The organism is Streptomyces sp. CNZ301, from assembly GCF_004217425.1.
Window position 1 is genome coordinate 2,811,327 of record NZ_SHLG01000001.1, and the last position, 115,343, is coordinate 2,926,669.

A 115,343-nucleotide genomic window follows, 5' to 3' on the forward strand; every position below is an offset into this window, starting at 1 on the left:
GGTTCGCCAGCACCGAGATGGCGAGCCGGGACAGTCCCGGCTCACTGCCCGACTGCTCGGCCCGCAGGCGGGAGGACAGGCGTGAGATCCCCCAACGCAGTATCTCCGCCGTCTCCCGCACTTCATCTGACTCACTCACACTGCCAAGCTAACGCTTCATGAATGACTCCGGTAGACCGCGGAACGGCGAGAATATATTAAGTGTATGCGTCCTATTGGTTGAACACCTATCGAACCTCTCGCGTCAGGCGTGCCCGGGTTCCGGGGCCGGAGCGGCATAGACGTCGTCGATGGCCGCAAGTACGCGGTCCCGTGCGTCGTCGGCCGGCGTTGCACCGATGAGCACGTAGTAGGCGAGTCCTTCGGCCAGGGCCACAAGTGCCACGGCGGCCTGCTCGGGCTCCCGGTCCGCGGGAATGCGCCCGTCCTCCTGCTCGCGGCGCAGCAGTTCCGCCATCTGCTCGTGGAGCCGGCCGTAGGCCTCCCGCATCCGGGCCGCAATCGGCTCCTCCACCAGCGCCAGGGCTCCGAATGACTGGCGCACCCTCATATGTGCCCAGGTCTCGGCGTCGTAGGGGATGAGCTCGGTCAGGACGATCGTGAGCACGGCCCGGGCAGGAGCCGCATCGAGTTCCGAGCCGGCCTTCTCTCTGATGCGGGCGCCGCTCAGCGCGTTCCCGCGCTCGAACGCGGCTTCCGTCAGGGCGCGTTTGGTGGCGAAGTAGTCTGGACGCGCCCCGGCGAGATGCCCGCCTGCTCGGCGACCGCCGCCAGCGACACCACAGCAAGGCCCCGGTCGGCAACGATCGCGAGCACGGCATCGGCGATCTCCTCACGCCGCTGCTCGTGTTGGGCCCCGAGGCCGCGCGTGCGTGGAGTCATCGACAGCTCACCTTTTCAGTGTGAACGCACTTGCCACTACGCCGTCCCTGCTCGTCGCAGCCCGTGCCGGTCAAGGGCTGAGTGCCGCGGTGCTGGCTCCGGTCTGATGAACACGGCCAAGCAGGTGGGCGGCGCACTCGGCCTGGCCGCGCTGATCGCCCTCGCCGACGGCCAGAACGCACAGCACAGTCGGGGCATGGACCACCAGCTCGGGTTCCTGGGCATGGCCGCGATCCTCCTCCTCGTCGCCGCACTCGCCTTCGCCCTTCCATCCCAACGCGACGCAGAGAACACACTGCCGGCACGATGAGAACCCGCCGCGACATTTCGTGCGGAGCTGGTGCACTTCACGGGGGTTGCAGACCGAGTCGGGGCCCCGGGGGGCGTGGCAGGACCGCGGCACCTGTGCTGAGTGCGGAGCACACGAAGAGATCGGGCGCGGCGTCGGCCTACAGGCGCACCTGCCCGCCGAACTGCGGCGCCAGCGTGGTCTGCCGAGTACGAACGGAACGTCATCTCTCGGCGTACCACAGGAACATGCCGCCCAGGACAATGAGCCCGGCAGCTTCCACAATCGAGACCGAGACCAGTAGGGCGCTGTTCGTGCCGTAGCACCAGAAACCGGTGAGTGCGGCAAAGGGTGCCGCGAGGAAGGCCACCAGATCTACGATCGCCTGCGTGGTCTTGCGGGAGACTCGCTTGGCATCGCTGCGGTGGTAGGTCTCCCAGCCGAAGAGAGGCTCATGAACGCTTGTGGCGTTTGCGAGGCGAGAAGCGAGTTCGGTGCGGGTGTACCGTCCGATGGCTGAGATTTTCTCGTCGTTGACCAGGTAGGTCCATCCGAGCACGACGCACACCACTGGCATGGCCAGAATCAGTTGCATGAGTCTCGTCTGCGCAGCGACGGCCGTCACGGCTGTCACGGCTGCGAGTGTCACGTACAGCAGATTGTCCCGGAACCCGATGCGTGCTCGCTGCTCCTCCTTGAGTTGTGCGTACTCAGCGAGGAGTACGGTGCTCGCACCGAGATTCCCGTCACAAGCGGTCATTACCATCGTCACCTCTGTTTCGCGACATGCATGGGAACCGGCCGGCATGCCCCGCTCTGCGCCCCTCACGCTCCGGGAGATCTGCGAGGCCCGGCATGCTGCCATCAGTCGGGGGCAGTGAAGTGTGGCGGATTGTTGGGGTTGTTCCGTTCGATCCAGCCCTTTCCGTCGGCCGCGATGCCTTCCAGGAGCCGGAAGGCGTGGGCGAAACCGGCCGCGTCGAGGTTGATGTTCGTCAGTTCCTGGGCGTTCTCGTCCGGAGCGAGTTGATGCGTGTCGGCATCTTTGACACGGATCTTCCTGGCAGGTCCGTTGGACAGAATCAGCTCCATGTCGTATCCGACGTTGTCGCGTTCGGTTACCTGCACGGATGACAGCGCGTCGAACCGGTAGTTGCTCCGCTGCTCGTTCGTACGCGTGGAGTCGGCGAAGTCGAATTCGGTGTTCACTTCCCGGACACCGTCCCGTGTCACCAGGAACAGACGCAGGCTGTAGCGCGAGTAACGCCAGGGGCCACCCTTCTCCCGTGCTCGATCGTAGGGACGCGCCGGCGTCATCAGGATGGTGTGGGTGATGACGTCGCGCCATGAGAGCTGGTAGTGGCGGAGCACCTCGTCGACGAACAGGGTCTTGTCACAGGTGAGCCACGTCTCCATTTCCGTTTCATTGGGTCGCGTGGCGTCCACGAACGCCTTCCAGCGTTCGTACTCCGCCTGCCACCTGCTGAGGCGCTCGCTGTGCTCCTGGGTCTCTTCGGTGAATCGCCGCTCTTCGCTGCGCATGTGCAGCCACAGGAAAGTCGCTCGGCGTCCGCTCCAGACAGCTCCGGACATGGCGAGGAGGGATAGCAGAATGTTCGGCGAGTTCCCGAGTGCGGTAATGACTGCATTGATGGCGGTGATACCCAGGACGATGAGGGCGATCACGCATATGGTCTTGGTCTTCGCCGATGTCCGGTACTGCTGACGATAGGCGAACAGGGTGCGGTTGTTGTGGCGGTCTCGTACGTCTTCAGCCAAGTGGCGAATCAGCCAGTCGATCCGGCCGACACTGATTCTGCTTTCGCGGTAGAGAAACGCGATCTCGGCCACGAGGCTGTTACGGATGCCCGCGGTGTAGGCGAGCCATTCCTGAGCGTCGCACCCGGCCGGCAGGCGGGTGCTGAAGTAGTAGCTGAAGGACAGGTGGACCCGGTTGGTGAACCCCTCTCCCGCGGAGGGCGGATTGTTCGCGTACCAGGAGAAGTGCTCGTCCTTGGCCTTCAGGCGGTGTTCCTGGTACCACCACTGCCGGCCGAAGTGCGCGGCAGTAAGACCGGCACCGAGCGCAGTCATCAACTCGACCACCGCGGCTACCGGTTGCGCGATCACTGCCGAGATCCAGAGGAATCCGGTGGTGACGACGAACAGGCCGGCCAGGAGGCCGAGACGTTCCCGGGCGCCGTAGGCGGCGTTCGCCTGGGGAAGCTCGGCCCGCGGGCCGATGGGTACGGGCTCGAAGTAGGCCCACACACGCTGGGAACGATCGTTGCTGTGACGGTCGGTCTCGGCCAGCTCGCGGGTCTGGGCCCAAAGGCTGTCTTTCATTCCGCCGGTGAGCACGAGGTCGAGGTGGTGGACGATCAGGTCTCGCTGCGACTGCGGCAGGTCTTGCAGCCGCTTCAGTACGGATCCGGTTGCGCCGTCCGCGTCGCCGAGAGCCTCCAACAGGTCGAAGACGACCTGCAGGGCGGTTTTCCACTCTCCGTCTGCGTAGCTTCCTACGGCTCCCGAAGCCTGGTGCAGTTGCTCGCGTTCTTCGGGATCGAGTTCGTGGTAGGCGCGTTTGCTGAGCAAGGCGAGCACCCAGTGGCAGCGAACCTCCGCATTGTCGTGCCCCGCGGCTATCGCTTCTGCGATCAGGCCGCGGGCGCGGCTCGGCACGCCGTTCTCCAGGAATCGCAGACCGACCTTGTACTTCTCCTGGGGCGATGCTTCCCGAGGGACGATGTACACGTTGGAGTTGTGCACGGCTTCGGCCTGGATACCGACAGCGGAGCCGTGTGCGGCCGAGTTGAATGTGAAGCCGACGCGCTCCGTCACGGCAACTCACCCGCCGCCACGATCAGGGGCGCAAGCCCGGCCGTCAGCCCGGGAACGTCGGCGATCAGACCGCGTAACCTCTTGAGTGCCAGGGTCGCCTCTCTCGGCGACTCCGCAGTGTTCTCCTTCGCCGCTCGGCCGGCCACGTCCAGCTCGGCCTGCGCCGCATCGTAGATGTCCTCGTCGAGGGCGCCCTCGGCGTGATGCCGCTTCAACTGCTCCCGGAAGCGCTCCAGTTCCGGGACCAGGTCCGCCGGACCGGAAGCCTTCGGTCCTGCGTCCATGTGGACGTTGCTGCCGGAGACCGAACCGGCCATGATTCCCACGGTGCTGGAATGGGCGGTGTTGCTGACACGTCCTGTGGGCCTCTCGGCGACGCTTTCCTGGGACATCGCGACCTGTTCCTGTTCTTCGATCAGTTCCGCGGCCAGCCGCGTGGCGAAGGCCGCCGCGTTCGCTGCCGCCCGTGGCTGCCAGTTACGGTCCTCCGCGCTGCTCTTCGTGCCGTCCGCCCGGTCGCTGATGCCGCGGATGATGGCGACCGGCGAACCGTTGAGATGCCCGGCCTGAGCCACACCGGCGGCTTCCATCTCGATCGCAAGCGCGTCGTTGTAGTGCTGCCGGATCCACACCGCCTCGGCGGAAAGCCGCGAATTCTGCACCACCTCACCGGCGGCGATCGCGCCGAAATGCACTTGCGGCGCGTCCTTTTCGTCCGGAGCGTCGTCGGCCCAGCCCTTCACGCGGGCCAGGTGGAAGCCGAGCTGGCTGATGCCGTGCCCTGTCTCCCACGCCCGGGGACGTGCCTTGAGACCGTCGTCCTCGCTGGTCCCACCGTGGTAGGCGTATACATGAGTGGCCATCACCACATCGCCCAGCGGGGTACTGTCCCACAACGCCCCGGCCACACCCACGAACATCACGGCCGCCGGCGAGAAGTGCTGGATCGCGCGCTCCGCCAGCACCGCGGCGGGATGATTCCCCTTGCTTGTCAGACCGAGCGCCACCCGACAAGGCGTGCCCCGCACGGTCCCGACCTCGAACCGCGTGCCACGCTCATGCCGGTGCACCCGCGGAGCGCTCAGCTTCCGGTGCACCGCCTCATACTCGAGATTGAGGGCGGTGAGGATCACCACCAGGTCTTTCGCCATCTGTTCCCCCTTCTTCTTCCGTCAGCGACTGCAAAGGCCGGACCAGCGGCGGGGACAACACCGCCCTCGGTCCCGCTCGGAACAGCCGGGCGGGGCGCCCCACCGTGGCCTTCCGGCCTGATCCGGCCGGGACGATGAACCCCTTCACGGCTTGGACTTTCCGGTAGAAATTTCGGGTGTCGAGCTCGACTCCCCACACCGCCTCGTACACCTGCTGCAATTCGGCGATGGTGAACAGTTCCCCGCAGAACGCCGTTGCCAGGGCCGAGAACTCGAGCTTCGTACGCGCCCGTTCGACCCCGTCCGCCACGATGCGACTGTGATCGAAAGCCAGTCGCTCCTCTCCGGACAGGAGCCTGTCCACGGGGACCCATGAGGCGTCAGCGGCGTCCGTTCCGGCGACCGGCTCGGGAAGGCCCGGTGCGATCGCCAGATGCGCCACGGAAACGACCCGCCCCCGCGGATCACGTTCCGCGTTTCCGTAGGTGGCCAACTGCTCAAGATGCAACCGGCCGGCGTCCAGGGCGGTCTCCTCAGCCAGCTCACGGCGCGCGGCGTCCAGGATCGCCTCACCGTCGTGGTTGAGGAAGCCACCGGGAAGCGCCTGCATCCCCGGGAAAGGCTCCTCGCCCCGCTTCACGAGCAAGACACACAGCCGCCCCTGACGCAACGTCAAGATCACGAGATCAACCGTGAGCAGCACCTGCGGCGGCGACCAGGAGTCATCGTTCACGGACCTGACGGTATCTGATTACTGTCAAATTGACAAGAAACGTTCGAGTCTGCCTCTCCCCTGCCGACCGGGAGTTGTCCTCACGGGGAGCGTCGAAGGAGGCGCTTGCCGACGGCGACGAGCGAGGCCATACAGGCGAGAGCAAGGCTCAGTACCCAGGCGCCGGGGCCGATCGGTGCTGGGCGGAAGAGACTGTTCATGGCCGACACGTACGTGAGGTCGAGTTGGGCTGCCGCCTGGGCTGTCACGCCGACGACGATCCACCGATTGCTGAACAGGCCGGCGACCTCGTGGCTCGTGGGGTCCTTGTGGGACACAGCCCGACTGATACGCCATCACATAGCGCTCTGGCCTGCGGACACTACTGGGAACCCGACGGCCGGAGCCGTGTGCGCAGGTTCGACCGTACGAGCAGGTCGCACGGCGGGCCTCGGGACACAGATGCAAGGTGGCGTCCGGAATGCGTTCGGCCAGCAGCATGCCGTTGGCGACAGGGTTCATTCGGTCGCCGGCTCCGTGCAATTCCAGGGTCGGCGTGCGGATGAAGGGCAACCTCGCCCACGCGTCGTGCCTGGCGCCGGCGCGAGGGGCGCCCGTCGCGCAGAACCGCCCATGGACTTGTCCCCGATGGTTCACGTGTGCTGCTCCGGGTCAGCCGAAATGCTGCGGGGTGTGGTGGAGACAACGACGGTGTTGGCGCTGACGATCACAACGATGGCCAGCCAGGAGGCGGCATCGAGGTGCTGGCCCAGGACGGCGAGGCCGAGCAGCGCGGCGAAGACAGGGTTGACGCTCATGAAGACGCCGAAGGAGTGCGGCGGTACCCGGCGCAGCGCCAGCAGATCGGACAGGAACGGCACGGCCGAGGAGAGCACTCCGGCTGCCAGCGCGCAGCCCAACGCCGCCGGCGAGGGCGGGCGCTGCCAGAGCACCCATGCGCCCACGGGCAGGTACAGGGCGCCGGAGACCAGCGCTGCTGCCGCCGATCCTTCCAGGCCGGGCAGTCGGGCGCCGACGGTGCGGTTGCACAGGATGTAGCAGCCCCAGCAGACGGCAGCCAGCAGTGCGAGGCTGATGCCCAGGTAGTCGGTGGAGGGAGTGGGGCGCGCGAGTACCGCCACCGCTCCTGCTGCCGCCGGGGCGGCGATGAGGTCGATCCGGCGGCGGGAGCCGGCGAGGGCCACGGTCAGCGGGCCGAGGAATTCCAGCGTGACGGCAAGTCCCAGTCCGATCCGCTCGATCGCCGCGTACAGGGACAGGTTCATCCCGGCGAACACCAACGCCAGGCCCAGCACCGGACGCCACTGTGCCGCTGTGAACCGGCGCAACCGCGGCCGGCCGACGGCACCGAGCACGGCGGCGGCCACCCACTGGCGCACCGCCACCACTCCGACCGGCCCGAGCACGGGGAAGCCCAGCGCCGCGACGGCCGCTCCGCTCTGGTTGGACAGTCCGCTGCCCAGCATCAGCGCCATCCCACCCCAGCGCCCCGGACGGCCGGGACCGCGCACGTCCGCGGCCTGCGATGCGGCGGGAGTCGGGGCGACGGATACAGCAGAGGACGCAGGCTTCATGCCCACACGATGGGACGCAAGGCGGCATACGCAAAATGCATTCGCTGCCCCGTCTATACGCTGGACGCATGGATGACGCCCGGAAGACGGTCGGCGCGCTGGAGCTGAGACACCTGCGCTGCCTGATCACCATCATCGACACCGGCAGCTTCACGGACGCCGCCCATGAACTCGGCATCTCCCAAGCCGCCGTTTCACGGACCCTCACCGCTCTGGAAAGCGTGCTCGGAGTGCGGTTGCTGCACCGCACCAGCCGCTCCGTCGCCCCCACCACCACGGGTGTGCGGGTCCTGGCCCGTGCGCGCGCCCTCCTCGCCGGCGCCGACGAACTCGTCCGCGAAGCCACCACCGGCCACACCCGCCTCCACATCGGCCACGCCTGGTCCGCATTCGGCCGCCACACCACCGAATTCCAGCGCCGCTGGCACGAACAGCACCCCGAGACCGAACTGCGTCTGGTCCGGCACAACAGCCCCACCGGCGGCCTCGCCGAAGGACGGTGCGACCTCGCCGTCGTCCGCGCCCCGCTGGACCTCACCCCGTGGTCATACGCGCTGGTCGGCCACGAGGCCCGGTGCGTTGCGTTGGCATCCGACGACCCTTGGGCCCGCCGTCGCAGCATCCGTCTGGACGAACTCTTCGGCCGGACACTCGCGATCGACCGCCGCACAGGGACGACCACCCTGGACCTCTGGCCCGGAGACGTTCAGCCAGCCATCGAGTACACCCACGACATCGACGACTGGCTCGCCGCCATCGCGACCGGTCGCTGCGTCGGTATCACCCCCCAGGCGACCGCCGCTCAATACCGCCGCGACGGCATCACCTACCGCCCCCTGCGCGACGCCGCGCCCGTCCCCGTCCACCTCATCTGGCGCACCCACGACACCCACCCGGCCGCCCACACCGCCATCGCTCTCGCCACCGACCTCTACCGGTAGACGCCGAGGTCATCGGCGCTGCCTCGTTCCGGCACCTCCGCACGAGAACCGTCCAGGACCGTAGTGCGCTCGTTCAGGGCGTGGACGTCTCAGCGACCGCTGCGACGCCGATCAGCCTGGCTGCACTCCACCGCACCTGAAGTGTCTCCGCGGCGGCGAACGAGGGCTGCCTCACGGCCCCTGGTCACGGATCGGCGACGCAGCGCGGCGATCCCCGGCAAGCACCCGTCGCGGCGGCGTGATGAGGTGCAGGTCAAGGATCTCCGGCCGCGGAGCGACGCCCGGACCGCCCACCCGCACCCAGGCCGTGACGTCCTCGGTCGCGTCCAGGCTGTTGACCAGCCCCAGCCAGACGGGTCGGGCGCCGGCGGCACGGCCGTCGGCGGAAGGCTGTACGACGATGACGTTGGCCTGGTCACATACGTCCAGGCAGTCGGACACGCGAACAGGTGCCTCCTCCCGCAGGCGAGCCGTCTGCGCCGCGTGATCCAGACCGGTCACCTTGGGACTGCCGCAGCAGCAGTCCCGGCACACGACTATCCGGCACGGAGCAGGGCCGGCCGTCTCCGCTGCCTCCGCTTCGTCGGATGTCTCGTCGACCGATGCCTCGGGCACGTCGAACCCTTCCTCTCTCCGGGGAGGTCCGCCCCGGTACGTCGAGGTGGCGACGGCGTGAGTCTCCTGGCTCTCGGGTCAAGGCTCGTCCCGGCCTTCCCACCCGCCTCGGGCAGTGGCCTGTCGGGGATCCGCTCGCCGATCACAGTGGCGGGACCGCGCCGGATTCACACCGGCTTCCTCGGACCGCCGTCGCCATGACATCGGCCATCATTCCATCCAGGTGCTGCCCACCCCCGAGGGGCGCCATCAGTCCCAGCGTGCTCGCGTCCCCCATGGCAACCGCTGCGAGGGGCGAGGCCCGGCTGGTCCCAGACTTCAACGAAGGGCTGCGGCAAGCGATGCGCAGCAGCGAGGGAGAGGGGTGCTCGACAGACGTCACCTCCGCGCTGAAGCCGCGACGCTGAGTCCCGACGACCTGCTGACCTGATCCCGGAGGGCGCTTCCGGGCAGACGAGTACGTCGCGCCTTCAGGCCTCTCGGTCGTGGACGGGCACGCGCCGCTGCTGCGGCCCCGTGTATGCGCCCTGCGCCCGGGGGACGGCTGCGCGGTCATCGGAGTTGGGACTGTTGATACCCAGTCATCTAGCCCTGTCCGCACGGCCTCTGAGCGTCTGCGGTGTCAGTGTCCCCCTCATGCCGCATTTCGCGCGGGCTTATCCCGAAGCGCTTCCGGAACGCAGTGCTGAGTGCGCTCGGAGAGGAGAATCCCGACGCGTACGCCAGGTCCGTGATGCTCACGTGCTGATAGGCGGGGTTCTGCAGGCGTTCCCGTATCAGCCTGAGGCGCTCCTCGCGGATCAGCTCACGGGGCGTGGTGCCGGCGCGCTGCAGTGCCAGCTGAATCTGCCGCAGTGACCATCCCAACGCACGTGCCATCGCTTGGCCGTTCAGACCCGGGTCGCCCGCGTGCTCGCGCACATGGCGGCGCACCATGGCCTCCACCTCGGCCAGATGCTCCGGCGCATCCGGGCGGTCATCGCCCGCGACAAGCATGCACAACAGCTCGACGATCCGGTCGGACACCGCATCGAACTGGCTGGTGGTGAGGGTGTCCCGTTCCTCGTGCAGGCTGGTCACCATGTCCCCGACCACGCGGCCCAGGCCTGATGCCAGGTCAAGCCCCGCGGTCACCGGGGATTTCCGGTTCAGCCGGCTGTCCACCTCGTGAGCAGGGATGGTCATGCTGAGTCCCTCGTAACGATCGTAGAGAGTCTGGTACGACCCGTTCACCGGGATCAGGCCCGCGGTCCCGGGCACCATCTCTGCTTCCTCGCCGTCCTGACGGTGCACAGCCCTCCCGGAGAGCATGATCACGAACCGGTAGTCCTCATCCGGGTGCTGACGTACCTGCTGCGGGGTCCGGAGGTATCCGAGCTTGTCCGACCAGCACTTCGCGAGCTGATAGGTATCCGTCTGCTGGCGGATCGTCCCGGCACGGAAGGAGTCGCCGTGCGGGAACCTCAGGTCCATCCGACAGTGGACGGACGAGACGTGATCGGTCCAGAAGTCGGCGCGCTCACGCGGCGCCACATCCCCGATCGACGACGAGTTGACCACATAGGTCCCTCTGGTCCTCTCAAACACCCTTCATCGCTCCCTCACTGCCGTTGACCTGGTGATGGAAGGGGTGTTCACCACAGCACCCGGCTGGCAGGACCGTGGCAAAAAATCACAGCCGCAGCGTAGTGCTGGGTTTCCGTCGTGTCCGCCGAATCCAACGGAAGGGGCTACGTAAAAGGCCGTTCCATAGGCTCGGCAACGAACTACGCGCTGCCCGGGGATCTCCCCTCGGAGAGCCCCGCCGGGTCTCGCTCAGGCAAGGAGCCGGCGTGGCGGGGATGCGGACAGGGGCGACTCTTCTGTGACCAACCGGGCAGCTGCTGAGGACCCTTGTGTGGTGTCGTCGTACCGCAGCCGACGTTCGCAGCAAGTCGAAGCCGGCCTCATCGTTGTCGGCGACATCTCGCGGTGAAGCTCAGCAACTCCAACTTGCCACCTCTGCCAGGGGATTGGCGTCCTCATCTGGTGTGGCGGTCCGGATGGGGCTGTGGAATCCCTCCGGACGCAGGTCGATATGGGAGGTCGGCCCATGTCACGCTGCCTTGACCATTCTCACGGGCCCGGACTCCCCATGTTTCCGAGAAGGCCTTGACCAGTAGCAGCCCGCGCCCGCTCTCCTCTTCGGACGCGGCAGACCGCAGGCGCTGTTCCTTCGACCGGCACCCTTCGTCTGCGACCTCGACACGCAGTTGCATCCCCGTCACGCGCAGTCCGTAGCCGATCTCCACGCTGTCGGTGTGGAGCACGGCATTGGTGAAGAGTTCGGAGATCACTAACTCCGCGTCTGTGCAGACGTCTTCATGAGCACCCCACTCGCGCAACCGCGCCACGACACATCGCCGTGCCTCGGAGACGAAAGCGGGGAGCGCCGGCAGCTGAAACGCGTCCTGAAAGGTCACAGCGGCTGCCTCACGGCGCTGTGCTGATCGTGGACCATCGGGGACAGAAGCCACGGCGTGAATTCCAGGATCAGTCATGTGCGTCGCCGCCAGCTTGGCTGCACTGCAGCGCGGGAGTGAGCAGGAAACCCACGGGCCGGCACAGATCAAACAGATGGCGCGTTCCACCATGAGCCCCGAGTACGGTCTCGGGACCGGGGTCACAGACATCGGCGCCCATCGCATCGCGGGCGAAGACGCAACCAGTGACGCGGTTGTCCTTGCCGAAGAGCATCACAAGGTGGGCTCTGCTGGACAGGTGGGTGCCGAGTTGGAGCGGGAACCGGTCGACTGCGCGTAGGTGAAGAGTACCGGCCATCACGGTGTCCTTGAAGGTCGATGGGGAGCAACCACCCGCTGGCACAAGGGCAGTCCTGATGCGGAGGCCTGCCCTGTAGCCATTGCTCCATGGATGAGTCTGGTTCAGTTGCCCGCCCTGCCGCCTGCAGCGCAGCAGGTACCGGGAAGGTAAAGCGGAACCGGACTCTCGCACTTCTGTGTGCACGCAGAGAAAGTTTCCCCTGTACGCAGGGACCGCCGGACCGGTGCTCCTCCACCGTGCATACCGAGTGCTGCATCCACGCCAGTCGAGGTCGCGCGGACGAAGTGCTGCTGTCGGTGTGGCGTCTCAGATCTGGACGAGATCCACCAGGTTCGCCTGTGGAGTTCCGGATGCCGGGTCACGCTCGTATCACCGGGATTACACGCTTGACCTCAACCACGCTTCAAGTATGACGATGTCCCGCATGCACCCGGAATCCACGTCACATGCGGCTGACATCGAAGCGATCAGCCGGCTCGTCGCCACCGTCGAGCACTCCCAGCAGAACAAGGACCCCGAGGAGTTCCTCGGCCTCTTCCACCCGGACGCGATCTGGACAACGGCCCACGGCAAGGTCCTCATCGGGCTCAATGCGATCTCGGAGTTCACACGCAAGGTCCTCCCCGCGGCGAACTGGGACGGCAAGGTCACCTACGAGGTGATCCACGTGCTCTTCATTCGTCCCGACGTCGCGGCGGTCAAGGTCCGCCAGCGGTACCTGGCCCCGGGCGAGGAGAGCGAAGGTTCCCCGCTGTACGTGATCTCCAAGCAGAGTGACGGCCGTTGGCTGCTGACCGCCTGCCAGAACACGGGGGTCGGCTCCGACTAGAAGACTGCTGAAGATCTTGGTTGATCCGGGTTGCCACCGTCAGGTGGTGGCCTGGATCTGCCAGGTGGTGCCGTTGTGATGGAGTCCGAGGTTGATGAGTCGGCGGAGATTGAGGGCGGCGGCTCGGGTGTGGATCCAGGTGTCGTTCTTGATGGTGCCGCGGTAGCGGAGTTTGCGGTTGCCGTGGTGGACGAGCCAGGCGACGGCGCGTTCGACGGGTGGTCTCCAGCGTCGGTAGTCGGCTTGCCAGTCCGTGTCAGCGGCGGCCTGGTGGCGGGCTTGAACGAGTAGATCGTGGTGCGGCCGGATGGTCAGGATGCGTCCGGTCTTGGCTTTGGTGCATCGCTGACGCAGAGGACATCCGGTGCACTCCTTGGCGAAGGTGGCCTTGCGCTGACGGTGCCGTCCGCTGGGATCGGTGAGGGGGACGGTGTGTCCCTGGGGGCAGGTCACCGTGCCCGCGAGGGTGTCGATGGCGAAGTCGTCGAGGGTGAAACCGCCCGGGACAGCAGGCCGCAGTGGCGCGGGCTTGAAGAACAGCCGGTGCCCCGATTGTTGGAGACTTTGACAGGCGGAACCGGTGGAGTAGGCAGTGTCGCCGAAGGCGTCCACCGGATCGTTTTCCTGGGCGAGCAGGTCGAGGCCGACAGCAGCTTCGTGGTGTTCGCTGCCGGTCGCTGGCCGGAGGGCGACTGCGGTGAATAAGCCGGTCTCGGGCTCGATGGCCAGATGGGCCTTGAAGCCGTCCTGCTGCTGGTGGCGGGTCTTGTGCGCGTGGCGGGACTCCGGGTCGACGGTGGAGATCATCCGGTCGTAAGCGGTGCCCTGGGTGATGCGCCAGCGCCCGTCACGCCCGTCGCTGTCATCGGCGGGTTCGACGTCCTGGCCGGCGACCAAGGCCAGGATGCCGACCGCATTCGCGGCCTTTTCACCGAGTTCCTGCTCGGGCAGATGACCCAGCAGCCGCAGTGCGTCACCGACCAGGGCGTCCACCAGCTCAGCTCGTGCCGCCTGGTCGTTCCAGGCGATACGGGGCTTGCCGGGATCGCTGTAGTCGTGAGCCCGACACTGCTGGTCGGCGACTGCCGGGGCGCCGGGGACCTCACGGATCACCGTCCGGATCGCGGCGACGATCTGGGTAACGGTGTCCTGGGTGGCCACCGCATCATCCAGCACCGTGGAGTCCAGTGCCCGACGGTGCTTGCCCTTGAGCACGCCGGTGGTCTTGATGACCTCGCGGACGGTCTCGAATACCCGGTTCGGCCGGGCCGAGCGGGCCAGCCTGCGGCGAAAGTAGGACAGCAACGACGGGTCGAAGGCCGTGTCGTGCAGGCCGAGTCCGCAGGCAGCCTTCCACCGCAGGTCACAGCGCAGTTCCTGAACCGTCTCGAAGTCCGACAGGCCATGAAGAGCCTGCAGCGTGACGGCCGCGGCCAGGATCTGCGGCGGCATGCTCGGCCGCCCGTTTGCCGAGGGGTACATGTCCGCGAACATTCCTGCCGGGAACAACCGTCCACGGTGCTCGGCCAGGAAAGCGAACACACTCCCAGCCGGGATCAACTCCCGGCAGGTCTCCCACACATCCGGACCGACCGTCTCCCCGACCCACTCCCCTTGAACCACACCAACGAGTCTGGCCCCACCGCTCAAACGACGAGGCCAGAACCCCAAGATCTTCAGCAGTCTTCTAGGGGCTGTCCCGTAACTGATCTTCGACGTGAGGGTGGTCGGGATAGGATCCTGGACCGCACCGGTCTACGTCGCCGGTGTTGCGTCGTTCTGGGTAGGTGCGCCGGTGTCATCGATCAAGCAGTTCCAAGTCACCTTCGACTGCGCGGAACCTGAACGTCTCGCTCGATTTTGGTGCGAGGTGTTGGGGTACGTCATACCGCCGCCACCGGGGGGATTTGCCTCTTGGGGCGATTTCAAGCGCTCGCTGGCACCTGAGCAGCAGCACGCATGGTTTGCCTGCGTTGATCCCTCAGGTGTGGGCCCGCGACTGTTCTTCCAGCGCGTTCCCGAAGGGAAGGCTGCTAAGAATCGGCTGCATCTTGACGTGCGGGTCGGCACCGGACTCGTGGGGGAAGAGCGCCTCGCTGCACTTGAGACCGAGTGCGCACGGCTGGTCCCACTCGGCGCGGTACACGTGCGAACGCTTTATGACGGCAATGACGCGTGCATCCCGATGCTGGACATCGAGGGCAACGAGTTCTGTCTTGACTGAGCAGCCTCGGAATCGGCGAGGTGGGGAGACCTCTCTGTTCTCGCATGGGGCGGGAATTATCCCGTGAGGGCCAGGTTGTAAAGCCGGGCGATGCCGAGCATGGCCGTGTGAACGCCGTCGCCCTTCAGGCGGCAGTCGCGAAGGATCTTCCAGGTCTTCATCCGGGCAAAGGTGTGCTCGACGCGGGCGCGGACCTGCTTGTGCGAGCGGTTGTGCTGTTGCTTCCAGTGGGGCAGTTCCTCGCCGGCTCGGCGGCGGTGCGGCATCAGGAGTCCGGTCCCCGGATAGCCGCCGTCGGCGATAGTCGTCGTCGTACCGACTACGGCCTTGGCCCCGGATTCTCGTGACCAGCAGTTACGGGACAGCCCTCAGCCTGTCCGGTCGACCGGCACCCGGATCTGATCCGATCGACGACTTCCTGAAGGCCGTCCGGGCGGCACCGGGCCGCATGTACGACATGCCGGGCCCTCCCCGCTCGCGCTGAGCGGACCGCTCGGTGCACGGCCATGACCGATGAGCTTTCTCAGCGGTCAAGCACCATCACCAGATTCATCACGCTCACGCTTGTGGCCACGAGGAGCAGCGCGGTCACCTTGCACAGCAGACCCCGCCGGAGTTTCTCGTATCGGTCTGTGTATTCCGTTTGCAGTTCGTTGCCGCGTTGTTTGACGGCTTTCAGCATGCGCCGGGTGAGATCCAAACGGTCTGCGGTGTAGATGCGCACCACTTCTTCGTATTGAGCCTCGGTCAACCACGGCAAGAGGTCGGCGAAGGCCTCAGCTTCCGCGCGTGCCGTGCACCGGTAAGCGTGCGCCATCAGATAGCCCTCGATCTGGCGGAGCCCCGAAGCAGCCGCCTCGCTTCCGTCACGGTCAGGGCGGGTCACGGCTTGCGCCTTTTCTGCGCCGGTGGAGGGGCATAGCGGGTGAAGACAGGACGTCCGCCGAGGGTCATGAGCGAGATGCTCCGTCTTCGGGCTCGATCACATCTCTTCCGCCAGCGCTGTGCCGCTCGTCCATGGCCTGCGTCGCAGGGTGGTGCAGGTCGAACGCCGGGGATTCGGAGCGGACTCGTGGGAGCTGACAGAAATTGTGCCGTGGCGGGGGACACGAAGTGGCCCACTCCAGCGACCGCCCGTATCCCCAGGGATCGTCGACGACGATCTTCTCGGACGAGTGCGCGGTTTTCCAGACGTTGTACAGGAATGGCAAAGTGGAAAGTCCCAGGAGAAAAGCGCCGATGCTGGAGACCGTATTCAGTGCGGTGAAACCGTCAGCGGCAAGGTAGTCGGCGTAGCGGCGGGGCATGCCTTCGGCGCCGAGCCAGTGCTGAACCAGGAATGCCGTGTGGAAGCCCACGAACAGGGTCCAGAAGTGGATCTTGCCAAGGCGCTCATCGAGCATGCGGCCGGTGAATTTCGGCCACCAGAAGTAGAAGCCGGCGAACATCGCGAAGACGACGGTGCCGAAGACGACGTAATGGAAGTGGGCGACGACGAAGTAGGTGTCGGTCACGTGGAAGTCCATGGGCGGGGAGGCGAGCAGCACGCCGGTCAACCCGCCGAAGAGGAAGGTCACGAGGAAGCCCACGCTCCACAGCATCGGCGTCTCGAATGAGAGCGACCCCTTCCACATTGTGCCGATCCAGTTGAAGAACTTCACGCCGGTGGGCACGGCGATGAGGAACGACATGAAAGAGAAGAACGGCAAGAGCACCGCACCGGTCGGAAACATGTGATGAGCCCAAACCGTCACTGAGAGCCCGGTGATGGAGATGGTGGCACCCACCAGGCCGACGTATCCGAAAATGGGCTTGCGGCTGAAAACGGGAAGGATCTCGGTGACGACACCGAAGAACGGCAGCGCAATGATGTAGACCTCGGGATGCCCGAAGAACCAGAAAAGATGCTGCCACAGCAGAGGTCCACCGTTCGCGGCGTCGTAGATATGGGACCCGAACTCCCGGTCAGCCTGAAGTGCGAACAGCGCGGCAGCGAGGACCGGGAAAGCCATCAGCACCAGAACACTCGTGAGCAGTACGTTCCAGGTGAAGATCGGCATCCGGAACATCGTCATTCCTGGCGCCCGCATACAAATAATTGTCGTTGCGAAATTGACCGCCCCGAGGATCGTTCCGAAACCTGACAGGGCCATACCCATGACCCACAGGTTTGCGCCCATGCTGGGCGAGTGCTGGCTGTCCGAGAGAGGCGTATAGGCAAACCATCCGAAGTCGGCAGCGCCTCCGGGCGTGAGGAAACCGATAACCGTGATGAGGCCGCCGAAGAGATAGAGCCAGTACGACAGCATGTTCAGCCGCGGAAAGGCCACATCAGGGGCCCCGATTTGTAGCGGCATGATGGCATTGGCGAAGCCGGCGAACAGCGGAGTGGCGAAGAACAGCATCATGATCGTGCCGTGCATCGTGAACGCCTGATTGTACTGCTCGGCAGAGATGACCTGCATTCCCGGTCGGGCCAGCTCCGCTCTCATCACCATCGCCAAGAGCCCACCGAAGAGGAAGAAGACGAAAGCGCTGATCATGTAAAGCGATCCGATCTTCTTGTGGTCCGTGGTGGTCATCCACGTCACCAGCACCGCCCCAGGGGCACGTTTGGTGACCCGCTCCTCCTGAAGCTCAGTCAGCACAGCCGCCATGGGACGTTCCTTCCGATTTACGTGGACCAGGTAGCCCCCGGCAGGCTGCTGGACCGGGAGATCCTTGAGCAGGGGCCGGCACGGCGCAGACCTTTCGTACCGTTCTCTGTATCTGAACGGACGTTTTAACCCCTTCGTGGGCCCGGCACGGACTGACGGTTACTCATCGCGTGCCGCTTTCGACGGCCCGCCCGCACGAATCTCGCGCACGCGACGGGCCAACTCCGTAGCCGGGCGCTCACTTGTGTTGGCCAGGCTGGACGGGCCAGAACGTCAATCATGAATTCGCGGAGATCAGCCAAGACGGGGAAGCCGGGCCAGTTCATCGATGTCGAGGCCGTAGCGATGCACGAAGGACTCGTACTCGCAAGCCTCTTCTTCCAGCCAGCCGGCGACCCGCAACGCGTGCGCCATGCTCCCCATGCTGGACGCATCGCGGGCGACGCGGACATCTGCGGGCGCATGGGCGAGGCGATGGGCCGTGCCTTGGAACACGCCAGGTCCCGTACTCGCTCACCGGGAGCGAGTACGGGACCTGGGCGTTCACAGCCGCTGGGTCACAGCGGGTCAGTTGCGGGAGGCGTGCCTCCGGCGCAGCCACCACACCTGGGCGCTGCCGGCAACCACGACTGCGGCCGCGATTCCGACGATCAGGCCGAGCGGGGTGTTGGAGCCGGTACCGGCGAGATCGCCGTCCCTGTCCTTCGCCAGCTGGGCCGACTCGTCCGCTTCCGGGGACGGATCATCCCGATTCACGGCTGCAGGGGTGGAGTTGCCCGCCGCCGAGTCCGATGCCGAGGAGGACTCATCCCGGTTCACGGCCGAGGGCTTGGAGTCGTCCGGCTTGGACTCCGACGGAGTGGAGTCCTCCGGCTTGGAGTCGTCCGGCTTCGAGTCCGACGGGGCGGAGTCCCCCGGCTTCGAGTCCGACGGGGCGGAGTCCTCCGGCTTCGAGTCGCCCGGCTTCGAGTCCGACGGAGTGGAGTCCCCCGGCTTCGAGTCCTCCGGCTTCGAGTCGCCCGGCTTCGAGTCCGACGGAGTGGAGTCCCCCGGCTTCGAGTCCTCCGGCTTCGAGTCGCCCGGCTTCGAGTCCGACGGAGTGGAGTCCTCCGGCTTCGAGTCCTCCGGCTTCGAGTCCTCCGGCTTCGAGTCCTCCGGCTTCGAGTCTGTTCCTTCCCCGCCTTCCCCGCCTTCCGTGTCCTCGGCCTTGCCCGGGCAGTCCTTGTTGTCGTTGATGCAGTCCACGGCTTCCTTCATCAGCTTCTTGGGCATGACGTTGATGAAGTCGCTGTGGTCGGTGATGGGCTTGTGCAGCTGCTCCGGGAAGGAGTCGACCGCGAACGGCGTATCAGCGTTGAGCAAGTTCTGCTGCGGAATGTCGTACTTGATGGTCTGCTGCAGTTGCGGGACGTTCTGGAAGCCCTCGGGGCAGTTGCCCTGGTCGTCCGAGAACTTCATGTGGTCGCGGTGGTTGCCGCTGTCCGTGTTCTGACCGTCCCAGCAGTTCTGGAAGTTGAACGTACGGATCGTCGCGCTGCCCTCGGGGCAGATCGGGTACTTGTCCTCCAGCTGACGGTCCTCGAAGCCCTCGCAGCTCCACGAGGCGTTGGCGTTCTCGTCGCCGTTGGTGAAGGACTTCGCGTCACCGGTGATGATGCGCAGGAAGCGCGGCATCTCGACGACCTGGTCGGCACCGCCGGAGGTGAACTTCAGCGTGGCATCGGGCTGGAGGATGCTGCCGATGTTGAGGTCGTTGGCCCCACCGTCGCCGGGCTGGGCTTCGGCGCCCTGGCCGCCGCCCACCTGGTCCTCCTCGCCCTCGCCCTGGCCCTGGTCCTCACCTTGGCCCTGGTCCTGGCCCTGGTCCTCACCTTCAGCCGGGGGCTGCTCCTCGGCCGGAGGCTGCTCCTGACCCTGGTCCTCACCCTCAGCCGGGGGCTGCTCCTCGGCCGGGGGCTGCTCCTGACCTTGGTCCTGGCCCTCGGCCGGAGGCTGCTCCTGACCTTGGTCCTGGCCCTGGTCCGGGTCCTGGTCCTGACCGGCGTCATCTCCGGTCCGCTGGCCCTGCGGCTTCTCCTGGCCCTGGCTGCTCTGCTTCTGGACGTCGCCTTCCTGCACGGCGCCCCGCTGGTCCTCGTTGCCGTCCAGTGAACGGATGACGGGCCAGTAGTGCGTCGACTGGTCACCCTTGGCGCACGTGGTGCGGGCTGCGGCGAGAGACTCGTCGCTGGACTGCGAGTTGGTGTCCTCGTTGCCCACGTAGTCGTGCACGTGGTGGGCGCCGTTCAGAACACCGGGAGCGGCGATCACGTTGTCCGAGTTGAAGTGCTCTTCCTCGTTGTTGCCGCACTTCGTCTCGAAGGTGCCGCCCGGGTCGTCGGCCTTCGAGGCGTTGGGCTCGACGTCCTCGATGTTGACGAAGTCCTCGGCGACCGGGCCCTGGACCTGCCGGCCGTCTTCGCCTCCGCCTTCCTGGCCTTCCTGGGTGGCCTGGTCCTGCATCATCTGGCACTGGGCCATGGACTCCATGTCACCGGGGGCCTGGCCGCCGGCGTTCTGGATGTCCTGCCCCATGCTCCGGATGGTCTCCGAGCGCTGCTGCCTCAACTGGCCGAGGGTCTCCTCGGAGCTCTGCTCCTGGGAGTTCCATTGGCCGTAAGCCTGCGCGACCTGCTGGTCCAGAGTGGCGAGCTTCTGACCCACGGGTTCCTTGGCGCCCTTGGGTATCTGGCCCAGTGCAAGGCTCACATCAGGACAGTCGATCGTGCTGGCGGCAGGAACGGGGGCTTCGTTCGACCCCGCGAAGGCGCTCACACCTATCGCCGCCGCGCCACCACCACCAACGACCAGAGCTGCGACGATCGCTACCGTTCTGTTCGCCGTGCGCGAGCGTCTGTGGCCTTCACTTCTCATATTGCTTCACTCCACTCATTTCGCCTCATTCAGCGCCTCGAATTTCACGAGCCCCGTGCCCTCCGGGACTGGTGAGATGATCAAGGGAAATGGCGTTGGCCCGGGTCGTAGCGAATGACAACACCATTGAATTGCGGGTCTGATCGCGTACAAGGCCTAGGCCTACAAGGCCTGAAGACGGCCGCGAGCCTAGCGCAGCCTGTCCGCGAGGATGGAGTTCTCGTACTGATGGAACAACTTTGTCGTGACTGTGGACGCTCCCGTGCGGTCGTCCTCCATCGTTCTGAGTACACCACCGAGAGGATTGAGCGGTGTAGCAGAGGATTTGCGGCGAATTGTTGAAGGATTCCCAACGAGGTGACGTCCTGGCTCTTCCCCGCACGTCGATGCTCTGGTAGTCGGCCGCTCCGACCTCGTCGCCGCTCCGCAGCGCCGTCGCGGCGGTCTCCGCGGAGCGACGGCCGGAGCATCCGCCCCTGCGCCGTGTGCATCCGCGACCGGCCGCCAGGCGGTCGGGCCACTCAACTGAGGGCTGGAACCGACGTGTTGGCCGAGCCGACTGATGCGGTGGCCGGGAAGATCTGCCGGGAAGGTCTGCCGGGAAGCTCGCGGCGTCCGGTGCGTGGCGCCTCCCCGGGCCGCAGGCCCCGGGGCCGGCGCCTCCGCGGGCCGCAGGCCCAGGGCCCTTGACCTCCGTCGACCCCCTGATCCAAAAGGCTCGACGAGCCGCGATGCGGCATGCCCGCCGGACTTGCTCGTTCGGTCAGTGTGGCTGATTGGCTTTCCAGGCTCAATAAGTCATCGTCGACGGGGCGGAATTCGGAAACGGGAGTTGCATGCAGGACGAGGCGCACGCCGGGATTCTCACCCGCCGTCAGGAGCTGGCCGAGACGGGTGTTTTCCTGCTGCTGATCGTGCCGTCGATGGCGTTGTCGTTTCTCGCGGTCAGCCGGGGGGCCTTGCCTTTCCCCCTGGTCGCCGCCTCGACGATCCTGCGTGATGCGGGCCTGGTCGCGCTGATTCTGCTTCTGCTGTCGCGGGCCCGGCAGCCCGTCGCCGCCGTCGGCTGGGTCCGGCGCGGCATCGGGCAGGAGATCCTCGTAGGGGTCGCGCTTTCGGTACCGGTGCTGATCGGCGCGCAGTTGCTGGTCGCTGCCCTTCGAACCGCGGGTCTGTCCAAGCCCCGGACAGGTCCTACGGGATTGCTGCCCTCATCCGGTTTCGGCGACCTGCTGCTCGCCGTCGTACTCGTTACGGTCGTGGCCGTCGCCGAGGAGACGATTTTCCGCGGGTATCTGATTCTGCGGTTCAAGAGCGTTCTTCAAAGCCGTGCCTGGGCAGTGCTGTTGTCGACACTGGTGTTCTCCGTCGGCCACGGATACGAAGGCGGCGCGGGCGTGTTGACGGTCGGAGTGATCGGCCTGGTTTTCGCCGTTGTCTATGAGTGGCGGGGAAGTCTCGTGGCTCCGGTCGTCATGCACTTCGTCCTGGATTTCATCTCGATCGTGCTGGGGCCGCTGCTGCGCTGACCGCGGCCCCGTCCCTCATGCGAGGTCCTCATGCGAGTTCGTAGAAGCTCTCGCCGTCGAGGTAGCGGACGGTGCCCGCGTCACGCAGGACGGTCTCCTTCACCTCGTGGCGGAGATTGACGATGAGCGGGTACGTCAGGTCGTTGACGGTCGGCCGGATCGGCGAGCCAGGGGTCACCAGGGTGCGTACGTCGTAGAGGCTTTCGAGCTGCTGGAGCTTCTCCAGGTGCCGGTAGCGCCGCAGAGTGCCGTCGACGGGCGAGATCATCGCGACAGAGGCGAAGTGCCGCCGGACGCGGTACTCCGTGGAGTACTCGGCGCGGAAGCGGTCGGGGTCGGTGTAGGCGAGCGCCGTCCAGCCGAGCTGGGACTCGCCGAGGGCCAGCTCCGCGTAGTGCGGGATCTCCCCTCCGGCGATCCGTGCGCCCATCTCGACCAGTCTCGGGCCCTCCGGCGTCAGTTTGACCTCCAGGTGTCCGGGGCCGTGCCGGATGCCGAGGGCGTCGAGGACCGACTCGGCGTACTCGCCCAGGACCCGGCCCGCCCCGGAGGAGCGCGGCACCGAGTGAATGGCGTCGCACAGGTCGAGGACGCCGTTGGCCGAGAGCCGCGTCGTGCGCCAGATGTCGCAGACCCGGTGCCGTCCGTCGCTGCTGACGGTGTCGACGATGTACTCGGCGCCGCGCAGGTACTCCTGGGCAACGACGCCCTCGTTGTGACCTCCGTAGATGTGTGCGGCGCCGAGCAGCGTGCGGTACGCCTCGACGGACTGCTCCGGGGTGTCGCAGAAGAAGACGCCGTCTCCGCCGCCGCTGCTGAGCGGCTTGACGACCACGCGCCGGCCCAGCGCGGAGTGCCAGCGGTGCAGCGACTCCTCGTCGGTGACGAGGAGTTGGTCCGCTCCGGCGACACCGGCCGCCTTGACCGTCTCGATCATCGTGAACTTGTCGCGGCGTGCCGCGCTGTGTTCGGTGCCGTTCGTCGCGAGGCCCATCCGCTCGCTGAGGCGGTCTGCGAACTCGACGCCGTGTTCCCCTCCGGGTACGACCGCGACGGGACTGTACGCGGCCAGTGCCCGTACCGTCTCCTCGAGGTCGCCGTGGTGGACGATGTTGTCCACGTAGTCGTCGAGGTTCAGTGCGCTGCGGAACGCCTCCGGGACCTCGGGGCCGCTCTGGACGCGCACGCACGCGTAACCGGCCTTCGCGAACTCGGGGATGAGGCGCCGGGTCGGGTGGTAGGTGTCGACGATCGCGACATGGCCCCGGTCGGGCCCGGTGCGCTCGCGCTCCACCCGCTCGGGCTGCTGGACGTGCTCGGACATCGCGGCTCTCCCCTCGTTCCTCGCCGGCCGGCGCGCTCACGCGCGGGCCGGCCGGTCGTCCTTGCCAGACGTACGGTCGGTCATCCGGTTCGGGCCCGGGCGGCGGCTGCGGCAACCGCCCCCGGGCGTCAGGCAGTTGTGCCTACGGAAGTGTCACAGGTCAGGTGTCCGCCGGGGGCGTCATCCGGCCGCTTCCGGTGCGGGTGCCGTGCCGGGGCCCGGCTGCTTCCCGGCGGCCTGCCGGTCTGCGTGATCGTCGTGGTCCGTACTGGCGGCGAGACCGGCCAGATGCGCGCCGCCGGACCGCACGCCCCAGTGGTAGACGGCGAGCCCCATGACGCCGGCGGCGATCGAGTCCCACGGGGCCGCGAGCAGCCCGCTGCCGCCGAAGCTTCCGGCCCAGGAGACCAGGTAGATCGCGGCGAGATAGCCCAGCAGCCACAGGCCCAGGGCCAGTTCGCGTCCCAGTTCGGCGCTGCGGCGATGCCTCACGGCGTAGATCAGCACGCCGGACGCGGCCATCGGCAGGGCGATGCGCAGATGTTCCCAGCCTGCCCAGTGGATCAGCCCGGTGGAGACCACGAAGCTCGCCGGTGCGATCCAGCGCAGCCCCGGCAGCGTCCAGGAGGCGCGGTCGCCGTCGCTCACGCGGAAGGTGCCGGCCGCTACGGCGCACGCCGAGTAGCCCAGCAGGGAGAGCACACCGACGACGGTGATCAGGTCCTGCCACCCCCGGAAGGGCACGAGGAAGAGGGCGCTGACCACGAAGTTGCCGAGCATCGCGCGCCTCGGGACTCCCGACGGGCCGTGGATGACGGCGATTTGACGGGGCAGCACGCCATTGCGTGCCGTGGCGTAGGTCTCGCGCGCTCCGGAGGCGACGAAGACGGACACGGCTCCGGCCGGGGAGATCACGGCGTCGGCGTAGATCACGGTCGCCAGCCAGCCCAGTTCGAGGGCGAGCGCGAGCTGTCCGTACGGGGAGGAGAGGTTCACGCCCTGCCAGCCTCCGTGACCGAGCCGCTCCTCGGGGACGGCGAGCAGGAAGACCAGTTGCAGCATCATGTACAGCACGACGACGAGCGTGATCGACATGATGACCGCGCGGGGCAGGTCACGGCGCGGATCGCGGGCCTCGCCGGAGAGCTCGACGGCCGCGCCGAAGCCGTTCATGGAGTAGATGATGCCGGCGGTCGCGACAACGCTGAGCATCGCGGGCCAGCCGTAGGGCGCCCAGCCGCCGCCCGCCTCGATGTTGCCGGTGTGGAAGCCGGAGAGGAGCAGGGCCACGATGGTCAGCAGCGGTACGGCCGTCTTGACCACGGTCAGCAGCAGGTTGACCTTGGCGAACAGCGCGACGCCGAACCAGTTGAGCAGCACCAGCGCCCCGAGCAGTGCCACGGCGACGAGGGTGCCCTTCGCCGTCAGGGAGCCGTCCGCGTACACGCCGGGTATGTAGCGCTCGGCGTACTGGACGATTGCCGAGGATTCGGCGGCGAGCGCGCTGGTGACGGCCAGCAGCACGCCCCAGCTGATGACCGTTCCCACGACGGGCCCGCCGGCCTGCATGGGCCAGCGCACCATGCCGCCCGCCTGCGGACGGGTGGCGCCGAGCTGGGCGAGCACCATGCCGACGAGGATCAGGGCACCGCCCGCGAGCGGCCACGAGAACAGCGCGGCGGGGCCGGCGCCTTGAGCGGCGTAGTACGCGCCGAACAGCCAGCCGGAACCGATCATGCCGCCGAAGGCGACCCCGGTGAGGCTCCAGAAGCCCAGCTCCTTGCGGAGGCCGGCCTCTCCCGTCGAGCGCGGCCCGCCGGCGGGCGGGCGGTGGTCCAAGGGCGGTGCGGACATGGGTCTCCCCCTGTGTGTGATGGCAGAGCGAACGGACGGCCTCGCGCGGGGCGGAGTGGTGACTCCGCCCCGCGGGCGGCCGTTCAGGGATTCCGGGACTCTTCTGAGAGCCCGGGATTCAGGGATGCCGGGCGGATTCCGGCTCGGGCGTGTGCGTTTCCGGCGCGGGCCCGTACGGACGGGCCCGGCCGGGTCCGGGCAGGTACGGACGGGCCCGGCCGGGTCGGGGCGCGTACGGAGGGCCGGCGAGGTCAGCCCGCGTCGCGGTGCTCCTCTCCGGCGCTGTCGGCCGCGGCGGCCTTCCCGGGGCTGACGCGGGCGTCGACGTCGTGGTCCGTTCCGGCCTCCCCGCCGGTCTCCGCGTCCCCCTCGGCCGCCGGCGTGGCGGCCCCCTCCGGGGGATGCCCGGCCGTGCCGGAACCCTCGGGGGCGGGCTGCGGCGCCGGTACGTCGCGAACCTTGGGCGACAGCACGAGGAACGCCGCGAGCAGACCGAGCACCACCGCACCGCAGACGAACGGCAGCGACACGCCCGTCTGGTACAGCGCCGTCGCGGCGAGCGGGCCGAGGACGAGGGTGAAGCCGTTCGTGGCGGAGATCAGCCCGGCCACGCCGCCCTGCTCGTCGGCGCCCACCCGCAGGCTGAGCACCGAGTTGTAGCCCGGGATGGCCAGGCTGTGACCCATGCCGGAGAGCATGGTGGCGGCGAAGAAGACCGGAAGGCTGTCGGCGAAGACCATCACCACGAACGCGACGCCCGTCAGCGGCACCCCCACCCGGAGAAGCCGCAGCGGCCGCCACTTGAGGAACGGGATGACGACGCCCTGCACCAGCATCATGGGAAGCCCGCCGGCCAGCAGCACGTACCCCGACCACTCGGCGGTCTCCCGCGTCGTCAGGCCCAGCCGGTCCTGGAGGAGGAAGCCCACGCTCATCTGGAGCATGCTGACGGAGAGATAGACCCCGACGCCCGCCAGCAGGAACGGCCAGACCCGCCCGTCCCGCGGGCTCAGCCGCGGCGCCTTCGTCTTCGGCCCGTCGGAGCGTGGGTCCTTGGGCAGCCCCACCCATACGGCGAAGGCGGGCAGCAGGATCAGTGCGGGCGCCAGATAGAGAGCGGCGACAAGCCCGAACTCGGCCAGCAGGCCGCCCAGTCCGGGCCCGAGGACCAGTGCGAGGCCGATGGCCGCTCCCACCCGTGCCATGCCTTTCACGCGGGTCTGCTCGTCCGGCGTGACGTCGGCGACGTAGGACTGCGCCGCGACGGGCAGCGCCGCAAGCGCGCCGCCGAAGACGATGCCGCGAGTGGCCAGCAGCAGAGCGAACGTCGCCAAGGCGCCGATGGTGCCGATCAGTCCCAGGTGCGCGGAGACGGCGAAGGCGAAGAGGCCCGCGGCGGCGCCGAACAGCGAGACGACGAGCAGCGGTTTGCGGCCGTGCGTGTCGCTGCGCCGGCCCCACCAGGGGCTGACGAGCGCCACCATGGCGGCGGACGCGCTCATCACGATGCCGAACTGGAACTCGCTCAGGGAGAGTTCACGCGCGAGCGGCGGAAGCACGGGCGTGAGGATCTGCTGGCCCGTGTACCCCCCGAAGACCGCCAGGTAGATCAGCAGAAAGCTGCGCCGGGGCGGGCTGCTGGAGCCCGCCGGCGTGGCTTGTGGCGCCGCAGTGGTCATGTTCTTCCCATCGATTCCGGTTCGGCCGACGTCCTGTGGTCCGGCCGGCATCTGCCCGAGGCGGGAGATGCCTGCCCTGCTCCCCTCTGGTGCGACGTCGGCGGAGTGGTCAGTCTTGTCCGGGGTAGCGCTGATCTGCTGTCAGTTTCCGCTATCCAGTCATCCGTTGTGCGGCAGTCGAGGGTTGCCGGCCCCGCAATCGTGAGGCTTCGGCGGGCAGCCGCCGGACGTGATCCGCCACCGTCCGCCGATCTCTGCCGCCCTCCGGGGCCGCCTGCGCCCTGCGCTTCTCACGAGGGGATCAGCTCCAGGGGATCCAGCGCCGCGGTGAGCTGCTGTGCGAGGTGGATCAGCGGACCGTCGTCTCCCGGGCGGCCGACGAGCTGTACGGCGAGGGGCGCACCGTGCTGAGGATCCCGGCCGACCGGCATGGTGACCGCCGGCAGTCCCGCGAAGCTGGCGACGGGCGTGAAGCCCACCTCCCGTTCGAACGCGGGGTCGTCGGCGTCCGGGATCGTCGAGGATGCGGCCACCGCACCGCGCGGGCGGGGCACACCCGGGTCCAGCGGCATCAGCCACACGTCCACGGACGCCTCGGCGAACAGGTCCGTCACTCCCGCCCTCAGCCGCGCCATCTCCGCCCGAATCTCCGCACGCCGCTCGTCGCCGACCTTGGCGCCCGTCTCCAGCGCCCGCCTGGTCGAGGGCATCAGTTCGTCGACGATCCGGTCCCGCCACACCTGGTGGCCGTCCCACGCGTCGCGGGCGCACAACTCCCATGCCGCGGCCCGGCAGTTCCACAGTTCCCCGAGTGCGCGGGAGGCGACGCGGTGGCCCCGCGAGGTGAGCGCGGCGCTCGCCGTGTCGAGCGCCGCGGCGATCTCCGGATCGACGACACCCGGCCGGTACAGCTCCTCCGGCACGCCCACCCGCAAGGACCGCACCGGCACACGGGGCTCCTCGCCGAGCCCCAAGTGCCGCCAGGCGAAGGCGAGATCATCGGCCGTACGGGCCACCCAGCCGGGGGCGTCCATGCCGGGGCTGAGCGGGAAGATGCCCGCGAGCGCGGCCGGATCGTGCGTGGTGCGCAGGCCGACGACCCCGCAGCGTCCCGCGGGCCAGCGCACCGAGCCGAGCACGTCGGTGCCGAGCCCCACGTCGCAGATGTTCGCCGCGACGGCCACGGCGGATCCCGTGCTGGAGCCCGCCGGGTCGAACCGGGGGAAGTACGGATTGACGCAGCCCGAGCCCACCCCGATGTTCAGTTCCGTGGTGACCACCTTCGCGTTCACCTCGGCGCCGCGCAGCGAGGCCACGATCGCCGCCGACTCCTGCGGGTGGTGCCGGTAGTGGCGCAGTCCGAGCCGGGTGGGGTAGCCCCGTACGTCGACGGTGTCCTTGACCCCGACGCGCAGGGCGCCCACGCCCCTCCCCGCCGGGGTGCCGCCGCCCGGCTCCCGGTGCGGTTCCTCTGTGCGGCCGCGCAGCTGGGCGCAGGCCCGGTAGCGCTGGTCGGCCACGGGCTCCCAGGAGGCGGCGGCCCCGGACAGCTCGGCGGCGGACAGTTCGCCCTTGCGCAGCAGCGCGTCCCGTTCCGCGAGCGGCAGAGCGAGGACGGCGGGCAGGGGCGGGGCGGCGTCCTCTCCCCCGGCTCCGGGCCGTCTGCGGCCGACGAAGTCCGCGACTGCACTTTCAGGCGTTCGCATGGTTGCTCCTGCTTGTGGGCGCCGATGGTCTTCGGCGGGGTCTGTCGTGACTGCGTGTGCCGTGGCCCGTGTCGCGGCCGGCCGGTGGGGCCGGTCCGGGGCCGTGTCGCCTGCCCGGGCGCGGCGCCCGCCCTGTCCCCGGCGGGGGCCCGGCCCGTCGGACCGGCCCCACCGGCCGGCACGGCCCCGTTCAGCCGAGGTCGTAGAAGCCCTCGCCGTCGAGGTACCGGACGGTGCCGAAGTCGCGCATCACGACCTCCTCGACCTCGTGCCGGAGGTTGACGATCATCGGGTACGTGAGGTCGTCGACGGTCGGTTCGATGGCGGAGCCCGGGCTGACGAGGGTGCGGATCTCGTGCAGGCTCTCCAGCTTCTCCAGCTTCTCCAGGTGCGGGTATCCGCGCAGCGTGCCGCGCACCGGAGAGATCATCGCGACGGACGCGAAGTGGTGCCGGATGCGGTACTCCTCGTGGCACCGCGCGTCGAAGAGCTCCGGTTCGACGTAGGCGTGCACCGTCCAGTCGATCTGGGACTCGCCGATGCCCATGCGTGCGTAGTGCGGGATGTCGCCGCCGGCGATGCGTGCGCCGACCTCCACCAGGCGCGGCCCGTCCGGAGTCAGCTTCACCTCCAGGTGCGCGGGGCCGTTGCGGATGCCGAGGGCGTCCAGTACCCGCCGGGAGTACGCGGCGAGGGTGCGCCCCTCCTCGCCGCCGCTGCCGATGAGGTGGACGGCGTCGCACAGGTCGAGCACACCGTTCGCCGTCAGCCGCGTCGTCTTCCACATGTCGCACACGTGGTGCCGGCCCTCGCGGCTGACTGTGTTGACGACGAACTCGCCGCCGACGAGGTACTCCTGGGCGATGACGCCCTCGTTGTGCTGCGAGAAGACGTTGGAGGCCGATTTCAGCGCGCGGTAGGCGTCGACGGACTCCTGCGGCGTGTCGCAGAAGTGGATGCCGTCGCCCGCAGTGCTGCGGACCGGCTTGACGACCACGCGGCGGCCCAGCTTCTCGTGCCAGCCGCGCAGTTCCTCCTCGTCGGTGATGCGGAGCTGCTCGGCCCCGGGCACACCGGCCGCCTTGATCGTCTCGATCATCGTGTACTTGTCGCGGCGGGCGGCGCTCAGTTCGGTGCCGTTGGTGGCCAGCCCCATCTCCTCGCTGAGCCGGTCCGCGAACTCGACGCCGAACTCGCCGCCGGGGACGACGGCCACTGGCCCGTAGTCGGCCAGCGCCTTCACCGTCTCGTCGAGGTCGCCCTGGTGGACGATGTTCCCCTCGTAGTCGTCGAGGCCGAAGGAGGAGCCGTAGACCTCCGGCACCTCCGGGGTGCTCTGCACGCGCACGCACCCGTATCCGGCCTTCACGAACTGCGGGGCGAGCCGCCTGGTGAAGCTGTAGGCGTCGACTATCGCCACATAGCCCTTTTCTGGCATGACGCTTCTCTCCTGTCTGGGTGCGGCAGCCGCCGCGTTGCTGTCCTTCGGACGTCGGTGCTCTTCGGTGCTCTTCGGTGCTCTTCGTACGCCGGTGCGCCGGACGTCGGTGTGCTGTGCGCCGGACGTCGGTGTGCCGGGCTCCTGTACGGGTGCGGGTGTGGTCGCCGCGGCGGCGCCCGCACCCGTACGTGTCTCAAGCGCCGTGCAGTGCCCCGCCGTTCACCTGCACGACCTGCCCGGTGACATGGCCGGCGCCCGGCGAGGAGAGCCAGGCCACCGTGTCCGCGATGTCCGCGGGCGTGCCGGCGCGGCCGTTGTCGGTCTGTGCGACGAGCGTCTTGCGGCGCTCGTCCGTCATCAGATCGCGGAAGAACTCGGTGTCCTCGATGTAGCCGGGAGCCACCACGTTGACGGTCGCTCCGTGCCCGCCCAACTGCCCTGCCAGGTCGTAGGCGTAGGGATGCAGTGCGGCCTTGGACGCGGCGTACGAACCCGAACCCGAGCCGCGGTAGGCGGCGATGGAGCTGACCAGCACCACCCGGCGGCCCGGCTGCTGGAGGAGATCCCGCAGCGCCTCGGTGAGCAGTACGCAAGTGAGCACGTTGCACTTGAAGTTGCCCGTCCAGTGCCGGGCGACCCCGGCGAGCCCGCCGGGAACGTCGTCGGGAGCGCCGATCTCCACGTTGCCGCCCGCGTTGTTGACCAGCACGTCCACGCGGCCGTAGCGGCGGTCGACCTCGGCGCGCACGCGCTCGGCCTCCTGCGCGTCGGAGAGGTCGGCGGCGAGAGTCTGGATCTCTCCCCTCACGCCGTCCTCGGCGGCGAGCTTCTCCGCGGCTTCGTCCAGCACACCGGCCCGGCGTCCGACGAGCAGCACCCGGTCGCCGTCCTGGGCGAATCTACGGGCCACGGCGCGCCCGATGCCCGTTCCTCCACCGCTGACGATCACCACTCGTGACATCTCATCCGCTCCTTTCCGCTCTCCGGTCGTACCTGCCGACGCGCAGGGGTTCACGCGTCGAAGCGCCAGTGTCCACTGCCCCGTTCACTCGGTCCCGGCCGCGGCGAGGTCCTGCTCCCGCACGGGCTCGGCGGTCACCCGGAACGCCTCGGCCGTGGCGACGAGGGCCTTCTCCACCTCGCCGCTGTCGCGCCCCCGGAAGCGGAACCGGCCGCCGACGTGCTCGTAGTAGGCGTCGGCCGCGGGCAGCACCTCGCCCACGCTCAGCAGGGATTCGCTGTACGGTCCGGGGTCCCGTCCGGTCATGGGTGTCACGTCGGTGATGCGGCACGGCTTCGCCGCCGGCGCGGGAACCAGCAGCCAGCCGCCGCGCTCCGGGCCGCCGGAGCCGAGGGAGCCGGGGCCGCCGGATACGGAGCCGGGGCCGCCGGGGCCGCCGGATACGGGGCCGCCTGCCGCCGTCGGCGGCACGGGCGGCACCGGCTCGCCGAGCTGGATGCGGAAGGCTGCCTCCATCAGGTCGTAGCCGTGCAACTCCCGCCATATGAACGGGATCTCGGCACCGCCGACGCGCGCGCCCACCTCCAGGAACTCGCACCGCATCCGCGCGCGGTCCACGAACATCTCCAGGTGGAACGGCGTCGGCCGGTCGGTGAGCGCCGCGAGGAACCGCCGCGTCCAGGTGCCGATGACCTCCAGCAGGCCGGGGTCGTCCTCCTCGACCGAGCCCAGGTACAGCCCTTCGCGGAAGCCGAGGCAGGAGTTGACGTAGCGGGAGGCCCGCCAAGTGGCCAGTGCGTCCCCGGTGAAGACGCCGTCCACGTGGTAGATCGGATGCGGGTTGCACACCTGGACCAGCGACGGCTCCGACCAGCGGGTGGCCGCGAGGCGCTCCGGGCCGTCGAGCAGGGTCACTCCGGCGCTGGAACTGCCCGTGCGCGGCTTGAGCACCACCGGCCAGCCGTGGCGTTCCGCGAAGGAGGCGACGGCATCGGGGCCGGGCGCCGGAGCGCACTGCGGCACCGGCAGCCCGGCGTCGGCGACCGCCGACGCCATCAGGTATTTGTCACGGAACCGCAGCAGGTCTGCGGGAAGCTGCCCCGGGCATCCCCAGTCGGCCCGCAGCTCTGCCGCCACCAGCAGATCGTCCTCCTTCAGGGCGACGATCCCGGCGGGCGACCCGTGCCTGCCGGCCAGGGCGTGCACGGCTGCGCGCACCTCTTCGAGGTCGTCGGTGCGCCGTACGCAGACGGTCTCCTCCGCCGCCGCGGGCACCGAATCCCGCGCGATGCCGCTCGCGACGTAGGTGACGGCGTGGACACCGTGGTCGAGGTAGCGCTCGTAGTGCGCGTAGTGCTCCCGCCAGCGGGTGATCACCACGATGTGTGGCCTGTCGTACGGTGCGCTCGCGGCTGTCACGGGCTTCTCTCTCCGTCGTCCGCCGGCCGGGTGCGCCCGGCGGGGCTGTCTCGGTGGTGGTGGTTGTGGTGGGTGCGTGACCTGACGGTCCGGGGCCGGTCTCCTCGGGTGCGCCGGGCCGCCGTCACAGCAGCCGGGCGGCGAACGCCACGACTTCGGCGGCCTGTTCGGCGTTGAGCCGCGGATCGCAGGCCGAGGTGTAGCGGGTCAGGGCGCCGGCCTGTTCGAGCTCGTCGCGCTCCGCGACGCACTCGGTGACCGGCTCGGGAGTCGCCTCCAGATGGAGGCCGCCCGGGTGCGCCCCGTGGCCGCGCAGCACGGAGAAGAAGCCGCGGACCTCCTCACGGATGTCCGTCAGTACGCGGCTCTTGCGCCCCGAGACGTGCGGCAGCGTGTTCCCGTGCATCGGGTCGCACAGCCACACCACGCGGCCCGTGAAGGGGGCCGAGGCCTCGATGAGCCGCGGCAGCCGCTCGGTCACGGCTCCGCGTCCCATGCGGCTGATCAGCGTCAGACGTCCGGGCGGTCCGTGGCGGTCGAAGCGCTTGCACAGCGCGCGCACGTCGGCGGGGTCCGCCGTCGGGCCGAGCTTGACACCGACCGGGTTGTTCACCTGCTCGGCGAAGTGCACGTGGGCGCCGTCGAGTTGGCGGGTGCGCTCACCTGTCCACAGCATGTGTCCCGACGAGCCGTACAAGCCGCCCGAGACTTCGTCGGGACGCACCAGCGACCGTTCGAAGTCCAGCAGCAGCGCTTCGTGGCTCGTGAAGACGGGTTCGCCGCCGTGGGCCTCGCCGGGCGCCGGGCGCCCGTACGCGCCGACCGCGGCCGGCTGCCCCTCCGGCCGCGCGTCCTGCCGTGCTTCCTGCCACTCGAGCGCCGTGAGCACCGCGGCGGCGTGGTCGTAGGCGCGGACCAGCCTGCGCGGGTCGGGACGGCGGGCGTCGGGGTGCGGCTCGGGGGAGTTGACCGCGTCACCGCGGTAGACGGGCAGGGTGAGCCCGCTCACGGTCTCCGTCGGGTTCGACCTCGGCTTGGCGTACTGGCCGGCGAGCCTGCCGACCAGCACGCCCTCCAGGCCCGACAGTTCGCGCACGAGCGTCCCGAGCTGCCGCAGCTGCTGCGCCTTCGCCCGCACGTCGCCGGGCGCGGACGCGGCGAACCGTTCGGCGCAGTCGCCGCCCTGCACGACGAATGCCTCGCCACGGGCGGCTGATGCCAGGCGGCGGCGCAGCTCGTGGCAGGCGTCCGCGCTCACCAGAGCGGGGCGGGTCGCCAACTCCTTGACGGCCAGGACGAGTTCCTCGTCGTCCGGCCACTGCGGCTGCTGCGCGGCGGTGCGCTGGGGTCCGTGTGTCACGCTGGGCACCGGGTGTGCTCCTGATCGTCGTCGTTCGCGCCGTGTTTCTCCGAGGCGCCCGAATGTCCGGGGTGGCCGTAGGGACTTGAGCAGTCCGCGCAGTCCGAGCGGTGCGAGTGGTCCGAGCCCGGGTGGTCCCAGTAGTGGGCCTCGACGCGCCGGGCCGCGGCGGCGACCTCACCGGCCAGCGGCCGGTCGCGCGTCAACGGCGGGAAGTCTCGGTCCAGTCCGGCCCACAGCCCGCCGCCCCGCGCGTCCTCGGTGCCGCGGGCCCGGCCGCCCTCGGTCCCGTCCCGGGTGCCGCCGGCGGCGTGTCCGTCCCCGGCCAGCCGGGCGAGCCGGGTGACGGCGAGGAAGAGGGAGGCGACGATCCACCAGGCCCGGTCCGTCATCTCCGCCACCGCGTTCGCGCTGTTGAGGGCCAGCGGGACGTGGTCCTGGTTCCCGAGGTTCGTCGGCACGGGCGTGAAGGAGGCCGGGTAGCCGCGCTGCCGCAGGGCGCCCAGATGGGCGGTCGCCGCGATCTGCACACCTGCGAACCCGCTGTCCCTGCCCGGCCGTTCGGCCAGCAGCGGAGTGAGCCCCCCGTTGTGCTGCGGGTCGAGCACGAGCGCGAGCTGCCGTTCGGCGAGGTAGGCGAGCTGGTGCACGCACAGGGCGTGCTGCTCGCTGGCTAGCCCCACGGGCGCGGCATGGAAGTTGCCGCCGTGCAGCACCTCGTCGCCGACGAGCACCGGGTTGTCGGTGCAGCCCTCCGCCTCGGCGGCCAGTATCGCCCCCTGCGCGGCGAGTTGGGACAGCACGGCGCCGACGACCTGCGGCGCGCAGCGCAGCGAGTACGGCTCCTGAAGCCTGCGCGGCGCGGGAGCGGTGCCGCTGCGCGCGGGAGCGGTGCCGCTCATCTCCCCGCGTATCAGTGCGGCGGCGACGCGCTGCCCGTGGTGCCCGCGCACGGCCGAGAGCGCGTCCTCGTACGCCTCGGTGCTGCAGCCCAGCAGTGCCGCGATCCGGCCCGTGGCGGAAGCGACGGCCCGGGCCAGGGCGGCGAGCCGCACATGGTTGTGCAGTGCGCGGGCCAGCGAGGCGCCGGAGCCGTTGGCGAACGCCAGCGCGGAGCGCGCGTCCCAGCGCACCGGGGCCAGGCCCGCCTCGGCAAGGGCCTCGGCAGCCGGCAACCGCCGCTGCTCTCCTCCCCGTTCGAGCCACATCTCGCCCCGGCCCGCGGCGGCCTGCGCGGCGTGTGCGAGCGGCACCAGGTCGCCGCTCGCGCTGAGGCTGCCCTCCTGCGGAACCACGGGCGTGAGGCCCTGGTTCCACTGGTCTGCGAGCGTCTGCCACACCTCGACGTCGACGGCCGAGTGCCCCAGGGTCATCCCGCGCAGCCGCAACCAGACCATGGTGCGTGCCACGTCCGGCGGAAGCGGCTCGCCCTGTCCGGCCGTGAGATGGTCCAGCAGTCCCAGCCCCTGCTCGCGAGGGTCCTCGTCTGCCGCGTACTCAGCCAGTGGGCCGAAGCCGCGGGTGAGTCCGTAGACGGGGCGGTCCTTCGCCATGCGGGCGAGAGCCGAGGCCGAGGCCCGCATGCGCTCGTCCTGGACGGGCGTGAGCACCAGCTTTCCGCCGGGGGCCGACCGGGCGAGCAACTCCCTTACGGGGCAGAAGGGTTCACGCAGCGTCTCCGGCATGCCCGGTGTCCCCGGTGCCTCCGGCGTCCCCGGTGTCTCCGGTGTTCCCGACGATCCCGGTGTTCCCCGCGTCCCCGCCTCCGGCGTCCCCGCCCCGGTGGGTTCCGGTCTCCTCGTCTGCGTCAACTCACTCACCGGGCCTTGCCGCCGTGCCGTCGCCCGCGGCCGTCAGCAGATGCCTGAGCGGCTTGCCGGTCGAGCTGCGCGGAATGCGGGCCACGCGGCGCAGCGACCGCGGCAGCGGGTCGCCGCCGCCCAGGGTGCGGCGCAGCAGCGGCCACAGCGACCGGGAGTCGAGGGCGGCGGACGGGTCGGCGTAGACGAGCTCGTAGTGCTCACCGCGCACGGCGTCGCGGGCCGGCAGGCAGACCGCGTCGAGGCCGGGCAGCGCTGCGGCGAGGGTCTGTTCGATGCGGCCCAGGTCGCAGCGGAGCCCGTTCACCTTGATCAGCCGCGAGGCCCGTCCGACGAAGGTGAACTGCCGCTCTCCCGCGGGCCGTACGACATCGCCCGTCTGCCAGCGGGCGGGCGGCGCGTGGTGGTCGTCGCGCCGTGCCAGCCGCGGCGAGGTCACGGTCAGCCGCCGCTCCTCCTGCCCTCCGGACAACTCGGCGCGCACGTCGGGCAGCAGCCGCCACGGCTGCTGGTCCTCCTCCTCGGCCGCGATGCGGCGGGAGGCGACGGCACCGGTCTCCGTCGAGCCGAACAGCTCGACGGCCTCGAAGGGATGGCCCCGGAGCGCGCCGACCAGCCGCCTGGTGTGGGCCGTCGTGGGGCCGGCGCTGTGCAGTGCCACCGCACGCGGCAGCTCGGCGATGCGCTGCGCGAGGCTGCGCAGCGGCACCCAGCTCGCCGGCAGACACACGAAGAGCGTCGGAACACCGGGGGTCCACGTCGGCGGGGTGACGGGGTCCTGCCACGCGGAGTGGACCTCGATGCCGTACAGCCGCGGCAGTTCGACCCCGAAGAGCCGCCCGAAGAGGTGCTCCGGCGGCGCCAGGCTGACGACCTGGCCCACCTCGCCGACGGCCGTGGCGACGATCAGTTCGACCTCGGCGCGCAGCTGATCGCGCGTCCGCCACCACCGCACCGGCTGACCGGTGAGCCCGGAGGTGGCGAACGGGATCTCGGCCTCCCGGCCGCCGAGCAGGGGCCCGGGCCCGGCCGTCGCAGCCGCCGCGGCCGTCACACCCGCGTTCACCCGCGGTTTTCCAGTACGGCGCGGTCCTCCAGCTCGCCCTGCACGAACTCGGTGATGCGGCCGAGCGTCGCGAAGGAGTAGCGGACGTCGTGGGCCACGAAGTCGACCTCGACGCCGAAGGCGTTCTCCACCCGGGAGACGCACTCCAGCGCGGCGAGGCTGTCGTAGCGCTCGCCGAGCGCCTCCGTGAGCGGCTGGTCCTCGGCGGTGGACTTCACGCCGTCGCCGAGCAGTTCGCCCAGGACCTCGCGCACCCGCGAGAGCGTCTCGTCGTACCCCGGAATGGTGCGGTTGCTCATCGCTGTGCCTTTCCCTGAGCGGCGGCGAGGGCCTCTCCGGCCCGTCGCAGAGTTCCCTGGTGGGCGAGATGGACGTGGCCGGGATCGGTCTCCCGGAACTCGATGTAGAGGAAGGGGGTCTGTTCGTTCATCTCCAGCGCGGCGGCGATCTCGGAGGCGAGTGCCGTACGGAACTCCTCGTCGCGACCGGGGCCGACACACACCGTCACCGAAGCGTGGTGCAGGCCCTCCTCGCCGTGCGGCAGTGCGTCGACGGGCATGCCGCCGCTGAAGACGGTGGAGGCGGGGTCGGCGCGGAAGCGGACCACCACATGGCCACCGGGTACGCCTTTGCCGGTCAGCCAGCGCGTGAGCCGGATCGCCACCTTGCGGCGTGCCGGGACCCCGAGGTCGGGGCCGCTGATCTCGATCGTGGGCATGGGGATGTTCGACCTTCCTGGTCAGGAGAGCACGAGGTCGGGGAGGGCGGCCGGCGTACCGGGGACGGCGGCCCCGGGGGCGGGCACGGCGCCCGGCGGGGCGTCGGCGCGTCGGCGCAGCAGCGCGCCCAGCGCGTCGGCGAGCGGCCCGCCGCCGCCGGGCGCCAGCGGGCTCCACGCGGTGCCGCCGGCGCTGTGCACACGGTCGGTGAAGCGGCGCAGATGCTCCGTGTCGACGGGCAGCCCGTACAGGTCCGCCGTCGCCACCGCCTCGTACGTGGAGAGCAGATCGGGCAGCCGCGCACCGGTGTTGGCCCAGCCGCCGCCGCGTACCCGGTGCCGGTCCAGCAGGGCCGCCACCGCCCGCGGCGAGCCCTCGCCGAGGCCGTGCAGGATGCGCTGCGCCTGGAGGCCCTGGCGCAGCGTCGGCTCGGTGCCGGGCAGGGCAGCGGTGCCGTCGTCACCCGGGAGGAGGCAGCGGGAGACGAAGGCGCGCAGCGCGGAGGCGTCAAGAAGCTGCGGCACGGCGGCGTCCAGGCGGCGTACGACACCGACGGCGGCAGCGGTCGAGAGCAGTTCGGAGCCCCGCCCCTCCCAGAAGCCGAAGCCTCCGTCGGGGTTCTGGAGGGCGCTGAGCCACTCTGCGATGCGGCGGCGCGCGGGCCGTGCCGCTTCGCCAGCGAACGCCCCGGCGGTCAGGCCCCACAGGGTGCAGCGGATCTCGCTGCCGCGGGCCGGCATGTACATCAGGCCGCCCTCGTTGGGAAGTTGGCAGCTCTCCAGCCAGGCGACACGGGCGTCGCCGCGCGGGGCGTCCGCGGAGTGCCCGGAGCCCGCGGGGCGTTCCGGTGGGTCCGCGTCGGCCGGCACGGCTGCGGCCGTGCTCAGCGCGTCCTCGGCCAGCACGGCTGCGGCCGTGCTCAGTGCGTCGGCGGCGTGCTCCGGCTCGCGGTAGGTGTATCCGCCGCCGTCGCAGCGCAGTTCGCCGATGCGGGCGACGACGGCGTCGGCGACGTCGTCCGTCGACGCACCGACGGCCCGGAGCGCCCCGACCGCGCAGAACGAGGCCCATACGTCCTCGACCTCGTAGCCGTGCCAGCGCACGAACGCGCCGGAGGCGCCGCGCAGCCGGCGTATCCACGGCTCCACGGGTCGCGCGGGCCGCTCGCCGAGGATCTGCAGCGCCGCCGTCGCACGGTAGGTGGCCCACATGCAGGGCACGTCCGCCTCCGGCGAGAAGCGGAATCCGCCCTCGGGAGCCTGCTGTTCACGCAGCCAGCGGGTGAGCGCCGCGACGTCCCACGGCGGTTGCGCCGGCGTCACGCCGCTGAGCGCGTACCAGGCTGCGGCGCCGTAGTGGCAGGCCCGTACGTCACAGGTCTGCGAGTCGGGGCTCCAGGACAGGCCGCCCTCCGGCCGCTGGAGGGCACCGAGCCACTCCAGCAGCTTCGCCGGCTCCGGCGGCGGCCCGCCGCCGATGCGCACGGTGCTGCGTGTGGAGAAGTGCGTGGCCCATACGTCGGGGGCCTGGCCGGGCGTCATGGCGTACGCCGCTCCCGTACGGTCCGCCGTCCAGGTGCCGGCCAGCCACCGGGCGGTGCCCTCGGGCCGGGGCAGCGGGCGGGCGAGGTCGGCGAGGGCCTGTGTGCAGTAGAACGTGGCCCACGCGTCGGAGGGCATGCCCGCTGACCACGCGTAGCCGCCGTCGGAGTTGCGTCTGCTGCTCAGGTACCGGGCCGTCGCCTCGTCGTCCGCGACGTCTTCCGTGCGGCCGAGCCAAGCGAGGGTGCGCACCGCGGCATAGGTGCACCACAGGTCGGCCTCGCCGGTGCCGGAGGCGGCCCGCCCGGGCGGCGGCGTGGGACCGGACTCGGCCTGCGCGTGTGTGAGGGTGCTCATCAGGCCTGCTCCACCACTCGTATGTTGGAGCGCTTCCAGCTCTTCTGGGAGCCGCCGCTCTTGGTGGTGCTCGGCAGGGAGTTGACGAAGGCGACGGCGTCCCAGTGGAGGCCCAGCTCCTTCTCGGAGACCCGCTGCACGGCCTCGACGGCCGCCGGCTCCGCCGCGCGGTCCGAACCGATGCCGCGTTCCAGCAGCAGCCGTCCGAAGTCGCCCGTGGCGTCGAGTTCGACGAGGTAGCCGGTGGCCTCGGTCGCCCCGTACACGGCGTTCTCGACGCCGAGGATGTTCAGCCGGGTTCCGTGTATCTCGATGCCGTCGCTGCTGCGTCCGCACACCACGACGACGGGCGCGGGGTCGGGGCAGTCGCAGCCGTCGGCGTCGACGGTGACCTCGTCGCCGGTGTCCAGCCGCAGCATCGGACGGGCGTACAGGTTGAGCGGCGTGACGACGAGCCGGCCCGTGCCCTGCGCGGGCAGCGGCACCAGGCCGTCCTCGGTGGCGAGTTCGAAGTAGTTGGTGCCCGTCAGCAGGTGCAGGGAGCCGCGGGGGCAGGCGGCGGCGAGGGTGCCGGTCTCGGTGCTGCCGTAGCTGGCGTCGTGGGCACGGGCTCCCCACCACTGACCGAGACGTGCGCGCAGCGCGGGTGTGCTGACCTCGCCGAGAAGCATGATGTCGCGTACGGCTTCGCTGTGCCGCGCCATCAGGTCGCGCTGCTTGAGGAGCCGGGTGAACTGGAGCATCACGCCCGGGGAGACGAACACCGTCGTGGGGCGCAGGTTCTCCCAGAAGGCCAGCAGCCTGTCCCAGTCGGAGATGCCGGTGGCGAAGGGGTACAGCCGGCTGTGCGGCAGGCCCAGGTACTCACAGACGGAGACGACGAGGTCCGCGACGGGTACGACGTCCGACGGGAGCACCACCGCGACACGGTCGTCGTCGCGCAGGATCGTCCGCCACGACTCGGCCACGGAGACGGTGTTCCAGATGACGTCCTCGGCCAGGCGCGGCGTGGGCGTGACCCGTCCCGTGGTGCCGGTGGTCTCGTAGTACTTGGCTGCGCCGGAAACGCCGGTGACGGCGAAGTGCCAGGGATCTGCCTTGAGTTGGTCCTTCGTGATGACCGGCAGGGCGGCGAACTCCTCCCAGGAGAAATCCGCGAGCCCGTGGAAGGCGGGCGACTTCCTCGCCCTGTCCCACACCGCGGCCAGCTTTTCGCGGTGGAAATCATCGGGGACGTGATTGCCGCGCAGCGAGCGTAATTCCTCCTGAGCGCAGCGCATCATTTCCAGTCCCGCACGGTCCCGGACGAGCACGAGCCACCCCTCAATTTCCAGAAAAGACAGACGACTTCCGCGGCGGCGAAACCCCACGGGAAAGCATCCGGGCGCCTGGCGCCTGGCGCGGCGCAGCCGGGATGCGAACGCAATGTTGCAGCACGGCGCTCCGGCCGTCCAATACGAGCAGGCGCACCGACCAGAAGCCCCGGTTATCGGGCGAGGTGGCTCACCGGGCCCCTCCCCGGCGAGCTGCTCTCATAAGAAACCGTTATTCAAGCCGCCAAAGTTCTCTTGGACAACTCCTGCTTTTCGTGGCGCACTCGAGACGTCCTTTCTTTCCTGCCGTGCTTCTAGCGGCAACGTGCGATGGGAGCCCGTCCCGCATGGCCATCACCTCACCGGAAGAGCCCGTCACGTCCCCCGACCGGCCCGTCACCTCGCCGGCGCTCGTACGCCGGCTGCTGGAGCGGATGAGCGAGATGCCCACGCTCAGCCCTCTGTACGACCGTGCCCGTTCGCTGAGCGAACCGGGTCTCGGCGATCTGCCCGTACTGACGAAGGACGACTTCCGCTCCGCGCTGCCGGACACGGTGCTCAGGGCACGGCGGCGCCCGCACGGCTCGCTGGTGCTCGGCAGCGGCGGCACCACCTCGGCGCCCAAGCTCAGCCTGGTGCCCAGCGGCCAGATGATCGAGGAGATACGCACGGTCTGGGACCCGCTGGCCGCGGACGACGTGCTGGTCAACTACGACACCCCTGGCCGGCTCTGCTCGTCGCACGCCTTCTTCAACGCGCTGGCCCACTCGTCCGGCGCCGTCAGCGTGCCGCTCGGCGCGATCGAGGACCGGCAGCTTCCCGAGTGGATGGGCATGGTGCACCGGCTGGGTGCCACCGCCCTCAACGCGACGCAGAGCCAGATCGCGCACCTGCTCCAGACCTGCGTCGACGCGGGCATCACCCCCGGCTTCCGCAAACTCCTGTGGACCGGCGAGCCGTTCGGCGCCGCCGCCCTGGAGGTGACCCGGCGCATCCTGCCCGACGCGGAGCTCTACGGCTGCTACGGCTCGACCGAGACCTGGGTGATCGGACACAACGGCCCCGGCTGCGCCTTGGACACCTTCCACCTCACGCCGTACCAGCACGTGGAGCTGGACGACGGGTTGATCCTCGTGACGAATCTGCACCCCGAGTGCGTCAACCCGGTGGTGCGCTACCGCATCGGCGACCGGGGCGAGTTCACCGCCTGCACGTGCGGGCGCGCGGAGCCCGCGCTGCGCGTACTGGGCCGCGACGACCCGCAGATGAAGTTCCTGAGCATCCTCGTCACTCCCCAGGAGATCGAGGAGGCCGCCCTGCTGGACCCTGACGTCACGGAGGTGCAGGTGGCGCTCTTCGACCACGGCACTCCCTCCGAGCGCATGGAGCTGCGCGTGAAGGTACGGCAGGGCGCCCACGCGGACGAGGTGGAGGCGCGCGTGAAGGAGACGGTGCTCACGCAGGTGTACCGGATGGGCTACGAGGTCGAGACGGAGGCACCGGAGGCCTTCTGGGTGCGTGTCACGCCGCGCTTCAGCATCAACGAGCGATCGCAGAAGACGCCGCTGCTGGTCAAGGACTCCCCCCTGGCCTGAACGGGCGCTTCGCGGGGCGGCTCGGCGGCCGCCCCGCACGGCCCGTCGCGACCGAGCGGCCCAGCGGCCCAGCGACCGACCGGCCCAGCGGCCCCGCGGCCCTGCACGTAACGACGCACGCGGGCGGGCCGGTTGGGGCCCGCGCCGCCTTCCCTCCCTGCCCGGCACCACACTTGCCGGGCTGTCTCCACCTCCACTCCCCCGCCCCGACCTCTGGAGTCGTCATGCCGGTCCGATCCGCCCCCGTCCGCACCGCGCTTCCGCGGCGATATCTGATGTGCCCGCCCACCTACTTCGACGTCGAGTACGCCATCAACCCGTGGATGAGCCCCGGCAAACCGGTCGACCGGGACCGTGCCGTCGCGCAGTGGGAGAAGCTCAAGGACCTCTACACCGCCCTCGGGCACACCGTGGAGCTCATCGAACCGCTGCCCGGTCTGCCCGACATGGTCTTCGCCGCCAACGGCGCCACCGTGGTCGACGGCCGCGTACTGGCGGCCCGCTTCCGCAACGAGGAGCGGGCCGCCGAAGGCCCCGCCTACGCACGGTGGTTCCGCGAGCGCGGCTTCGGCAGCGTCCACGAACCGCGGTGGGTCAACGAGGGCGAGGGCGACTACCTGGTGACGGGACGCTGCATCCTGGCCGGCACGGGCTTCCGCACCGATCCGCTCTCCCACGGGGAGGCGCAGGAGTTCTTCGGCCGGCCCGTCGTCTCCCTCACCCTCACCGACCCGCGCTTCTACCACCTGGACACCGCTCTCGCGGTGCTCGGGGACGAGGTCATGTACTACCCGGAGGCCTTCTCCGAGGGCAGCCGGGCCGTGCTGCGGGAACTCTTCCCCGGCGCCCTCACCGCCTCGTCCCACGACGCGGAGGTGTTCGGCCTGAACGCCGTCTCGGACGGACGGAACGTCGTGCTCCCCGAGACCGCCACGGGGCTCCTCGCGGAACTGCGCAGCCGCGGCTACGAACCGCACGGCGTCGATCTGTCGGAGCTCCTCAAGGCGGGGGCAGCGTGAAGTGCTGCACTCTTGAGATCCGCGAGCCGTCCGGCAGGCCGGAGCCGGACACGGGCGCGGGGACGGCGGGCGCCGCCGCGCAGGGCCCCGGCCTGACCGCCTGCGTGATCTGACCTGCCGCGGCCGCGGGTTCAGATCACCTCGGTCCGCCTGCGTCGTCCGAGGTGCCGCGGCCGCGTCTTCACCTGGCGCGCATCCCGGTGCCGCCGCCGGGCCCGGCGGCGGCACCGGGCAGGCCGCCCTTGGCAGCGCCGCCCACCTCGGCCCGTACGAACTCCACGAACGTGCGCAGCGCCCGGTTGACGTTGTCCCGCCGCCACGCCAGGTCCAGCCCGACGCTCGGCGCCCCGGACAGCCTCCGCAGCTCGACGCCGGGAACGTCGAGCATCGCCACCGAGCCCTCGGTGACGAGCGTGATGCCCGCGCCCTCGGCGACGGCCGCGAGCATGTGCGGAACGTCCGGCTCCTCACGGCTGATCTCGGGGAAGTACTGCCCCCGGTAGACGGCGGACAGTATCGAATGCCACAGCCCGCCCGCCGACTTGGAGAAGTACACCAGCGGCAGGCCCACGAGGTCCTGCCTGCGCACCTCCTGCGACCGCGCGAGCCGGTGCCCCTCCGGCAGTCCGACGAGCACTTCCTCCCGGCCCACGCTGAGGGACTCCACCTCGGAGGACTCGGGCAGCGGCGGCCGCACGAACCCCACGTCGAGGCGCCGTTCGCGAATGGCTTCCAGATTGCCGCTGCTGGAAGCGCTGGAGGACTGGATACGTATTCGTGGCCATGCGCCTCGGAAACGACTGATCAAGTCGAAGGCGCGGCCCAGTCCTGCGGATCTCGTGTATCCGACGGTGAGATTTCCGTGGAACTGCTCCGCGAGGATTTTCACGAAGGAGTCGACCGCGTCGGCGCGGGCCAATAACTCACGGAGCTCGGGCAGCAGGGCCTCTCCTTCGGGAGTGAGTGCCACTCCCTGCCGGCCCCGTTCGAAGAGCTGCATGCCGACGGCCTTCTCAAGAGCCTTCACGCCCTGGGACAGACCTGGCTGCGTTATGTGTAAGCGTTTCGCCGCCCGCCCGAAATGAAGCTCTTCGGCGACAGTCACAAAATAACGGGCACTACGAATCTCCATATTGGGACTACCCCCGATGTCCCGCGATACAGAAGGTCGAAAAACAACGAACACCGGCCGTGCAGTGCGTCCGGTCCAGGAAGGCGGCGGCGCTCGCCCGGGACATCGGCCGCCGCGAGATCCCGCTACGACTGTGATGTCTGATGCGACGTCACGAGTCGCCAGAAGGGTACCGAGCTTCCCTCCGGTACGCCAGGCGACCGGACGCCCGCGCAGGGTCACCACCGCCCGCCGGAACAGACCCGTTCCGGCGCCCTGCCTCCTGCTTCCCGTGCGCGTACGGCGCCGGGCACGCCTGCGCGTCCGGCTGCCGCGAAGGACGCCGGCGCCCTCCGGAACGGTTCCGTCACGGCCGTCGTGTTCCCACGCCGCGCCGTCCCGACGGCAGGTGATCCCGCGCGAGTTGCCCGTCGCGGCCCGCGACGAGCCGCCACACCCGGAGCCCGTCCCGCGCCGCGCCAGGGGCCCCTGCCGCGCGGTCAGTTCAGCGGGGGTGGTGCGGCGTCGGGGGATGTGCCCCAGGTGGACGGGGAGGTGCCGACCTCGAAGGACAGCTCTCCCGTCTTCCGCAGGGTGCTGGTCGTGACGTATGTGCGCTCCAGGGCCCGGCCGCCGGTTTCGGCCGACTGGATGTAGCGGTGCGTCCTCGAAGTTCCCGGGGCCTTCACGCTGAGCCGGCCGCGGGGGTAGTAGCGCCGGTCCAGGCTGAGGTCCACGCGCTCGAAGACCGGTGTGGACAGTCCCCAGGTGTCGGTGCCGGGCTGCACCGGGAAGATGCCGATCGAGGACAGCACGTTCCAGGCGGACATCGTCCCGAGGTCGTCGTTCCCGGTCATGCCGGTCGGGGTGTCGGTGAAGAGTGTGAGTGCCGCGTGGACCACGTCGGTGGTCTTCCACGGCTGGCGCGTCGAGAGATAGGTGTACGGGGCGATGAGGTCGGGCTCGTTCTGCGGGTTGTACTTGTCCGCGTTGTAGTAGTCGTAGGGGCCGTTGACCCACACCTCGCGGGCGGTCTTCTCCGGGTCCTTCAGCAGCTTGCCGTACGCGAAGAAGGAGTCCAGCCGCTCGTTGGCCGCCTTCGTGCCTCCGATCAGGCCCACCAGGCCGGGCAGGTCCTGCGGCACCAGCCACTGGTACTGCCAGGAGGTGCCCTCGTGGAAACCCTCGCTCTTCGCCGGATCGGCCGGGCCCGTGAACTCACCGTCGGCGCCCCGCGCGCGGAAGAAGCCCGTCGACCAGTCGAAGATCTTCCGGAAGTTCTGGGCGCGCCGGGCGTAGCGCGCCGCGTCCGCCTCGTGGCCGAGGCCGTCGGCCATCTCGGCGAGCATCGCGTCCGAGAGGGCGTACTCCAGAGTGGCGGAAGCAGCGTGGTCGTAGGCGGAGTCGCCGGGCTTCGTGTGCGGGCGGCCCTTGCTGTACGGGGCGAAACCACGCTCCAGATACTCCTGGTTGGCCTCGCGGCCGAGCGCCGGTGAGTCGGCGGGCGGCAGGCCGTCGGCGTTCTTCTTCAGCGCGCGGTACGCCCGCTCCTCGTGCCCGTGGAGCAGGCCCTGCTCATAGGCGTTGGTCAGGAACGGGGTGACCGGGTCGCCGGTCATGATGTTCGTCTCGACGGTGCCGTAGCCCCACTTGGGCAGCCACCCGCCCTCCTCGGCGTTGTGCAGCACGGAGACGGCCATCTCTCGTGCCTCACGCGGCGCGAGCAGCGACAGGAGCTGGTTCTGCGTGCGGTAGGTGTCCCACAGCGAGAAGTTCTGGTAGTAGGTGAAGCCTCTCGCCCGGTGGATCTTCTTGTCCCAGCCGGTGTAGCGGCCGTCCACGTCGCTGCCGATGTTGGGGGCGAGGAAGGAGCGGTACAGGGACGAGTAGAAGGTGCGGCGCAGCGTCTGGCTGCCGCCCTGCACCTGCACGTCGTCGAGCCTGTCCTCCCACGCGGCCCGAGCGGCGTGGGCGACCCGGTCGAACGAACGCCCGCCCTCGGCACGCAGGTTGAGCGCCGCGCCCCGCGCGTCGACGTACGACAGCGCGGTCGTGGCCTCGACCGTGCGGTCCTTGCCGGTGTCGAAGCGCACCCACGCGCCGTTGCCGCCGCTCCCCGCCTGCGACGTCTCCGAGCCCTCGGTGACCTTGCCGCCCTTCCACGTCCCGGAGGCGGTGAAGGGCCGGTCGAAGCGGGTGACGGTGTGAACGGTGTACGGCTCGGTGTCGTCGCAGAAGCCCCGGCCGGTGATCGCGGTACGCACCGTCCGCTCGTCCAGGATCTCCACCTTCGTGGAGACGGTCCTGTGCAGCGACTGGCCCGCGTTGAGCAGGACGTTGGCCTTGTCGGTGGCGGGGAAGGTGTAGCGCTGCACACCAGTGCGCTGCGTAGCGCTCAGTTCCGCCTCGATGCCGCCCCGGCCGCCGAGCTTCGCGCGGTAGTAGCCGGGTCGTGCCGTCTCGTCCGCGTGGTCGAAGCGTGCCGCGTACTTGGCGTTGTCGGTCTCCGTGATCTCCCCCGTGGTCGGCAGCACGGGAAGATCGCCGCCCAACCCGCAGCCCACACCGGAGAGATGGACGCTGGAGAAGCCGCGAACACGGTTGTGCGAGTAGTCGTAACCGGTGTTGTGGCCGGTGTCCGGCGACAGTTGCACCATGCCGAACGGGACCGCAGCACCGGGGTAGGTGTTCCCCTCGTTCTCGCTGCCTATGAAGGGATTGACCAGGTCCACCGGCCGGCCCTCACCCGGACCGGCCGGCCGCGGGGCCGCACCCGTGACCGTGCCGGCGAGCACCGCGACGACGGTCAGCGCCACCGCGGTACGCAGGCGCAGCCGCCGGTTCCACTTCATGACGAGACCCATGGCGGAACCTCCGGGTGCGGGCGGATGCCCGGCGGTTGCGCGAACTGCGGGGCACCGGCGGGCTGTTGCCCGCAAAGAGCAGGACAACATCGAGACAACGTTGTCAGATTCAGCATTCTTCGGTCCGCATGACGGCGCCGTCAAGGGGCAGTCGGGACGCGTTTCACCGACGGGGTGTGACATGGGCAACCGCACCGACACCCTGAGCCTTTACATCCAGTTATGCGGGGAAATGCGCCGGTGAGTATGCCCGAATGGTCCGCCGGAACCGCCCGGCGTAGCGGGCGCCGGGTCCCGCGGCCCGGTCGTGGCGCCGGGCCCCTGAGAGCCTTCATGGCGCGGGGGCCCGCGGCGCGCTCTCAGGGGACAGGGACCGCGGGATCAGGCACCGTCATGGTGCCGTGGACGCCCACATCAGGAGGTAGGCCCCGTACGCGACGGAGAACGCCGCAAAGACTCCGGTGACCGGGACGGACACGCGCAGCCGCGCTCCGGCCGCCGCGATCGCCGCGGGGAGGAGCAGCGGAAAGGCCGGCATGAGAAGCCGGGGTTTGACGGCGAAGTAGAGGGAGCCCCCGATCGCCGCCACCATGATCGCGATGCTGTACACCACAAGGGGCGGGTAGGGGCGGCTCCACAGCAGACACAGAAGGCCGATCAGCGCAGCGACGACGACGGCCGCCGCCACGAAGTAGGAGAGCCCCACCGACCCCGGAACAAGCTTCTCCGAGGCGAATTCCAGGGCTGAGCGGCCGAAGTCGAAGCGGGAACCCCACCCCCGCTGAACCCTGAAATAGCCCAGGGGCGCGCCGGTTTCGAACCCGACCCAGGCTATGTACCCCAGGTACCCCAGGGGCGCCACGGCCGGCGCCGTCCACACCCGCCAGTCCCTGCGGGAGGCCGGCTCCCGCCAGAGTGTGAGCGCTGCCGCGCAGATGACCGCGAGGGCGACCGCGAAGCCGTTCGGGCGCGACAGCCCCGCGAGCACCGCCAGCGAGCCGGACCGGAGCCACCGGGAGGTGAGCGCCGCGTGGAGCGACCATGCGGCCGTCGCCGTCAGCAGGGACTCCGAGTAGGCCGTGGTCTGCACCACGGCGTTCGGCAGTACGCCCCACAGAACCGCGAGCCAGATCCCGGTGGTTCTGTCCCGTACGACGGTGCCGACGGCATAGAGACCCCAGGCTGCTGCGAGTGCGGAAAGGGACGCCACGAGGATTCCCGCTTCGCCGGCGGTGACGGGAAGGACCGTGGACAGGGCGCGTTCCAGGCCGGGAAGGAGAGGAAAGAAGGCCCGGTCGTCGTACACGAATCCGGAGGACCTGACGACCGTTCCGTAGCCGTCCGTGGCGATGCGTGCGTACCACTTCGCGTCCCACGCGTTTCCCAAGACTGCTCCGAGGTGCTGCCCCTGCGTCCAGGCGTAGATCGCGACGACCAGAATTCCGGTCAGGCGGATGGCCGCGTAGATGCCGAGGGCGGGCGCCGCCTGCGAAAGCGCGAGGCTCGCCTGCCCCCAAAGCCGGCTTTCACGCTTCTCGCTCTCGGCCGGGTTCGCAGCCATGGACCCTCCAGCTCGGCGGGCGCAAGGCAGCCCTCTGTGCGTCAGGCTTGGGCTTGGGCTCGGTTTGGGCTTGGGCTTGGGCTCGGTTTGGGCTTGGGCTCGGCTTGGACTGGGGCTTGGGCTTGGGCTTGGACTGGGGCTTGGACTTGGGCTTGGACTGGGGCTTGGACTTGTCAGGGCGTGGGGGCCGGAGCCTGATGCGGGCCCCCGGGAAACGACACGGCAACTCGCTTTGTGCGCACAGGAGTTGCCGGACATGGCATCCCAGGAGTTGCGGCGTGCTCAGGGGACGGAGTCCCCGGCCCGGGCCGGGAGCACCGGCGGGAGGGCCGCCCCCGATGCCTCGATCTCCTTGGAGGCCTCGATCACGTCCTTGACGGTGTCGATGCCTCGCCAGTAGCCGGTCACCCGGTATCCGACGAGCCGTCCTTCCTCGGCCAGCCTCGGAAACGTGGTGTCCTCGTGGTCCCCCGTCGTGGGAAGGAGCCCGACCACATCCGGGTCGAAGACGTAGATCCCGGCGTTGATCCAGTACGGGAGCCGAGGTGACTGCGTGAACCCCCGGATGCGGTCTCCGTCGCCGAGGTCGGCGAGTCCCCAGCTCGAACGGTACGGCGCCAGTGCGACGGTGACCGACCCGCGTCGCCGGCCGTGGTGCTCGGCAAGTTCCGCGAGGGGGAACGTCGTGATCACGTCGCCGTTCAGAGCGAAGAAGGGCGCGTCGGGGTCCGCAAGGTGCGCGGCCCCGAACTTGAGCCCTCCGCCCCGCCCCAGAGGCTCGCCCTCGACGGCGTACCGCACCGTCACGCCGAAGCCGGAGCCGTCGCCCACGTAGTCCGTGATCATCTCGTGCTTGTAGCCGCCGCTGATCGTCACGGACCGCACACCGTGCTCCGCGAGCCACGCGAGCTGGTGGCCGACGATGGGAGTGCCCGCCACCTCCACCATCGCCTTGGGCGCGTCATCCGTGTAGGGCCGCATGCGGGTGGCCCGGCCGCCCGCCAGTATCAGCGCCTGCGTCACCGAGGATCTGGACATTCGCTGCTTCCTCCGTCGTCGAGGTTCCGGGAGCGGCGCCCGGAGCGTTCCGCGAGGCGGCACCCCCCGGTCGTACGGGTTGCTGCGGCCTCCGGGCAGAGTCCGGTTCCGCTACCCGTCCGCCGGGCTGCGGGCCCGGCTGCCGACGGTGTCGGTCCGCGCCCGGAAGACCCAGGTCCGGTACGAGCCGAAGCGGAAGCATGTGGCGACTGCGATTCCCAGCCCCTTGAAGAGATTGCTCTGGAGGCCCGAGTTCCAGCCGAACCAGTTCGTCGCCGAGTAGAGCACCCCGTTCTCGATCGCCAGGCCGACCACGCTGAACAGCACGAAGAAGGAGAATTCGCGCGCATGGCCCCTCCTTTGGCGGTCGCGGTAGGTGTAGTAGCGGAATCCGAGGTAGTTGGCGAATATGGCCGCGCTGGTCCCGGCGAAGCTGCACTTCCCCACGGTCAGCTGGGTTGCGGTCCGGCACAAATTGAAGACCGCGAAGTTCACCGCCACGCCGACCCCGCCCACGACCGCGAACTTCGCGATCTCGTTCGCCAGTGCGGAAATCCGCGGACGTTTACCACCTGGCGTTTTTCCTTCGGGCATGGGCAGTCCAGGGGCGTGGGCTGAAAGGGCACCCGTGCGGTTTTCTGCCGGGGCGCTGAAGGTGGAGAACACAGTCGGGACCTGATGAGCAGACCCGCCAGGCAGCGGCGCGCACGCCGGACCGGCCGCGACCCGGCACCTGCCCGCCGGACCTCTGTGACCTGCGCGAAAAACTCACCGCCGGGCACGGAGGCGTTCCCGTGCAGGATCCACCGGTACTTCGCGGGCACAAGCGGCTCATCCGCACCGGCCGTCCGGCGGCGATTTCTCATCATGTGACGTGTGCTGTGCAGTGCTGTGCTGTGTGCTCATGTTCTGTGTACGGGCGCGCGGAGACGCGGAATTCGACAGGACGGTATCCGTGGGGCCGGTTCCTGCACCGAATCGCGACCCCGGATGAATTTCATGCAGAGGGAATCGGGAGAGAGCCGGGCGGACGGCGGAAACAGCGCCGCTTCTTCGACCCGCTGCTCTCACCCGAATTCATTTCTTTCACTCACCCATGCAAGCACGATTTCCGCCGTGCCGCCCGGCGGGTGAGGGTTCAAGCGACCGGCCGGGTGTTCACTCTCCGCCGCCGGCCGTGCACGGGGCACCGGTTCACGGCTCCGCGGTGCGGCCAGGGACGGCCGGACACCGCACTGATCTTGAACTTCTCCGCGGGAGCCGTTCCCGTCACGAAAACAGCTGCCGTCTCACACCGGATCTCGCGGTACCTCCTCGTCGGACCGGGGCACCGGCGCCGTACTCTCGGAAGCATGGTTGATCCTCAGAAGTCCGAGCCCGACGCCCTGTACGAGGACGCGAACCAGGGCGTGGAGGATGCCCGTCGGCATGTTCGCGAAGCTTCGGCCGGAACGGACATCTCCCGGCTCGAGACAGCACTCGACGAACTGGAAGCCGCGCTCGCTCACCGAGAAGCCGCCCGCCTCCGGCCGCAGGACGACGACTGGCTGCTCACAGCCCTCGGCGCGGCGAACGCGATCGACCCGGAGTACCACGGCGAGACCGCGGTCCGTCCCACGGACTCCCCGTCCCGTCCGAACGAGGAGGAACCCGACTGAGCGGCGCCCTCAGCGTGAACCGACCCCGCGGGACGCCCCCGTCACGCTGCCGGCCGCGCTCAGGCCGCCCCGGGACAGGGAGTGAAGGCGAATCCTGACCGACTTCTGACCGACTGACTGCCGATCGACTGCCGATCGCCTCCTGACCCGGCTGCATCCGCACTCCGCAGGCCCTGTGACCAGCTCGAACGCTGGCAACGGGGCTTTCTTGTGCGTACGGGGGCCCGCCGCCGGACGACAGGGGCCGCCCCGGCACGGGGCGGGGGCGGGGGCGGGGGCGGGCGCCCCCGGGCCTTCGCGTGCGGTCACGACCCGCCTCCCGGACGTGCGGGACCACCGTCGTCTCCCGCCGGGACCGCTCCGGCTTCGACTCCTGACCGCGGCACCCCCTGACCACGGCACCGCACCTGACCGCACGCCGAGGGGGTGTCTGACAGGAAGCCTGGCACCACGCCCGCCAGTGGGCTTCTGCCACGTTCCCCGACCCGGCGCGGGCCCGGACGCCTGTCCCGCGAAGAGGCGGCTGTGAAACCTGAGAGGGCCGAGAAGCCGGCGGATTTGTCCAAGTTGAATGACGTGTCCCATGCCACTTACGTCGGACGGTGCGCGACCGCTAGCGTGCCGTCATGACAGCGCGGGCCCCCGCTCCCGTGGCCTTGAACGGCCGGCACGTCATACTGGAGCCGCTCAGGATCGATCACGTCCCGGACCTCTACGCCTCTCAGCGCGGCGTCGAGACGGACTGGGGCTGGCTGCCGGTGCTCGCGCCCCGGTCGCAGGCGGAGATGCGCCTCATAGTCGAGCAGCGTCTCGCCCAGCAGGCTGCCGGGGGCGCCTTCCTCTTCGCCGTGCTGGACGCCCGTACCCGCCGCGCCGCGGGCTGGATCGCCTATCTCAACATCAACGTCATCGATCAGCGGGTGGACATCGGCTGGCACTGGCTCGGGGAATCGCTGTCGGGCACGTACGCCACCGTGGAGATCCATCTGCTGCTCGTCCGGCACGCGTTCCACCTGGGTTTCTCGAGGGTGGAGTGGCAGCTCGACGACCTCGACCGTGCGGGGCACGACACGATGCTGCAGATCGGTGCACTCCGTGAGGGGTTGTTGCGCCGGCACCAGAAGAGGCCCGACGGCACGTGGCGGGACACCGCTCTGTATGCGCTGCTCTCCCCCAGCCGCGCCGCCCCTCCCGGTCAGGCGCAGCTGGCCGTTCCCGCGGCGCCCGCGCCCGCTGCCCCGGCGGCGCCCTCCTGGCCGGCTCCGTCGCCGGTGCCTCCGCAGGGCATCCGGCCTCGCGTCGGGCTTCCGCCCGCGGGCCACCGGTACGGGCCGTGAGCTCGCGCCCGTGAACGGCGGTGGCCTGGGATGGCCTGGGATGGCCTGGGATGACCTGGGATGACCTGCCGTTGCCTGTGGTGACCGCCCCGTTCGCCCCCGACTCCCCTCACACCTGACCGGCCTGAGGCCTGACGCGCGACCGGCGCCGCGACCCGACGAGTACCCGGGCGCCCCGCGCCCGAAGGCAGACCGCCCGGCCCCCGCGCGCGCCCCGCACCGCTCTCCGGCGTGCGCCCACCGTCCGCGAACCGCCGCCGCCGACCGGGCCGTTGCCGCCTCCCGATCGTCTCGACCACCAGGGATCGTCCAGCGGATAGACGGCGCCTATCCGCTGATCGGCGACAACTCTTTGACAGACCCGGTCCTGCGGAACAAGGCTGGAGCAGCCGCGGACAAGGCCAAACGCAGGCAACCGCGGCGATATCCGGCCCGGCCCGGTTACGCCTCTTGAAGACGCGGCCACCCTGGCTCTCGCCGGATCGCACCGGCCTCGACGGAGCGTCAGCGGCGCCGAGTTCGCGCCACGTGCCAGAAGGGGACCGAGCAGACCATGCGCAGCAACAACGAGGATCCGGCCGACGAGCTGTCCGTCACCCCGCCCAGGACCTGGGCGACGGGTGTGCCCGGCGTGACCCACGCCCTTCAGTACTCGCTGGGCCAGACCTCCGTGCGTCGTACGGCTCTGACACTGTTGAACGTCAACCAGGACAAGGGCATCGACTGCCCGGGCTGTGCCTGGCCGGAGCCGGGGCCGGGGAAGCGCAGCCGCAACGAGTACTGCGAGAACGGCGCGAAGCACATCAACGACGAGGCCACGTCGCGCCGCGTGACCGCCGGGTTCTTCCGCGAGCACTCAGTCTCCGAGCTGGCCCAGAAGTCCGACTACTGGCTCAACCAGCAGGGCCGGCTGACGGAGCCCATGGTCAAGCGCCCCGGCTCGGACCACTACGAACCCATCGGCTGGGACGAGGCGACCGGCCTGCTCGCAGCCGAGCTGCGCGGCCTCGGCTCCCCCGACGAGGCCCTCTTCTACACCTCCGGGCGGGTCAGCAACGAGGCCGCTTTCCTGCTCCAGCTCTTCGCCCGCGCCTACGGCACGAACAACCTGCCGGACTGCTCCAACATGTGCCACGAGTCGAGCGGTTCGGCACTGATGGAGACCCTCGGCACCGGCAAGGGCAGCGTGAGCCTCCAGGACATCCACGAAGCCGATCTCGTCCTCGTAGTCGGCCAGAATCCCGGGACCAACCACCCGCGGATGCTCTCGGCGCTGGAGGAGACCAAGCGCAACGGCGGCCGGGTCGTCGCCGTGAACCCGCTGCCGGAGGCGGGGCTGATGCGGTTCAAGCACCCGCAGAAGGTGCGCGGCGTGATCGGCCGCGGTACGGACATCGCCGATCAGTTCCTGCAGATCCGTCCCGGCGGCGACCTCGCCCTCTTCCAGGCACTCAACCGGCTGCTGCTGGAGGCCGAGGACGAGGCGCCCGGGGAGGTGCTCGACCACGGCTTCATCGACGCACACAGCACCGGCTTCGGCGAGTACGCGGCGCACGCACGCCAGGTCTGCTGGGACGACGTGCTCAACGCGACGGGGCTGACCCGCGAGGAGATCGAGGCGGTGCACGCACGCGTCCTGCGCTCGCGGAAGGTCGTCGTGTGCTGGGCGATGGGGCTCACGCAGCACAAGCACGGCGTGCCCACCATCCGCGAGATCGTCAACTTCCTGATGCTGCGCGGCAACATCGGCAGGCGGGGGGCCGGGGTCTGTCCCGTGCGCGGCCACAGCAACGTCCAGGGCGACCGCACCATGGGGATCTGGGAGCGGATGCCGCAGCCCTTCCTGGACGCCCTGGAGCGGGAGTTCGGCTTCACGCCGCCCACCCGGCACGGACTGGACTCGGTGAACGCCATCAGGGCGATGCGCGACGGCAGGGCCCGGCTCTTCGTCGGCGTGGCGGGCAACTTCGTACGTGCCAGCCCGGACAGCGAGGCCACCGAAGAGGCCCTGCGCGGCTGCCGGCTGACGGCGCACATCTCGACGAAGCTGAACCGCTCGCACACGGTGTGCGGGGAAACGGCGCTGATCCTGCCGACCCTCGGCCGCAGCGACCGGGACGTCCGGGCCGGCGGCGAGCAGTTCGTCACCGTCGAGGACTCGATGAGCGAAGTGCACGTCTCCCGGGGCCGTCTGGCTCCCGCCTCGCCGCACCTGCGCAGCGAGGTGTCGATCATCTGCCGGCTGGCGCGCGCCGTCCTCGGTGACGCGACTCCCGTTCCCTGGGAGGAGTTCGAGGCCGACTACGGCACGATCAGGGACCGCATCTCGCGGGTCGTTCCGGGATTCGAGGACTTCAACGCGAGGGTCGCGGCGCCGGGCGGTTTCCGGCTGCCGAATCCGGTCAACGAGCGCAGGTTCGCCACCCCCTCCGGCAAGGCGGTCTTCACCCGCAACGAGTTCACGATGCTCCGGGCGCCGAAGGGGCATCTGCTGCTTCAGACGCTGCGCTCCCACGACCAGTGGAACACCGTCCCGTACGCGATGAACGACCGGTACCGCGGCATCCACAACGCCCGGCGGGTCGTGCTGGTCAACCCGGCGGACCTGGAGGAGCTGAACATCGAGGACCGTGCCGAGGTCGACCTGGTCGGCGTCTGGCACGACGGCGTGGAGCGGCGGGCGAAGGGTTTCCGCGTCGTCGCGTATCCGACGGCGCGCGGCTCCGCCGCCTCGTACTACCCGGAGACCAACGTCCTGGTGCCGCTGGACAGCGTCGCGGACATCAGCAACACGCCCACGTCGAAGGGCGTCGTGTGCCGCCTGGAACCCGCGGGGCTGCCCGTGTGAAGCGGTCCGGCACGGGGTGCGGCCCCCGCGGGCTCCGGGTGGTCACTCGTCGAGGTCGACGCGCACGGACAGCAGGTTCGTCCCGAAGGCCCGTACCGCGGCGCTGTTGAGCCGCGGCAGGGTCTTCAGCCGGGCGACGGCGTCGTCCTCCGGGACGAGGTGGGCCGTGCCCGTGTGCCACCGCCCGTGGATGCGCACACGGACCCGCGGGTCGGTCTGGATGTTGCGGATGTACTGGGACTTGACGCCGTACTCGGAGACGAGCCAGAACTCGTTCCCCGTGCGGCGCCCGCCGACGGGGGTGCGGCGGGGCAGGCCGGAGGTGCGTCCGGTGGTCTCCAGGAGGACCTGGCCCGGCAGACGCGTCGTGACGGGGTTCCCGACCCGGCGCTGGAAGGCCGTGACCGCCTGGAACTTGAGCTCGTGATAGCGGGACATCTGCTGCTGGCTCTCCTCTGATCCGGCTTGTCCGCCAGGTGTCGATTCCCGTCTTCCGTGGCGCGTACTGCCGTACGGGTGCCGGGACTTGAGCGTACGGCAGCCGCCAAGTCAGGGCTCTGGTGCATTAGTACGAATACGTGATACGTAGCGGGCACCGGCCATCGGTGGCATGTGCGTCGCTCGCAGGCGCCCGGTACGGCGAGGAGTTCGTGGCGACTGGGCGAGGAGCGGCCTCTCGTGTGCGAGCAAGCGTGGCAGCGGCAGTTGGCGTGCGCGCCGGACGGCGGTGCGGCACGGCCGGCGCTGGTGCTGGTCGGGGCCGCGGCCGGTGCGGGAAAGAGCGAGCTGGTGCGGCGGCTGCTGGAGTCTCCCGACGCGAGGGCCGTGCCCCGGCTGGCCGTCACGTTCGGTCCTTCGGGTGCCGTCGACATCGCCGATCCCGCCGCCTGCGTCTCCCACCCGTCCCTGGAGTCCTCACTCGCCTCGGTCCGGCCCGTGCTGCTGGTCGCCGAGGACCTGCACCACGCGGACGAGCACGCCCTGGGGCTGCTGCGCGGCATGCTGCGCGAACCGCCCGCACGCCTCATGGCGGTGCTGACGTACCGGCCGGAACAACTGCCGCGGCCGGGCCTGCCGTTGGGACGTGCGGTGGACTACCCTGCCCGGCTCTCCGTCACCCGCTACACGCCGCCACCCCTGGACGAGCAGCAAGTACGCACGCTGGCCGGAAAGTTGCTCGGCGCCCGGCGCTGCACCGAGGGCTTCGTCACACGGCTGCACCAGCGCTCGGCGGGCGTGCCGCAGGTCGTCGTGGACCTCCTGTGCACGCTGCGCGACGCGTGCGGCGGCCGCGAGCGGGGCACTTCACCGCCGCGGACGTGGACGGGGCCGGGGTGCCGGTACGCCTTGCGGAGCTGGTGCTGGAGCGGCTGGACGCGCTCCCGGAGGCATGCCGCCCGGTGGTCCGGGCGGCCGCGGTGCTCGGCGCTCCGGCGGGCGCCGGGGACCTGGCCACCGTGGCCGGACTGTGCGGCGAGGCGGGACACGAGGCGCTGGTGGCGGCCCTGAAGGCGTCGGTACTGCGGGAGACGGAGCAGGGACGGTACGGGTTCGCGGTGCCGATGGAGGCCACGGCCGTCTACCAGGAGCTGCCCGGCCCGGTGCGGGAGCGGCTGCACGAACGCGCCGCGGCGATGCTCGCGAGCCGGACACCGGTCTCATGGACTCAGGTCGCCCGCCACTGGAGGGGCGGCGGCCGTACGGAGGAGTGGCTGCGCGCCGCCGAACACGTCGCGGACACCGGCGGCGACGGCGTCGGTGACAGAGACGGCGACAGCGACGGCGACGGTCACGGCGGCCCCGACGGAACGTTCCAGTTGTGCCCGAACTCGTGCGCGGCGAGCAGGGCGAAGTCGCTGACGAGGGTGGAGAGCATGATCCTGTCGCCCTGGCCCCAGTTGCATCCGACGACGTTCCCGCCGCCGCAGCCCTGCACGTAGCCGCCGGTGCACTCCACGGGAGTGCCGCTGGAGGACGTCTCCTGGGCGTCGCCCCAGAAGTTGGCGCCCTGGCGTATGGGGCCTTCGAGGCCGCTGCACGACGAGGTGATGTGGTAGCTCCAGGCGGTGAAACCTGAGCGCTCGTCACGGGGCGCGTCGGGGAGAGCGCTGGTGCCGGGGGCCTCGCCGGTCGGGAAGCGGTCGGACAGCACGCCTTCGCCGGCGGCCTGCGCGCTCTGCGCCGAGACGGACTGTGCGGCGTCGGAACGTGCCGCGGCGCCGATCTCGGCGGCGGTGGCCGAGGTGGGGAACGCGAAGACGAGTGCGAAGACCAGAGCCGCGGCGCCGGTCAGTCTTCGTAGGAGCGTACGCATGGACAATCTCCTCTGTGGGGGGCGGCGTGCACCGCGTCGGCAGGTCCCGTCCGGGGCCGCCGCGAATGCTCGGGCCGAACCGCGGCCCGCATACCGGTCGCCAGGAACGTACTCACGTATCCGTGGCGCGCCTATACGGGTGCGGCGATATACGGATACGCAAGAAATCCCCGCGGCGGGCCGCACCCGCACCGTCTCGCCCCACGCACGAGAGCGCCCCAAGTCCCCGTCATACGGGTGGACTTGGGGCGCAAAGGCGGCGTTCAGGGGTTGCGGCCGGGAGCTGTTCGGAGCTCTCCCGGCTACTTCGCCAGCGCGGCCACCTGACCGGCGGTGAGCGCCTTGCCGAAGGCCCTCACGTCGTCGATGCTGCCCAACGTGCCCCGGAAGCCCTCACCGAACGAGAGCCCGCGGCCCACGGCGAAGCCGCCCTCGGAGGCGAAGTCGCCATCGTGCTCGGTGACGTCCTCGAGCCTGCCGTCGACGTAGAGACGGATCTCGTTGCCGGGATCGTCGTAGACGCCCGTCAGGTGGGTCCACTCACCGGGCTCGGGGCCGAAGTCGGCGGCCGCCTCGTCGGCGTCGGCGTCCTCGGCGTCCTCGTCGTCGTTCTCGGGGATCCGCATCTCCCAGCGGTCCTCCTCGGCGTCGTACTGGAGCATGAAGCCGCTGGCCCGGTCCGCGTCCTGGCTCACCACGACCTGACGCTCCTCGGTGTCGTCCAGCCGCACCCGCGCCGAGACGGAGAAGCTGCTCTCGGTGTCGACCACGGGACCGTCCGAGACGACCGCCTGCCCTCCGGCGAACTGCGCCGCCTTTCCGACGACCCTCGTGGGAGGTGAGCCCCTGAGGGCCCCGTTGTGCCCGTTCTTCGAAGTGTCCGCCACCGTCCCGCCCTTGACGTCGTCGAAGAGCCACTCGAGCAGCGCTCCGCCGACGGGCGGCCTGGAGGCGGGCGGCGGGGGCTTGCCGCCCTTGGAGGGCGGCTTGGAGCTGCGGGTCGCCGTGACGGTGGCCGTGGCCGTGGCCGTGGCGGTCGTACGGGCGGGCCCCGGCTTCCCCGGAGGCTGCGCGCTCTGCGAAGGGCCGGCCTCGTTGCTCTGCGACGCGCCGGGACGGAGATTCCCGGAGAAGGCGAACGCGGCCGCGAGGGAGGTGAGTCCTATGAGGGCGAGGGTCTGCAGCAGCCGGGTGGCACGCCTGCTCCGGCCCGCGGGACGGACCGGGCCCCAGCGCCCGAAGAGGCGACGCCGCGTCCCGCCCGGCGGCTGCGCCAAGTGGACGCCTGCCGGAAGGAGTTCCAGGGCGGTTCCGACCGGGGCGTCCTCCTCCGCCCTCATGGCGCCGTACTCCTCGCCTCCCCAGGGCAGCACCGCGTCCGCCAGGAACCCGCCGCAGTCGACGCGCAGGCGCCCCAGGTCGGCGACGGCCCGCGAGCAGACGGCGCACACCTCGAGGTGCGGTGCGAGATCGGCCGCCATGTCGAGGGACTTCTCCTCGGCGTAGGCGAGGACCATCCGGTGGAAGGGCCGGCACTCGTCGTCCAGACCGGCCTGGTGTGTCTGTACGTAGACGTTGTACAGCTCGCTCCGCGCGCGCCTCTCCAGCAGGGAGACCGCTTCGGTGCCCGGCCCGAGGATCTCCTCGATGCGCTCGCTCTCGTCGTGCTCGACGGTCCTGTGCCACAGCACCGCCTGGCTGTGGTCGGCGACGCCCTCGAAGGCCCGCGCCGCGAGGCTGGGGGGCAGGAAGGCCGCCTCCTCGCTGCCCCCCTCACCGGCGGGGGGCAGCGGTATGTGTGCCTGGACCCAAGTGATCAAGTCCTGGTTGAGAACGCTCCGTTGCTCGGTGCCGGCCCATGCCGCGGCAGTGCGCAGGACGACCGACAGTGCCCGCGGACGGACCGCGCCCGCGGTGCCGTCCTCCGGCCGCAACGCCTGCCTCCAGGCCTGCCCCGCCAGGGCGTCGGCCGCGGAGGACGTCACGACGCATGCCGACGCGAAGACCCTGACCGCCTGGAAGTGCCGCTGCTCGAGCTCCCGGAGCGCAGCGGTCGAAGGCTCCCCTCCCGCTCGTACGAGACGGAGCAGTTCCGCGTCGGACTGGCGCGCGCGTTCCATGCGTTCGTTCAATCTCCCCGGCGTCCCGGCCCGTACGAGTCGGCTGCTTCACCTGGTCGAGGCCCGGACCGCGTCGGCGGCAATGGTCAACACCCAGCTCAGCGGAAGGATGCTGAAAAGGCCATAGGCAATATGTACCTAGCCTGGGACTGCTCTTGATGCCGCCGTCCAATCACCCTGCGGGGCGGGGCCGAGTGATGTCGCATAGCCGGAAAGGGTGGTTACCGGCGGGTCCCCGCGGACAGGGGTTTGAGTTCCGGCATGAGGAGCAATGCCCAGTCCGGACCCGGCAGACGGAGCAGCCGGGCAGCCGGATCCCGGCCCGGCCGTCAAGCTGCTCCGCTGTCCGGGCGTCACGTTCACAGGCGCAGGCGCACGGGAGTTCACCGCTCCGGCGCCGGTGCCGGAGCGGTGAACTCCGGTGGGCCGGCGGCCAGTTCGTCCGGGGTCGGTCCCGTCGGCTGACGGGCCACGCGCGCCCGGCCGCTTCCGGCCCCCTGCGCCGGCTCTCTCTCCCTGATCGCGGCGGAACCGGCGCCGGAAACGGCCGCGGGTTCCGGTGCGGCCGGCGGCGCACTTCGGCCCCGTCCCCGGCCCGCCGCGGGGCCGCCGCCTCTGCGGCGAACAGGCCCCGAACGCGGCCCAGGTGCTGCCCGCGCACGCCGGATGGGTCCGGACGTGCGCCCGGCACGTCACATCCGTGACAGCGCCCGAACCACTCAAGATGCGCCAAATCCCGTACGTACGGGGCTCCTCCGGCGAGAGGGTCCTTAGGGCGTGCTTCGAAGTAGCGTCGTCCGCCCGTCAGGGCGGGCGGGGCGGCGTCAGGTGCGTGCGATCGCAAGGCGGAGGGAGGAGAGCGCAGCGGGCTGCGCCGACGACCGACAACGCAGCGAGCGTGCGTGCGTGGCGTCGCCCCGCAGACGGGACTTCGAAACACGCCCTAGTGCACCGAGCCGACTTCCTGCGAGGGGGCGACATCGTGGAAGCTCCGACAGCGTGGCCGTTCGTCGGGCACGAGCGGGAGCTCGCCGACTTCGACGAGGCGCTGGCGAACGAGCACTGCCACGCTTTCGTCGTACACGGCCCGCAGGGCATCGGGAAGTCGCACTTCGCACAGGTCTGCCGGGAGCGGGCCGAGCGCCGTGGCCATCCGGCCGGCAAGGCGGTCTCCGTCTCCGAACCGGACTTCCCCCTCGCATCGTTGGCGCATCTGCTGCCGCCCGGCGCCGGCGTCGGCGACGCGGTGTCCCTGTTCGCGACGGCCCGCGAAGCCTTCACGGGAGGAGGCGCGGGAGCGGGCGCGGGAGCAGGCGGTGGAGAGAGGCCGAGGGGCGCCGCCCTGCGGAGGTTCACGCTCGTCGTCGACGACCTCGACGGACTCGACGAGGCGTCGGCGTCGCTCACGGCTCAACTCCTGGAAGCCGGAGCCGCGTTCCTCCTCGGCACGGTCGGGTCGCTGCAGAAACTGGGGCCCGTCGCGTACTGCCTGCAGTCGGGCGGCCGGACACGCAGAGCGGACCTGAACCCCCTGAGCGAACCGCAGACCGGCGAGGTCATGGTCCGGGTGCTCGGCGGCCCGGTGGAACCTCGCACGGTCTCCCTGCTGCACCGGGTCAGCGGCGGAAATCCCTGCTATCTGCGGGAGTTCGTCCTCAACGCCCTGGCGGAGGAGAGCCTCGTCGACGACGGGGAGTCGTGGACGCTGATTTCGGACCTCGGCCCCACGCCCCTCCTGTCGGAGATCGTCGAGAGGCGGCTGGCGGGTGTGTCCCCGGAGACCCGCAGGACCCTGAACAGGATCGCGCTGTGCCAGCCCGTGGAGGCCGCCAGCCTTCCCGACGGAGCGATGGACGAGCTCGAAGTCCTCGGGTTCACAACGCCGTTGAGGGAAGGCCGTCGAGAGTCGGTCGCGCTCGCGCACCCGGCGCACGAGAAGGTGCTGCGCGTCGCGATCCCGTCCCCGGAACGCCGGCGCATCCTCAGCGAGGAGGCCGAACTGGTGAGGGCCAGGGGCGCGAAGAGGTTCACCGACAAGATCCGGATCGCCTCCTGGCAGCTCGCCGCCACGGGGTCCGCGGACCCCGACACCCTGCTGCGGGCCGCGACCCTGGCCCGCCGCACCCAGAACTTCCGTACGGTGCGCGAACTTTCGCGTGCCGCGTGCCGTGAGGGCGAGGATTTCCTCTCCCGTCTGCTGCTCGCCGAGTCGCTGTACGAGCTGGGCGATCTGGCCGGCGCATGGGAGGTCTTCGAGGAGGCCGCGGAGCGGACGGACGGGGAGTTCGACCGGCTGCTCCTCGCCATCGGCAGGTCCAGGCTGCTCGCGTGGGGGTTCATCGACGCCCGCAAGGCGCTGGACGTCAACGCGGAGGCGGCGCGGGAGGTATCCGAACGGCGGCACCGGGACGCTCTGACGGCGGCCCGCGGCGCGATCCTCGTGGCGTTCGGCAGGCCGGAGGAGGCGCTGCGCGTCGTGGACGCCGCCGGCTGCGGGAGTTCCGCGGCGTCCCAGGGCCCCATGGGCGTCCGGTGCTTCGAGGGCAACTGCCTCGCCGGCGTACTCGGAAACGGTCCACGGGCCATCGCACTGGTGGCCACGGGCCGGGTGCGGGAGGGCCTGGAGTCGGCCCGCGAGGCGTACGAGGAACGGGTGCGCCTGGAGGAGACCCCGGCGATTCCGCACCCGGTGGAGTACCTCAGCATCGTCATGTTCGCGCTGGAGGAGGAGGGCAGGCTCGACGAGGCGTACAAGACCGGCGAGCGGGGCTGGCAGGAGGCGCTGGCCGACGACGTCGCCGGTGCGGAGGCGCTGATCGCCGCTGCGCTCGCGCGCTGTTCGCTGCTGCTGGGCCGTCCGACCGAGGCACGGCGCTGGGCCGCGCAGTCCGCCGGCGTCGCCTCACGCAACTCCTTCCCCGGCATCCTGCACATCGCACTGGCACGCAAGGCGGAGGCCGCCGCCCTGATGCAGGACGTCCCGGCCGCGGCAAAGGCCGTCGAAGCGTGCTCGGACCTGCCGCGCTGGGGCACCTTCCGCTCCGAACTGCCGCTGGGCCAGGCGTGGTTGCTGGCAGCTCAGGGAAAGCAGCAGGCGGCACGCGGCGTCCTGTGGGAGGCGGCGGAGGACGCGCGGGCCGCGGGCCACCTCGCCAGCGAGGCCAGGATCCTCACCGACATCGCCCGCCTGGGCGACGCCCGGGGTGCCGAGGCGAGGCTGCTGCACATCGCCGGGACCTCCGACGGCGCGCTCACCGCCGCCCGGGCCTCGTACGTCGCCGCTCTCGCCGCCGGGGACCCGGAGCGGCTCATGCAGAGCGCCCATGTGCTCGCGGGGGCCGGGGCGTCACTGGTCGCGGCGGAGGCCGCCGCCTCCGCCTGCACGCAGTGGAGCAACCGTGGCGAGCAGCGGTCCGCCACGGCGGCGGAGAACCTGTCCATCTCGCTCCAGCGGCACTGCGAGCAGGCCCGCACGCCGGGGCTGACGGCGCTGGGGACGGCCAGGCATCTCACCGCGAGAGAGGCGGAGATCGCGGGGCTCGTGTGCTCCGGGCTCACGAACGCGGAGGTCGCGGAGGCCGTCACCATCTCCAAGCGGACGGTGGACAACCACCTCCAGAACATCTACCGGAAGCTGGGGGTGCGCAGCCGGCGGGAGCTGAGGGCGGCGTACCTGAAAGAGGACTTCTCCTGACGCACGTCTCGAAGGGGGACGTCTCCTGCCGGTCGCGCCGAGGACCCCTTCTCGTCGTGTGGACCGGCCCGCTTCGGGCCATCGGCAGCCCGCGCGCCCGGCCCCCGGCCGGCAGCCCGCGCATCCAGTCGGGCCGCCGGCCGGTCACCGGCCTGCGAGAGCCGCCGCTTCACGCGCGGAGAGCGCCCGCTTGAAGGCCCGCACATCGTCGATGATTCCGTCGAAGCCCCGTACGAACTCCTCGCCGCCCAGCGCACGGCCGACGGCGAAGTCGCCGTCCGCGTCGACGACTTGGACTGCGCCGCCGGTGACCCTCCGGATGATGTCGCCGGCGAGCCGGCCGCCGCCCAGGTCGGCGGCGCTGCTCCCGGAGCCCTGCGAGGCCCCCGTGAAGTCGCCGCTGCCGAAGCCCCAGGCACCGCCGCTGAATTGGTCGCCGTTGCCTGCCCCGTTGCTGTCGCCGCTGCCGTCGAAGCCGTCGAAGCCGTCGAAGCCCCCCTCGCCGCCGCGGTCGAAGCTGAAGCCTCCCCCGGAGGTCGTCGTGGACGTGGTGGTCGTCGTGCTGGAGTTGCCCGAGAAGTCACCGCCTCCGTCCACCTCGGCGGTGTCCTCGAGGTGCCCGTCGATGTACAGGCGGATCTCGCCCGCCCCGGCGTCGTAGACCCCCGTCAGATACGTCCACCGGTCAGGGGCCGCGCCCCGCGACGAACCCGCCTGAACCAGATCGGCGTTCTCCTCGTCCTCCTCCGGCATGATCATCTCCCAGCGGTCCGACTCCGGGTCGTACTGGAGGGAGAAACCGCTGACGTTCTCGGCGTCCTGACTGATCACAGTCTGGAAGTCCTCGGTGTCGTTCATCCTGGCGCGCGCCGAGACGGAGAAGCTCTTGGACGTGTCGACCACCGGGCCGTCCGCCACGACGGACTGCTGCCCGAAGAACTCGATGCCGCTGCTCGCCGGCTCCGGGAGCGGGTCGCCGTCGAGGGTTCCCTCGACACCGTTGCCGGAGGTGTCCGCGGTGGTCCCGTCCTCGACCGCGTCGAACAGCCACTCAAGTGCCGCTCCCCGCACGGGCGATGGGGGCTTGTAGCCCTTCCCCGGGTTCCCGGGGGGCTTCGTCGCCGTCACCGTCGACGTGGCGGTGGCGGTCGGCTCGGCACGTCCGGAAGGCGCCGGCGGCCCGGAGGTGTTCCCGGGACGCGGACCGGCGCCGTTCTGCGCTCCTTCCCGCAGGCCCCCCGTGTAGGCGACGGCAACGACGAGGGAGCACAGACCGACGAGCGCGGCCGTCAGCGCGAACCGGCGGGCACGCGGGCTGCGTTCCCCGCTGAAGAGGGCCGACATGCCCGGCAGCGCGGACGCGCGGGCACGGAGCACGCCGAGGACCCGTCGCCCGGGCGCCGCCGCACTCGCCCAGGCCCGCGCTCCGGCACCAGCACCGCGGCCCGGTTCGGCGCCGGGCGTCCCGGAGACGTCGAGGGTCTCCGACGAGACCGTGTGCGCCGCCAGGGCATAGTCGGCGCCTCCCCACGGAAGCATGGCCTCCGCCAGAACGCTCCCGAACTCGAAGCGCATGCGCTCCAGATCGTCCACGGCCCTCGCGCAGTGCTCGCACCGGTCGAGGTGGGCGACGAGATCGCCAGGCGTGTTCATGGACGTCTGCTCCGCGTAGGCGAGCAGCATGCGGTGCAGCCGGCGGCACGCGTCGTCCACCGTCGCGTTCTGATGGAGGCTGACGTAGGTGGTGTAGAACTCCCTGCGCGCACGCCTGTTGAGCAGCGAGACGTCCTCGGTCCCCGTGGCGAGCAGCTGGTGGACCGCGGCGGCGTCGTCGTGCTCGACCTCGTGGTGCCACAGCACGGTCTGACTCCGGGCCGGCAGACGCTCGAAGGTCTGCGCGGTGAGGGAGGAGGAGCGGTGGCCCGTGAGCCTCGCGGAGCCCGCGTCCCCGTCCGCCTCGGCGTCCATGCCGTCCCCGGCGGATTCCTCGAACCAGTCCACCAGGCCCGGTGCGAGCTCGCTCCGCCTGCCGCCGCGCAGCCATTCGGCGCCGGTGCGCAGAACGGCCGCGAGCGCACGCGGACGCATCGCCCCCGTGATGTCCTCGTCCAGGGGCCGCAGTGCCTGCTCCCACGCCCGGCCGGCGAGCTCGTCGCCCGTCGCGGGACTGACGACGTACGCGAAGGCCCGCACGGCCTGGTAGTGGCGCTGCTCCAGCTCCTCGCGCGCGCCGGACGTCCTCTCCCCCTCCTCCTGGGCGAGGCGGCGCAACTCGTCGTCGGACAGGCGCGTGAATACCATCCGTTCGTTCATTCCCCTGGCTGTTGGCGGCGTCTCGGCCAAGAGACCGACGCTGGACCTTGAGCACGGCCGCGGCACGGACGACCGCACTGACGGCCACTCACCCAGAATCACAGACCGGTGACAGCTCGGGCATGAGCAATAAGTACCTAGACCGGTCGTCCGCTTCCGGCCCGGCCGGCCACGGCAACCAGGCGTGCGTGATCCGGGCACGAACCGCTCACGTTCTCCGACGAGTGGGCCGCGGACGTGGCGCGGCGGTACGGCCTCCGGCTGATCGGTGAACAGCCGCAGAGGTGAAGGAGAAGCGACGGCACCGTCGGGGAAGCCCGCTCACACGGCGGCCGGAAAGGCCGGCACCGCCCCCGCCGGGCGCTTGCTCCCCCGCACGGGTACGCACTCCACGGCGGCCCGCCTCATGAACGGTTAACCGCAGCCGCGAGAGCGGCCGGAGGACGAGTACCCGCCGCGCCACGAGGAGTTGCGCGCCAGGGCCCCGGAGGCGAACCGGCAGAGCCGCACAGGCCCCGGCAGTCCGGCAGTGAACCGGGCGCATCGAGCGACCCGGAATGACCGTGGGTAACACCTGCTAGGAGTGTGTTCACGCCTTACCAACGCTTACGCACAATCGTCACGGAAGGCACATTGCCCGGCAGGGCGGGGCGCGGAAGTGTGTGCGCCAAGCCGGATCACGGGACCGCCGTCCCGGCAGCCGTCCTGTTGCGAAGGAGCCGACCATGGCGGGAGCGGATGAGGAGGCCGGCCGGGCCGGCGCGCACGCCGCGCACAGCACCCCCGACGAGGCGGGTACGGGTACCGGTGGCAGCCGCCCCCGTGAGCACGGCAGGCGCAGGTTCCTGACGTACCTGGTCGCCGCTCCGACGCTGGCCGTGGCCACCAGCATCGGCTCGGAGACGGCCGCGCCCCGCGAGGCTGAGGCGGCCGTCCCTTCGCCCCCGGCGCCCGCCGACCTCCTCGACCTGGGGGACGTGCTGATCCTTGCCGCCAAGCCCACCTCGGGCCTGCTGGTGCTGAAGATCGACGAAGAGGGCACTGTGCACTTCCGGCTGCCGAGGGAGGAGGTCGGCCAGGGCCTGACGACCGCCGTCGCGATGCTCGTCGCCGAGGAGCTGGACACGCCTCTGGAGAACGTACGGGTCCAACTCGACGACGCACGGCCCGAGTTGGTGTTCAACCAGCTCACCGGCAGTTCGAACTCGATCAGGTCGCTGTACGGTCCCGTCCGGCAGACCGCCGCTGCCGCCCGCGGCCGCATGATCGCGACCGCCGCGCGCAAGTGGGACATGAAGCCGGAAGCCCTGTCTGTGCGCCGGGGTGTGGTCCTCGGGCCGGGCGGCCGGCGCGCCTCGTACGCCTCGCTCGCCACGGCCGCGGCCGGTGGACGCACCGAGGAGCTGAGCGGCGCCCTCACAGCCACGAAGCCGGAGTCGGACCACACGCTCGTCGGCGTGCCCACCTCCCGCCTCGACGCCCGGGCGATGGTGACCGGGCAGCAGCAGTACACCCTCGATCTGGACGTGCCCGGCGCGAAGCCCGCCATGGTGCGACGGCCGCCGACGCTGGGCGGCACGGTGAAGTCGGTGCGCAACGAGGCCGCAGTGCGCGCCATGCCGGGCGTGCTGGACGTCGTGACCGTCGAGACGGGTGTAGCCGTCGTAGCGGAGACGTTCGGGCAGGCGCTCGACGGCAAGGAGGCCCTGGACGTCACCTGGGGCAGGGGCACCGTCGACGACCTCTCCGACGACGGCATCCGCAAGAAGCTCCGTGCCGCGACCCTGCCCCTCGCTGTGCCTCCCGTGCTGACCGGGCACACCGACGCCGAGTTCGACTTCGCCTTCGTCAGTCACGCTCCGCTGGAGTCCAACTCGGCCGTTGCGGACGTGCGCGGGGACCGGGCCACGATCTGGTCGGGGCTGAAGTCGCCGATCGTCGCGCAGCAGACCATCGCCGCCGAACTGGGACTGCCGCAGGACAAGGTCACCGTCCATGTCATCCAGGGCGGCGGCTCGTTCGGGCGCAGGCTCTTCTTCGACGCGGCGCTGGAGGCGGCCCGCATCTCGAAGAAGAGCGGGCGGCCTGTCCGGCTGATGTGGTCACGCATCGACGACATGCGGCACGGCCGGATGCGGCCCGCGACCCACCACAAGATCCGCGCGACGCACTCCCTGGGCAACGTGATCAGCTTCGAGCACCGCGTCGCAGCCGTCGAGACCGACCTGCGGCACGGGCTCGGCGAGATCCTCACCGCCAACGCGGCGAAGCTTCCCGTCGCGGGGAACGCGAGCATCGCGCAGTCGCTCTTCCTGACGACGGTGAAGTCCCCGTACAACTTCGGCGTCACGACCCAGCTGCTCAACGAGGTGCCGCTGAAGATGCCCACCGCGTCGTGGCGGTCGGTCTACTCGGCGAACACGCGTGGCGCGGAGGAGATCGTCGTCGACGAGATCGCGAAGAAGCTGGGCAAGGACCCGGTCGCCTTTCGGCGCGAGTTCCTCAAGTCCGCGCGCCAGCGCGCGGTGCTGGACAGGGTCGCCGAGGACGGCGAGTGGGGCCGGAAGATGCCGGAGGGCTTCGCGCAGGGCGTCGCCTTCCACGATGAGTACAAGTCCTGTACGGCGTGCCTCGTCGAGATCGACGCCCGCGATCCGAAGGAGCCGCGGGTCACGAAGGCCGTCATCGCGGTGGACGTCGGGCGGCCGGTGAACCCTCGCGGGCTCGAGGCGCAGATGCTCGGCGGGCTGACCGACGCCATCTCCACGACGCTGCGGGCCGGGCTGCACATCGACAGGGGGCTCCCGCTGGAGGGCAGCTACTCGCAGTTCCACTACGCGCGGCAGAAGAACAGCCCGCGGGACGTACGGATCCATGTGATGCCCGCCGAGGACGGCGGGGAGCCCGGCGGCGCCGGGGAACTGGGCGTGCCCGCGGCGGTCGGAGCCATCGCCAACGCCTATGCGCGTGCGACCGGCACCAAGCCGCGCTCCTTCCCCGTGAACTTCGACGTCGACTTCGACCCCTTCCCGCGTTGAGGAGCCTCCGTTGCCTTCCCACACCTTCTCCGTCAACGGCAGGAGCGTCACGGTCGACGCCCCTGACGACCTGCCCCTGTTGTGGGTGCTGCGCGACCTGCTCGGCGTGCGGGGCCCCAAGTACGGATGCGGAATCGACGTCTGCAAGGCCTGCACCAGCCACCTCGACGGCCGGGCGGTGAACCCGTGCGTCGTGCCGGTCTCCGATGCCGACGGCAAGGAGGTCACGACGATCGAGGGCCTCGCCGACGGCGACAAGCTGCACCCGGTGCAGGAGGCGTGGCTGGAGCAGGACGTCGCCCAGTGCGGCTACTGCCAGCCCGGCCAGATCATGGCCGCGGTCGCCCTGCTGCGAAAGACGAAGAATCCCTCGGACGAAGACATCGACGCGATTGCGAACGTGTGCCGATGCGGCACCTATTTCCGCATCCGTGAGGCGATCAAGAAGGCGGCGTCGATGATGCAGTAGACGGCCGCGGCGGGTGCACGCCCCTGGACCGCGGTGTGTGGGTGCGGTGACGGCAGTAACGCCGTCACGCTGCCCCGGCGCTGAGGGAATGCGGGCACCGGATTTCCGGACGGCTGTGTCCCCTGGAGCATCCCCGGGTATCCGCACCCCGCGGCCGTGGCCGTTCTTCTCCTTCGACGAGAATCCTGCGACGAGACGCTGTTTGCGCGTCGGATTGGGACCGATCCCGTGAGTGACACCGAACCCATGCCCAGGCAGCCGTACCAGCCCGGGCCGAGCGGCCCGCCTCCGGGCCAGGCCTACCGCCAGGGCGGCCCGCCCCCGGGTCCCGGCTACGGCGGCCCTCCTCCGGGCCCCGGCTACCAGGGCGGTGGCCCGCCCCCGCCACCGGACTACGGCTACAACCAGCCTCCGGCGCCGCGGCGGGAACGCCGCCCGCGCGGCGACGGCGAAGGGGCACGTCGCGCCGCGCTGATCATCCACACGATCGCGGACATCGCCGCCGTGATCCTGGGCATGTGGATCCTGCTGTACCTGCTGGAGGCGAACCAGGCGAACCCGTTCGTGGAGTTCGTGAAGGGCTCGGCGGACTGGCTGGCCGCGTGGGCGCAGGACATCTTCACGATGGAGAGCGAAGGCCTGCGCGTCTTCTTCAACTACGGCCTGCCCGCGCTGATCTATCTGCTCATCGGGCACGGGATCTCGGCCCGGGTCCGCAGGCTCTGACGGACCCCACCACGTGCGGGTCCCCTGAGGAACTCTCCCCGGGAGAAGGCGTGGCCGTTCTACGCGGCCACCGGAACGGAAACAGCCCGCGTCCTGAGGACGCCGGGCCGCGATCAGCGAACCGGGCGATGCCGGGTCCGCGATCGCTCACGGCGCGCGCCCCCTGCGCGGCGTCCACGGGACGCGGCGCAGGGGGCGCTGCCATGTGCGGCCGGCGGAGGACGGGCTCCGGAGGTGGCGGTCGGCGGCCTCGGGGCGTTCCTCGCCGGGAGACCTTCGCAGATCCCGCGAGACCGGACGGCCCCGGCGGAGACGAACGCGCCCGCCCTGGGCGGCGGACCGCGCCGCCCGGCCGCCCTCACGGCGATCGATGGACGGTAATGGGCGGCTGGACCCGCCCGCTTCCTTTGCCCCGGGAGGGAATTGCCGCACCCGCAGCCACTTTTGTTACCGACTTATGACAGTCGCACTGCGTGACATTACCGCTTCGTATGACTCACTTTTTCCGGCCCGATACCCGCGGCGAAACGGAGATCCTTTCCCCGGACGCCGAAAGTTCGGTGCTCCATTCATGTTTCCCGACGGGCACGAAAAGCCCTGGCGGCGCCCGGAGGGGCACGCACCGTCCACTTCCGATTACACGACTCACGCGAGCTCCATCGGCGCGGCACATCCGGGGAGTGAAGGGAACTCCCCTCCCGTGAAACCGATCAAACTGGCATGAACCGACCATCGAGATCAGACATAAGGGCACAATCCGCAACCATCGACTTTCCTGTAGAAACAAATTGAGATCGATTGGAAGAGATCCGAAGAGAACTGCGGGGGTTCACGGCACAAAAGAGTCCCAGCACTGTTTGAACAATTCCGTTCCCGGGTGACACTGTGAGCCGAAAGCCGTCTCGAAGAGGTGCCGATATGGTGTCAGCCAAACGAGCCGTCGCCCGCGCCGTGTACGGATCGCGTTACGACGGCGTCCCTTGGGCGCAGCGCGTCTATGTCAGGCCGGGCGAGCGGGCATTGAGGGAGATGCAGTGGCGCCGGCTGCTGCGCACTTCGCCGGTGATATCCCTCGATGAATATCGCTCACGCGTCAAGCTCGGCGCGATCGAGGAGTTCATCTCCTGCCACATGTGCGGCGAGTCCAGGCAGCAGCCGCTCTACGAACCGTCCAAGCTCAAGAAGAACGGCAAGACCGCGTGGTCGTACCACGTCGTGCGCTGCCCGTCCTGCGGCTTCCTCTACCGCAACCCCAACATCCTGCCGGAACGCCTCGGTGACCTGTACTCCAAGAACTACAGCACCTTCCTTACCGGCGACTACGCCTCGAACCGGCAGCGCCGGTACCGGCAGGCCATGGACGCCTTCAAGCCCGTCTTCGACGAGGGCGGCGATCGCAGGCTGCTGGACTTCGGCTGCGGGGCCGGGTACTTCCTGGAACTGGCCGAGCAGCGCGGCTTCGACGCTCACGGCGTCGACCTGTCGCCCGACTCGGTCAAGGAGGCCAACGAGCGTCTGACGTCGGCGACCGCGCACTTCGGCGACCCCCAGGACGTACCGGAGATCGCCGCGGGCGGCTTCGACGTCATCACGCTCTGGTCGGTGCTGGCCCATCTGCCGCGTCCCGTCGACGACTTCACCCGCTTCCGCAGCCTGCTGGCTCCCGGCGGCGTGCTGATGATCCTCACCGTCAACGCGCAGTCGCTGCTGCTGAAGGCGTACGGCTCCCGGTGGAACGGGTTCACCCGCAACCACCTGATGTTCTACTCGCGGGAGACCATGCCGAGCCTGCTGCGGCACGCGGGTTTCGCGGGAGTGGCCTTCGAGCCGTTCTACGGCGACAGCGTCGAGGCCGGCACGACGCGGCTCAGGGACGCGCACGCACAGCGGCTGCGGCGTTCCGTCAACGCGAGTGACGGCGGGAACATGCTCAGGGCCCTGGCCTTCGCCGACGAGGAAGCGATCGAGCGCTGGGGCGACGGCCGCCCGGTGCACCGGGTGACCTGACTCCGGGGGCGGCCCGGGCCACCCCGGCCGCCGTCCACGACGGCCAAGGGCCGGTGCGGGAGCCGAGCGGGAGGCGCGCCCTCCCTCGGTTCCCGCACCGGCCTACGTCGTGGGCGAACCGTGGGGCGAAGGGCGATCCGGCTTTCCGCGCACGCAAGTTCCGGCCGTGGAGCGCACACGCACTCGCCGACGGCCGCGGCACCACGCGACAGCCGCAGCGCTAGCGACGGCGGCGGCTCTCCGGGACCGCGTCGTCCTGCGGGGCGGAAGCCCCCGGCTTCCCCTCGTCCGCCGCCTCGGGAAGTTCGTCGGGAACGTCGTCCGGCGAGATCGCGCCCGGAGCGGGACCTTCCGGTACGGCCGCCTCCGGGGGAATGGAGGCATCCGGCGGCACCGCCACGCCGGGAAGGGACTCGTCGGAAGCGGCCGCCTCCGGCAGGGACTTCTTCCGCCCGCCCTTGGCGCCCTTGACCTTGCCTGCCTTGGCGGTCCCGGCTCCCTTGCTCCCGTTGCCGCCGCCGGGGCCGGCGCCCTCGTGCGGCGTCTCCAGGAAGCGCAGCAGCTCGACGGGGAAGGGCAGCACCAGCGTGGAGTTCTTCTCCGTGGCCACGGAGGCGACGGTCTGCAGCAGCCGCAGTTGCAGCGCGGCGGGGGTCTCGGACATCTGCTCGGCCGCCTGGGCGAGCTTCTTCGACGCCTCGAGCTCGGCGTCGGCGTTGATGACCCGGGCACGCCTGTCGCGCTGTGCCTCCGCCTGGCGCGCCATCGAGCGCTTCATCGTCTCCGGCAGCGACACGTCCTTGATCTCGACGCGGTCGACGGTCACGCCCCACTCCACGGCAGGGCTGTCGATCATCAACTCCAAGCCCTGGTTGAGCTTCTCGCGGTTGGAGAGCAGGTCGTCGAGCTCGCTCTTGCCGATGATCGAGCGGAGCGACGTCTGCGCCATCTGCGAGACGGCGAAGCGGTAGTCCTCGACGCGGATGATCGCGTCGGCGGGCTGGACCACCTTGAAGTAGACGACGGCGTCGACGCGGACCGTCACGTTGTCGCGCGTGATGCCCTCCTGGGCGGGCACCGGCAGCGTGACGATCTGCATGTTGACCTTCTGCAGCCGGTCGATGCCGGGCACGATCATGGTGAATCCCGGCTCCTTGACCCCCGACTGAAGGCGTCCGAGCCGGAAAACCAGACCCCGTTCGTACTGCCGAATCACGCGTGCCGCTGCCATCGCGTACAGGGCACACGCGATCACGATTCCGACGATCACCTCGACGACCATGACGGCCTCCTGCACTGCCACACAAGCCCGGCATTCAGGGAGAGAACCTCCTTCAACGGTAGCGCCGCGGGGACGTCCGGGCGAGGGATGCGACAGGACCGGGAGCGGGCCCGGCCGAACTCCGCCGCCGAGGAGTCCGGCACAGAAGGTGACAGAGAGCTCACGGGCCACAGGCGCCTCGCAGATCCGCGCGAATCTTTGGAAACAACCCTGTACAACGTTGAGGTAAACGTTGTAATAAGGTCCCCCGACGCCCGCTTCCACGGTCCGTCGTTCCCTTCCAGCCGTCTCTCGCAGCCAGGTACGAACACCCGGGAGGACCCATGCGGAACCACACCCCCGACGGCCCGTTCCGGCGCACCGCACGCGGGCGCCCGCTCCGCCGCACCGGCATCGTCCTCGTCACCGGCCTGGCCGTCTCGCTGAGCGCCTGCACGGGCCAGGGAGCCGGCGGCAGCGGGTCGGACGACGCGGGCTCGTCGAAAGGCAAAACCACACTTACTTTCTGGAACGGCCTCACCGGCGGCGACCGCAAGACCATCGACAAGCTGATCGGCGAGTTCAACGAGTCGCAGAAGAAGGTGAAGGTCAAGTCCGTCCCGATGCCGTGGGACGTCTTCTACCAGAAGCTGCTGACAAGCGTCAGTTCGGGCAGCGGCCCCGACATCGTCGCCATGGACGCCGGCCAGATACCCAAGTACGCCGACAAGGGCGTCCTCCAGCCCGTCGACGACTTCTACGACTCGAAAAAGCACATGGACACCTCGAAGCTGGTGCCCGCGGCCGTCGACAGCTCGAAGTTCGACGGCAAGAACTACGGCGTTCCCCTCAACATGGCGACGCTCATGCTGTTCTGGAACAAGACCATCTTCAAGGACGCGGGCCTGGACCCGGAGAAGCCGCCGAAGACCTGGGACGAGTTCGCCTCGATGGCGCCGAAACTGAGCAAGGACAAGAACGGCGACGGCAAGCCCGACAAGTACGCCATCGCCCTCGCCGACCACGAGACGGTCCCCATGTATCCGATCCTGCTCTGGCAGGGCGGCGGCGACGTGGTCAGCGAGGACGGCAAGAAGGCCACCCTGGACGACCCGAAGACGCTGAAGACACTCAAGTACTGGGTGAAGCAGGTGCGTTCGGAGAAGGTCTCCCCCATCGGACTGGGCGGCGCCGACGCCGACAAGCTCTTCCAGACCGGAAAGGCCGCGATGGAGATCGTCGGTCCCTGGGTCACCACGTCCTTCTCGGAGGCGGGGGTGAAGTACGGCGTCACCCGGCCGTTCAAGGGCCCCGAAGGGCAGCAGACGCTGAGCGGCGTCACCTCGTTCGGTTTGAGCGCGAAGGCGAGCCCGCAGACCAAGAAGGCGGCCTACGAGTTCTTCTCCTTCTGGAACAGCAAGGAGTCGCAGGTGAAGCTCTCCGAGGGCACCGGGTTCCCGCCGGACCGCACCGACGTCGACCCCGAGGAGCTGAAGGCCAATCCGCATGCGGCCGAGTTCGGCGCCCCCGACGTCACCAAGAGCGCCCGGCCGTACCTGCCCGGCCTGGTCAACGGCCCGACGATCTCCGACCAGATCTTCTACCCCGCCCTCCAGCGTGCGCTGAACGGCAAGGGCAGTGTCGAGTCGGTCTTCAAGAAGGCCGACGCGCGTGTGCAGGCGGAGCTCGACAAGCAGAAGTAGCGGCCGCGGCCGGGTGGTTGCCCCCGGCACCGCCCGGCCGGTCACCGCACCGATGGAGGTAGACATGCGAACGGCAGCTGATCCGGCGGCCGTCCACCGCGCCGCCCGTGCCACGGATGCTGTCGCACGCTCCCGGCCCGGCCGCCCCGCCCGGCGCCGCCGCCCCACTCAGCGCACGCGGCAGGCGCGCGCCGGCTGGCTGTTCCTGGCTCCCAGCCTGGCCGCGCTGGCCGTGTTCGTCGTCTGGCCGATGATCCAGGCCGCGTACCTGTCGTTCACGGACTACAACCTGATGCAGGCGGCGCACTGGATCGGACTGGCCAACTACCGCCGGCTGCTGGACGACCCGGAGGCGTGGAACGCCCTGGAGAACACCCTGCTGTACGCCGTCGTCAGCACACCCGTCGGCGTGGTGCTCGCCCTCGCTCTCGCCCTCTTCCTGAACCGGGCGATGGCGCTGCGCGGATTCCTGCGCTCCGCCGTCTTCCTTCCGTTCGTCGTCTCCCTGGGCGTCGTCTCGATCGCCTGGGCGTTCCTCCTCGACCCCAACATCGGCCTGCTGAGCCACTGGTTGTCGGCGGTGGGGATCTCCACCGAGCAGGGCTGGCTGGAGGACCCCGGCTACGCGATGGCCGCCGTGATCGCCGTCGGCGTCTGGAAGAACCTGGGCTTCTACATGGTGATGTACCTGGCCGGCCTGCAGTCGATACCGCCCGAACTCCACGACGCCGCACGCGTGGACGGGACGAACGCCTGGCAGCGGCTGCGCAGCATCACCTGGCCGCTGCTGGCCAACCAGACCATGCTCATCACGATGATGGCGGCCATCGGCACCCTCCAGGCCTTCGACCAGATCTACGTGATGACGCACGGCGGACCGTTCTTCCAGACCGAGACGCTGGTCGTCTTCACCTACCGGATGGGCTTCGAGCGCAACGAGTTCGGTTACGCGGCAGCGATCTCCTGGGTGCTGCTGGTTCTGGTCTTCGTGCTGTCCATGCTTCAGTTCGGCTACTTCCGCAAGCGGGCGGTGACCCTGTGACGACCACACCGCACAACTCCCGGCGTCCACGGGCCTCTTGGGCCCCGGGCGGCCCGTCCCGGCTCCGGGCGCCCCGGCCCGGCGCGACTCCCCCGCCCGGCCGCCGGGGCGTCGACCTCGCGCTGGTCTGGCGGATCAGCACCATCGTGGCGGCGGCGGTGATCGCGCTGGCGGTCCTGCTCCCGCTGATCTGGATGCTGCTGGCCTCCCTGCGGCCGGAGCAGGACATCGTCACCAGCCCGCCGACGCTGTGGCCGCGCTCCTTCACCCTCGAGCACTACGTCGACATCTGGCAGGAGCTGCCCTTCGCGACGCTGTACCGCAACACGGTCATCTTCGCCGTCACGGTCACCGTCGTCTCCCTGCTCTTCGACTCGATGGCCGCCTACGCACTGGCCAGGCTCGAATTCCGCGGACGCGAGGCCGTCTTCGTAATCATCCTGATCATGCTGATGCTGCCGTTCCAGATCACTCTCGTCCCGCTGTACGACCTGCTCAACAACCTCGGTCTGGTCAACACCTTCACGGGAATGATCGTTCCGCGGGCGACCAACGCCTTCGGCATCTTCTTCCTCCGCCAGTTCTTCCTGTCCCTCCCGAAGGACCTCGAGGAGGCGGCGCGCGTCGACGGTGCGTCGGAGTGGCGCATCTACTGGCGTGTGGTGCTGCCGCTGGCCCGTCCCGCGCTGCTGACGCTGGGGCTGTTCCACTTCCAGTTCAACTGGAACGACCTGCTCTGGCCGCTGATCATGACCTCGGACACCAGCCGCGCCACGCTGCCCGCCGGGCTGTCGCTGTTCATGGGCCAGCACGTCACGCAGTACGGGCTGCTCATGGCCGGGGCCGTGCTCTCCCTGCTGCCGGTGATCGTGCTCTTCCTGCTGATCCAGCGCAGCTTCGTACAGGGCATCGCCACGACGGGCATCAAGTGACACGCGGCGACGGGCCCGTGCGCCAGGTGCGCCAGGTGCGCCAGGTGCGCCCCGAACGACTAGCAGGAGGCGGAAGTCTTGACACGAGGACGCTGGTTCGAGGACGGACGGCTTCGCTTCGCCGTCGGCATCGAGGACACTTTCGTTCCGCAGGAGTCGGCCGGCCACCGCAAGCTCGACGAGTACGAACTCACCCAGCACTACGCGCAGTGGCGTGAGGACCTCGACCGCGCCGCCGACGCCGGTGCCGAGCTGATCCGCTGGGGCATCCCCTGGTACCTGGTGGAACCGGCGCCCGGCGACTTCCGCTGGGAGTGGCTCGACGAGGTCGTGGCGCACATGGACGGCCTGGGCCTGCGCTGCGTCGTCGACCTGATGCACTACGGGACGCCGCTGTGGCTGGACAACCAGTTCCTCAACTCCGCCTATCCGGAACGTGTCGCCTCCTACGCGGCCGCCGTCGCCGAGCGCTACCGCGGCAGCCTCACGGACTGGACGCCGCTGAACGAGCCGGTCATCAACGCGATCTACTGCGGGGAGAAAGGTCTTTGGCCGCCATGCCTGCGCGGCGACGACGGCTTCGTGAAGCTGATCGTCCAGCTCGCACGCGGCATGGTGCTCACCCAGCGGCGCATCGCCGAGGTACAGCCCGAAGCCGTCTTCGTCCACGTCGACGCGGGGTTCCGGTGGGTGGGTGACACGCAACGGGCTCCCCTGGAACACCTTGTGGAGCGGCGCTTCATCGGTCTGGATCTCGTGCTGGGCCGCATCGACGACGCCCACCCCATGCACGGCTACCTCACCCGGCACGGCACGACCGACCAGGAGCTGAGGTGGTTCCGGGACAACGCCGTGACGCCCGACGTGATCGGCGTGAACTACTACCCCGCCTTCACCACCTCGCGATTCGACCCCGCAACAGGCACCGAGCATCCCGTCGAGGCAGGCACCGAAGGCCTGACCGACCTGCTGCACACCTACGCCGCCCGCTACGACCGGCCGCTGTTCGTCACCGAGACCAGCCGCGGCGGCCCGGCCTCCGAACGCCTGACGTGGCTGGAGGAGAGCGTGACCGCCGTCCACGCCCTTCGCGCTCAAGGCATGGACCTCGTCGGCTACACGTGGTTCCCCTTCTTCGCCCTCGTCGACTGGCTCTACCGCGAGTCCGACGATCCGGCCGACCACTGGCTCGTCCAGATGGGCCTCTACGACCTGGAACGCGACGCGGGCAACACCCTGCGGCGCAGGCCCACCCCCGTGGTGGACCGCTTCCGCGAAATGGCCCGGGAGGCCGGTACGGAATCGGGCGACGACGGGTAACAGCCCCCCGAAGAACCCGTCGGACAGGGCGCGGTTCCCGTGGCCGGGACGCCCGGCCGGGCGTCCCGGCCACGGGAACCGCCCGCCGGCCGCCTCCTTCCTGAGGCGTGCCGGCGGGCGGCGCGTGCCGGCCACACGGCAGGCAGTGGCGGCTAGGAGGTGGCGGCTACTTGGCGATCAGGACGGCCACGGACCTGCCGCCCAGCTCGTACTCGGCGCCCTTGCCGCCGACGGGCTCTTCCGAGCCCGGCTCGGCAACCTGACCGGCGCCCTCCGATGCGGCGCCCGTGTCGGTGACGCGGTGCCACTCCTTTCCTTCGCCGGGCGAGGGCAGCGTGAAGTCGGCCGCCCCGGACGAGCCGTTGTAGGCGACGTAGAGCCCGTCGGCCGGGTCGTCGAACTCGGTGCCGTCGACGCGCCAGGCCAGCGCCTGGTTGGAGGCGTCGTTCCAGTACGCCTCGTCGGGCGCGGCACCGGCCGGGGTGAACCAGTCGAGCTGGCCTGTGCCGTTGCCGTTGGTGTCCTCGGATGTGTAGAAGTCCGCGGGCCGCAGCGCCGGGTGCGCCTTGCGGAATTCGAGCAGCCGGTGCGTGTAGGTACGGAAGGTCTCCTGGTCCGAATCGGGTTCGTGGCCCAGCCAGTTGGCCTCGTTGTCGAGGTTGTACGGGTTGTTGTTGCAGCGGGTACTGCGCAGCACCTCGTCACCGCCGGTCATCATCGGCGTGCCCGCCGAGATCATGAGGAAGGCGAAGCCGTTGCGGGCTGCCTGCCGCTGAGCTGCCGCCCCGCCGCCCTGGTCCCAGGACATGTTGTCGTCCGACCCTCCGTCGGAGGGTCCGTAGGGCCAGGCCTGGTCGTTCTTCTTCTCGTTGCAGGCGTACAGGTCCCGCTGGGTGAACCCGTCGTGGGCGACCATGAAGTTGACCGAGTTGAACGGCCGTCGCCCGTCGTCGCCGTAGAGGTCCGAGGAGCCGGCGAGGCGCGTCGCGAGCTGCCCCGGGGTCACCTTCCGGTCCGGCTTGTTCTGGTGTGCGCGGAGGGTGTCGCGGTACTTGCCGTTCCACTCGGCCCAGCCCGCGGGGAAGTTGCCGATCTGGTACGTGCCGTCGCCGAGCGCCCAGGGTTCGGCGATCCAGTCGGTGCCCTCGCCGCCTCCGGCTCCGCGTGCGGGCATCTCCTCGGTGATGCGGTGCAGCGCCGTCTTGGGGTCGGTGGCGCTGTACTTGAAGCAGCCGTGTTCGCAGGTGTTGCCGAGTACGGGTGCGAGGTCGTGCCTGAAGCCGTCGATGCCGAGCGTGTCCTTCCAGTACCGGAGGGAGTCGATGACGAGGTTCTGCGCGACCGGGTTGTAGGTGTTGAAGTTGCCGCCGACGCCCGTGTTGTCCACGGGCTCCTGCCGGTCGTCGGTCAGCGAGTAGTAAGTGGGGTTGTCCAGGCCGCGGTAGGAGTGGATGCCGTAGGTGTTCTTGTCCCCCTCCTTCCAAGGGCCCCCTTCTCCCGTGTGGTTGTAGACCACGTCTGCGATGACCTTGATGCCGGCGTCGTGGTACGCCTTGACCATCGCGCGGAACTCCCGGGTGGGGCCGCCGGGTGAGTCGTCCGCCGCGTAGCGGCGGTCGGGGGCGAAGAAGTTGTCGGTGACGTATCCCCAGTAGTTGTCGTCCGCGCTGCTGTCCGGATCGGCGTCGTTGGCGTCGTTCTGTGCCTCCTGCAAGGGCAGGAACTCCACGGCGGTGACGCCTAGTTCGGCCAGCTCGTCCGCCTTGGCAGCGGCTCCCTTGTACGTGCCGCGTTCCGCGGCCGGGACGGCGGGGTCGTTCTTGGTCAGGCCGCGCAGATGCACCTCGTAGACGATGTCGTCCTTGAGCGCGCGCCGTGGCTTCTCGCCCGTCCCTCCGTCGTCGCCGGAGTCGGTCTCGGGCAGCACGATGCCCTTCGGTGCCTGGGCGCCGCTGTCCTCGCCACGGTGCTCCGGGCCGGAGCCGTAGACGCCCTTGTCGGTCATGCCCTCACGCAGCGGGTCGTGGCTGACTTCGCGGGCGTACGGGTCGAGGAGCAGCTTGTTCGGGTTGAATCTGTTGCCCTCGCCGTCCACGTCGGAGACGAAGCCGGCCTCGGAGCCCTTCTCCCAGTCCTTGTCGTAGGGCCAGTTGGGGCCCCAGGCGCGGTAGCCGTAGTAGACGGTGCCCTCGATGCCGTACTTCTCACGGAGTTCCGCGACGGTGACCGTCGCCGTCCACGTGCCGTCGGCCCCGGACTCCTTCTCCAGGAGCAGGCTCCCCTTCTCGGCGGCGCCGGCGGCCTTGTCGTAGAGCTCGACGAGCATCCGTGTCGCGGCGGAGGAGTGCACCCGGAAGGTGATGCTCTCGCCGCTGCCGTCGTAGTGCGCGCCGAGGGCGGGAGCCGCCGCGGTGGCGGCCCGTGCGGGCTGGCCCGCCGACGGCATGAGGCCGACGACTGTGGCCAAGGTGGCGGCTGCCGCCGCCAGTCTCAGGAAGCGCAGGCGTCCCAAGGGACTCATCTCCTCGATGTGGGGGGTGAACGGCCCCGGGCCGCATGCGGGCCCGGGGCCTTGGGGGTGGTGGCTACTTCAAGTACGGGCCTGACGAACCGACCTTGCCCGGTGCGCGGTTCCCAGGGAGGTCGAGCACGTAGGCCCGCAGATTGCCCTTGCCGGGTGCGGCGACGGAGAGCTTGCCGCCGGTGACGTTCTTGGTGTCGCCCGTGACGGCGTCCTTGTATGTGCCGTCGGGGATGCCGTTGAAGGTGGCTGCGCCGGAGACCGTCACGAGCACGAAGCTGTCGGTGTCGCCGGAGGTGTAGCGGCGCTTGTACGCCATCGAGCCGTCGATGCCGCTCGTGGAGTACTGGCCCATCTGCAGGGCGGGAACGGCGCGCCGGATCCGGTTGAGCTGCTGGAGGTGCTTGACGAGCGGCTTGTCGAGGGTCTTTGCGACCTCACCCTTCGCGCTGTCGGCCCTGCCGAACTCCGATGCCTCGACGCTGCCTTCGAGGTGCTCGCCGAAGTAGGCGCGGCCGGTGGTGGCGAGCGGGCACGTGGGACCGCAGTCGATCTTCTTGCCGGCCTGGAACTCGATCTCCGATCCGTAGTAGAGGGTGGGGATGCCGCGGAAGGTCCACATCAGCGACATGTTCTCGGCCCAGGCGTCGGTGCCGCCGTCGTAGCGCGTGGACGACTTTCCCGGTCCGTAGTCGTGCGAGTCGACGTAGACGGTGTTGTACGTGGCGTCGTTGTAACTGTCGTCGGAGTCCTTGCCGTTGCCGAAGGCGTTCGCCGCGTCGCCGAAGTTCATGTGCATCCGCATGTCGATGACGTTCATGCCGGAGAACTTCGAGTGGTCGGGGGCGTGGTACTCGTTCCCGTCGAGGAAGGCGTTGGTGGACGTCGGCTGGTTCTCCGGCCCCTGCTTCTGCTCGTACTCGTACATCTCCAGCGACGCCTTCGCGTCGTCGTCGCTGTACTCCTTGCGTTCCTTCCAGGTGAAGAACTGGGTGGAGTGGTTGACCGAGCCGCGGTTCCACTTGTCGTTGACGAACGCGGCCACCTCGCCGAAGACGTAGAAGTCCTGCGCTTTCTCCTTGCCGTACTTCTCCACGAGGCGGTCGTGGAGGGCCGGCAGGAAGCGGCGGTTCCAGGTCGTGCGGGGGATGTGGACGGCCGTGTCGATGCGGAAGCCGTCGACGCCCATGTCGATGTACTTGCTGTAGGCGTCGGTCAGGTACTTCTGCACGCTCTTCTGCTCGGTGTCGAAGTCGGCGAGGTCCTCGTGCAGCCAGCAGCTGCGCGCGTCCTCGCCCTCCCAGTTGCCGAGCCAGCACTGGTGGTACTTCGAGGCAGGGAAGAGGCCCGAAGTGGGGCTGGGCCACTGGCAGTTGTAGAGCTTGTAGCCCTCGGGGCTGCTCTCCCCCGTCGGTTTGCCCCAGTCCTTGCAGGTGTTGCCCTCGGGCTCCTCCTCGGACCAGAGGTCACCGTTGTAGGTCTTGCCCTTCTCGTTCTCCTCCAGGGGGTTGTACTCCTTGCCCTCCGTCTTCTTGTCGTAGTACCAGCCCCACTCCTTGTCGCGCTTCCCGAAGAAGGTGGGGGTGCTCAGCCCCTTCGCGCCCCAGCGGGAGCTGTGGTTGTAGACCACGTCCTGGTAGATCTTGATGCCCTTGGCGTGGGCGCTGTCGATGAGTTGCTGGTAGGAGACGCCCTTCGACTCCAGCCGCGGGTCGATCCGGTAGAAGTCCCAGCCGTGGTAGCCGTGGTAGTCGTAGTCGGACCGGTTCAGGACTACCGGAGTGATCCAGATCGCCGAGAAACCCAGCGCCTTGATGTAGTCGAGCTTGTCGGCCAGGCCCTTGAAGTCGCCCCTGAACATGGGGTCGTCGTGGGCCGCGTTGCCCGACTTCTCATGCTGGCTGCCGCCCCTGTTGTTGGACGGGTCGCCGTCGTTGAAGCGGGCGGTCATCGCGAAGTAGACCGAGTCCTTGCGCGGGTCGCCGCCCAGCATCGTCGCCGGTGCGGCCGCGGCTGCGCGGCCGTCTGCCGGGCCGGGGTCGGGTCGCGGTCCGGCGATCCCGGTGGCCGGAAGCAGCGAGACGACGAGGCCCGCGAGGATGAGAGCGAGGAGTGCCTGGATACGGGCCCGTGGCCCGAGCGGTGGGGGGATGCGCATACGCACAACGGCTCCTTCACGTCGCTTCGGAAGGGCCGCACGCACCAGCAGCCGGTAATCGATTCCCCTGTAGCGGCGGGAACTTGAAGGGAAAGTAGCGGCACCGCGAAGAGCTGTAAACCCTTCCTGCAAGATTCAGGAAGCTCTTGCGAAGTTTCCGGCTCCCCTCCAACACGGCCTGATCGCGGGTCCGTTGAGTGAGTGAGATGCGGACAGCCCAGGGTGACGACGCACCAGGCTTCACCATTTCTTCACAGCACAGTTTCGTATACGTCCCGCATCGGTGTTCGAGGCAATGGAAGGCTTCACCACGGCCGACCACCCATCGGCCGGTGCCGTGCTGCGACCCCCACACTGCGCACGCGGCGCCACATCCTCGGGGAGAGGACGCCAACGTGGACTTCATACGTTCCGCAGCGCGCCGCAGAACGCTCGGCGCACTCGCCGGCACCGCGCTCATAGCCGCCGTCGTACAGATACCCGCCTCGGCGGGCACGGCCACCGCACCGGACAAGAGCTCCGCACGGGCCTCCGGTACCGCGTCGGCCTTCACCGCAGCGGAAGAGGACGACTACTACCAGGACGCCGAGGGCAAGACCGGCGAAGAGCTCAAGACGGCTCTGCACGGCATCATCAGCAACGGCGTGACCACACTCTCGTACGACGAGGTCTGGGACGCGCTGAAGGAGACCGACCAGGACCCGGACAACTCCGGCAACGTCATCGAGCTGTACACCGGCAAGTCCATCTCCAAGGACAGCAACGGCGGCGACCAGGGCAACTGGAACCGCGAGCACGTCTGGGCCAAGTCCCACGGCGACTTCGGCACCGCGAACGGACCGGGCACGGACGTGCACCACCTGCGCCCGTCCGATGTGCAGGTCAACAGCATCCGCGGCAACAAGGACTTCGACGAGGGCGGAAGCGAGGTCGAGGGCGCGCCGGGCAACTTCACCGACGACGACTCCTACGAGCCGCGCGACGAGGTCAAGGGCGACGTCGCCCGCATGATCCTCTACATGGACGTCCGCTACGAGGGCGAGGACAGCTTCCCGGACCTGGAAGCCAACGACGAGGTCGACAACGGCTCCAAGCCCAACATCGGCCGCGTGTCCGTCCTGAAGCAGTGGAGCGAGCAGGACCCGCCGGACGCGTTCGAGGAGAACCGCAACCAGGTCATCTTCGACAAGATCCAGAAGAACCGGAACCCGTTCATCGACCACCCTGAGTGGGTCGGGGAGATCTACAAGTAGGGCCCGGGCCGCAGGCCCGGTACGAGCCGGGCGGCGGTGACGCCCACCCGGTCCTGAGGACGACACCGTGCCCTCGTCCCGGAAGCAACTCTTCCGGGACGAGGGCACAGTCACGGGGCCGCTGACCGGCCTGCCTGCCTCAGTACTTCTTCGGACGGTAGGCGTCGTACTCGTCGTTGCCGATCCCGTAGCTGCGCGTGCTGTGGTCGGTCCCGTAGCTGCCGCGCTGCTCGTAGGCGCGGTAGGACTTGTGCGCCGCACTGGTCCACTTCTCGAAGATCACGACGTGACGGGTCGTCGAGCTGCCGTTCGCGTCGATGATCAGGTCGCCCTTCTTCAGCTGCGACATCTTGATCTTCTTGGTGAACTGCGAGGACGCCAGGCCCACCGTGTTCGTGCCCGGCTTCCCGTACTTGAGCGCCATGCTCACGTAGCCGGAGCAGTCCGTGCGGTAGCCCCCGAACGTCTTGCTCTGGCTGTAGGGGACCTGGTGGCCGTCGATCGCCGTCAGCCAGGTCCTGGCCCGCTTGATGACGGTGTCGCGGCTGATGGTGGCCTGGGTGCCGACGTCCGCCTTCGTCTCGCGCGCCTGGGTGCCGGGCGCGCTCTCGGCCGGAGCGTCACCGGCCACCGCCATGGGTGTGAGGGACGCCAGGACGGCGGCGCCCGCGACCACGGGAAGAACTATTCGTGTCCTGCGGTTCATGTGTTCCCCGTTTTCATCGGGTTTCCCTTGTCGGGCTGTCGGCCGGGCACAGGCACAGGAATCCGCGTCGCATTCTCCCAACTCGCGGATTTCAGGGGCCTGTTGCCCGACGACGGGAACGCTAGGCGTGTTGAACTGAACGCGTCAATGCATTCCATGTCCGTCCGGGCATTCCGATGACGAATGTCAGGCTGGGCATTCCCAGCCGTGTCCCGGGAGCCTCACGGAATCGCGCACACGTCTGCCCCGGTAGCGGTTGCCTGGCTCGAATCAGGCCTGTGACGTGCGGCGTCGCAGCCAACGCAGCAGCAGGCCGAGCCCTGTGGCATTGACGAGCGCCGCAACCGCGAGCAGCAGAACGAAAAGCGGGAGAGTCACCGCGGTCGGCAGCAGAAATCCGATTGCGCCGGCGAGCAGCACGACGAGAAGACTCGTCGGCAGCGTGGCGAAAATGGGCCAGATACCCGCGAAAGAAGGACCTTCGTCGTCAGCGAAAAGGGCGTCGAAAGCCGTCCAGATCAGCAATGCCGCACAGGCCGTCAGATAGACGCGGGATGGCCAGTTGTCCGTCGCCGCCGAGAGAATTCTCTTCCAGCCGCTGCGGTCCCGCATGGTTGCTCTTCCCGGTCGGTGAAAGATCTCCAAGACAGATGACGGTCGCGCGTGTTCCGGCAGATCCTCCGCTCGTTCGCCGCCCGGCGCATGAGTACTTGTACTCAGATCCGCGGCTTTCGGGAGGACCGGAGGGCCGCCGCACGGCCGTGTCAGGTGCGCTGCGAGACCGGCCCCGGCCCGTACCCCCGTCAGTGCCGGGGGTACGGGCCGGGGCCGGTAGCCGGAATGCCGGCTTCTCAGGCGAGTGACGGGCCGCCGCGGTCCGGATGCAGCCACTGCGCGCGCATGGTCTTGCCGCGCGCCGACGTCAGCACCTCCAGCGTGTCGGCGCACTGCTCGACGATGCGCAGCCCCCAGCCGCCGCTGCCGTCGAGCTTGCCCGGCCGCCAGCGCGGAGGGAGCGGCACGGAGTCCGTGACCTCCACCCTTACGCGGTACGGCTCGGCCTGGACCCGCAGTTGCCACTTTCCCCGCGCGTGACGCTGTGCGTTGGTCACGAGTTCGGAGACGACGAGGAGCACTCCCGTCAGGTCCACCCAGGCGCAGTCCCTCGCCAGGTGCTCCTCCACGGCCTTGCGCGCCTGTCCGATGTCGGTGTACACCGAGTCCATCAGCAGGGCTTCTTGTTCCCCTCCGCCTGTCGCCGCAGGGCTGTGACCCGTAGGCACAGGCATCACCTCCCGTCCTCTGCCGAGGACGCATTCTCCTCGACGGGGCCGTCCGTACGCCTCTCTTACGGAAACCCGGGCTCTCGTCGTGGTCGCTTCAATCGGTCCCAGGTCCGCTTGCCCACCGACGCCTGCCTCATGCCAACTGGCCCTGTACGGCCGCTCCGAGGTGCCGCAAATGCACCCAAAAGGACAACACCTCGAAGCCGTAGGCTTGTTCAGTGAGAAGCCGGGTAAGCGATTGAACCCGACGTCGAAGTGAAGGGCAGGTCCACGCGATGACTTCCGCAACGCCGACCGTCACGACAGCGGAGGAAGCACCCACCGGGTCGCCGTCCGTACTCGAAGGGCGGGGAGCCGGAAGCGCATCGGAAGGGCTGCCCGTCATCGACGAGCCGGAGAAGCTTGCTCCCGAGGACGCCCGTCAGCTCTCGAAGACGCTCTTCGACAGGCTTGCCGTCCTCGAGGAGGGCACGCACGAGTACCAGTACGTGCGCAACACCCTCATCGAGATCAACCTGACTCTCGTACGGTATTCGGCGCGCCGCTTCCGCTCCCGCGGCGACGACATGGACGACATCGTGCAGGTCGGCACGATCGGCCTCATCAAGGCGATCGACCGGTTCGACCTCTCGTGCGAGGTGGAGTTCACCACCTTCGCGATCCCGTACGTCGTCGGTGAGATCAAGCGCTTCTTCCGTGACACGACGTGGGACGTCCGCGTTCCGCGCCGCCTCCAGGAGATGCGCATGGACCTGGCGCGGGCCAACGACAAGCTCACCTCGAAGCTGGGCCGTGCGCCCCGTGTGAGCGAACTGGCCGAGCATCTCGGCGTGAGCGAGGAGGAGATCGTCGAGGGCCAGGTCGCGGCCAACGGCTACAACTCCTCGTCCCTCGACGCCACGGTCAACGACGAGGAGGGCGAGGCGTCCCTCGCGGACGTGCTGGGCGAACGTGACGAGGCCATGGACCTGGTCGAGGACTTCCACGCCCTCAAGCCGCTCCTCGCCGAACTCTCCGAACGCGACCGGAAGATCATCGAACTGCGCTTCGGCGACGAGCTGACGCAGGCGCAGATCGGCGAGCACCTGGGCCTGTCCCAGATGCACGTCTCCCGGCTGCTCAGCCGCGCGCTGTCCGGCCTCCGCGCCGGCATGCTCGCGCAGAACTGACGCACGCACGCCGCACAACGGCACCTGATACCGACGCTGCCGTGGCAGACCCGTGACAGGGTCTGCCACGGCAGCTTTGGTGTCAGGCAGGCGTCAGGGCAAGGGCAGTCAGTCGGCACGCCCATGGCAGGGCAGGGCCAAAGGCAGACGAGCAGTCGAAGGGCCCGTGACGTCCGCGACGTCACGGGCCCTTCGACTGCTTGGGCACCGCGCCCCGCGGAAGCCGCGAGGCAGGGCGGTGCGCTCAACGCCGGAAGGCGTCCTTGGCCTTCTCGGCGGCCTGCCGGACGTCGCCCTTCGACTGCTCGCGGCGGCCTTCGGCCTCCAGACGCTCGCTGCCGAGCTTGCGGCCGAGGATCTCCTTGACCTTTCCCTGGAGCTGCTCGGTCTTGGCCTGCTTCTTCTTCTCAGCGCCCACGGTGAGCCCTCCCCACGAGATTCCTGCTGACGTGTTGCGGCGGGTTCCCGCGCAACAGGGCTGGAAACGCGGGCTGTTGCCATGCGTCGGGTGCCTGCGCGGGCGCCGTCCGCGCGCTCCCGCTCAGCTCTTGAGCGGGCAGTTCCTCGTCAGCTCCGCCTGCGTCGCCCCGTCCGGCCTGGGCACGTCGCGGGTGCGCGGCGGCTTCGTGCCGTCGCCGAGCCAGCGCTCCAGCGCGGTGAACGCCGAACGGTGGCACGGCGTGAGCGGCCGCAGCTTGTCGGGGAAGGCGTCCGCGAGCGAGTCGACGTGGTTGCCGTCCTCGACGCGGTAGTAGCGGAAGAGCCCGCCCCGCCCCGACTCGCGCACCATGCGGGCGTAGACGTCGGAGTCCTCCCCGATGGGGAGCAGGGTGTCGAGGGTGCCGTGCAGCGTGATCAGGGGTTTGCCGATCCTGCCGGTGAGCCCGGCCTGTGCGACCGCGCGGCGGACGTCGTCCGGGCGGTCCTCGTACTCGTAGTCCGCGTCGCACGGCGGACCGTCCGGGTCTCCGGGCGCGCAGAACGGGGTTCCCGCCTCGGTGTCGCCGTCGAAGCCGGGATCCATCTCCTCGCGGTAGATGCGCTGCGTGAGATCCCAGTAGTTCTCGTGGAAGTAGGGCCACAGGAACTCGGAGCCGCGCGGGAAGCCGGCGTCGTGCAGGGCCTTCCTGGCCTTGTCCGCCCCGGGACCGCCGGCTGCGTACGCCGGGTAGTGGCGCAGCGCCTGCGGCAGGAAGGTCAGCAGGTTCGGCCGTTCGCCGCCGGCCCGCCACAGCGTGCCCTCCCAGTCGACGCCGCCGTCGTAGAGCTCCGGATGGTTCTCCAGCTGCCAGCGCACGAGGTAGCCGCCGTTGGACATGCCGGTGGCCAGCGTGCGTGCCGGGGGACGCCGGTAGTGGTCGGCGACCGTCGCGCGCGCTGCCCGCGTGAGCTGCGTGACGCGCCGGTTCCACTCGGCCACCGCGTCACCGGGAGTCCGTCCGTCACGGTGGAAGGCCGCTCCGGTGTTGCCCTTGTCGGTGGCGGCGAAGGCGTAGCCGCGCTTGAGCACCCAGTCGCCGATGGCCCGGTCGTTGGCGTACTGCTCGCGGTTTCCGGGGGCGCCGCTGACGACGAGACCGCCGTTCCAGCGGGCGGGCAGCCGCAGAACGAACTGGGAGTCGTGCTTCCAGCCGTGGTTGGTGTTCGTCGCGGAACTGTCCGGGAAGTAGCCGTCGATCTGGACGCCCGGCACACCCTTCGGTGTGGGCAGCTTCGCAGGGGTCAGCCCTGCCCAGTCGGCGGGGTCGGTGTGTCCGCTCTCCACGGTGCCCGCGGTCGTCAACTCGTCGAGGCAGGCGGCCTTCTGATGTTCGGCGCCGGGCACGCGAGGTATGTCCGTCCGGGCACAGCCGCGGTCCGCGCCCTGCTGGGCGGCGGCACCGCCGGGCGCGGGGAAGGACAGCAGCGCGGCGGTGAGGGCGGCGACTGCCGCGAGTCGGTACGGGCGTACGGCGGCGCTGCTGACCCGTTGCATCGCAGAGGCCTCCCTGGGGGCTGTGTCCGGCCGGAGGCGGCCGGGCCTGTGTCCGGCGTGATGAGTGCACGCAGGCTACGAGCCCCCTCCATCCCCCGCACACGTGACGGACCGCCACCTTCGCGGCCCTTGCGGTGGTGCACGGCCACACGCCGCACGCGCGGCGGGCCATCGCCCGCAGAGGGACGGCGGCCCTCCTGGCGACACGGCGAACTCCCCCCGGCGCCATGCCGGTTGGGAGGCGGCCCGCTGACGCAGGCCTGTTGACGCAGGCCTGTTGAGGCGGGCCGTTGACGTGAGTCGGCGTCGGCTGCTCCGGCAGCGGCTCTCGCGCCCGCCCGACGGGCCATGCGGAGGCGTGCGGTGGCGCACGGGCCGGGGCGCCGGCATTCTCCGGCTCGCCGGAGTGCGGGGACGCGGCCGGCGACCGGTCCTGCCGAGCGCCGCGGCGGCCATGCGCCCGCATCCCCTGCGTACACACGCGTACGCGCAGCACAACGGCCCGCCCGCGTCCCCGGGGACTGGACACGGAACGGGCCGGGCCTCCTCGCGGGCACCGGAAGCCGAGTTCCCCGTGCGCCGGGGAGGACCCGCGCCGGCGGCGGTCAGACCGTCATCGGGGCCCGCGCGGGGGAGGGCTCGTGAGCGCGCGCCGCCACCTCCGCCTCGACCTCCCGGTGCAGGCGCTCGCACGTACGGCTGATGAGCCGCGAGACGTGCATCTGGGAGATCCCCAGCTGCTCGGCGATGCTGCTCTGCGTCATGTCGCAGAAGAAGCGCAGGTAGAGGATGTAGCGCTCCCGCTCCGGCAGGTTGCGCAGCTGCGGCTTGACCGCCTCGCGGTAGGTGACGCGCTCGAAGCCCGGCTCGGTGGCGCCGAGGGTGTCGAGCAGGGAGTAGCCGTCCTCGTTCTTGGACAGCTCGGCGTCGAGCGAGAGCGCACTGTAGCTCTCCAGCGCCTCCATGCCGATCACGACGTCCTCCTGGCTGAGGCCGCTGTGCTCGGCGATCTGCGCCACGGTGGGCGAGCGGTCATCGAGAGTGACGCCCAGTTCACGGCAGCTGGCGCGTACGCGGTTTCGCAGCTCCTGCACGCGTCGCGGCACGTGCAGGTCCCACATGTAGTCGCGGAAGTGCCGCTTGATCTCTCCGACGATCGTCGGCACCGCGAAGCTCTCGAAGGCGCACCCCCGGGCCGGGTCGTAGCGCGCGACGGCCTTGACCAGCCCCAGCGCGGCGACCTGCTGCAGGTCCTCGAGGTTCTCGCCCCGGTTGCGGAAGCGCTGGGCGAGACGGTCGGCCATCGGCATCCAGGCCCGCACGACCTCCTGGCGCAGCTCCTCCTTCTCCGGCCCGTCCGGCAGCGACGTGATGCGCTCGAAGTGGGCCGCGGTGTCGGGTGCATCGTCATGCGGGTGACGTGCGTGCTTCGCACGGAATCGGACTGCTGACATGACCTGATGCCTCCCGGTGCTCGGTGAACTCGGGTAGCGCGTCACCGCGGGAGCAGGCACAGCGGTCAGGCGCACGGCGGCGCCGACCGCCCTCCCGCAGCTGTGCCTACTGGCCGAAGCACAAAAGGGGTCAAAACACCTTAAGAGTAATGAACCCGTCCAATACTCCCGATCTCCTTCAAACTACGTCGATGCCGTCTCATGTGCCACACGTACGCCGTGTTTCACCCGAGCCCGTCCGGGGACACACGAAGGCCCCGGGTGTGCAGCAGCACACCCGGGGCCCGAAGTCCCAGCCGTCCGGCGTCAGCGCCCGGGGTCGGCCTCCGCTTCCTCGCGCTCACCCTCGGCGATCGTGTCGGCGACCTCCGCAGTCCTCTCCGCTTCCTCCGCGGCGAACCGTTCCGCATCGAGCTTCTCGGCGATCTCCTCGTCCTGCGCCATCAGCAGGTCCAGGTTCTGGTCGCCCATCTCGAAGACGCCCATGTCGAGGTACGCGCGCTGGAGCCGCTCGCCCCACAGCCCGATGTCGCGCACGCAGGGCACGATGCGGCTGAAGAGCAGCTGCCGGAAGAGCTTCAGGAAGTCCGACTGCTCGCTGAAGGTCTCCGCCTCCGCCTTCGGAACCCCGAAGTTCTCCAGCACCTCGACGCCCTTGAGGCGGTCCCGCATGAGGTAGCAGCCCTCGATGACGAAGTCCTCGCGCTCCCGCAGCTCGGCCTCCGTCAGCTGCTTGTAGTAGTCGCGCAGCGCCATGCGGCCGAAGGCGACGTGCCGGGCCTCGTCCTGCATGACGTAGGCGAGGATCTGCTTGGGCAGCGGCTTGTCGGTGGTGTCGCGGATCATGCCGAAGGCGGCGAGCGCCAGCCCCTCGATGAGCACCTGCATCCCCAGGTAGGGCATGTCCCAGCGGGAGTCGCGGAGGGTGTCTCCGAGCAGCGACTGGAGATTGTCGTTGATCGGGTAGACCATCCCGACCTTCTCGTGCAGGAAGCGCCCGTAGATCTCGGCGTGCCGGGCCTCGTCCATGGTCTGTGTCGCGGAGTAGAACTTCGCGTCCAGGTCGGGGACGGACTCCACGATCCGCGCCGCGCAGACCATCGCACCCTGTTCACCGTGGAGGAACTGGCTGAACTGCCAGGAGGCGTAGTGCTGCCGCAGGTCTGCCCGTTCGGCCTCGTTCATCTTGTCCCAGTAGGACGTGCCGTAGAGCGACATGGCCTCGTCGGGGGTGCCGAGCGGGTCCTTCGGGTCCACCTCGAGGTCCCAGTCGATGCGCAGCTGCCCGTCCCACTGCTTGTCCTTGCCCTTCTGGTACAGGGCGAGGAGACGGTCGCGGCCGTCGTCGTAGTCCCAGCTGAAGCGGGCGGCCCCGGCGGCCGGCACCTCCCACTCGGCGGCTCCCGGGCTGTTGACGTAGAGGTCGTGCGTGGTCATGGACGCCTCCTGACTCCGGGATGCTCGGGCCCCGCCCGGGCAACCAGGGCCCACTGGCAGGCAGTTGGCAGGCTCACACGGCTGTTACCGCCCGGTCAACAAATGCTGCGCAATGTGTGTCGCGGGGATTGACTCGCTTACTGACAGGCAGTCTCATAAGACGTAACGGTCGATGTAACCTTCGGTAACTCACGAAGAGGTGCCCAGCATGACGATCACCCCCGACACGGCCACCGACGAGAAGACCGGGACCCAGCCGCTCAGGGACGCCCTCGGCCTGCTCAAGGACCGCGAGCAGGTCGCCGAGCGCCTGCTGGACTCCTCCAAGAAGCACTCGTTCGACCCGGACGAGGAACTGGACTGGGACGCGCCCTTCGAGGAGGGCAAGTGGTTCTGGCCGCCGGAGCTCGTCTCGCTCTACGACACCCCTCTGTGGAAGCGGATGTCCGAGGAGCAGCGCCTCGACCTCGCCCGCCACGAAGCCGGCTCGCTCGCCTCCCTCGGCATCTGGTTCGAGGTCATCCTCATTCAGCTGCTGGTGCGCCACATCTACGACAAGCCGCTCACCAGCAGCCACGTGCGCTACGCCCTCACTGAGATCGAGGACGAGTGCCGGCACTCGAAGATGTTCGCGCGGATGATCAGCAAGAGCGGAGTGCCCGCGTACCGCGTCTCCCGTCTGCACCACAACCTCGCACGACTGCTCAAGTCCGTCTCCACGACGCCCGGGTCCTTCACCGCCACGCTTCTCGGCGAGGAGATCCTCGACTGGATGCAGCGGCTGACCTTTCCCGACGAGCGGATACAGCCGCTGGTGCGCGGTGTCACCCGCATCCACGTAGTCGAGGAGGCCCGGCACGTGCGGTACGCCCGCGAGGAGCTGCGCCGCCAGATGGTCAGCTGCCCGCGCTGGGAGGCGGAGTTCACCCGCATCAGCTCGGGCGAGGCGGCCCGCGTCTTCTCGATCTCCTTCATCAACCCGGAGGTCTACACGAACGTGGGCCTGGACAAGCGCGAGGCGATGGCCCAGGTCAAGGCCAGCGGACACCGCCGCGAGGTGATGCAGACCGGCGCCAGGCGGCTCACCGACTTCCTGGACGAGATCGGCGTCATGCGCGGAGTCGGCCGCAAGCTGTGGGTCAGCTCGGGCCTCCTGCCCCGGTAGGGACCGGCCGGGGGGCGTCCCGGTTACGCTCATGGAATGAGCAGCAGCGGCACGGCACCGGCGTATCGCAGGCTGAGCGTGGACGAACGGCGTGCGCAGCTGATCGGCACCGCGCTCGGCCTCTTCGCCCACAATCCGCCCGAGGACGTCTCCCTCGACGACGTGGCGGCCACCGCCGGCGTCTCGCGCCCGCTCGTCTACCGCTACTTCCCGGGCGGCAAGCAGCAGTTGTACGAGGCGGCGCTGCGCACCGCGGCCGACGAGTTGGAGCAGTGCTTCGCCGAGGCCCAGACCGGGCCGCTCACGCAGCGGCTCGTGCGGGCGCTGGAGCGCTACCTCGCATTCGTCGACGAGCACGACGCCGGGTTCATGGCGCTGCTCCAGGGCGGCAGCGTCGTACAGACCTCGCGCACGCACGCGATCGTCGACGAGGTGCGCCGCGCCGCCGCCGACCAGATCCTCTTCCACCTCGGCTACGAGCCGGGGGGCAAGGAGGCGGGGCCCCGGCTGCGCATGACGGTCAGCACGTGGATAACGGTGGTCGAGGCCGCCTCCCTGATGTGGCTGGACCAGGGCAAGCAGCCGCCGGTCGCGGAACTTCGCGACTGGCTGCTGGACCACTTCGTGGCCCTGCTGATGGCGTCCGCTACGAGGGACGCGGAGACCGCCCGCATCGTCCGGCACGCCCTGGACCTGGAGGAGGGCGACGGCCCCGTCGGCGAACTGGCCCGGCGGATGCTGCCCGTCGTCGGCGACAAGGGACATCTCCTGGACGTGCCCGGCAGCTGCTGACCGCCCGGAGCGGGACAGGCCGGCGCCGGGGCCGGGACAGGCCGGCAACGGAACCGGAAGGGAACGGGACCGGAGGTAACGGGACGGCCGGTCCCGAACTTAAAGGAATCTTGAACAAGGCCTATTCTGGCTCCATGTCCACGCAACTGTCCTGGCAGGCCAAGGAGGCCACGGTCGGCGAACTCGCCGAACGCGCCGGAGTGGCCACCTCTGCGCTGCGCTACTACGAGCGCGAGGGGCTGATCCACAGCCGCCGCACCCCGGGCAACCAGCGCCGCTACAGCCGTGACACCCTGCGCCGGGTCGCCTTCATCCGAGCCTCCCAGCGTCTGGGCATGCCGCTCGCGGCCATCCGTGACGCGCTCGCGCTGCTGCCGGACAACCGCACACCGAACCGCGAGGACTGGGCGAGGGTCTCGGAGTGCTGGCGGGAGGACCTCAACCAGCGCATCAAGCTGATGACGCAGCTGCGCGACCACCTCACCGAGTGCATCGGCTGCGGCTGCCTCTCCCTGGAGCACTGCGCGCTGGCCAATCCGTACGACAAGCTCGGCGAGGATGGCCCGGGCCCGCGTTCCCTCGCGGGCTGCACCTCGGACAAGTGCGGCTGAACCGGAAGGCGGAGGCGGGAGCAGGAATGCGCAGTGAGGAGAGCGTCTTCGTCGGCGGGCCGCTGGACGGCCGCGTGCTGCCGGTGCTCACCGGGGTCAACGGCCGTCCGCCGAAGAGCTACGAGGTGCCCGTCCCGCCCGCGGACGACGACGGCCCCACGGTGGTTCACGTCTACCGGCTGGAACCCGCCGCCTTCACACGCCGGCTGGGCATCCCCCGCGGCTGGCGATACGTGTACGAACCAGAGGGAATTCCGCACGGAAGGCTCCGCTGGCCGTGGAGCCGCGGCTGAGCCCCGGCCCCGCGCAGGCCGCACACGGCACCGGCCGTGCCGCGTCCCGGGGCGCCGGCGGCCAGGCAAGCAGGACACCCCTAGCACATCCGTGACATTTTCTGAGCCTGACGTGAAGTTTGCGAAGAACTGCGACGGTTCTGTTCACCCCGTCCCCTTGCACACGCTGTGCGCCTAGGCTGCCGAGCGTGATCCAAGGGATGGCTGGCCTCGGTAGCACAGACCCCCGGCAGGTGGGCCCGTACCGCCTCCACGGCGTACTCGGCGACGGCCGTATGGGCACCGTCTACCTCGGTCGGGGGGCACCGCAGCGGGGCGCGCGCAAGCAGCTCGTCGCCGTGCGCGCCCTGCGCCCGTACCTGCTCCGCGACCGGCCGCTGCGCGCACGCCTGCGGCAGGAGATGGAGGCTGCTGCGACCGGCGTGCGCAGCGAGTACGTCGCCGACGCGGCAGGCTGCGAACTCGACGGCGCCCAGCCCTGGATAGCCAACGCCTTCGTGCCCGGCGTCTCCCTGGAAGCCCTGATCTCGAAGTACGGCCCCATGCCGGAGTCGTCGGTGCGCGCCCTGGGCGGCGCGCTCGCGCGGTCCTTGACGGCCCTTCACGCGGCCCGCATAACCCACCGCGACCTGGGCCCCCACAACGTGCTGCTCGCCCTCGACTCGCCCCGCGTCGTCGACTACGGCCTGGCCCTGGGCAACATGAGCGGGCCGGCCACCGACGAAATGGCCGACGACGTCTTCGACCTGGGCGCGACCCTCGTCTTCGCCGCCAGCGCCCATCAGCCCTTCGCCGGGAACATGCTGCCCATGGCACGCGAGGACCCGGACCTGACGGGCGTGCCGGACGGGCTGTGCCCCGCGCTCTTCGCGTGCCTGCACAAGACTCCGGAGTCCCGTCCGCCCCCCAGCGTCCTCACACACGCACTCGACCTCGCCGACACCGCCGAACTTCCCGCCACGGACTGGCTGCCCGAGTCGTACGTGCACGAGATCGGGCACGCGACCGAAGCGGCCCGCCGCCTGACGGGACGCCGTCTCTTCGGCCGTTAGCGCCACTCCGGTCTCGCCCCGTACTGCGCGCCGCCGCACGGGCGACGCCCCGGGCACCCTTCGGGTGAGCGCCCCGGGACGGGAGCCGAACAACCCCGCCGGTAACAAGCACCGCCGTGCACGATCGCTCCGGTAGCGAGTCAGATCGGAGGCGAGCCGGTGTCGCATCTACGAGCACCCCATTCCGTCACGGCCGGGGCGCTGGTCACGGTGGTGGCGGCAGCGCTCGCCCTCCAGCCCCTTCCGGCGGCGGCCGACCCGGGCGAGAGGCCCGTCAGCGAGCTGCTGCGCGAGCTGCGGCAGATGTACGAGAAGACCGAGTCGGCCTCGGACGCGTACAACAGGACCGCCGAAAAGCTGAAGCGGCAGCGCAAGCGTACGAACGACGCGGAGAAGGCGCTCTCTTCGGTGCGTGCGGCACTCGCCGAGTCACGCCGGGAGGCCGGACGCCTCGCCCGTCAGCAGTACCGGCGCGGCGACGTCGGGCTTCCGCCGGTCGTGCAGCTGCTGCTCGCCGAGAACCCGCGGGCCCCCATGGACGGGCTGCGCCTGCTCACTCGTGCGGCGGGCCGCCAGGCCCTGACCGTGCAGCGGCTCCAGGCGGGTGAGAAGAGGCAGCGGCAGCTCACGGCACGCGCACGCAAGGCGCTGGCGAAGCAGCAGCGGCTCGCGGACCGGAAGGAGAAGCGGCGGGAGACCGTACGCACGCGGCTGCGCCGGGTCGAACGCACCCTCGCCTCCCTCTCCGACGACCAGCTGACGCGACTGCGCGCCCTGGAGACGTCCCAACAGGCAGGCACCCAGCGCACATTGATGTCCGCCAGGGGGCTGCAGGGTCCGAAGGTGCAGCGCCGGCCCTCACGCACCGGAGCGGAAGCGGTGCGGTTCGCGCTGCGGCAGATCGGCAAGCCCTACCGGTTCGGCGCCGCGGGCCCCGCGGCCTACGACTGCTCGGGGCTCACCTCGAAGGCGTGGGGGCAGGCCGGTCGCGCCATTCCGCGCACCAGCCAGGGCCAGTGGCGGAGGCTGCGGCACGTGCCGCTGAACAAGCTGCGCCCCGGCGACCTCGTCGTCTACTACGAGAGCGCCTCGCACGTCGCGATGTACGCCGGACGCGGCAAGGTCGTGCACGCGCCGCGGCCGGGTTCGCAGATCCGGCTCTCCCCCGTCGGCGCCATCCCCTCCGTGCAGGGCGCGGTGCGGCCCGACGCGGGGAATCGTCCGCTGTCCGACCACCGCCGCCCGCAGACGCCGCTGCTCTGAGGGCACATGAGCCGGGCAGCACCGGCGTCCACTGACCGCGGGCGGGTCCCCCTTCCCCGTCCGTGACGGGCCGCCGCGCCGGATCGGCCGGCGCGGCGGCCGGGCCGTGCCAGGGGCCGTGCCGCCGGGCCGCGACGAGGGCCGCGGCCCGGACGGGGGCCTCCGCCGGCGTCAGCCTCCCGCGACGCTGCCCAGGTAGGCCTCGGTCTTCGCCGGGTCGTAGAAGTACTCCTCGAAGTCCGCCGGGTTGTCGAAGCCGTTGGCGAACCGGTCGGCGACGGGCTGGAGCTGCCCGGCCGCGCCGATGAGGTTGAGGATGTGCTCGGGCGGCGGGCCCAGCAACGCATTCGTCCACTTGGTGGTGTGCTGGACCTCCGCCCAGAAGCGGTCGAACGTCTGCTGCATCCACTCCTCGTCGAAGGGCTTGTCGCCGCGCTCCAGGATGGAGGCGAGGTAGGCGGCCGCGCACTTGGAGGCGGAGTTCGAACCCTGGCCCGTGATCGGGTCGTTGGTGACGACGACGTCCGCGACGCCGAGCACGGCGCCGCCGTCCGGCAGCCGCCCCACCGGCTTGCGCACCGTCGGCGCGTACCGCCCGGAGAGCGTGCCGTTGGCGTCGGTCAGCTCGACCTTCGTGGCCCTCGCGTACTCCCAGGGCGTGAACTCCTCCATGAGCTCCAGGGTCTTGGCGAGCTGCTCGTTCGGGTCCTTGATGCCCTGGAAGACATCGAGGGGCCCGCCGGGGATGCCCTCCCAGAAGAGGATGTCGCAGCGCCCGGTCGTCGTCAGGCAGGGCATGACGAACAGTTCACCGACGCCCGGCACGAGGCTGAAGCGCACCGCCTCCGTGTCCGGGTGCTCAGGACGCGGGCCGAGTCCGTTGACGTAGCTGACGGCGAGGGCACGCTGTGGTGTGTCGTACGGGGAGCGCTCCGCGTCCCGCTCGAACATCGACACCAGTTCGCCCTTGCCGGCCGCGACGAGCACCAAGTCGTACTTCTTCGCGAAGAAGTTGAGGTCGGAGACGGCCGCTCCGTGGATGACGAGCTGGCCGCCGCGCTGCGCGAAGGTCTCCATCCAGCCGGACATCTTCACGCGCTGGTCGACGGACTGGGCGTAATTGTCCAGCCTACCGAGCCAGTTGATCGCGAGCTGGGTCTCACCGGGGCCCTGCAAGGACTCCGGGTCGGCCACGGAGACTCCCAGGCCCTCGACCTTCGGGGTCTGGTTCTCCCAGAAGTTGACCTCGATGTCCCGCTCGTTCTGCAGCGCCGTGTGGAACTGCATCTGCGTCGACATGACGCGTCCGCCGCGTATCTCGTCCGCCGTGCGGTTCGACATAACGGTGACCTCGTAGCCCTGGGCCTGCAGGCCCAGCGCCAACTGGAGGCCTGCCTGGCCGGCTCCGACAATGAGTATCTTCCGCATGGCGGTCTCTCTTCTCCGTACGTTGTGCGGTTCCGCGCCGCGCCGGTTCAGGCGGGCGTGACGTCCAGTGCGTGACTGACCAACGCGAGCAGCGACTTCAGTACCGTGGCCCGCTCACGCGCATCCATGATCACAACGGGCACGTGCTTGGGGACGGACAGGGCCTCCCGCACGTCCTCGGCCTCGTACGCGGTGGTGCCCTCGAAGTGGTTCACCGCGACGACGTACGGATACCCACAGCTCTCGAAATAGTCCAGCGCGGGGAAACAGTCCTCCAGGCGCCGCGTGTCCGCCATCACGACGGCACCGATGGCGCCGCGCACGAGGTCGTCCCACATGAACCAGAAGCGCTGCTGGCCCGGCGTGCCGAACAGGTAGAGCACCAGGTCCGATTCGAGGGTGATGCGCCCGAAGTCCATGGCCACCGTGGTCGTGGTCTTCTCCGGGGTCGAGGTGATGTCGTCCTCGTCCTCGCTGGCCTGCGTCATCAACGCCTCGGTCGTCAGCGGCTCGATCTCGGAGATCGAACCGACGAACGTCGTCTTGCCGACGCCGAAGCCGCCCGCCACCACGATCTTGGTGGATATGGGGGCGTGCGAGAGATCCTCCTGCCAGTCCTTCACTCCGGGGGCGGTACCTTCCGCATTCCTCACTTCTTCCACGACCGGCTCAGAGCCTGCGAAGTCCACCGAGCACCCTTTCCAACAGCGCACGGTCGGGCCGGTCGCTGCCGTGCCCGGTGCCGTGAACGCGCACCCGTCCCTGGTCGGCGAGGTCGCTGAGCAGAACCCGTACCACACCCAGAGGCATCTTCAACAGTGCTGCGATCTCCGCCACCGAACGCATGCGGCGGCAGAGTTCGACGATCGCCCGCATTTCGGGCATGACCCGGTCACGCAGGCCGCCGGAGGTCAACTCCGGCCGCTCCTCCGGGGCTTCGATCGCCGCGACGATCGTCTCGACCAGCAGCACGTGGCCGAACCGGGTACGTCCTCCGGTGAGGGTGTACGGGCGGACTCTCTTGGACTTGCCGCTCTCACGTCGAACGGGCAAGGGGGGCGGGGAAGAAGCAGGTGTCACTGGTCCAGCTCCATCGACGAGCGCAATTCGGTACGGAGTTCGGGGGTGAGGACATGGCCGGCGCGGCCCACGAAGAGCGCCATGTGGTAGGCGATGACGCTCATGTCACAGTCCGGCGTGGCGTGTACGCCGAGCAGGGAACCGTCGCTGATCGACATCACGAAGAGCGAGCCCTCGTCCATGGCGACCACGGTCTGCTTGATCTCCCCGCCGTCCATCAGCTTGGCGGCACCGAGAGTCAGGGACCCCAGGCCGGAGACGATCGTGGCCAGATCGGCGCTCGTGCCCTTCGGGCTGCGCACGCCTCCCTTGCGGGCGGAAGGGACGTCTCTGCTCTCCGTGTCGTCCGTACGGCCGCCGGCGCCCTCGGACCCGGAACCCGCGGCAGCGTGACCGGCGGCCGCGGCGTCCGTCTTGTGGTCGGAGGACAGCAGCAGCAGCCCGTCGGACGAGACGACGGCGACGGACAGGACGCCCGGCACCTCTTCGACAAGGTTCTCCAACAGCCAGCGCAGATTGCGCGCTTGGGCGCTGCCGGTCGTGCGCGTGGTGGACGCGTTCACCTGCGAGCCTCCTCGGCGGTACCACCATCGGACTGCGTCCCCGGTTGATCAGAGACATTCCCATCAGCGTCGGTCTCGGCGGCCGCGTCACGGCGGCCGTGCTCCGCTCCGCGTTGGAATCCTCCGAGGCGGCGGCGCATCTCTTCGGCGTTCGGGCCCTGCTTGCGCGGCTGCACGGGGTCCCTCTGCGCCTCCACATGATGCGGAGTCCGCTTGGGCAGCCCCTTGTCGGTGATCCTCGACTGTTCCGGGATTCCGGCTTCGGGGCCGGCCCCGGTTTCGGAGACGGTCCCGGTTTCGGAGTCGGTCCCGGACCCGGCAGCGTCGTCCCGGGGTTCGGTCTCGTCCGAGGACGCTGCCTGCGGACCCGCGTCCGGCCCGGGCTCCGGGTCGTCGGGGCCCGGCTCGTGCCCGGCGCGGGTGCCGGCGTCTCCCGGCGCCAACGCGTGTTCCTCGGACTCCGGCCTCTGCCCGAGCGGTGCGGGGGCCTCCTGCACCGGTACGGCTCCCGACTCCCGGACCGCCCGCTCCGCGGCGGACACCAGCGGGTCGTCTCCGCCTCGACGGCTGGGCAGGGCATTGGAGTTGGCCTCCGCGGCCGAGCCGGGGAACGCCGACGCCGGAGCAGCGGGGACACGTCCCGCCCCGGCTTCGCTCGCGGCGGCCGCGACGGGAACCGGCCGTGCGGGAAGCAGCTGGCTCGGCACCGCCACGACGGCCGCTATGCCGCCGCCGTGCCTGCGCTCACGCAGCTGCACGCGCAGCCCGTGCCGTGCCGCCAGCCTGGCGACGACGTACAGGCCCATGCCGAGACCGGCCTCGGAGCTGCGGTGCCCGGTCTGCGAGGCGGCCGCCTCCATCTCCGGAGGCTCCTGCCCGTCGGGCACGCTGAGCCGCGCGTTGAGCGCCGCGAGTCTTCTGCCCGTGACCCCTATGCCCTCGTCCTCGACGGAGAGCATCACCTCGCCGCTCTCCAGCAGCCAGCCGGACAGCTGCACCTGTGCGTCCGGCGGGGAGAAGGTGGCAGCGTTGTCGAGGAGTTCGGAGATGAGGTGGCTGACGTCGTCGGCCGCGTACCCGGAGACCTGCACGTGCGGCGGCAGCGTACCGAGCTCGACGCGCTCGTACCGCTCGATCTCACTGATCGCGGCGCGCAGCACGTCCAGCAGCGGTACGGGACCCGAGTGGTGCGCGGTGACGTGTTCGGCGCCGGCGAGAAGCAGCAGGTTCTCGCTGTAGCGCCGCATCCGAGTGGCCAGGTGGTCGAGCTTGAAGAGCGTGCTGAGCCGGGACGGGTCGCTCTCCTGGTCCTCCAGGTCCTCGATGACGCCGAGTTGGCGCTCGATGAGGCCCAGTGTGCGCAGCGCGAGATTGACGAACGTGCCGTGGACGGCGCCCGACATCGCGTCGAGGCGCTCCTTCAGCTCGGTGTACTCGCCGCGCACACGGTCCCGTTCGGCGGTGAGCGCGTCCTTGTGGCGCACCAGGTAGTTGTTGTCCGCCTCGGCCTCCGCGGCGCGTTCGTGCACGCCGACGACGGTCTGATGGAGCGTGTTGAGTGAGCGCACCACCTCGGCGAACTCGTCGTTCCTGCCGTTGAAGACGACCGGCTCCTCGCCCACCGGGTTCCCCGCGAGCCTCCGTGAACCGCGCTTGAGCACGGACAGCGGACGGGCCATGGAGCGTGCCGTCTGCACACTGATCCCGGCCGCGAGGAGCAGACAGGCCCCCACGAGGGCGATGCGCCACTCCAGCGTGGTGACGTCGTCGTCGCGGAGCCCTTCCAGGTGCTTCAACTGCTCGGCCGCGAAGGACGACTGGACGCCGCGCATGCTGTCGATGCGCGCGGAGAGCGTGGCGTCGATGCGGTCGTGGTTCATCGCGCGGTCGCCGGGCGTCAGGTACGGCTGGTCGGTCAGCCGCTCCAAGTACCGCTGCGCAACGGTGATGTCGGCGCCGGTGACGGTGTTCGTGAAGGAGTCACGGGCCCGGCTGCCGGCGCCGTCCCCGAAGTCCTCGAGCGCGGCCTGCTCCCGTACCCCGGCGCGCTGCGCCTCGGCGGTCAGGGAGCGCTGCGGTCCCCCGGCGGCGAGCGCACCGCGCAGCAGTCCGCGCACGGCCGACGCCTGTTCGACGGCACGGCCGAGGTCGGGCAGAGCGTGGGCGGCACCGGGGCCGGCGGCGGACCCCGCGGACTCGGTCGCGCGCGCGGGCAAGGACCGGGCGACGTCGGTGCCGACGTCCTGAAGGGTCCTGATGGTGCCCGTGTAGGCCTTGTGGATGTCGAGAGCGCCGCTGTCGCCCGCCTGCGCCTCCTGTCGGATGCCGGACAGCTTGCCCAGCGCCTGCCGCACGGACGCGGGTGCCGTCTCCCGGATCTCGGAGATCTGCCGGTCGACGCGCCGGCGCTGCTCCTCGGTGACTCCCGCACCGTCGCGGCTGGTGCGGCCCGCGGCGACGTACTCGACCATGCCGTCGCGTTCGTCCGCGAGGGCGTGGCCGAGGGCGATGGCGCGCTTGTCGAGTTCCGCGCGTTCCACCAGCTGCTGGGACTCGGTGAGGTCGTCGTAGGCGGTGAGCACCGCGGGCGTTCCGGCTCCGATCACGGCGAGGGAGCAGAGGGCGACGGAGGCCAGCAACCGGTTCCGGACCCGCGCGCGTCGGGGGCCGGGCGCCTGCGAGGGGCCGCCCTGTGCCGTCGTCCGGTTTCCGGGCCTGATCCGCAGTCCGCCCGTTCCGTCCGGCTTCCGCAGTAGCTTCGTCCGCACCCGTGCTCGCAATCTCGTCGGGGCCTGCCCCAGGGACGGCCCGGCGCAGTCCAACCTTGTGTTGCAGGAGCGGACTCGAGCCCGTCGTCCCTCTCCCTCGCATCCCTTGGACGTCATCCGACCTTTCAGTACGGACGACAGGGGAGGTGACGATCTCCTGCTGGGCCACCCGAAGGAGTGAACCGTAACCGGGAGTCGGCGAACAACTCCGCCCGCACACCCCAACCACCCTGATATGGGCACCGGTTGGAATTCCCGCTCAGGTCCTGGCAGGATGCGCGTTCGCATACTTGCGGACGCACCTATTCCGGTCAACTCCGGCCCTGCCGCGAGGTCTGACCTGGACGTCCTTCCGAATCCCGGGGCCTTGACACGCGTTGAGCGCACCGTCTCCCGGGACGGCCCGAGTGCAGACTGAACCGCATGCGCATCGACATGACCGGCGAGGCCGGAGATCCCGGTCGCCCCAATGAGGACTACGCCTCGGCGGCTCTCCCCTCCACGGGAGAGGGCGGCGCGCTGGTGGTGCTGGACGGTGTGACGCCCCCGCGGGACGACGCCGGATGCACACACGGAGTGCCGTGGTTCACGGCCCGGCTCGGCGGCGCGCTGCTCGAACTGGCCACCTCACGGCGCGAATTGACGCTCCGCCGGTGCCTCTCCGAGGCCATTTCCCGTACCGCTGCCGACCACTCTTCAACCTGTGACCTTTCTCACAGGCGTACGCCGCAAGCCACTGTCGTCACGGCCAGGTGGGACGAGCGGAGCGTCGAGTACCTGGTTCTATCGGACTCCGTGCTGGTCATGGAGCATCCCCGCGGCTCCGTGACACCCGTGCTCGACTCCCGGCTGAACGAACTGCCCCCGCACATCGGCTCGTTGCGACGCCGTGTACGTGAACTGCCGGAGGGAAGCGCGGAGCGCGGCGCGGCGAAGGCCGAGTACGTCAGCGCGGTCGAGGCACTGCGCAACGCCCCCGGGGGCGAGGGTTTCTACACCGCCGCCGCCGACCCCGCCGTCGCCTCGCTCGCCGTCACGGGCAGCGCACGGCGGGCGGACGTTCGGGCACTGATGGCGCTCACCGACGGCGCCGCGCGCTGGAGCGAGGTGTTCCGGCTCGGCGACTGGGCCGCGCTCCTCGGGCTCGTACGCGAGGAGGGCAGCGAGGCGCTGGTGGCCCGCGTACGGGAGGCGGAGCGCGCCGATCCGCACGGCGCCGCGCACCCGCGCGGCAAGAGGCACGACGACGCCTCGGTGGTCTTCGCCGAGCTCGGAACGGCCGCACAGGCGGCCCGTCCGACGACACGCCGACCGGTCAGGGGTCCACGTCCGACAGGGAGTTGAGCTGGTGCAGCAGCCGCGCAAGCTCGGCGATCTCTGCGGGGTCCCAGGTGGCGAGCTTGCGCACCCACTCGTCCCGCCGCGCCTCCCGCACCGCCCGGAAGCGGTCGCGGCCCTGCGGGGTCAGGTGCACGAGTGAGGCGCGGCCGTCGTCCGGGTCGGGGGCCCGGGTGATCAGCCCGAGGTTCTCCAGCACCCTCAACTGCCTGCTGATGGTGGCCTTGCCGACCCCGAAGTAGGCGGCGAGGGCGGTGGCCCGCTGCGCGCCTCCCTCGTCGAGCCGCACGAACAACCCGTACGCGGCGGGCTCCAGTTCGGGGTGGACCTCGCGGGCCAGCTCGCCGGAGAAGGCGCGTGCACGCCGCAGAAACACCGTCAATTCCCGTTCCAGGTCCAGCAGTTCGGGCGCATGCTGCCGCATGGACTCATCCACCTGTGCGCTCTCTTCCGTCATTCTCGCGGAAAGTTCCCGTTGCGGACCGCCGATCGTCCCAGCTCCGGCGGAGTTTCGCAGGTGTGGACCACCGACGGGAGAGCTGTCCGTCTTCCCCGGCTATGTCTACGCGCGTACCGTAAAAGACATGACATGCCCACACCAGTTCGGGCATGGCGCAGCCCCCCGCACCGCACCCCGCTCCAATCCCCACATCCGTCCCCCCACGGTTTCGGAGGCAGCGATGCCAGGTCATGGACCACGCAAGGCCCGCCGCAGGCGAGGAATCCTCTACGCGGCGGCGCTGTTCACATCCGCGCTCGCCCTGCTCGTCACCGCACCCGGTGCGGCGAGCGCGGCCCCGAACGACACCGGCCCCCTCAAGCCCGGCGAAGCCTCGATGGGCGTGGGCGTGCGGATGCACGAGGGGGGCGACCCCACCGACGGCACACCGCCCAGGACCCTGGACGCGACCGTCCACGGCGTCGACGTGAGCAGCCATCAGGGCAACGTCAGCTGGTCGACCCTCTGGAACAGCGGCGTCAGGTGGGCCTACGTCAAGGCGACGGAAGGCACGTCGTACCAGAACCCCTACTTCGCGCAGCAGTACAACGGCTCGTACAACGTCGGGATGATCCGCGGCGCATACCACTTCGCGCTGCCCGGCAACTCCAGCGGCGCCGCACAGGCCAACTACTTCGCGGACCACGGCGGCGGCTGGAGCAAGGACGGCAAGACCCTGCCCGGCGTGCTCGACATCGAGTACAACCCGTACGGCTCCACCTGCTACGGGCTGAGCCAGAGCGCCATGGTCAGCTGGATCCGGGACTTCACCGACACCTACAAGGCACGCACCGGCCGCGACGCCGTGATCTACACGACGACGGACTGGTGGACGCAGTGCACCGGCAACAACGGCGGCTTCGGCAGCACCAACCCGCTGTGGATCGCGCGCTATGCCTCCTCGCCCGGCACGCTCCCCAACGGCTGGGGCTACTACACGTTCTGGCAGTACACCTCGACCGGACCGACCGTCGGCGACCACAACCTGTTCAACGGTGCGATGGACCGGCTGCAGGCACTCGCCAACGGATGACGTGACGCCGCACCACGCGGCGCCGCGGCGAACCGGGCGGGCCGGTCACGCCCGCCGCACGACGCCGCACCGGCGAGCCGGGCGAGCCCGGCGACAAAGCGCCGGCGCGGCGGTCCCAGCCGGGAGGGGGTGCCCGGTGGCGGTGTGACACCGCCACCGGGAGCTCCCGACCCACCACGCCGGGGATCTTGAAACTTCCGCCACGTCAGGGATCTTGCATCTTCCGCGAATCTGCCGGGGCCTCAGCTCCTGCCCGGCTTCGTGGTGTTCCTGCCCGGGGCGGAGCCGGTCGCGTCGCAGCGCGGGACGCTGCCGGGCGGCGCGCAGTCGGTGGGCGTGTTCCCGAAGACGGCGCTCTTGACGAGGTTCAGTTGTGCCGTCCGGGCCGTCGAGCCCCACGCCCCGACGCGCCCCCCGTCACCGACGCACGACGCCGCGCCGGCGAGGAACGCCGACGCGGCGGGCGGACGGGGGCGGGTCGAGGCTCCCGACGGCAGGGTCAGGCCGCCACGGGAAATTCCCGTTCAGCGGCCGGGCAACCGGACTCGGCCGGTGTCAGGGCCAGTTCCAGCACCTGGCGGATGTCGGAGAGCGGACGCACGTCCAGTCCCTCCAGCACCTCTTCCGGCACGTCGTCCAGGTCGGGCTCGTTCCGCTTGGGGATCACGACCGTCGTGACTCCGGCGCGGTGCGCCGCGAGCAGCTTCTGCTTGACGCCGCCGATGGGCAGCACCCGACCGGTCAGCGAGACCTCGCCGGTCATCGCCACGTCCGTGCGCACCTGGCGGCCGCTCAGCAGCGACGCCAGCGCGGTCGTCATGGTGATGCCCGCGCTGGGCCGTCCTTGGGCACGGCGCCCGCCGGCACGTGCAGGTGGATTCCGCGGTCCTTCAGATCGGCGACGGGCAGTTCCAGCTCCGCGCCGCGTGAGCGCAGATACGACAGGGCGATGTGTGCGGACTCCTTCATCACGTCACCGAGCTGCCCGGTGAGGGTCAGCCCGGAGCCGCCTGTCTCCGGGTCTGCCAGCGACGCCTCGACGAAGAGCACGTCGCCGCCCGCGCCGGTGACCGCGAGCCCGGTCGCCACGCCCGGCACGGACGTACGCCGCTCCGCCGGGTCCTGGGCGGACTCGGGGGTGTGGTGCGGGCGTCCGATCAGCGAGCGCAGCTCGTCCGCGCCGACGGTGAAGGGCAGCTCGCGCTCGCCCAGTTCGTGCTGGGCCGCGACCTTGCGCAGCACCCGGGCGACCGAGCGCTCCAGGTTCCGCACGCCCGCCTCCCGTGTGTACTCGCCGGCGAGCCTGCGCAGCGCGCCGTCCTCCAGCAGGACCTCGTCGGCCGCGAGTCCGGTCCGCTCCAGCTGGCGGGGCAGCAGGTGGTCACGGGCGATGGTGACCTTCTCGTCCTCGGTGTATCCGTCGAGCTGGACGAGCTCCATGCGGTCCAGCAGCGCCTCCGGGATCGCCTCCATGACGTTGGCGGTGGCGAGGAAGACCACGTCGGACAGGTCGAGTTCGACCTCCAGGTAGTGGTCCCTGAAGGTGTGGTTCTGCGCCGGGTCGAGGACCTCCAGCAGAGCCGAGGACGGGTCGCCCCGGAAGTCGGCGCCGAGCTTGTCCACCTCGTCCAGGAGCACGACCGGGTTCATCGAGCCGGCCTCCTTGACGGCGCGCACGATGCGGCCCGGCAGCGCGCCGACGTACGTGCGCCGGTGACCGCGGATCTCCGCCTCGTCACGGACGCCGCCGAGGGCGACGCGGACGAACTTGCGTCCCATGGCACGCGCGACCGATTCTCCGAGCGAGGTCTTGCCGACCCCGGGCGGCCCGGTCAGCGCCAGCACGGCGCCGCCGCGGCGGCCGCCCACGACCCCGAGACCGCGCTCCTCGCGCCGCTTGCGCACCGCGAGGTACTCGGTGATGCGCTCCTTGACGTCCTGGAGGCCGGCGTGATCGGCGTCCAGTACGGCCTGGGCGCCGCTGATGTCGTAGGCGTCCTCGGTGCGCTCGTTCCAGGGCAGCTCCAGGACGGTGTCGAGCCAGGTGCGGATCCAGCCGCCCTCGGGCGACTGGTCGGAGGCGCGCTCCAGCTTCTCCAGCTCCTTGAGCGCGGCCTTGTGCACGTGCTCGGGCAGGTTCGCGGCCTCGACGCGGGCGCGGTAGTCCTCGCCCTCGTCCTCGGGGTCGCCGTTCAGTTCGGCGAGTTCCTTGCGTACGGCGTCGAGCTGGCGGCGCAGCAGGAACTCGCGCTGCTGCTTGTCGACGCCTTCCTGGACGTCCTTCGCGATCGACTCGGCCACGTCCTGTTCGGCGAGCTGGTCGCGCAGCGTCCGCACCGCGAAGCGGAGCCGCTCCAGCGGGTCGAGGGTCTCCAGGAGGGTGATCTTCTGCTCGGTGGACAGGAAAGGCGAGTATCCGGCGTTGTCCGCGAGACGGCCGGGGTCGTCGATCTGCTGGAGACGGTCCACGATCTGCCATGCGCCGCGTTTGCGGAGCCAGTCCGTGGCGAGCGCCTTGTACTCGGTCATCAGCTCGGCCGTGGCGGCACCGGCACCGTCGTTCTCCCCCGTCCCTCCGGTCTCTCCGGGGTCACCGGCGGACACGGGCTCCTCGATGAGGACGCCCTCTTTCCACAGGGCCTCACCGGGACCGCTCGTGCCGGAGCCGACGCGCACCCGCTGCCGGCCGCGGATGAGGGCTCCCGGATCACCGTCGGCCAGCCGCCCGACCTGTTCGACACGGCCGAGCACGCCGATCTCCCCGTAGCGGCCCTCCACCCGGGGCACGAGCAGCACCTCGGGCTTCTCCCCCTTGCCGGCGGCGGCCCGCGCGGCCTCCACCGCCCCCCGCACCTCGCTGTCGGACAGGTCCAGCGGCACCACCATTCCCGGGAGCACGACCTCGTCGTCGAGGGGCAGCACGGGCAGGGTGAGCGGTGTGGACGTCGAAGCCATGATCTCTCCCTCGGCAGGCAAGTTGAGCTATGCCCACTCAATGCTTGCCCGGCCCCGGATGTTCCACGGTGCCGGCCGTGTTCGCCACGAGCGATCACCGCCGCGGCACCGCCTTGCCGCCACGCGGCAGGATGGGCGCATGCCCCAGCCGCACAGCCACAGCACCTCTCACAACACCGCCGGCGCCATCGGCCATACCCGGTCCGGCGGTCATACCGTGACCGGTCCCGGCGGTCAGGGCATGACCGGCCCCGGCGGTGCCCCCGGGGTCGCCCCCGTCGCCGTGTCCGGACCCGGCGCCGGGCAGCCCGTCGTCCTCGACCGCCGCGACGGCCCGAACGGCGAGGTCGTCCTGCGGCAGCACGGGCAGCTGCTCCAGATCATCGCCAACGGCACCTTCCTCATGGACACCTCCGACGGACGCTCCGAGCGCCTGCTCGTGCGGGCGGCGCTGGAGGAGCTGCGCCGCGGACCGCACCGCGAGCCGCCCCGGCTGCTCATCGGCGGGCTCGGCGTGGGCTTCTCGTTCGCGGAGGCGGCGGACGAGCCCGCGTGGGGCCGCATCACCATCGTGGAACGCGAGGAGGCGGTGATCGACTGGCACCGGCAGGACGGGCCCCTCGCGCGGCTGTCGGCCCGGGCGCTGCGCGACCCCCGTACGGAGATCGTGCACGCGGACCTTCTGGATCACCTCGGCCGGGACGCCGTCGGGGCGCAGCCGTTCGACGTGCTGTGCCTGGACATCGACAACGGCCCGGACTGGACCGTCACCGACGGCAACGGCACGCTCTACTCCTCCGGGGGGCTCGCGGCGTGCCGTGCGAGCCTGGCGCCCGGCGGCGTACTGGCCGTGTGGTCGGCGCAGGCCTCCCCGACATTCGAGGAAGCATTGCGGAATGCCGGATTCCAACGAGTTCGCACAGATGAGATCCCCGTCGCCCGAGGCGTCCCCGACGTGGTCCACTTCGCAACCAAACCGGCATAGCCGCAGCCGACACGATCCCCTTACGCTGCTGCAAGCACGCACACAAACAAGCCACGGGGCCATTGCAGGGGCGGGGTCGAATGGACCAGAAGAACATCACACCGACACAAAGCAACAACGCGTCCGCGTCGACGACCCCTGGCGCGCAGCGCAGAATTCTGGTCGTCGAGGACGATCCGACCATCGTGGACGCCATCGCGATGCGGCTGCGCGCCGAGGGATTCCAGGTGCAGACGGCCGGAGACGGCCCCGCCGCCGTCGACACGGCCGAGGCCTGGCAGCCGGATCTGATCGTGCTCGACGTGATGCTGCCCGGCTTCGACGGGCTGGAGGTCTGCCGGAGGGTGCAGTCCCAGCGTCCGGTGCCCGTGCTGATGCTCACGGCACGGGACGACGAGACCGACATGCTCGTCGGGCTCGGCGTCGGCGCGGACGACTACATGACGAAGCCGTTCTCCATGCGCGAGGTCGCCGCCCGGGTGCACGTACTGCTGCGCCGCGTCGAGCGCGCCACTCTCGCCGCGCACACACCGCGCAGCGGCATACTCCGCCTCGGCGAGCTGGAGATCGATCACTCACAGCGCCGGGTCCGGGTCACCGGTGAGGACGTGCACCTCACACCCACCGAGTTCGACCTTCTGGTCTGCCTCGCGCACTCGCCGCGGGCCGTGCTCTCGCGCGAGCAGCTGCTGGCCGAGGTGTGGGACTGGGCGGACGCCTCCGGCACGCGCACCGTCGACAGCCACATCAAGGCCCTGCGCCGCAAGATCGGCGCGGAGCGCATCCGCACGGTGCACGGCGTGGGCTACGCGCTCGAGACGCCCTCGTCGGGGTCGAACTCGGCGAACGCGGCCTCCGGCGCGGAGGGCGGCGCCGGTTACCCGGCAGCCGCGGACGGCTCCTGACGGGCGGCGCCGCGACGTGACAGATGTACCTGATACGTCGTCCGCGCGCCGGGCGGTCCGCGTCCCGCGCACCACGGTCCGCGCCACCGGGAGGTTCCTGGGGCGCGGGCTGCGCGCCCTGGGGCGCCTGAACCAGCGCCTGCGCCGGCGCTGGGAGCCCGTCTGGGTGGGCTGGCTGGACCGGATCTGGGAGGGGCTGCGCCCACTCGACCCGTACCGCTCGGTGAAGGCGGCACTGGGCGCGCTGGTGATCGTCTCTGTGGTGATCACCACGCTGCTCGCGCTCTTCGCGGTCAACTCGGCGACCGAGCTGCGCGTGATCACCATCATCTCGATCATCGCCTCGCTGCTGATCACCCAGTTCGTGGCGCAGTCGCTGACGGCCCCGCTGGACGAGATGACGGACGCCGCCCGGGCCATGGCCGACGGCGACTACTCGCGCCGCGTGCGCGGCGACCGCAGGGACGAGTTCGGCGAACTCGCCGAGACCTTCAACCAGATGGCCGCCGACCTGGAGGCCGTCGACCAGCACCGCAAGGAACTCGTCGCCAACGTCTCGCACGAACTGCGCACACCCATCGCGGCGCTGCGGGCGGTGCTGGAGAACGTCGTGGACGGGGTCTCCGACTCCGACCCCGAGACGATGCGCATCGCACTCCAGCAGACGGACCGTCTGGGCCGGCTCGTGGAACACCTGCTCGACCTGTCGCGCCTGGACAACGGTGTCGTCCCGCTGCACTCGCGCCGCTTCGAGGTGTGGCCGTATCTGGCGGGGGTGCTCAAGGAAGCCAACATGAGCAAGGGGCAGGGACATTCACGTACGGACGTCCATCTGCACCTCGACGTCTCCCCGCCCGAACTGACGGCCTATGCGGACGCGGAGCGGCTGCATCAGGTCGTCGCCAACCTCATCGACAACGCGGTCAAGCACAGCCCGCCGCACGGACGCGTCACGGTCCGCGCACGCCCGGGAGCGACGCCGGAGAGCCTCGAAGTGGAGGTGCTCGACGAGGGCCCCGGCATCCCCGAGTCGGAGCGCGCACACGTCTTCGAGCGCTTCAACCGCACGAAGGCCGCCGAGGCGTCGTCGCAGCGCGGCGCGGGCGACGGCGGCACCGGGCTCGGCCTGGCGATCGCACGCTGGGCCGTCGACCTGCACGGGGGCTGGATCAGGGTCGCCGAGTCGCCTCGCGGCTGCCGCATCCAGGTCACCCTTCCGGGCGTGGAGGAGGCGCAGGGCTGACGTAGCCTCGAAGCCGGGGGCCGGGCGGGAGAGCGGGGCGGGACGAGCGCCACCCGGAGAGTGGGACGCGGAGCCCGGGCCGGCAGTTCCACTCTGCGGCGAACCTCGGTTGTTTCCCATCGCGTCATGCGCCGAAACCGGGCCCGAGATGTGACTTCCGTGACGACAACCGGGGCTGGACTGCAAGTCATGCGGGTAGAGGCGTAGCCTTTGTTCCCGCTGTCCACCATCTAAGGAACGCGGAAGAGGGCGGTTGCCGCCGTGTCGTCACAGTCCCCCGAAAGCTCGAGCGTCTCGACCCAGCAGGACGGTCAGGGAAGCGATCCCGCCGCCGTGTTCGGGCCAAACGAGTGGCTCGTCGACGAGATCTACCAGCAGTACCTCCAGGACCCGAACTCGGTAGACCGAGCCTGGTGGGACTTCTTCGCCGATTACAAGCCGGGCGCCGAGGCCACGGGAACCGTGGGAGAGCCCGCGGCAGCCCCGACCACTCCGCCGAGCGCCGCAGCCGGCACCTCGGGAGTGGCCGCCGGTCCCGCGCACGCCGCGCCGGCGAAGCCCGCCGGGGCCGCCGCGCCCACGAAGGCCGCGCAGCCGAAGCCTGCGGAGGCGAAGCCCGCGCAGAGCAAGGCGCCGGCGAGGCAGGCGCCCGCCAAGCCCGCTCAGGGCCAGAAGGCCAAGGAGAGCGCGCCGGCCAAGCCCGCGGAGGGGAAGCCCGCCCAGGGCGGCGGAGGGGCCGAGCAGCCCTCCGCTCCGGAATACGTGCCGATGCGCGGCCCGTCCGCAGCCGTCGCGAAGAACATGAACGCCTCACTGGAGCTGCCGACCGCCACCTCGGTGCGCGCCGTCCCGGTGAAGCTGCTCTTCGACAACCGCATCGTCATCAACAACCACCTCAAGCGCGCCCGCGGCGGCAAGGTGTCCTTCACGCACCTGATCGGCTACGCCATGGTGCAGGCGCTCAAGGCGATGCCGTCGATGAACTACTCCTACACGGAGAAGGACGGCAAGCCGACGCTGGTCAAGCCCGACCACGTCAATCTGGGCCTCGCGATCGACCTGGTGAAGCCGAACGGCGACCGCCAGCTCGTCGTCGCCGCCATCAAGAAGGCCGAGACGCTCACCTTCTTCGAGTTCTGGCAGGCCTACGAGGACATCGTCCGCCGGGCCCGCAACAACAAGCTGACGATGGAGGACTTCTCCGGCGTCACCTGCTCCCTCACCAACCCCGGCGGCATCGGCACCGTCCACTCCGTGCCGCGGCTGATGCCCGGCCAGGGCCTGATCCTCGGTGTCGGCGCGATGGAGTACCCGGCCGAGTTCCAGGGCACCTCGCAGGACACCCTCAACCGGCTCGGCGTCTCCAAGGTGATGACGCTGACCAGCACCTATGACCACCGGGTCATCCAGGGCGCCGCCTCCGGCGACTTCCTGCGCATCGTCAGCAAGCTGCTGCTCGGCGAGGAGCGCTTCTACGACGAGATCTTCAAGGCGCTGCGCATCCCGTACGAGCCGGTGCGCTGGAACCAGGACATCGACGCCTCTCACGACGACGACGTCACCAAGGCCGCCCGCGTCTTCGACCTGATCCACTCCTACCGGGTGCGCGGCCACATCATGGCCGACACCGACCCGCTGGAGTACAAGCAGCGCAAGCACCCCGACCTGGACATCACCGAGCACGGGCTCACGCTGTGGGACCTGGAGCGGGACTTCGCCGTCGGCGGCTTCGCCAACAAGTCGATGATGAAGCTGCGCGACATCCTCGGCGTGCTGCGCGACTCGTACTGCCGGACCACCGGCATCGAGTACATGCACATCCAGGATCCGAAGGAGCGCAAGTGGATCCAGGACCGCGTCGAGCGTCCGCACACCAAGCCTGAGCGGGACGAACAGCTGCGCATCCTGCGCCGGCTGAACGCTGCCGAGGCGTTCGAGACGTTCCTGCAGACCAAGTACGTGGGTCAGAAGCGCTTCTCGCTGGAGGGCGGCGAGTCCGTCATCCCGATGCTGGACGCCGTTCTGGACGCGGCCGCCGAGGCCCGTCTGGACGAGTGCGTGATCGGCATGGCCCACCGCGGCCGGCTGAACGTGCTGGCCAACATCGTCGGCAAGTCCTATGCGCAGATCTTCCGCGAGTTCGAGGGCAACCTCGACCCGAAGTCCATGCACGGCTCCGGCGACGTGAAGTACCACCTGGGCGCCGAGGGCACCTTCACGGGTCTCGACGGCGAGCAGATCACGGTCTCGCTGACCGCCAACCCCTCCCACCTGGAGGCCGTCGACCCGATCGTCGAGGGTGTCGCGCGCGCCAAGCAGGACATCATCGGCAAGGGCGGCACGGACTTCACGGTTCTGCCCGTGCAGCTGCACGGGGACGCCGCCTTCGCGGGCCAGGGTGTCGTCGCCGAGACGCTGAACATGTCGCAGCTGCGCGGCTACCGCACCGGCGGCACGGTCCACATCATCGTCAACAACCAGGTCGGCTTCACCGCCGCGCCCGAGTCGGCGCGCTCGTCGATGTACTCCACCGACGTGGCCCGGATGATCGAGGCGCCGATCTTCCACGTCAACGGTGACGACCCGGAGGCCGTCGTCCGTGTGGCGCGGCTGGCCTTCGAGTACCGGCAGGCGTTCAACAAGGACGTCGTCATCGACCTGATCTGCTACCGGCGCCGCGGTCACAACGAGACCGACAACCCGCAGTTCACGCAGCCGCTGATGTACAACCTGGTCGACAAGAAGCGCTCGGTGCGCAAGCTCTACACCGAGTCCCTGATCGGCCGCGGCGACATCACGCTGGAGGAGGCCGAACAGGCGCTCCAGGACTTCCAGGGCCAGCTGGAGAAGGTCTTCACCGAGGTGCGGGACGCCGCGAAC

Annotated in this window: 88 protein-coding genes, 5 pseudogenes and 1 riboswitch (2 of these 94 cut by a window edge); of the genes and pseudogenes, 35 read left to right on the plus strand and 58 right to left on the minus strand. The window is 69.9% G+C overall.

Going from position 1 to position 115,343, the window contains the following annotated elements; genetic code table 11:
- From EV375_RS12025 to EV375_RS29380, 3 genes are all read right to left on the minus strand, one after another.
- Positions 1 to 139, minus strand: partial view of a MarR family transcriptional regulator gene (locus tag EV375_RS12025; RefSeq protein ID WP_207228075.1) — the 5' portion only. Its footprint begins 374 nt before the window's first position; the window shows 139 of its 513 coding nt (coding positions 1-139); the start codon lies at positions 137 to 139; its stop codon lies off the left edge, out of view.
- A gap of 105 nt (positions 140 to 244) precedes the next feature.
- Positions 245 to 607: a TetR family transcriptional regulator C-terminal domain-containing protein gene (locus EV375_RS29375; protein ID WP_207228077.1), complete on the minus strand. Its 363-nt coding sequence runs from the start codon at positions 605 to 607 to the stop codon at positions 245 to 247.
- 92 nt (positions 608 to 699) lie between these two features.
- Positions 700 to 882 carry a TetR/AcrR family transcriptional regulator gene (locus EV375_RS29380; protein WP_207228079.1) on the minus strand — a complete coding sequence of 61 codons (183 nt, stop codon included), beginning with the start codon at positions 880 to 882 and terminating at the stop codon, positions 700 to 702.
- A gap of 106 nt (positions 883 to 988) precedes the next feature.
- On the opposite strand from EV375_RS29380, the gene EV375_RS29085 reads away from it, so the two are divergent.
- On the plus strand, positions 989 to 1,192 hold the full coding sequence (locus EV375_RS29085) for a hypothetical protein (protein WP_165434650.1): 204 nt from the start codon (positions 989 to 991) through the stop codon (positions 1,190 to 1,192).
- Positions 1,193 to 1,394: 202 nt separating this feature from the next.
- Here EV375_RS29085 and EV375_RS12040 read toward each other — a convergent pair whose 3' ends face one another.
- The 6 genes from EV375_RS12040 to EV375_RS12065 all read right to left on the minus strand — a co-directional run bounded on the left by EV375_RS12040 (position 1,395) and on the right by EV375_RS12065 (position 7,371).
- Complete coding sequence (locus tag EV375_RS12040; protein WP_486588436.1) at positions 1,395 to 1,931, minus strand: hypothetical protein; 537 nt, start codon at positions 1,929 to 1,931, stop codon at positions 1,395 to 1,397.
- A 104-nt stretch (positions 1,932 to 2,035) separates the two neighbouring features.
- The gene (locus EV375_RS12045; RefSeq protein WP_207228081.1) at positions 2,036 to 4,012 is read right to left on the minus strand and encodes a hypothetical protein; all 1,977 of its coding nucleotides are present in this window, start codon (positions 4,010 to 4,012) and stop codon (positions 2,036 to 2,038) included.
- Positions 4,009 to 5,163, minus strand: a complete 1,155-nt coding sequence (locus EV375_RS12050) for a 5'-methylthioadenosine/S-adenosylhomocysteine nucleosidase (protein WP_130299439.1) — start codon at positions 5,161 to 5,163, stop codon at positions 4,009 to 4,011. The genes EV375_RS12045 and EV375_RS12050 overlap by 4 nt, the downstream gene beginning before the upstream one ends.
- Entirely contained in the window at positions 5,114 to 5,896 is a 783-nt protein-coding gene (locus tag EV375_RS12055) for an NUDIX hydrolase (protein ID WP_165434715.1), read from the minus strand. The genes EV375_RS12050 and EV375_RS12055 overlap by 50 nt, the downstream gene beginning before the upstream one ends.
- A gap of 80 nt (positions 5,897 to 5,976) precedes the next feature.
- Positions 5,977 to 6,213: a cation transporting ATPase C-terminal domain-containing protein gene (locus tag EV375_RS12060; protein WP_207228083.1), complete on the minus strand. Its 237-nt coding sequence runs from the start codon at positions 6,211 to 6,213 to the stop codon at positions 5,977 to 5,979.
- 315 nt (positions 6,214 to 6,528) lie between these two features.
- Positions 6,529 to 7,371, minus strand: a complete 843-nt coding sequence (locus EV375_RS12065) for an EamA family transporter (RefSeq protein ID WP_130301788.1) — start codon at positions 7,369 to 7,371, stop codon at positions 6,529 to 6,531.
- 167 nt (positions 7,372 to 7,538) lie between these two features.
- On the opposite strand from EV375_RS12065, the gene EV375_RS12070 reads away from it, so the two are divergent.
- Entirely contained in the window at positions 7,539 to 8,411 is an 873-nt protein-coding gene (locus EV375_RS12070; protein WP_130299441.1) for a LysR family transcriptional regulator, read from the plus strand.
- 171 nt (positions 8,412 to 8,582) lie between these two features.
- On the opposite strand, the gene EV375_RS12075 is transcribed toward EV375_RS12070, so the two are convergent.
- The 3 genes from EV375_RS12075 to EV375_RS12085 form a co-directional block, all read right to left on the minus strand.
- Positions 8,583 to 9,026: a (2Fe-2S) ferredoxin domain-containing protein gene (locus EV375_RS12075; RefSeq protein ID WP_486588437.1), complete on the minus strand. Its 444-nt coding sequence runs from the start codon at positions 9,024 to 9,026 to the stop codon at positions 8,583 to 8,585.
- 37 nt (positions 9,027 to 9,063) lie between these two features.
- Positions 9,064 to 9,253, minus strand: a riboswitch (cobalamin riboswitch).
- Positions 9,254 to 9,611: 358 nt separating this feature from the next.
- Positions 9,612 to 10,613 carry an AraC family transcriptional regulator gene (locus EV375_RS12080; RefSeq protein WP_130299442.1) on the minus strand — a complete coding sequence of 334 codons (1,002 nt, stop codon included), beginning with the start codon at positions 10,611 to 10,613 and terminating at the stop codon, positions 9,612 to 9,614.
- A 434-nt stretch (positions 10,614 to 11,047) separates the two neighbouring features.
- Complete coding sequence (locus EV375_RS12085; RefSeq protein WP_486588438.1) at positions 11,048 to 11,488, minus strand: ATP-binding protein; 441 nt, start codon at positions 11,486 to 11,488, stop codon at positions 11,048 to 11,050.
- A gap of 76 nt (positions 11,489 to 11,564) precedes the next feature.
- On the opposite strand from EV375_RS12085, the gene EV375_RS12090 reads away from it, so the two are divergent.
- Positions 11,565 to 11,828: a hypothetical protein gene (locus EV375_RS12090; protein ID WP_130299444.1), complete on the plus strand. Its 264-nt coding sequence runs from the start codon at positions 11,565 to 11,567 to the stop codon at positions 11,826 to 11,828.
- Positions 11,829 to 12,264: 436 nt separating this feature from the next.
- A complete protein-coding gene (locus EV375_RS12095; RefSeq protein WP_486588726.1) occupies positions 12,265 to 12,678 on the plus strand; it encodes a nuclear transport factor 2 family protein in 414 nt (137 codons plus the stop codon).
- 39 nt (positions 12,679 to 12,717) lie between these two features.
- On the opposite strand, the gene EV375_RS12100 is transcribed toward EV375_RS12095, so the two are convergent.
- Positions 12,718 to 14,259 carry an IS1182 family transposase gene (locus EV375_RS12100; RefSeq protein ID WP_130301611.1) on the minus strand — a complete coding sequence of 514 codons (1,542 nt, stop codon included), beginning with the start codon at positions 14,257 to 14,259 and terminating at the stop codon, positions 12,718 to 12,720.
- Positions 14,260 to 14,473: 214 nt separating this feature from the next.
- Between EV375_RS12100 and EV375_RS12105 the strand changes: the two genes are divergently transcribed.
- The gene (locus EV375_RS12105) at positions 14,474 to 14,902 is read left to right on the plus strand and encodes a VOC family protein (RefSeq protein ID WP_130299445.1); all 429 of its coding nucleotides are present in this window, start codon (positions 14,474 to 14,476) and stop codon (positions 14,900 to 14,902) included.
- A gap of 56 nt (positions 14,903 to 14,958) precedes the next feature.
- On the opposite strand, the pseudogene EV375_RS12110 reads toward EV375_RS12105, so the two are convergent.
- The 5 genes and pseudogenes from EV375_RS12110 to EV375_RS12125 form a co-directional block, all read right to left on the minus strand.
- Positions 14,959 to 15,243: pseudogene (locus tag EV375_RS12110) on the minus strand (transposase); the annotation flags it as partial.
- Between the two features lie 182 nt (positions 15,244 to 15,425).
- Positions 15,426 to 15,788: a hypothetical protein gene (locus tag EV375_RS12115; protein ID WP_130299446.1), complete on the minus strand. Its 363-nt coding sequence runs from the start codon at positions 15,786 to 15,788 to the stop codon at positions 15,426 to 15,428.
- A 64-nt stretch (positions 15,789 to 15,852) separates the two neighbouring features.
- Complete coding sequence (gene ctaD, locus EV375_RS12120) at positions 15,853 to 17,559, minus strand: aa3-type cytochrome oxidase subunit I (protein ID WP_130299447.1); 1,707 nt, start codon at positions 17,557 to 17,559, stop codon at positions 15,853 to 15,855.
- Between the two features lie 294 nt (positions 17,560 to 17,853).
- Complete coding sequence (locus tag EV375_RS29090; protein WP_165434651.1) at positions 17,854 to 18,054, minus strand: hypothetical protein; 201 nt, start codon at positions 18,052 to 18,054, stop codon at positions 17,854 to 17,856.
- Positions 18,055 to 18,126: 72 nt separating this feature from the next.
- Positions 18,127 to 20,307 (minus strand): DUF1996 domain-containing protein, encoded by a 2,181-nt coding sequence (locus EV375_RS12125; RefSeq protein WP_486588439.1) that lies wholly within the window; start codon positions 20,305 to 20,307, stop codon positions 18,127 to 18,129.
- A 1,001-nt stretch (positions 20,308 to 21,308) separates the two neighbouring features.
- Here EV375_RS12125 and EV375_RS12130 point away from each other — a divergent pair.
- Positions 21,309 to 22,001, plus strand: a complete 693-nt coding sequence (locus EV375_RS12130) for a CPBP family intramembrane glutamic endopeptidase (protein WP_130299448.1) — start codon at positions 21,309 to 21,311, stop codon at positions 21,999 to 22,001.
- 28 nt (positions 22,002 to 22,029) lie between these two features.
- Here EV375_RS12130 and EV375_RS12135 read toward each other — a convergent pair whose 3' ends face one another.
- The 14 genes from EV375_RS12135 to EV375_RS12200 all read right to left on the minus strand — a co-directional run bounded on the left by EV375_RS12135 (position 22,030) and on the right by EV375_RS12200 (position 40,561).
- Positions 22,030 to 23,325, minus strand: a complete 1,296-nt coding sequence (locus tag EV375_RS12135) for an ATP-grasp domain-containing protein (RefSeq protein ID WP_130299449.1) — start codon at positions 23,323 to 23,325, stop codon at positions 22,030 to 22,032.
- Positions 23,326 to 23,505: 180 nt separating this feature from the next.
- Positions 23,506 to 25,179 (minus strand): APC family permease, encoded by a 1,674-nt coding sequence (locus EV375_RS12140; protein WP_130301792.1) that lies wholly within the window; start codon positions 25,177 to 25,179, stop codon positions 23,506 to 23,508.
- A gap of 251 nt (positions 25,180 to 25,430) precedes the next feature.
- Complete coding sequence (locus tag EV375_RS12145) at positions 25,431 to 26,858, minus strand: MFS transporter (protein ID WP_165434717.1); 1,428 nt, start codon at positions 26,856 to 26,858, stop codon at positions 25,431 to 25,433.
- A 290-nt stretch (positions 26,859 to 27,148) separates the two neighbouring features.
- The gene (locus EV375_RS12150) at positions 27,149 to 28,564 is read right to left on the minus strand and encodes an amidase (protein WP_130299451.1); all 1,416 of its coding nucleotides are present in this window, start codon (positions 28,562 to 28,564) and stop codon (positions 27,149 to 27,151) included.
- 190 nt (positions 28,565 to 28,754) lie between these two features.
- Complete coding sequence (locus EV375_RS12155) at positions 28,755 to 30,002, minus strand: ATP-grasp domain-containing protein (protein ID WP_130299452.1); 1,248 nt, start codon at positions 30,000 to 30,002, stop codon at positions 28,755 to 28,757.
- 196 nt (positions 30,003 to 30,198) lie between these two features.
- Entirely contained in the window at positions 30,199 to 30,966 is a 768-nt protein-coding gene (locus EV375_RS12160; RefSeq protein WP_130299453.1) for an SDR family oxidoreductase, read from the minus strand.
- Between the two features lie 84 nt (positions 30,967 to 31,050).
- Entirely contained in the window at positions 31,051 to 32,385 is a 1,335-nt protein-coding gene (locus EV375_RS29385) for an ATP-grasp domain-containing protein (RefSeq protein WP_207228085.1), read from the minus strand.
- 124 nt (positions 32,386 to 32,509) lie between these two features.
- Positions 32,510 to 33,754 carry a 3-deoxy-7-phosphoheptulonate synthase class II gene (locus EV375_RS12170; protein ID WP_486588440.1) on the minus strand — a complete coding sequence of 415 codons (1,245 nt, stop codon included), beginning with the start codon at positions 33,752 to 33,754 and terminating at the stop codon, positions 32,510 to 32,512.
- Entirely contained in the window at positions 33,742 to 35,430 is a 1,689-nt protein-coding gene (locus EV375_RS12175; protein ID WP_130299454.1) for an aromatic amino acid ammonia-lyase, read from the minus strand. The genes EV375_RS12170 and EV375_RS12175 overlap by 13 nt, the downstream gene beginning before the upstream one ends.
- 127 nt (positions 35,431 to 35,557) lie before the next feature.
- Positions 35,558 to 36,631 carry a class I adenylate-forming enzyme family protein gene (locus tag EV375_RS12180; RefSeq protein WP_486588441.1) on the minus strand — a complete coding sequence of 358 codons (1,074 nt, stop codon included), beginning with the start codon at positions 36,629 to 36,631 and terminating at the stop codon, positions 35,558 to 35,560.
- Positions 36,628 to 36,930, minus strand: a complete 303-nt coding sequence (locus EV375_RS12185) for an acyl carrier protein (RefSeq protein ID WP_130299455.1) — start codon at positions 36,928 to 36,930, stop codon at positions 36,628 to 36,630. The genes EV375_RS12180 and EV375_RS12185 overlap by 4 nt, the downstream gene beginning before the upstream one ends.
- Complete coding sequence (locus EV375_RS12190; RefSeq protein WP_130299456.1) at positions 36,927 to 37,349, minus strand: hypothetical protein; 423 nt, start codon at positions 37,347 to 37,349, stop codon at positions 36,927 to 36,929. Before EV375_RS12190 ends, EV375_RS12185 begins: the two co-directional genes overlap by 4 nt.
- 21 nt (positions 37,350 to 37,370) lie before the next feature.
- Positions 37,371 to 39,248 (minus strand): prenyltransferase/squalene oxidase repeat-containing protein, encoded by a 1,878-nt coding sequence (locus EV375_RS12195; protein ID WP_130299457.1) that lies wholly within the window; start codon positions 39,246 to 39,248, stop codon positions 37,371 to 37,373.
- On the minus strand, positions 39,248 to 40,561 hold the full coding sequence (locus EV375_RS12200; RefSeq protein ID WP_486588442.1) for a phenylacetate--CoA ligase family protein: 1,314 nt from the start codon (positions 40,559 to 40,561) through the stop codon (positions 39,248 to 39,250). The genes EV375_RS12195 and EV375_RS12200 overlap by 1 nt, the downstream gene beginning before the upstream one ends.
- Positions 40,562 to 40,908: 347 nt before the next feature.
- Between EV375_RS12200 and EV375_RS12205 the strand changes: the two genes are divergently transcribed.
- Both EV375_RS12205 and ddaH read left to right on the plus strand, forming a co-directional pair.
- A complete protein-coding gene (locus EV375_RS12205; RefSeq protein ID WP_165434718.1) occupies positions 40,909 to 42,156 on the plus strand; it encodes an AMP-binding protein in 1,248 nt (415 codons plus the stop codon).
- 224 nt (positions 42,157 to 42,380) lie between these two features.
- Positions 42,381 to 43,198 (plus strand): annotated as a pseudogene (gene ddaH, locus EV375_RS12210) (dimethylargininase); the annotation flags it as partial.
- A gap of 158 nt (positions 43,199 to 43,356) precedes the next feature.
- Here ddaH and EV375_RS12215 read toward each other — a convergent pair.
- The 5 genes from EV375_RS12215 to EV375_RS12240 form a co-directional block, all read right to left on the minus strand.
- Entirely contained in the window at positions 43,357 to 44,307 is a 951-nt protein-coding gene (locus EV375_RS12215; RefSeq protein ID WP_130299459.1) for a LysR substrate-binding domain-containing protein, read from the minus strand.
- Between the two features lie 479 nt (positions 44,308 to 44,786).
- Positions 44,787 to 47,138, minus strand: coding sequence for a GH92 family glycosyl hydrolase (locus tag EV375_RS12220; protein ID WP_130301796.1), 2,352 nt, complete (start codon positions 47,136 to 47,138; stop codon positions 44,787 to 44,789).
- A gap of 403 nt (positions 47,139 to 47,541) precedes the next feature.
- Positions 47,542 to 48,711 carry a hypothetical protein gene (locus EV375_RS12225; protein WP_130299460.1) on the minus strand — a complete coding sequence of 390 codons (1,170 nt, stop codon included), beginning with the start codon at positions 48,709 to 48,711 and terminating at the stop codon, positions 47,542 to 47,544.
- 282 nt (positions 48,712 to 48,993) lie between these two features.
- Positions 48,994 to 49,749 carry a nucleotidyltransferase family protein gene (locus EV375_RS12235; protein WP_130299462.1) on the minus strand — a complete coding sequence of 252 codons (756 nt, stop codon included), beginning with the start codon at positions 49,747 to 49,749 and terminating at the stop codon, positions 48,994 to 48,996.
- Positions 49,750 to 49,860: 111 nt separating this feature from the next.
- Entirely contained in the window at positions 49,861 to 50,343 is a 483-nt protein-coding gene (locus tag EV375_RS12240; RefSeq protein ID WP_130299463.1) for a GtrA family protein, read from the minus strand.
- A gap of 758 nt (positions 50,344 to 51,101) precedes the next feature.
- Between EV375_RS12240 and EV375_RS12245 the strand changes: the two genes are divergently transcribed.
- From EV375_RS12245 to EV375_RS12255, 3 genes are all read left to right on the plus strand, one after another.
- The gene (locus EV375_RS12245; protein ID WP_130299464.1) at positions 51,102 to 51,407 is read left to right on the plus strand and encodes a hypothetical protein; all 306 of its coding nucleotides are present in this window, start codon (positions 51,102 to 51,104) and stop codon (positions 51,405 to 51,407) included.
- A gap of 626 nt (positions 51,408 to 52,033) precedes the next feature.
- Positions 52,034 to 52,744, plus strand: coding sequence for a GNAT family N-acetyltransferase (locus tag EV375_RS12250; protein WP_130299465.1), 711 nt, complete (start codon positions 52,034 to 52,036; stop codon positions 52,742 to 52,744).
- Between the two features lie 553 nt (positions 52,745 to 53,297).
- Positions 53,298 to 55,592, plus strand: a complete 2,295-nt coding sequence (locus EV375_RS12255; RefSeq protein WP_130299466.1) for an FdhF/YdeP family oxidoreductase — start codon at positions 53,298 to 53,300, stop codon at positions 55,590 to 55,592.
- Between the two features lie 42 nt (positions 55,593 to 55,634).
- On the opposite strand, the gene EV375_RS12260 is transcribed toward EV375_RS12255, so the two are convergent.
- Positions 55,635 to 56,030 (minus strand): nitroreductase/quinone reductase family protein, encoded by a 396-nt coding sequence (locus EV375_RS12260; protein ID WP_130299467.1) that lies wholly within the window; start codon positions 56,028 to 56,030, stop codon positions 55,635 to 55,637.
- 240 nt (positions 56,031 to 56,270) lie between these two features.
- Here EV375_RS12260 and EV375_RS12265 point away from each other — a divergent pair, with 240 nt between their 5' ends.
- On the plus strand, positions 56,271 to 57,101 hold the full coding sequence (locus EV375_RS12265) for an ATP-binding protein (protein ID WP_130299468.1): 831 nt from the start codon (positions 56,271 to 56,273) through the stop codon (positions 57,099 to 57,101).
- A 280-nt stretch (positions 57,102 to 57,381) separates the two neighbouring features.
- Here EV375_RS12265 and EV375_RS12270 read toward each other — a convergent pair whose 3' ends face one another.
- Positions 57,382 to 57,906: a hypothetical protein gene (locus EV375_RS12270; RefSeq protein WP_130299469.1), complete on the minus strand. Its 525-nt coding sequence runs from the start codon at positions 57,904 to 57,906 to the stop codon at positions 57,382 to 57,384.
- Between the two features lie 302 nt (positions 57,907 to 58,208).
- Entirely contained in the window at positions 58,209 to 60,026 is a 1,818-nt protein-coding gene (locus EV375_RS12275) for a LamG domain-containing protein (RefSeq protein WP_130299470.1), read from the minus strand.
- 982 nt (positions 60,027 to 61,008) lie between these two features.
- Between EV375_RS12275 and EV375_RS12280 the strand changes: the two genes are divergently transcribed.
- Positions 61,009 to 63,720, plus strand: a complete 2,712-nt coding sequence (locus EV375_RS12280; protein WP_130299471.1) for a LuxR family transcriptional regulator — start codon at positions 61,009 to 61,011, stop codon at positions 63,718 to 63,720.
- 144 nt (positions 63,721 to 63,864) lie between these two features.
- Here the strand turns inward: EV375_RS12280 and EV375_RS12285 are convergent, their stop codons facing one another.
- The gene (locus EV375_RS12285; protein ID WP_130299472.1) at positions 63,865 to 66,021 is read right to left on the minus strand and encodes a LamG-like jellyroll fold domain-containing protein; all 2,157 of its coding nucleotides are present in this window, start codon (positions 66,019 to 66,021) and stop codon (positions 63,865 to 63,867) included.
- A gap of 737 nt (positions 66,022 to 66,758) precedes the next feature.
- On the opposite strand from EV375_RS12285, the gene EV375_RS12290 reads away from it, so the two are divergent.
- From EV375_RS12290 to EV375_RS12305, 4 genes and pseudogenes are all read left to right on the plus strand, one after another.
- On the plus strand, positions 66,759 to 69,071 hold the full coding sequence (locus tag EV375_RS12290) for a molybdopterin cofactor-binding domain-containing protein (RefSeq protein WP_130299473.1): 2,313 nt from the start codon (positions 66,759 to 66,761) through the stop codon (positions 69,069 to 69,071).
- Positions 69,072 to 69,081: 10 nt separating this feature from the next.
- Positions 69,082 to 69,540: a (2Fe-2S)-binding protein gene (locus EV375_RS12295; protein WP_130299474.1), complete on the plus strand. Its 459-nt coding sequence runs from the start codon at positions 69,082 to 69,084 to the stop codon at positions 69,538 to 69,540.
- Between the two features lie 441 nt (positions 69,541 to 69,981).
- Positions 69,982 to 70,266: pseudogene (locus tag EV375_RS12300) on the plus strand (hypothetical protein); the annotation flags it as partial.
- A 918-nt stretch (positions 70,267 to 71,184) separates the two neighbouring features.
- Positions 71,185 to 72,273 (plus strand): class I SAM-dependent methyltransferase, encoded by a 1,089-nt coding sequence (locus EV375_RS12305; protein WP_130299475.1) that lies wholly within the window; start codon positions 71,185 to 71,187, stop codon positions 72,271 to 72,273.
- Between the two features lie 220 nt (positions 72,274 to 72,493).
- On the opposite strand, the gene EV375_RS12310 is transcribed toward EV375_RS12305, so the two are convergent.
- A complete protein-coding gene (locus EV375_RS12310) occupies positions 72,494 to 73,555 on the minus strand; it encodes a slipin family protein (RefSeq protein WP_130299476.1) in 1,062 nt (353 codons plus the stop codon).
- A gap of 323 nt (positions 73,556 to 73,878) precedes the next feature.
- On the opposite strand from EV375_RS12310, the gene EV375_RS12315 reads away from it, so the two are divergent.
- From EV375_RS12315 to EV375_RS12330, 4 genes are all read left to right on the plus strand, one after another.
- Positions 73,879 to 75,237, plus strand: a complete 1,359-nt coding sequence (locus EV375_RS12315) for an ABC transporter substrate-binding protein (RefSeq protein WP_130299477.1) — start codon at positions 73,879 to 73,881, stop codon at positions 75,235 to 75,237.
- A 64-nt stretch (positions 75,238 to 75,301) separates the two neighbouring features.
- Positions 75,302 to 76,279, plus strand: coding sequence for a carbohydrate ABC transporter permease (locus EV375_RS12320; RefSeq protein ID WP_130299478.1), 978 nt, complete (start codon positions 75,302 to 75,304; stop codon positions 76,277 to 76,279).
- Positions 76,276 to 77,211, plus strand: a complete 936-nt coding sequence (locus EV375_RS12325) for a carbohydrate ABC transporter permease (RefSeq protein ID WP_486588443.1) — start codon at positions 76,276 to 76,278, stop codon at positions 77,209 to 77,211. The genes EV375_RS12320 and EV375_RS12325 overlap by 4 nt, the downstream gene beginning before the upstream one ends.
- Positions 77,212 to 77,289: 78 nt before the next feature.
- Positions 77,290 to 78,531, plus strand: coding sequence for a family 1 glycosylhydrolase (locus EV375_RS12330; protein ID WP_130299479.1), 1,242 nt, complete (start codon positions 77,290 to 77,292; stop codon positions 78,529 to 78,531).
- A 166-nt stretch (positions 78,532 to 78,697) separates the two neighbouring features.
- Here EV375_RS12330 and EV375_RS12335 read toward each other — a convergent pair whose 3' ends face one another.
- On the minus strand, positions 78,698 to 81,043 hold the full coding sequence (locus tag EV375_RS12335) for an isoamylase (RefSeq protein ID WP_207228086.1): 2,346 nt from the start codon (positions 81,041 to 81,043) through the stop codon (positions 78,698 to 78,700).
- 73 nt (positions 81,044 to 81,116) lie between these two features.
- Positions 81,117 to 83,120 (minus strand): annotated as a pseudogene (locus tag EV375_RS12340) (alpha-amylase family glycosyl hydrolase); the annotation flags it as partial.
- Between the two features lie 485 nt (positions 83,121 to 83,605).
- Between EV375_RS12340 and EV375_RS12345 the strand changes: the two are divergent.
- Positions 83,606 to 84,463 carry an endonuclease I family protein gene (locus EV375_RS12345; protein ID WP_486588444.1) on the plus strand — a complete coding sequence of 286 codons (858 nt, stop codon included), beginning with the start codon at positions 83,606 to 83,608 and terminating at the stop codon, positions 84,461 to 84,463.
- A gap of 139 nt (positions 84,464 to 84,602) precedes the next feature.
- Here the strand turns inward: EV375_RS12345 and EV375_RS12350 are convergent, their stop codons facing one another.
- The 3 genes from EV375_RS12350 to EV375_RS12360 all read right to left on the minus strand — a co-directional run bounded on the left by EV375_RS12350 (position 84,603) and on the right by EV375_RS12360 (position 86,395).
- Entirely contained in the window at positions 84,603 to 85,169 is a 567-nt protein-coding gene (locus EV375_RS12350) for an NlpC/P60 family protein (protein ID WP_130299482.1), read from the minus strand.
- A 270-nt stretch (positions 85,170 to 85,439) separates the two neighbouring features.
- Positions 85,440 to 85,781 (minus strand): SCO4225 family membrane protein, encoded by a 342-nt coding sequence (locus EV375_RS12355; protein ID WP_130299483.1) that lies wholly within the window; start codon positions 85,779 to 85,781, stop codon positions 85,440 to 85,442.
- A gap of 239 nt (positions 85,782 to 86,020) precedes the next feature.
- Positions 86,021 to 86,395 (minus strand): ATP-binding protein, encoded by a 375-nt coding sequence (locus EV375_RS12360; protein ID WP_165434720.1) that lies wholly within the window; start codon positions 86,393 to 86,395, stop codon positions 86,021 to 86,023.
- Between the two features lie 335 nt (positions 86,396 to 86,730).
- Here EV375_RS12360 and EV375_RS12365 point away from each other — a divergent pair, with 335 nt between their 5' ends.
- Positions 86,731 to 87,624 (plus strand): RNA polymerase sigma factor SigF, encoded by an 894-nt coding sequence (locus tag EV375_RS12365; protein ID WP_130299485.1) that lies wholly within the window; start codon positions 86,731 to 86,733, stop codon positions 87,622 to 87,624.
- 244 nt (positions 87,625 to 87,868) lie between these two features.
- Here EV375_RS12365 and EV375_RS12370 read toward each other — a convergent pair whose 3' ends face one another.
- From EV375_RS12370 to EV375_RS12385, 4 genes are all read right to left on the minus strand, one after another.
- Positions 87,869 to 88,042, minus strand: coding sequence for a CsbD family protein (locus EV375_RS12370; protein ID WP_130299486.1), 174 nt, complete (start codon positions 88,040 to 88,042; stop codon positions 87,869 to 87,871).
- A gap of 123 nt (positions 88,043 to 88,165) precedes the next feature.
- Positions 88,166 to 89,599 carry a tannase/feruloyl esterase family alpha/beta hydrolase gene (locus EV375_RS12375; RefSeq protein WP_130299487.1) on the minus strand — a complete coding sequence of 478 codons (1,434 nt, stop codon included), beginning with the start codon at positions 89,597 to 89,599 and terminating at the stop codon, positions 88,166 to 88,168.
- 605 nt (positions 89,600 to 90,204) lie between these two features.
- The gene (locus tag EV375_RS12380) at positions 90,205 to 91,053 is read right to left on the minus strand and encodes a SigB/SigF/SigG family RNA polymerase sigma factor (RefSeq protein WP_130299488.1); all 849 of its coding nucleotides are present in this window, start codon (positions 91,051 to 91,053) and stop codon (positions 90,205 to 90,207) included.
- A 306-nt stretch (positions 91,054 to 91,359) separates the two neighbouring features.
- Positions 91,360 to 92,490 (minus strand): ferritin-like domain-containing protein, encoded by a 1,131-nt coding sequence (locus EV375_RS12385; protein WP_130299489.1) that lies wholly within the window; start codon positions 92,488 to 92,490, stop codon positions 91,360 to 91,362.
- 208 nt (positions 92,491 to 92,698) lie between these two features.
- Here EV375_RS12385 and EV375_RS12390 point away from each other — a divergent pair, with 208 nt between their 5' ends.
- From EV375_RS12390 to EV375_RS12415, 6 genes are all read left to right on the plus strand, one after another.
- Positions 92,699 to 93,655: an AurF N-oxygenase family protein gene (locus EV375_RS12390; protein ID WP_130299490.1), complete on the plus strand. Its 957-nt coding sequence runs from the start codon at positions 92,699 to 92,701 to the stop codon at positions 93,653 to 93,655.
- Between the two features lie 36 nt (positions 93,656 to 93,691).
- Positions 93,692 to 94,447, plus strand: coding sequence for a TetR/AcrR family transcriptional regulator (locus EV375_RS12395; RefSeq protein WP_130299491.1), 756 nt, complete (start codon positions 93,692 to 93,694; stop codon positions 94,445 to 94,447).
- A gap of 134 nt (positions 94,448 to 94,581) precedes the next feature.
- Positions 94,582 to 95,058 (plus strand): redox-sensitive transcriptional activator SoxR, encoded by a 477-nt coding sequence (gene soxR, locus EV375_RS12400; protein ID WP_130299492.1) that lies wholly within the window; start codon positions 94,582 to 94,584, stop codon positions 95,056 to 95,058.
- Between the two features lie 26 nt (positions 95,059 to 95,084).
- Positions 95,085 to 95,351, plus strand: coding sequence for a hypothetical protein (locus EV375_RS12405; RefSeq protein WP_130299493.1), 267 nt, complete (start codon positions 95,085 to 95,087; stop codon positions 95,349 to 95,351).
- A gap of 200 nt (positions 95,352 to 95,551) precedes the next feature.
- Positions 95,552 to 96,403 carry a protein kinase domain-containing protein gene (locus EV375_RS12410; RefSeq protein WP_130299494.1) on the plus strand — a complete coding sequence of 284 codons (852 nt, stop codon included), beginning with the start codon at positions 95,552 to 95,554 and terminating at the stop codon, positions 96,401 to 96,403.
- A 159-nt stretch (positions 96,404 to 96,562) separates the two neighbouring features.
- Positions 96,563 to 97,666 (plus strand): C40 family peptidase, encoded by a 1,104-nt coding sequence (locus EV375_RS12415; RefSeq protein WP_130299495.1) that lies wholly within the window; start codon positions 96,563 to 96,565, stop codon positions 97,664 to 97,666.
- 171 nt (positions 97,667 to 97,837) lie between these two features.
- On the opposite strand, the gene EV375_RS12420 is transcribed toward EV375_RS12415, so the two are convergent.
- From EV375_RS12420 to EV375_RS12440, 5 genes are read right to left on the minus strand one after another with little or no spacing between them, the layout of a single operon-like run.
- Positions 97,838 to 99,094, minus strand: a complete 1,257-nt coding sequence (locus EV375_RS12420) for a styrene monooxygenase/indole monooxygenase family protein (protein ID WP_130299496.1) — start codon at positions 99,092 to 99,094, stop codon at positions 97,838 to 97,840.
- Positions 99,095 to 99,141: 47 nt separating this feature from the next.
- Entirely contained in the window at positions 99,142 to 99,783 is a 642-nt protein-coding gene (locus tag EV375_RS12425) for a GTP-binding protein (RefSeq protein ID WP_079100059.1), read from the minus strand.
- Positions 99,764 to 100,201, minus strand: coding sequence for a DUF742 domain-containing protein (locus tag EV375_RS12430; RefSeq protein ID WP_486588727.1), 438 nt, complete (start codon positions 100,199 to 100,201; stop codon positions 99,764 to 99,766). The genes EV375_RS12425 and EV375_RS12430 overlap by 20 nt, the downstream gene beginning before the upstream one ends.
- Positions 100,171 to 100,737 carry a roadblock/LC7 domain-containing protein gene (locus EV375_RS12435; RefSeq protein ID WP_130299497.1) on the minus strand — a complete coding sequence of 189 codons (567 nt, stop codon included), beginning with the start codon at positions 100,735 to 100,737 and terminating at the stop codon, positions 100,171 to 100,173. The genes EV375_RS12430 and EV375_RS12435 overlap by 31 nt, the downstream gene beginning before the upstream one ends.
- Positions 100,734 to 103,505: a sensor histidine kinase gene (locus tag EV375_RS12440; RefSeq protein ID WP_486588445.1), complete on the minus strand. Its 2,772-nt coding sequence runs from the start codon at positions 103,503 to 103,505 to the stop codon at positions 100,734 to 100,736. The genes EV375_RS12435 and EV375_RS12440 overlap by 4 nt, the downstream gene beginning before the upstream one ends.
- Positions 103,506 to 103,928: 423 nt before the next feature.
- Here EV375_RS12440 and EV375_RS12445 point away from each other — a divergent pair, with 423 nt between their 5' ends.
- Positions 103,929 to 104,849, plus strand: coding sequence for a protein phosphatase 2C domain-containing protein (locus tag EV375_RS12445; protein WP_130299499.1), 921 nt, complete (start codon positions 103,929 to 103,931; stop codon positions 104,847 to 104,849).
- On the opposite strand, the gene EV375_RS12450 is transcribed toward EV375_RS12445, so the two are convergent.
- A complete protein-coding gene (locus EV375_RS12450) occupies positions 104,821 to 105,300 on the minus strand; it encodes a MarR family transcriptional regulator (protein WP_130299500.1) in 480 nt (159 codons plus the stop codon). The two genes, EV375_RS12445 and EV375_RS12450, sit on opposite strands and share 29 nt — an antisense overlap.
- A gap of 223 nt (positions 105,301 to 105,523) precedes the next feature.
- Here EV375_RS12450 and EV375_RS12455 point away from each other — a divergent pair, with 223 nt between their 5' ends.
- Positions 105,524 to 106,375 carry a lysozyme gene (locus EV375_RS12455; protein WP_130299501.1) on the plus strand — a complete coding sequence of 284 codons (852 nt, stop codon included), beginning with the start codon at positions 105,524 to 105,526 and terminating at the stop codon, positions 106,373 to 106,375.
- Between the two features lie 499 nt (positions 106,376 to 106,874).
- On the opposite strand, the pseudogene lon reads toward EV375_RS12455, so the two are convergent.
- Positions 106,875 to 109,330: pseudogene (lon, locus tag EV375_RS12460) on the minus strand (endopeptidase La).
- A gap of 241 nt (positions 109,331 to 109,571) precedes the next feature.
- On the opposite strand from lon, the gene EV375_RS12465 reads away from it, so the two are divergent.
- The 4 genes from EV375_RS12465 to EV375_RS12480 form a co-directional block, all read left to right on the plus strand.
- On the plus strand, positions 109,572 to 110,315 hold the full coding sequence (locus EV375_RS12465) for a spermidine synthase family protein (RefSeq protein WP_486588728.1): 744 nt from the start codon (positions 109,572 to 109,574) through the stop codon (positions 110,313 to 110,315).
- Between the two features lie 80 nt (positions 110,316 to 110,395).
- Complete coding sequence (locus EV375_RS12470; protein WP_055486074.1) at positions 110,396 to 111,220, plus strand: response regulator transcription factor; 825 nt, start codon at positions 110,396 to 110,398, stop codon at positions 111,218 to 111,220.
- A gap of 139 nt (positions 111,221 to 111,359) precedes the next feature.
- The gene (locus tag EV375_RS12475) at positions 111,360 to 112,463 is read left to right on the plus strand and encodes a sensor histidine kinase (protein ID WP_130301800.1); all 1,104 of its coding nucleotides are present in this window, start codon (positions 111,360 to 111,362) and stop codon (positions 112,461 to 112,463) included.
- Between the two features lie 261 nt (positions 112,464 to 112,724).
- A protein-coding gene (locus tag EV375_RS12480) for a multifunctional oxoglutarate decarboxylase/oxoglutarate dehydrogenase thiamine pyrophosphate-binding subunit/dihydrolipoyllysine-residue succinyltransferase subunit (RefSeq protein ID WP_130299502.1) crosses the window boundary here: on the plus strand, positions 112,725 to 115,343 show its 5' portion. The gene runs 1,239 nt beyond the window's last position; 2,619 of the gene's 3,858 nt are visible here — the first part of the coding sequence; the start codon lies at positions 112,725 to 112,727; the stop codon falls past the right edge of the window.

Excerpts from the sequence above, each read along its gene's own strand:
- EV375_RS12135 (WP_130299449.1), bottom strand. The coding sequence starts at position 23,325 with ATGTCCGAGCACGTCCAGCAGCCCGAGCGGGTGGAGCGCGAGCGCACC.
- EV375_RS12350 (WP_130299482.1), bottom strand. The coding sequence starts at position 85,169 with ATGAACCGCAGGACACGAATAGTTCTTCCCGTGGTCGCGGGCGCCGCC.
- EV375_RS12290 (WP_130299473.1), top strand. The coding sequence starts at position 66,759 with ATGGCGGGAGCGGATGAGGAGGCCGGCCGGGCCGGCGCGCACGCCGCG.
- EV375_RS12360 (WP_165434720.1), bottom strand. The coding sequence starts at position 86,395 with ATGGACTCGGTGTACACCGACATCGGACAGGCGCGCAAGGCCGTGGAG.
- EV375_RS12355 (WP_130299483.1), bottom strand. The coding sequence starts at position 85,781 with ATGCGGGACCGCAGCGGCTGGAAGAGAATTCTCTCGGCGGCGACGGAC.
- EV375_RS12420 (WP_130299496.1), bottom strand. The coding sequence starts at position 99,094 with ATGCGGAAGATACTCATTGTCGGAGCCGGCCAGGCAGGCCTCCAGTTG.
- EV375_RS12065 (WP_130301788.1), bottom strand. The coding sequence starts at position 7,371 with ATGGCGCTGATGCTGGGCAGCGGACTGTCCAACCAGAGCGGAGCGGCC.
- EV375_RS12215 (WP_130299459.1), bottom strand. The coding sequence starts at position 44,307 with ATGGAGATTCGTAGTGCCCGTTATTTTGTGACTGTCGCCGAAGAGCTT.
- EV375_RS12465 (WP_486588728.1), top strand. The coding sequence starts at position 109,572 with ATGACCGGCCCCGGCGGTGCCCCCGGGGTCGCCCCCGTCGCCGTGTCC.
- EV375_RS12160 (WP_130299453.1), bottom strand. The coding sequence starts at position 30,966 with ATGTCACGAGTGGTGATCGTCAGCGGTGGAGGAACGGGCATCGGGCGC.
- EV375_RS12405 (WP_130299493.1), top strand. The coding sequence starts at position 95,085 with ATGCGCAGTGAGGAGAGCGTCTTCGTCGGCGGGCCGCTGGACGGCCGC.
- EV375_RS12305 (WP_130299475.1), top strand. The coding sequence starts at position 71,185 with ATGGTGTCAGCCAAACGAGCCGTCGCCCGCGCCGTGTACGGATCGCGT.
- EV375_RS12090 (WP_130299444.1), top strand. The coding sequence starts at position 11,565 with ATGTGCGTCGCCGCCAGCTTGGCTGCACTGCAGCGCGGGAGTGAGCAG.
- EV375_RS12155 (WP_130299452.1), bottom strand. The coding sequence starts at position 30,002 with ATGCCAGAAAAGGGCTATGTGGCGATAGTCGACGCCTACAGCTTCACC.
- EV375_RS12365 (WP_130299485.1), top strand. The coding sequence starts at position 86,731 with ATGACTTCCGCAACGCCGACCGTCACGACAGCGGAGGAAGCACCCACC.
- EV375_RS12260 (WP_130299467.1), bottom strand. The coding sequence starts at position 56,030 with ATGTCCCGCTATCACGAGCTCAAGTTCCAGGCGGTCACGGCCTTCCAG.
- EV375_RS12225 (WP_130299460.1), bottom strand. The coding sequence starts at position 48,711 with ATGGCTGCGAACCCGGCCGAGAGCGAGAAGCGTGAAAGCCGGCTTTGG.
- EV375_RS12255 (WP_130299466.1), top strand. The coding sequence starts at position 53,298 with ATGCGCAGCAACAACGAGGATCCGGCCGACGAGCTGTCCGTCACCCCG.
- EV375_RS12285 (WP_130299472.1), bottom strand. The coding sequence starts at position 66,021 with ATGGTATTCACGCGCCTGTCCGACGACGAGTTGCGCCGCCTCGCCCAG.
- EV375_RS12390 (WP_130299490.1), top strand. The coding sequence starts at position 92,699 with ATGACGATCACCCCCGACACGGCCACCGACGAGAAGACCGGGACCCAG.
- ctaD (WP_130299447.1), bottom strand. The coding sequence starts at position 17,559 with ATGGCGGCTGTGCTGACTGAGCTTCAGGAGGAGCGGGTCACCAAACGT.
- EV375_RS12455 (WP_130299501.1), top strand. The coding sequence starts at position 105,524 with ATGCCAGGTCATGGACCACGCAAGGCCCGCCGCAGGCGAGGAATCCTC.
- soxR (WP_130299492.1), top strand. The coding sequence starts at position 94,582 with ATGTCCACGCAACTGTCCTGGCAGGCCAAGGAGGCCACGGTCGGCGAA.
- EV375_RS12195 (WP_130299457.1), bottom strand. The coding sequence starts at position 39,248 with ATGAGCACCCTCACACACGCGCAGGCCGAGTCCGGTCCCACGCCGCCG.
- EV375_RS12140 (WP_130301792.1), bottom strand. The coding sequence starts at position 25,179 with ATGTCCGCACCGCCCTTGGACCACCGCCCGCCCGCCGGCGGGCCGCGC.
- EV375_RS12145 (WP_165434717.1), bottom strand. The coding sequence starts at position 26,858 with ATGACCACTGCGGCGCCACAAGCCACGCCGGCGGGCTCCAGCAGCCCG.
- EV375_RS12315 (WP_130299477.1), top strand. The coding sequence starts at position 73,879 with ATGCGGAACCACACCCCCGACGGCCCGTTCCGGCGCACCGCACGCGGG.
- EV375_RS12375 (WP_130299487.1), bottom strand. The coding sequence starts at position 89,599 with ATGCAACGGGTCAGCAGCGCCGCCGTACGCCCGTACCGACTCGCGGCA.
- EV375_RS12190 (WP_130299456.1), bottom strand. The coding sequence starts at position 37,349 with ATGCCCACGATCGAGATCAGCGGCCCCGACCTCGGGGTCCCGGCACGC.
- EV375_RS29085 (WP_165434650.1), top strand. The coding sequence starts at position 989 with ATGAACACGGCCAAGCAGGTGGGCGGCGCACTCGGCCTGGCCGCGCTG.
- EV375_RS12040 (WP_486588436.1), bottom strand. The coding sequence starts at position 1,931 with ATGACCGCTTGTGACGGGAATCTCGGTGCGAGCACCGTACTCCTCGCT.
- EV375_RS12385 (WP_130299489.1), bottom strand. The coding sequence starts at position 92,490 with ATGACCACGCACGACCTCTACGTCAACAGCCCGGGAGCCGCCGAGTGG.
- EV375_RS12395 (WP_130299491.1), top strand. The coding sequence starts at position 93,692 with ATGAGCAGCAGCGGCACGGCACCGGCGTATCGCAGGCTGAGCGTGGAC.
- EV375_RS12450 (WP_130299500.1), bottom strand. The coding sequence starts at position 105,300 with ATGACGGAAGAGAGCGCACAGGTGGATGAGTCCATGCGGCAGCATGCG.
- EV375_RS12445 (WP_130299499.1), top strand. The coding sequence starts at position 103,929 with ATGCGCATCGACATGACCGGCGAGGCCGGAGATCCCGGTCGCCCCAAT.
- EV375_RS12380 (WP_130299488.1), bottom strand. The coding sequence starts at position 91,053 with ATGTCAGCAGTCCGATTCCGTGCGAAGCACGCACGTCACCCGCATGAC.
- EV375_RS12470 (WP_055486074.1), top strand. The coding sequence starts at position 110,396 with ATGGACCAGAAGAACATCACACCGACACAAAGCAACAACGCGTCCGCG.
- EV375_RS12175 (WP_130299454.1), bottom strand. The coding sequence starts at position 35,430 with ATGCCGGAGACGCTGCGTGAACCCTTCTGCCCCGTAAGGGAGTTGCTC.
- EV375_RS12410 (WP_130299494.1), top strand. The coding sequence starts at position 95,552 with ATGGCTGGCCTCGGTAGCACAGACCCCCGGCAGGTGGGCCCGTACCGC.
- EV375_RS12095 (WP_486588726.1), top strand. The coding sequence starts at position 12,265 with ATGTCCCGCATGCACCCGGAATCCACGTCACATGCGGCTGACATCGAA.
- EV375_RS12220 (WP_130301796.1), bottom strand. The coding sequence starts at position 47,138 with ATGAAGTGGAACCGGCGGCTGCGCCTGCGTACCGCGGTGGCGCTGACC.
- EV375_RS12235 (WP_130299462.1), bottom strand. The coding sequence starts at position 49,749 with ATGTCCAGATCCTCGGTGACGCAGGCGCTGATACTGGCGGGCGGCCGG.
- EV375_RS12245 (WP_130299464.1), top strand. The coding sequence starts at position 51,102 with ATGGTTGATCCTCAGAAGTCCGAGCCCGACGCCCTGTACGAGGACGCG.
- EV375_RS12310 (WP_130299476.1), bottom strand. The coding sequence starts at position 73,555 with ATGGTCGTCGAGGTGATCGTCGGAATCGTGATCGCGTGTGCCCTGTAC.
- EV375_RS12320 (WP_130299478.1), top strand. The coding sequence starts at position 75,302 with ATGCGAACGGCAGCTGATCCGGCGGCCGTCCACCGCGCCGCCCGTGCC.
- EV375_RS29380 (WP_207228079.1), bottom strand. The coding sequence starts at position 882 with ATGACTCCACGCACGCGCGGCCTCGGGGCCCAACACGAGCAGCGGCGT.
- EV375_RS12150 (WP_130299451.1), bottom strand. The coding sequence starts at position 28,564 with ATGCGAACGCCTGAAAGTGCAGTCGCGGACTTCGTCGGCCGCAGACGG.
- EV375_RS12070 (WP_130299441.1), top strand. The coding sequence starts at position 7,539 with ATGGATGACGCCCGGAAGACGGTCGGCGCGCTGGAGCTGAGACACCTG.
- EV375_RS12275 (WP_130299470.1), bottom strand. The coding sequence starts at position 60,026 with ATGGAACGCGCGCGCCAGTCCGACGCGGAACTGCTCCGTCTCGTACGA.
- EV375_RS12050 (WP_130299439.1), bottom strand. The coding sequence starts at position 5,163 with ATGGCGAAAGACCTGGTGGTGATCCTCACCGCCCTCAATCTCGAGTAT.
- EV375_RS12185 (WP_130299455.1), bottom strand. The coding sequence starts at position 36,930 with ATGAGCAACCGCACCATTCCGGGGTACGACGAGACGCTCTCGCGGGTG.
- EV375_RS12250 (WP_130299465.1), top strand. The coding sequence starts at position 52,034 with ATGACAGCGCGGGCCCCCGCTCCCGTGGCCTTGAACGGCCGGCACGTC.
- EV375_RS12270 (WP_130299469.1), bottom strand. The coding sequence starts at position 57,906 with ATGCGTACGCTCCTACGAAGACTGACCGGCGCCGCGGCTCTGGTCTTC.
- EV375_RS12240 (WP_130299463.1), bottom strand. The coding sequence starts at position 50,343 with ATGCCCGAAGGAAAAACGCCAGGTGGTAAACGTCCGCGGATTTCCGCA.
- EV375_RS12130 (WP_130299448.1), top strand. The coding sequence starts at position 21,309 with ATGCAGGACGAGGCGCACGCCGGGATTCTCACCCGCCGTCAGGAGCTG.
- EV375_RS12205 (WP_165434718.1), top strand. The coding sequence starts at position 40,909 with ATGGCCATCACCTCACCGGAAGAGCCCGTCACGTCCCCCGACCGGCCC.